The organism is Pseudonocardia sp. TMWB2A (assembly GCF_017312135.1).
Genome location: NZ_QKQY01000001.1, coordinates 1 through 113,788, shown reverse-complemented (window position 1 = coordinate 113,788; position 113,788 = coordinate 1). Strand labels below are relative to the sequence as shown.

Genomic DNA, 113,788 nt, shown 5'->3' with positions numbered 1-113,788 from the left:
CGCAACGTAAAAACTGGTTCCAGCAGCTAAAGCGCGAATTTCCGAACAACCGGATCGCAACATCGCTGAATTATTATTGGTAAAAAGGCTTTCCGCTTTGCCGCGCCGGTTAGCGGTGCTCACGCGCCTCTCGCTCGGTGTCGCGCTGTTGGCGAGCATCGGCGGGTGTGAGCGTGAGGCTGCGCGCACGGTCTGCGCGCCCGTGGATGCTGCGCATTATGACGCCTTCTGGCTCTGGGCGGGCGTGAAGCCACAGCCGGTCTTGGAGCAGGCCAAGCGGCTCTATATATTAGAGGCCGAGGTGGTCGGCCGCCCCGGACGGCTCGCCGCCCAACGCGAAGCTGCGCCCCGGCTTGGCACACTTCCGGTATTTCTCGTCATCCGTGTTGAAACGCTCGATTGGGTGCCAGAGGTTGAAGCACAAATATTGTCCGCCATCACCGCGTGGGAGCGCAACGGCACCCGTGTCGCAGGCCTGCAAATCGACTTTGACGCGCGCACGAGGCAGCTGGACCGCTATGCCGGGTTTTTGAAATCCTTACGCGAACGGCTGCCGCGCCGCTATGCACTCAGTGTCACCGGCCTGCTCGACTGGAGCGCCAATGCGGATTCGCAAAGCCTCAACGCGCTGGGGCAAGTGGTCGATGAAGTGGTGCTGCAAACCTATCAAGGCCGTGCGACGGTGGCAGGCTATGACCAATATCTCGACCGGCTGAAACGGCTCCATGTCCCCTTCCGGTTGGGATTGGTGCAAGGCGGCGACTGGTGCGCGCGGCCCGACATCGCCGAAAATCCGGCCTTCAAAGGCTATGTCGTGTTTCTGCTCAATTCGCGCGGCTCATAGGTCAAAGCGATCCGGCGAAAATTGCGCAGGGTCGGCATCCACCTTGAGCGCCGCGTGAAGCGCATTGTCGCGCTCACCTGCCAGCAAACGTCCGGCGATGGCGGCAATCGCGGGCGCTGTCATAATGCCATAGCCGCCCTGTCCTGCCAGCCAGAAAAAGTTCGGCACCAGCGGGTCCGCGCCGATTACCGGCAGACGGTCCGGGGCAAAGGTGCGCAAGCCCGCCCATTTCCGCTCGACCGCCGCAATCGGCCAATCAACGACATGCTCAAGCCGGTCGATGGCGATGGCGACGTCCAGCTCTTCCGGCGACACATCGCGCGGTTCGTCGGGGATTTCATCATGCGGTGACAGCCAGATTTTGCCGTTCGATTCGCCCTTGAAGTAAAATTCGCCATTCACATCAATGACGAGCGGCAGTTCGGACGGGGTTTCGGCATTGACCCGGACTTGCAACAAGGTGCGGCGGTAGGGGGTGAGATTGACCGGCGCGACCGCAGCCATGCGCGCAATCTCGTCGGCCCAGGCGCCTGCGGCATTGACGAGCATAGCCGCCGTCACGCTCCCGCCGTCCGTTTCGAGCAGCCAGTTGCCATCGCTCTGCCGCGCTGCCGACCGGAGCCTTGCGCGCGTGCGGATGTCGACGCCATTTTTGCGCGCATGACGCAGATAAGCGGCATGAAGCCCCGCCACATCAATATCCGCGCAGCTTGGTTCTGCAATGCCGTGGTTCCAGCCCGCGCGCAGACCCGGCACGATGTTTTCCAAAGCCGCGCGGTCCAGATCAACCATCTCGACCCCGCTCGCGGCGAAATCGGTGCGGAATTGGTCGAGCGCGGGCATATCAGTGTCACGCCCCAAGGTCACCGCATGGCGCGGCAACAAAAAGCCCTGTTCGGCAAAAGCCGCATCAGGCGCGGCCAGAAAATCGGAGGAACCGGTAATCAACGGCTGCACCTGGGGGCCGCCATAGCTTTCATGCCAAAACGCCGCCGACCGGCCGGTTGTGTGATATCCGGGCGTGTCTTCCGCTTCGAGCAGCAGGATGGTCTTGCCCGACCCTGCCAGTTCCGCAGCCACACTCGCCCCCGCCATTCCGGCGCCGACAATCACAATATCAAAATGCATTTTTTATCCTTTTGCGCCCGCTTCGGCTTGGGCGAGAAAATCATCAATACGGGTCAAGGCATCGTCGCGCACGGCATCTGCCTCGCGCAATATTTCATGCGCACTTTCTCTCCCATATTCATGATGCCGCGCATGTTTAAGAAGCTGCGAGGCGTGGCGAATCGCCTTTGGATCAACAAGTTTGTCATCGTTCGTCGACAGGATAAGCATAGGCGTGTCAATATTTGACAGGAATTGCGGCGCGGCAACTTTGATCATCGAACGATAGGCCGCCTCGATCCATTGCCAGCTTGCGGGCCCGGTCCTGAGCGTGGAATCTTGCGCCCACCAATATTGTTCATCGGCATAGCGTTCCGCGCTTTTGGTGAGCAAGGTGCTGCGATACTCCTCGCTCTGGCCCGGCTTTTCACTATAGCGCCAGCCCGCACGGTCAGGGGCCATGATCCTGGTCATCGCATGGGCGACCCGCTGCCCCAGCGCATTGGGCACGAAATTCTTGAAGCCCAGCATCGGCGCTATCAGCACCACGCCATCGGGTGCAATCCGCTTTTCACCGAGCGCGCGCAGGATAATCTGCCCGCCCATGCTGTGGGCCATGACGATATGCGGCCCCGGCGTGCGCGCGGCCCAATCGGCATAATAATAAGCAAGGTCATCGACCCAGATCGAAAAGTCGCTGATATGGCCAAGGCTGTCCCCGGAGGAAAGCCGCCCCGATCCACCCTGCCCGCGCCAGTCGAACGCTTCGACATGCCATCCAGCGCGGTGCCAATGGTCGAAACTTTCAAGATATTTTTCAAAAAAATCGCCGCGCCCACCCTGGAATAATATCGACCCGCGCGCAGCGGGGCCAGCGGCGGATTCGCGGAAACGGCGGACTTCCCATCCATCGGCGAGCGGCACTTTATCTATTTGCGCCGTATCGGGAATCGAGCGGCGAACGGTCTGGTCAGCTTTCATGGCGATATGGTTACGCTTTAGTAAGTCATAGCGATTAAGACTCATCGCCATGGGTGGAAATTATTTCATTTTTGCGTTCGTCGGACTGCTCGTGGCCATGATGTTGGCCGCGGCAATCAGTGACATCCGGCATCGTATCATAACCAACCGGCTCAATGCTGCAATCGCCTTATTGGCGGTGCCATACTGGTTTGCGCTTGGCCTCGACCTCTGGCCCGATATGGCGTTGCAGGTCGGCGTGGCACTGGCCTGTTTTGCGGTGTTCGCGATTCCGTTTGCGATGGGCAAGATGGGCGGCGGCGATGTGAAGTTCATCACCGCGCTCGCCTTATGGTTCCCGCCGGGCATGGTGCTACCGTTCCTGATTGTGATGTCGCTCGCCGGTGCGGTGCTGACGTTGGTCATGATCGTCCATGAGCGCGTCAAGCATGGTGGTTGGAACCCCAAAGTCCCTTATGGCGTCTCTATCGCCTTGGCCGGATTTTGGGTTCTTCACCAACAATATATTAACCAGTTTGTGTGAAAAGGGGTGCGCGATCGGTTGATCCGCATGTGAGGGCAAAATCGTCATGGATAGAAAAAAAATTCTGCTGGTTGTCGGAGCGTTGCTGTTTGCCGCGCTGATGGCCTTTGGAGTCAATATTGCATTGCGGGGGGCAACTGCGCCGCAAGTGCAGGCGGCTGTCGCGCCAAAGATTGAAGGCCCGATGGTCATGGTCGCCACGCGCCCGCTGGCCGTCGGCACCATTATCACGCCGGAGATGGTCCGTTTCCAGCCTTGGCCCAACGAACTCATGGAAAGCGCCTATTTCGTCAAGGACCAGACGGATGTGAACGCGCTGGTGGGTTCGGTCGTGCGCAATGCGCTGACCGCTGGCGAACCTGTCACACAAGGCTCGCTTGTGAAGCCCGGCGAGCGCGGCTTCCTTGCCGCCGCCCTTGGTGCAGGGATGCGCGCGGTCACTATCAAGGTGGATATTGACACCGGTGTTGCCGGTTTCATCTTCCCCGGCGACCGTGTCGACCTTGTCATGTCTTCGGAACTTGATGCCGAAAATGGCGGCGACAAGCGCAAATTTGTCGCGAGCGAAACCATCATCCGCAATATCCGTGTGCTGGCGACCGACCAGCGCACCGACAGCAAGAATGAAGAAGGCAAGGACGAGGTGAAAACCTTTGCCACGGTCACGCTGGAAGCAACGCCGGTGATTGCCGAAAAAATTGCCGTCGCCGAACGGATTGGCCGCCTGTCGCTGTCGCTGCGTTCGCTTGCCGATACGCAAGCCGAACTGGAGCGCGCCATTGCCACGGGTGAAATCAAGATGCCCAAGGACGCCGACGCCAAAGTCGAACGTGAACTTATCGACCAGCTTGCTCAGCGTCCGATCGACAAGGGCGCAACCGCGACCACAGGCGGGCAGGTTTCGCGTTACCAGCGCACCGTCTTGCCGACGCCGCGCCCGACGGAGGCCGCCGCAGCCAGCGCGCCCGCACAATTTGTTCAGGCAGGCCGCGCCGATTCGGCATCGGGTGTCACCGTCCATCGGGGTCCGACTGTCCGCATTATCCGGGGTGACCAGGTCACCGAAACACCGGTTGGGGGAAATTGAAATGAACCGCACTTCGTCTAAAAAACTGCTGCTTGCAGGCGCCCTTGCTGCCCTAGCAGGTATGGGAAGCAGCATGAGCCTGTCGACCGCCGCTATTGCCGCCCCACGCAGCAATGCCAGCGCCGACCTCGCTTTGTCGGTTGGCCGTGGCCGTCTCATCACCCTGCCCCGTCCGATGACCGATGTATTCGTCGCCAATGACAAGGTAGCCGATGTGCAGGTGCGGTCGGCAACACAGCTTTATGTGTTCGCCAAGACGCCGGGGGAAACCAGCGTCTATGCGACCGACGCCGCGGGCAAAGTTGTCTATTCCAGCGTCGTGCGCGTCGCGAATAATCTGGAAACTTTGGACCAGATGCTTGGCCTTGCGATGCCCAATGCGGACATCACCATCAACTCGATGAACGGCTTTGTGCTGCTCACCGGCACCGTCGCTTCGCCTGAAGATGCGGCAGAAGCGGACCGGCTGGTACAAGCGATGGTCGGCGAAAACACCAAGGTGATTTCGCGCCTTCAGACCGCGACGCCGCTTCAGGTCAATTTGCAGGTGCGTGTTGCCGAAGTCAGCAAGACCATTCTGAAGGAGGTTGGTATGAACCTTCTGACCAATGATAATAATGGCGGTGGTTTTTTCGGAGAAGTAATCTCCGGAAATGATAGCGCGTTCCGCACCAACGCCGACGGCGTAGTCCAATCCTATCGTAAAAAGGCAGACGGGACGACCTTTGCATTTGGCAAAAATATTCTGGGCAACGCCGTCATGGCAACGCTCGACCTTGCCGAACGCGATGGTCTCGTCGCCACTTTGGCGCAACCTAATCTGACCACCGTGTCCGGCGAAACCGCAGACTTTTTAGCGGGGGGCGAATATCCGATCCCGGTAGCCAGTTCGCAAAATGATTCGATTGCGATCGAATATCGCAAATTTGGTGTGAGCTTATCTTATACACCAACTGTTCTATCCAACGGCCGCATTTCCATGCGTGTTCGCCCCGAAGTGTCCGAATTATCGACCGAGGGCGCTATCAAAATCAATGGTTTTGAGGTGCCGGCACTGACAGTACGCCGCACAGAAACAACGGTCGAGCTGGGCTCTGGCGAAAGCTTTATGATTGCGGGCCTGATGTCGAACAAGTCGATTGGCGCTATCAATAAGGCCCCCGGTCTTGGCGATGTTCCGATCCTCGGCAATCTGTTCAAATCGGACAGCTTCCGCCGCGGCGAAACCGAACTTGTCATCATGATCACACCCTATTTGGTGAAACCGGTTTCGTCTGCCCAGATCAAGCTGCCGACCGACGCTTATAACAGCCCGAATGATGTTCAGCGCATTTTATTCAACCAAGGGTCGGATGGCGTCACCAACGGCACACGCCCAATGCCTAGGGTCGAAAATAACACAAATGTGGGTGCCCCGGTTACACCCGGCATCACACAAGCCTTGCCGCCGCAGCGCCGTAAAAAGGACAATACTGCCACTGTCGGAGCCACTCCCGGTTTTTCTGGCAATTGATCGCATAAGGACAAGGATGTTTCTCATGAAAAATATGTTTGGCAAATCTGCCCTCATGGCGCTGGCGATCTCCGCTTCCCTTTTGTCAGGCTGTGCTGGCACCGCAACCCAGACCAACCGCAGCCTTGATTCAGTGCATCAACCCGTGGTGAGCCAGACCCATTATGTGATGGATCTTTCAACCTCTGGCGGCGCACTTCCGGTGTCGGAACAGCGACGTCTATCTGATTGGCTAGAGGCGATGGGAATCGGCTATGGCGATCATGTCGCAATTGATGACCCCGCCCCTTATGGCAATAAGGATGCGCATGAAGCCATTGCCCAGCTTGTGGCAGGTCACGGCATGATGATGGCCCGTGCGGCACCCATCACCTCCGGGACGGTAGCGCCGGGGAGCCTGCGCGTCGTCATCAGCCGCTCGCAAGCATCTGTCCCGGGTTGTCCGGATTGGTCCTCCAAATCGGTTACCGATTTCAACAGCGCGACCAGCTCCAACTATGGCTGTGCGGTCAACAGCAATCTCGCCGCCATGGTCGCCGACCCGCAGGATCTGGTCAGAGGCGCTAATGGCGCGCTGTCTGACCCGGTCGCTGCGGCCAAGGCAATCAAAGCCTATCGCGAGGCCGAACCCACGGGCAAAAACGGCCTCAAGGTCAATGACACAAAAGAAGGGGGCAAAAACTGATGAACGCTCCGTTTAAAGCCCCCGGCCTACGTGACCAGTTTTCGGCCTATGTGTGCGATGAAGATACATTAGACATCATCCGACCCATAGCTGCCGAAATGGGTTGGCAGGTGGAAAAATGCTATAAAGGCGGCCTGCGCAATGCGGTCCAGTCGCTGTCGATTTCGGCCAGCCCTAACATATTGTTCGTGGACCTTTCGGAATCGGGTGATCCACTGAACGATATTAACGCGCTCGCCGAAGTGTGCGAGCCGGGCACCGTGGTTATCGCAACAGGACAGGTCAATGATGTGCGCCTTTATCGCGACCTGTTGGGAAGCGGCATCCAAGATTATCTGCTGAAGCCTTTCTCGCCCGACCAGCTGCGCGATTCTTTGGCGCAGGCCCAAGCTGTGTTCAACGCACCGCGTCAGGTCGAATTGGGCGCAGACCGTCCGCATATCCTGTCCGCCGTCATCGGCGTGCGGGGCGGCGCGGGCGCATCATCGGTTGCAACTTCGGTTGCTTGGCTGATGAGCGCACAGCTTGCGCGCCACACCGCGCTTCTCGACCTCGACATCCATTTCGGCACGGGCGCGCTCAGCATGGATCTGGAGCCGGGACGCGGGCTTACCGACGCTATCGACAATCCCAGCCGCATTGACGGGCTGTTCATCGAACGCGCTATGGTGCGGGCATCCGACCGTTTATCGATCCTGTCGGCCGAAGCGCCGATCCACCAACCCGTCCTCACCGATGGCAGCGCCTTTTTCCAGTTACAGGAAGAATTGAAGGGCGGGTTCGAAACCACCATCGTCGATATTCCGCGCAATATGCTGATCCAATATCCGCATCTGATGACCGATATGCAATCGGTTGTGGTGGTGACGGAACTGACGCTCGCGGGCGCGCGCGATACGATCCGCATCCTCGCTTGGCTGCGCACTAATGCGCCGCAAACGCAGATCATCGTGGTCGCCAACCGCGTCCCCGCTGGCCCGACGGAAATCAGCCGCAAGGAATTTGAAGAATCGATCGAACGTCCGATTGACGTGCTGGTGAATGAAGACAGCAAAGTCTTCATCCAGGCCGCAAAGCTCGGCAAGACCGTGGGCGAAGTCGCGAAATCGACCAAGACAGGTCAGGCGCTCCTCGCCATCGCCAATAAGGTGATCGCAAGCGATAATGCCGACGAACAAGACGACGGCGCCAATGGCAAGGGCAACGCCAAAGCCAAGCCCGTATCGCTTGCGGGCAAAATGGGTGGCTTCAAATCGCTCTTGTCCAAAAAAGACAAGAAATAAGGACGTGGGCAAGCTGTTCCGCTTTTCGGGGCGGCAGCTTGTAACAGGGGAATGTGATGCAGTTTGAATGGATGATTTTGGGCGGGGGCGCATTATTGCTGTTGCTCGTCATCATCGCCGCACTTGCCGGACCGTCCGAGGCCAAGGCACAAGGGCGACGCTTGTCGTCCATCCGCGAACGGCACACCACCTCGCGCGAAGCGGCAATGGAAGCGCAAATGCGTAAAACCATCGCAGCGCGCACGTCGGAAAATAACTCGCTGGCAAAATTATTGCCTAACCGTGAATTGCTCGCTTTGCGCCTTCAACGCACGGGAAAAGGCTGGTCGCTCAATAATTATGTTTGGCTCAATCTGGGCGTTGCAACCGCAGCCGCTTTTCTGCTGAAGCTGCTTGGCGCCCCCTTCCTCCTCTGCCTGTTCGCCGGACTCGTCATAGGACTTGGCGTTCCGCATATGGTTGTAGGAATACTCATCAAGCGGCGGCTTAACGACTTTGTCAAAAATTTCCCCGACGCCATTGACCTTCTTGTGCGCGGGCTTCGCTCCGGTCTGCCGATTTCGGAAACTTTACAGGTAGTCGCGGTCGAAATACCGGGGCCCGTTGGCGAAGAGTTCAAATCCATCGTCGAGCGCATCCGCATCGGACGCAGCATGGACGGGGCTTTGCAAGACGCCGCCGAACAAATTGCGACGGCGGAATTCCAGTTTTTTTGCATTACCACGGCAATCCAGCGCGAAACCGGTGGCAATCTCGCCGAGACCCTATCGAACCTGTCAGACGTGTTGCGCAAACGCGCGCAGATGAAGTTGAAGGTCAAGGCCCTGTCATCCGAAGCCAAGGCATCAGCCTATATTCTTGGCTGCTTGCCGTTCGTCATCTTCGGCATGATTTATATGGTCAATCCCCATTATATTTCCGGATTTTTCATCAACCCCATCCTCATTGCTACCGGCTTAGGCGCAATGGTGTGGATGAGCATCGGCGTCGCGATCATGGCCAAAATGATCAACTTCGAAATTTGAGCCGGAAGAGGGACATAATATGACACCACCAGCTTCTACCGGCCCCACGCTACTCGGCGTTGATGTTCTTTGGGTTGCGACCATTTTGTCGGCACTCGGCACTTTCGCCGTACTCGTCGCAATCTATGCAGCCACCACCGCGCGCAACCCGATGGCCAAGCGTGTGAAGGCGCTTAATGATCGGCGTGAACAGCTTAAGGTCGGCATTACGACCTCGACCGCCAAACGTCGCGCCAAGCTGATCAACAAGAATGAAACGACCGACAAGATGCGGTCCTTCCTGTCGTCGCTTAAAGTATTGCAGGACGAACAGCTCCAGACCATCCAGCAAAAGCTGGCCCAAGCGGGCATTCGCTCCAAAGATCTTGCCATCCGTGTGGTGTTCGGGCGGCTTATCCTGCCGATCGTGGTCGGGTTGGCGGCTGGATATATTGTCTATCTGTCCAATATGGGCGTGGACTGGTCGCCGTTCAAAAAATTCATGATTTTCGCGGGCGCGCTTATCATCGCCTATAAAGCGCCCGACTTGGTTATCGACAATAAGCGCGCCAAGCGCACCGACGCGATCCGCAAGGGGCTTCCCGATGCGCTCGATCTACTCGTCATTTGCGCCGAGGCCGGTTTGACGGTCGATGCGGCATTTCACCGCGTATCAAAGGAATTGGGCAAGGCCTATCCCGAACTGGGCGAAGAATTTGCGCTCACCGCAATCGAACTCGGCTTCCTCACCGAGCGACGGCAGGCGTTTGAAAATCTGTGCTATCGCGTCAATCTGGAATCCGTCAAAGGCGTGACCACGACCATGATCCAGACGGAAAAATACGGGACGCCGCTCGCATCGGCCCTGCGTGTTCTGTCCGCGGAATTCCGCAACGAACGTATGATGCGCGCGGAAGAAAAAGCCGCGCGCCTGCCCGCCATTATGACAGTGCCGCTCATCCTGTTCATTTTGCCGACCCTGTTCGTCGTGATCCTTGGCCCTGCGGCCTGTTCGATCAAGGACGCCATGTCAGGCGGCGCATTAGGCGGTGCCTGACAACGGCTAAACCGAGCAAAAAGGCCAAATAAAAAAGGGGGGCGTCACTGCTCCCCTTTTTATTATTTGATACGCTTTGCTTTTAAGCGACTGTCTGTTCGATCACACCAAAGATCGGGTGATGCTTGTCATCTTCCATCCAGATGCGCACGCTGTCACCTTTTTTGAGGAAGGGCGTTGCGGCCGCACCCGACTGGATGGTTTCGACCATCCGCACTTCGGCGATACAGCTATAGCCCAGCCCACCTTCGGATACCGGCTTGCCGGGGCCGCCTTGGGCATCGCGGTTGGAAACCGTGCCGGACCCGATGATCGTGCCGGGACCAAGGCGGCGGGTTTTCGCGGCGTGGGCTACCAAAGTGCCGAAATCGAATGTCATATCCGCGCCTGCATCCGCGCGGCCAAAAGGCTGGCCGTTCAAATCCACGAACAAGGCACCTGCAAGCCTGCCGTCCGCCCAGCGGTCGCCCAATTCGTCAGGCGTCACGAACACCGGCGAAAAGGAGCTGGAGGGCTTGGACTGGAAAAAGCCGAACCCTTTGGCGAGTTCTCCGGGGATCAGGTTGCGCAGGCTCACATCGTTGGTGAGTCCCACCAAGCGCACCGCGGCCAACGCCTCCTCGCGGCTTGCGCCCTGCGGCACATCGCCGGTCACAACCACCACTTCGGCTTCAAGGTCACAGCCCCAGCTTTCATCGGCGAGCGGAATATCATCGCGTGGCCCCAAAAACGCATCCGAACCGCCCTGATACATCAACGGATCATGCCAGAAACTTTCCGGCATTTCTGCCCCGCGCGCTTGGCGCACCAGCGCGACATGGTTCACATAAGCCGACCCGTCCGCCCATTGATAAGCGCGCGGCAAAGGCGCTGCCGCATCATGTTCATGAAAGCGTTCGCGCGGGATGGCTTCATGTTCAAGGTCGGTCGCCAGCGCCTCCAGATCGGGCGCGTAACGATCCCAATCATCAAGCGCCGCCTGTAAGGTCGGCACGATGTGGCTCGCATCCGCATACCAGGCAATATCTTTTGACACGACGACAAGTTTGCCGTCGCGCCCGGATTTGAGCGAAGCGAGTTTCATGGGGCTATCCTCTTTATAATTTTATGACCGCGCTGTTGTTGCGCAATTATTCGGGAACGACAATCTCTTCTTTGTGCAGCCATTCCGCATAGCGCGGCGCGGTCTTGGTCTTGCTCCACTCTTCGAGCATCAACGGCGCGACGGTGCGCAATTCCTGATATTGCTCCGCCGTCCCGATATTGGCGGCAAGTTCCAGCCGGTGGCCATTGGGATCGAAGAAATAGATCGACTTGAAAATACCGTGATAGGTGGGGCCAAGGACATCAATCCCCTGCCCCTCGATATGCGCCTTTGCCGTGAGCAAAGTGTCAACCGAGTCGACCTCGAAGGCGAGATGCTGCACCCATGCGGGGGTATTTTCATCGCGGCCCATATCGGGCTGTTTGGGCAGCTCAAAAAAGGCCAGCACATTGCCGCCGCCGCAATCCAGAAACACGTGCATATAAGGATCATAAGCCCCGGTGGACGGCACATGGTCTTCGGAAAATGCGGTCACATAATCCATGCCCAACACGCGCTGATACCATTCGACTGTCTCTTTCGCATCTTTGCAGCGATAGGCGACATGGTGGATGCGGCTGAGGCTGAACGGAAGCGCGGGCGCTTCTTCTGCCGGTGCCATAGTGGTGGGCGTGACCGACATTATGCGTCTTCCTTCATATCAAGCGCACCGCGCTTCAACTGGTCGGCTTCGATGGATTTGAACAAAGCGGTGAAATTGCCTTCGCCAAAGCCTTCATCTTTTTTGCGCTGGATGAATTCAAAGAAAACCGGGCCGATTTCGGGCTGGGCGAAAATCTGGAGGAGGAGACGCGGGTCGCCTTGCTCGGTCGACCCGTCGAGCAAAATGCCGCGCTTTTGCAGTTCTTCGGTCGGCTCGCCGTGGCCCGGCAAGCGGTCTTCGAGCATTTCATAATAGGTGGCCGGCGGCGGATCCATCAGCGGCACCCCGCCATCACGCAGCTTGTCTAGGCTCGGGATGAGGTCGTCGCAGATGAGCGCGATATGCTGGATGCCCTCGCCGTTAAACGCACGCAGATATTCTTCAATCTGGCCGCCGCCCGCTTTGCCTTCCTCGTTCAAAGGAATACGGATTTTGCCATCGGGCGCGGTCATCGCCTTGGAAGTAAGGCCGGTATATTCGCCCTTAATGTCGAAATAGCGGATCTCGCGGAAGCCGAAGATGCGCTCATAGAAAGACGCCCAATAGGCCATGCGGCCACCATAAACATTGTGCGTCAGATGGTCGATAATCTTGAACCCGTTGCCGACCGGGTGACGGTCCACACCGGGGAGATATTCAAAGTCGATATCATAAATGGAGAGCGCATCGGGATTGGCTTCGTCCGCATAACGGTCGATCAGATAGATGAGCGCGCCGCCAATGCCTTTGATCGCGGGGATGCGCAATTCCATCGCACCGGTTTTGGTTTCGACCGGCTCCGCGCCGCGTTCGATCGCAAGGTCATAAGCCTTCGCCGCATCTTTGACTCGGAAACCCATGCCGCACGCCGACGGGCCATGTTCTGCGCCGAAAAAGGCCGCCGGGCTGCGCGGTTCATAATTGACGATGAGGTTGATGCCGCCCTGACGCCACAGGTCGACATCTTTGGAGCGGTGGTGCGCGATGCGGGTGAAGCCCATACGCTCGAACACGGGTTCAAGCTGGCCTTTTTCCGGCGCGCAAAATTCAATAAATTCAAATCCGTCGAGCCCCAGCGGGTTTTCAAAAAGGTCGGCCATCACGTCCTCATCTGCTTAATTAGTTTCACTTGAAACCAACTTACCACCGCAGAAGATTCGGCGCAAGAGTTAGGGCAGGCACACGTTAAATAGGCTTTTCCCGCTAGGCTGTAAGAAAGACCGCCTACAACCGCTCCGCCGCATATTCCGCCGACCCCTGAACCTTGTCGAGCAAAGTCAGCAAAGTCGCCCGCTCCTCTTCGTTCAGCACCGCCAGGATTTTGGCCTCCATCGCAAGCGCAGCCGGCGAGATTTCATTATATAAATCCCACCCCGCCGCGCTCAATTCCAGATGGTGCGAGCGGCCATCCTTTTCGCTGGGGGTGCGGGACAGGAGGCGGCGGTCGACCAACGCTTTGGTCGCGCGGTTGACCGTGACCTTGTCCATATGGGTGAGGTGGACGAGATCGCGTTGCGTCTGCGCTTCGCCCTCCCCCATCACGGCGATCACGCGCCATTCCGGGATTTTAAGGCCGAAGCGGCTTTGATATTCCCGCGCAATAAGATCGCTCACCACATTGGAAGTGACCGACAGGCGATAGGGCGTGAAGCTTGAAAGATTGAGTTCCGCCTTGGCCATGCTGCTTATCCTGTCCCCGATTTGTCCGTAATAATTTTCGCTATGCGCGTTGCCCCACAGGCTCTTGCTTATTCGACCGCATAGCGCAAGCCCAACCACAGCGTGCGGGGCAAGGCCCGTTCGATAATGCCGGTGCGCGAGCGTGTCGCTTCGACCGTGCGGTTGCCCAGATTTTCGCCGCGCAGTTCCACCCTGAACCGCTCGCTTATCTTGGCCCCGACCATCGCATCGAGCGTCAAGGCAGGGGCGAGGCGGATGCGATTCTGGTCGTCTTCAAACTGTGCGCCAATATAGCGCGCTGCCAGCATCGCGTCGACATTTTCCCCCTTGAAACCCAGCCGCAACGCGCCGCTATGCTTGGGCACTTGCGCGGGGCGGAGCCGGTCGAGCGGCGCACTCGCGCCGGATGCGCGTACCGACGCATCGGTATAGGCATAGGCCGCGCCTAGGCTCCACCGGCTGCCGAGCGCAAGGCTGGCATCAAGTTCCGCGCCGCGGCTCGATATCGCGTCCAGATTGCGGCGCTGCTTATAAGTGCCGCCCGCCGCGACAAAACCGACGCCGGGGAAATTGCCCGGCCCTTCGGCCAGACTGACATTGGCAATCGCGCCGTTGAGCCGGTTGGCATAGAGGGTTGCGGACAGGCGGATGCCGCGCTCCGGCGCAAGTTCCAGCCCCGCTTCGACCCCGCGCACCCGTTCGGGGTCGAGCGCGGGATTGGCGGCAATCGCGTCGGTCCCCACCCGATATGGCCGGTATAATTCGTTGAGCGTCGGCAGCCGCCAATTGCTATAGGCCGCTCCCCTTAGTGTAAGGCCTTCCGTCAGGCGCAGCCGCACCGCCCCGCTTGCCGAAGGCTCCCAGCCTGAGCGGCGCGGGAAATGGTTATCGGTAAGGGATGGCCCGCCGAAAAATTGCTCCTCCAATATGCCGCCCGATAGCCGCCAATGGTCAAGCCTCGCGCTGGCTTGGAGCGTGACTTTGTCCCCCACATCCTGACGCAGCGCGGCATAGGCCCCGACCGTTCCCGCCCGTCCCCCCGCTTTGCGCAGCCGTGTCGGCGCGCCCGCGACAAAACTATAGCGTTCACGGCTCGCCCCGCTGGTAAAGCGGCCGTCCGCGCCCAATGTCAGCGCCTTCAACGGGCGGATTTCAAACGCGCCGCCCCAACCGGTCGCAGGCACCCGATATTGGTCGAGCGTCGGATTGACGCTGTTGCGGTCGGCGCTGACGCTTGCAAAGCCGGAGCGCATCTGCCGCAACTGGCCATAGAGCATTGCCGACCAAGGAAGCCTGCCTTCATGCACCAGCCGGACACTCGCATCGGCCCCGGCGCTACGGCTGTCGCTATAAGCGGTGCCGCGATTGCGCGCGTCGTAAAAGCCCGACAGAACAGCCTGCAAGCGGGTCGCATCATCAAGGTCGATCACCCCGCGCGCGAGCAGATTGGCCTGCTCATAGGGCGCGCGCTGGTCCGCTTTTCCGCGCTGGTGGCGGGGCGTCGGATAGAAGCCGTCGCTGCGTTCATAGCCCGCTGCCAGCATCGCGGAACCGCTGCCCAAAATGGCAGAAACCAACCCGTCGGCGCTCACACTATTGCGGCTGCCATAGGCCAGTCCGCCTGCAAAAGCCGGATGATCGCCGGGGTCATTTTCGCTGAACAGCTCGATGCTCCCCGCCACCCCGCCGGGGCCGCCGGTCAGACCCGAACCGCCGCGCGTCACCCGCACGCTTCCGAGACGCTGCGCCGATATAGACGGCCAGTTGACCCAGCCGCCGAACGGGTCTGTCACCGGCACGCCGTCGAGCAGCACCACCGTCCGGCTCGCCGCATTGCCGCCCAACCCCCGCAAGGTCATGCCCTGACTGGTGGGGTGGGCGGAGCGCGCGTCGGAGCGGCGGAATTGCTGCAACCCCGCCACATCGCGCAGCGCATCTTCGACGCGGCCACTGGCGGTTGTGCGCAGCCGGTCGCGGTCCAGCACCACCTCCTGCCCGCTTATGTCCTTGCGGGGAAGCGCCCCGCCGATCACCACTATCTCCTGCGCACAGCAGACCGATACAGGCTGAAGGTCGGCCTCCTCGCCGCCTTCCTGTGCCACAGCGGCAGCGGGCAACAGCGCCACCAGCGCGCCCGTCACCAACGCACCCGCCATCAAAAATTGCGCCCGCCTCATGCCGGTTGTACGGCCTCGGGTGCGGCCTTGGCAAAGGCGTCCATCGCCGTCAGCGCCGCATCAATCCGCACCAGCTTGGGGAACGCATCGAGCGATGTATCGAACCGCCGCGCATTATAAATTTGCGGCACCAGACAGACATCGACCAGATCAGGCGCATCGCCGCCGAACAAGCCTTGCGTCGGCGCCAAGGCTTCCAGCGCCGTGAAACCTTCCGCTATCCAGTGGCGATACCAATCATCTACCTGCTCCTGCGTCGCGCCAAATTCGGCTTTCAGATATTTCAGCACCCGCAAATTATTGAGCGGGTGGATGTCCGCAATAATCACCATCGCCGCCGCCAGCACCTTGGCCCGCGCGTCCGCTTCTGCCGGGATCAGGCGGGCTTGCGGATAGCGCGCATCGAGCCAGTCGATGATCACAAGGCTCTGCCCCAAAAACTGGCCGTCATGCTCCAGCGTCGGCACAAAGCCTTGCGGGTTGCGTGCGAGATGCTCCGCCGCTCTTTGCGCACCTTCGACCAAATTGGTCGGCACCGCCTCATAAGCCACGCCCTTCAAATTGAGCGCAATCCGCACCCGGTACGAGGCCGACGAGCGGAAATAATCATAAAGGGTGAGCGACGGAGCGGTCATGGCGGCTGTCCTGCTGGAGGGAACTATGCCCCTTCCTTAAAGCCTTGCCCGCGCTTTCGCCAAGCCTTCTATGAAGCTTGCGCCCCTCCTTTCTTATACTGTGGGATCAATATCTTGTGGTCCGCGCGCGAAAATTCAAAAACCTCAATTTTCTCCCGAAAATACCCCCTTAACTTCGCAAAGTTCAGGCAAAACGGCAAATTTTTGGACCGCAATATATGGTATTGCGCCCCCTTCATAACGCACCGGATTTTATCGTTAAAAGCCATCCGCAATCTGCTCCTTAACATATGGGCGCAAAGCCCGATTCGGCGGTAAGCTTGGCCGGGGCGATTGATGTAGGACAGTTTTGTTCCGTGCAATTTGCGCCGGAAATCCTCCCCTACAAGGGGAGGTGGCGCGCCCGAAGGGCGTGACGGAGGGGTGTCTTGCTATCGTGAGGGTGTCACCCCTCCGTCATTTGCTGACGCAAATGCCACCTCCCCTTTTGAGGGGAGGCTTATGTGGGCACCGCTACCTCGCGTCTTTCTCCTCCGTAAACGGCACAGACTTTTATGCGCAACATAAAGGCGGGCAATGCGTTGAGGGTTGGATATGGCCTGGCTCCCGCTGTTCCCACGCACGGTTTTCCGCCGTGCGCCAACCACGGATATTGTCCTCCTATGATAAAAACCATTGCCGTTGCCCATCGGGATCGTGAGCGGTTGCGCGAGATTGTGCAGGTGGCCTCGCGCTTCGGCTTGGGCGTATTGCTCGCGCGGTTCGGGCTGGAGCGCAGCGGCAAGGCGCGCGAGGCCGATGCCGATAGCGACCCTGACAGCCTGCCGCGCCGCACCCGGCTTGCGCTCGAAGCCTTGGGGCCGACCTTTATCAAGCTCGGTCAAATTTTGGCGACGCGCAGCGATTTGCTGCCGCCCGAATGGACCAGCGAACTCGAGCAATTACACAGCCAAGCCCCGACGCTTGCCTTTGCCGATTTGCGCGCGGCGGTTGAAGAGGCTTTGGGCGAGCCGCCCGAAACCGCCTTTGCGACATTTGACCCCGAACCGCTCGCCGCCGCGTCGATGGCGCAGGTCCACTGCGCGACCCTCCACGCCGAGGAGGGCGCGCAAGGCACCGAGGTCGTGCTCAAAATCCGCCGCCCCGGCATCCGCCCGCGTGTGGAAGCGGATTTGCGCCTGATCGCACAACTCGCAGCGATCGCGGAAAGCGCGAGCGCCGAAATGAAGCGGTTCCAGCCCGCCGCGCTCCTCCAGCAATTGACCGAAGCGATATTGGAGGAGCTGGATTTCACCATAGAAGGCCGCAATGCCGACCGGCTGCGTGCCGATTTCACGCGCAATCCCAAAATAGTCGTGCCGCGCATCCATTGGGGCTGGTCGTCCGAAACCTTGCTAGTGATGGATTATGTCGAAGGGATCGCCCCGCGCGATGGTGTACGCCTGCGCGCCGCCGGGATCGACCCCCACGCCATTGCAAGCCTTGGCGCGGATGCTGTGCTCGACATGGTGCTGGTCAATGGCCGCTTTCATGGTGATCCGCATCCCGGCAATTTGCTGTGCCTTACGGGGAACCGCATTGCATTGCTCGATTGCGGGATGATCGGCCATGTCTCGCCGCGCCGCCGCGAAGAATTGATCGACTTTGTACAGGCACTCGCCAACGGCAATCCCAAAGGACTGGCCGATGTGCTCGCCATCTGGTCGGCAGGAAGCGATGCGTCGCCAGACAAAGTGCAGCTCGCCGCCGAACGATTGGTCCAGCGCCATTCGGGCGGGCGGCTGGTGTTGAGCGAAATGGTCGCCGATTTCATGGCACTGATGCGCAGCGAACGCATGACCATGCCGCCCGACCTGCTGCTGATTTTCAAAGCCTTGGTGACCTTGGACGGCGTGCTGCTCCAGATTGCGCCCGATTTTGATTTGAGCGAAGCGATGCGGCGCTCGTCGATGAGGATTTTGCAGGCGCGGCTGTCGCCCGACCATTGGCAACCCAATGTGCAGGCCTTGCTGCGCGAAGTGGGCCGCATCGGCGATGATGCGCCGCGTTTGTTACGCAGCGCGGTGCAAAAGCTGGAGGCGGACAGGCCCCTCCCCCCTCCCCCGCCCGATTATGGCCCGGCCATTGCAAGTGCGGGCCGGTGGATTGCGGGCGCGATTGTGGTGGGGGCGGGTGTGATTGCTGCGGCGTTGCTGTGGGTGTGACCGGGAGGGCTGGTCCTCTTTTCCATACTCCTCCATCTTCGTCATTGCGAGGAGCGCAGCGACGAAGCAATCCAGTGTTGGCGCAGCGCGACTCTGGATTGCCGCGCGCCTACGGCGCTCGCAATGACGAAAGGGGGAGAACGAGAATAGCGCGCGCCACAATTTTACACACTGACATCAATGTGAATATAATATGAAAGCCGCGTTCACTAAAATCTCAGCGAAGCACGTCTAAATCCTCATCCCGTCAGTTCACGCATAGTCCCACGGAGGGGAGATTTTATGAAATTCACCACCTATTCGCTCGCAGCGCTTGCACTCGCCGCCATCGCCGCGCCTGTAGCCGCCGCGCCCCAACCCGTCACTGGGCGCTGGCTCGACCAGTCCAAGGGCGGCGTCATCCAGATTGCGCCTTGCGGCCGCGCCTTGTGCGGGCGTTTGGTGCAGGTGCTGGAAAAGGGCCGCGCGGGCGCGAAGGACCAGAATAATCCCAACCCCGCGCTGCGTAACCGTCCGGTGCAGGGCATCACCTTGCTGTCCAACTTTGTCGCCGACGGGGATAGCTGGCGCGGCCAGATTTACGACCCGCGCAAGGGCAAGACGTATAAAAGTTTTGTGAAATTGAACCCCAACGGGACGTTGAGCGTCAAAGGCTGTCTGGGGCCGTTCTGCCAAACGCAGACCTGGACGCGGGCGCGGTAGAAGCGACGGCAGTATGTTTACACTTCGTCATCCCCGGCTTGACCGGGGATCCATCTCCTAACCTTAAGGTTTTGCGGTATTATCCGCGACAGGCTACCCGCAAGGTCCCCAGATGGATTCCCGCTTTCGCGGGAATGACGAGGTTTTTATTTTCTAGCCCCCTACGGCGCATCCCCCAAAATCCACTCCACACCGGCGAGCGCGTGCAATTCGGTGCTGTCGTAAATCGGCAGCACATTGGCCTTGGTATCGACAATGAGATCCAGCTCGGTGCAGCCCAGCACCACCGCGTCGAAATCGGCCTGGTCGATATTGGTGATATAGGTTTTAAGCTCGCGTTCGGCATCGCGGGTGACGCGGCCGAACATCAGGTCATCATAGATGATCTTGTCGATCTTTTCCGCTTCGCCATCGCCGACCGTTTTCAAACTGATGCCGTGGCCGACAAGCCGCTGGCGATACCATTTGCCGGTCATCACATTATGCGTGCCGATAAGCGCGGCGTTCTGGACGCCGTCCGCCTGCATCTTTGCGCCAATCGCATCGACGATATGGAGGATCGGGATTTTGACCGATTTTTGCACCTCGTCATACACTTTGTGCATCGAGTTGGCGCAGATGAGGATCGCGGTTGCGCCCGCTTTTTCAAGCCGCTTGGCCGATGCTTTCAAGGCCTCGGTGGCGTGTGCCCATTGCTCGTCGGTTTCGATGCGCGACAGGTCGCAGAAATTGAGGCTTTCCACTACCAGCGGCGCGGAACACATACCGCCCACCCGCTTTTGAATCTGCTGGTTGATGATGCGATAATATGTTTCGGTCGAGACCCAGCTCATCCCTCCGATCAGGCCCAGTTTGCGCATTTTCCCTCACCCGTCATGTAAAGAAACGTCGCCCCGACCGACTGCCGGGGCGACGTTTGGTTGCGTTCTGGTTAGCGTGAAGCAGGCCTGCTTGCCAAGAAATACCGGACCGCTTCGGCGTAAAAAATCGTGTCGGGTATCGGCGGGGATGTCGGCGCGTGTGCAGCGAGGGCGCGGGCACGGGTGCGGACAGGGCCGAAACGGGCGGCTTAATGCCCCCCGCCGTTCAGCGATTTCACAATTTCTTCGACCATTTTCTTGGCGTCCGCGAGCAGCATCATGGTGTTATCCATATAGAAAACATCATTGTCGACACCAGCATAGCCGACCCCGCCCATCGAGCGTTTGACGAACAACACCGTCTTGGCCTTTTCGACGTCGAGCACCGGCATCCCGTAAATCGGCGATGTCTTGTCGGTCTTGGCCGCAGGGTTGGTGACGTCATTCGCGCCGATGACAAAGGCAACGTCCGCTTGCGCAAATTCGCTGTTAATATCCTCCAGCTCAAACACTTCATCATAAGGCACATTGGCTTCGGCGAGCAGCACATTCATATGGCCCGGCATACGCCCCGCGACCGGATGGATCGCATATTTGACGTTGACGCCTTCTTTTTTGAGAAGGTCGCCCATTTCGCGCAGCACATGCTGGGCCTGCGCCACCGCCATGCCATAGCCCGGCACGATGATGACATTGTCGGCTTGGGCCATGAGGAAGGCCGCGTCTTCGGCAGAGCCGCGCTTCCACGGGCGTTGCTCTTTGGCTTCGCCGCCACCTGCCGCCGCTTCCGCGCCGAACCCGCCTGCGATCACCGACAGGAAGCTGCGGTTCATCGCGCGGCACATGATGTAGCTTAAAATCGCGCCCGACGAGCCGACCAACGCGCCGGTGATAATCATCGCGCTATTGTGGAGCGTGAAGCCCATCGCCGCTGCCGCCCAGCCCGAATAGCTGTTCAGCATCGACACGACGACCGGCATATCCGCCCCGCCAATCGGGATGATAAGCAGGAAGCCGATGATGAAGGACAGCGCCAAAATCGTCCAGAAAATCCACTGGCTCTGGTCCTGCGTGAAATAGGCGGTGAGGCCCACAATCGCCGCCAGCGTGCCAAGATTGATGACATGGCGCAGCGGCAGGATGATCGGCGCACCGGACATTTTGCCCGCAAGTTTCAAAAACGCAATCACCGATCCGGAGAAGGTAATCGCGCCAATCGCGGCCCCCAGCCCCATTTCGACGCGGCTCACCGGGCTGATGAGGCCATCTTCACCGACAATGCCGAATGCTTCGGGATTGAGATAGGCGGCAGCGGCCACCAGCACCGCGGCCAAGCCGACAAGACTGTGGAAAGCCGCGACAAGTTGCGGCATGTCGGTCATCGCAATCTTCTTGGCAATCGCAAAGCCGATCACCGCGCCAATCGCAATCGCGCCCAATATGAGGCCTAAAGCGCCCAAATCCGGCCCGACATAGCTGTCGGTCAAGCTGCTCCCGTACATCGGCATATGGGTGACGAGCGTTGTTACGACCGCGATGCCCATGCCGATCATACCCAACCGGTTACCGCGCTGCGACGTCGCCGGCGACGACAGGCCACGGAGCGCCAATATGAAGCACACGCCCGCAATCAGATAAGCAATGCTCACCCAGGCTGGTATTTCATGTATCATATTGTTCCCCCGATATATTTTTCATTTTCGTCATGCCCGCGAAAGCGGGAATCCATCTCCGGCGCGACCCGCGAACCGCCAAGCCGGGAGATGGATCCCCGGTCAAGCCGGGGATGACGTGAGGACAGGCTCACAGACAAGCCCACCCTCACCGTTCCTTCTTCTTATACATGGCAAGCATCCGCGCGGTGACGGCAAAGCCACCGAAAATATTGATACTCGCGAGCACCACCGCAAAAAGGCCGAGCCATTTGGACACCGTCCCGCCATCGCTCAACCCGACAGCCGCCGCCGCAATCAACGCACCCACAATAATCACCGAAGAAATCGCATTGGTCACCGCCATCAACGGCGTGTGCAACGCAGGCGTGACCGACCAGACGACATAATAGCCGACAAAACAGGCGAGGACGAAAATGGATAGAATTGAAATAAAGTCCATGATGGCTCCTTAATCCTCCCCTGCAAGGGGAGGTGGATTGCCCTTCAGGGCAAGACGGAGGGGTGTTGCGCTGTCCGGAGAGGGGAATACCCCTCCGTCAGCCGCCACGGCGGCTGCCACCTCCCCTTGCAGGGGAGGATATTGGAGGGCAGCGCCCCTTTGGCGGGCGGTTTCGGTAATATGGTTTATGACATAATCGAGATTGCGCAGCACATCACGGGCAGAAATACGCAAGGTCATGACCCCGCGCGCTGCGAACCAGCCGTCGCGCACGCGATCGCGTTCGGGTTGAGTGCCGGTATCATGCGCGAAACCATCTACCTCAATCACCAACCGCGCTTCGTGGCAATAAAAGTCGGCAATATAGGCGCCGGACGGATGTTGCCTGCGAAATTTAAAACCTGCCGGGCGTTTGCGTAATTCACGCCATAAAATAACTTCCGGCGGCGACATGGCCTGACGCAGATTGCGCGCTTTATGTCCGGTATTACCGATCCCTTGCAGCATCAAAATCCTCTCCTGCAAGGGGAGGGGGACCGTTCGCGCAGCGGATGGTGGAGGGGTGATGCCCTATCCGGAGAGGGAAATACCCCTCCGTCAGGCGCTGACGCGCCTGCCACCTCCCCTTGCAGGGGAGGATGATGACATGTCAGCGCCTCGTAAAAATCTCCTCCCCTAAAAGGGGAGGTGGCACACCCAAAGGGTGTGTCGGAGGGGTGTCTCCCTCTCAACAAGGCAATAGCGTTCGATCGCTCGGCGACCCTCGCATCTCCCCCTCCCCGTTCCGGGGAGGAATAAGAAGACATCCCTACCCTCACCCCAACAACCTCTCATTCACGACCTTGCCGCCTTGGGTCAGGCGGATGGCTTGGGTGATTTCGTCGTCGTCGGGTAACACGGGTTTGCCCGCTTCCTTGTCCCAGAAGGCCGAGAGGAAATTATAGAGGTTGCGGCTGAACAGGGCCGAAGTGTCGGCGGCCAGCCGTGCGGGCATATTTTGCGCGCCGATGACTTTGACGCCGTGGATTTGCGTAATCGCTCCGGCCACCACGCCTTCGACATTGCCGCCTTGTTCGGCCGCCAAGTCGACAATCACGCTGCCATTGCGCATCGTTGCCAGTTGCGCGTCCGAAATCAGGCGCGGCGCGGGGCGGCCCGGAATGAGCGCGGTGGTGATGACAATGTCCTGCTTAGCGATGTGTGACGAAACAAGTTCGGCTTGTGCGGCCTTATATTCGTCCGACATTTCGGTGGCATAGCCGCCCGTGCCTTCGCCCTCGATGCCCTTGACGCTATCGACGAAAATCGCCTTGGCGCCCAAGCTTTCAATCTGCTCCTTGGTCGCAGCCCGCACGTCAGTTGCCGATACTTGCGCGCCCAAACGCCGCGCGGTCGCAATCGCTTGCAAGCCGGCAACGCCGACGCCCATGACAAAGACTTTAGCCGCACTTACCGTGCCCGCCGCCGTCATCATCATCGGGAAAGCGCGGCCATATTCTGCCGCGGCGTCAATCACCGCCTTGTAGCCGGAAAGGTTGGATTGCGAGGACAGGATGTCCATCGACTGCGCGCGGGTAATGCGCGGCATGAATTCCATCGCCAGCGCATCAATGCCGAGCGCGGCATAATCATCCACGCGTGCGCGTTCGCCGAACGGGTTCAGCCCCGCAACCAGCCAGGCGCCTTGCTTGATGCCCTTGATGCTTTCGGCAGACGGCCCCTGGATGGCGAGCACAATGTCGGCATCTTTGAGCACATCGGCGCGGGTGCCAAGGCTCGCCCCTGCGGCTTCATAATCCGCATCGGCAATGCTGGCCGCTAATCCTGCGCCCTGTTCGACCGCAAGGGTCGCACCGAGGCTGGCGAATTTTTTGACGGTTTCGGGGATCGCGGCAACGCGACGCTCGCCCTCAACCTGTTCCTTGAGGACTGCGATTTTCACTGGCGGCCCCGATCAGTTAGCGATGAGCAAGATGACGATCGCCACCGAGATGATCGATACTATCGTACCCCATTTGATGAGCTGGACGAAGCCGCCATAGCTTTGATTGGCTTGCTTCATATCCTGTTCGGCCATGATAAAACTCCCCTTCGGTCTTTAAGATTTGGGCTCTTCCTTAACCAAGGCTTTGCAAAGCCTCAAGCCCCGGCGGCTGCTTTTGTAAAAGCATTTCTTTGCAGCATAGCGACGCCAGCTTGTCTGTGCGCTGCCCTAGGGAGAGATGCCGTAGGGAGAATTGTTGTGGCGCGGGCTTGATGCAGATTGGCTTAACAGGATTTTTACGCCTTCTGTCCTAAAACAGGACGCTTCACACCTGCGCGGACATGGGAAGCCGTGCCGATATAAGAGGATAGCGCCCGATGGTCACACCGCAAGGCACCCCTTTATTGATGCTGATCGACGATGAACCGGCGGGGCAAAGGCTGGTGTCGGCGCTGGCCGCGCGTGGTGGCTGGCGCACCGTGCTGGCAGGCGACGCCGAAAAGGCGCTCGCCATGCTGGGGACGCAGGACGGGATGATGCTCGATGCGGTGCTGATCGACCATTGGGCACCCGATAGCGGGATTGCCGATGTCGCGGACATTGTGCGCGCGCTGCGTGAACAGCGCCCGGCCCTCCCCTTATTAGTGATGACCTGCGAAGCGCGGCCCGATGCGGCGCTGGCGGCCATGCGGGCGGGCGCTACCGATTATATCCGCAAGCCTGTTGCGCCCGAAGCCTTGCTCGGCGCGCTGGCGGCGGCAACCGACAGCCGCAAGGGCGATGGCGAATTGCGCCCCTTGAGCGAAAAACTCACGGTCCCTCTCCCCTTTGACGAAGTAATCGGTTCGGCCCCGCAATTTCGCAATGCGCTTGCCATTGCCGCCAAAGCCGCGCGCGCCCGCGTGCCAGTATTGGTCGAGGGCGAAGCGGGGACCGGCAAGGATGTGATCGCCAATGCCATCCATGCGGCCAGCCCGCGCGGGCGCAATCCGCTGGTCCGGATCGATTGCGGCGCGGTTGCCAAGGGGCTTATCGGGTCAGCCCTGTTCGGCCATGAGCGCGGCGCTTTTGCCGGTGCGTTCGACCGCCAATCGGGGATGCTCCACGATGCCGATAGCGGCACCATCTTCATCGACCGGATAGACCTTATGCCGATGGACGTGCAGACACGGCTTGTCCGGTTTCTCGACAGTGGCGAGGTTCAGGCGATCGGCGCAACGCGCGGGCGCACGGTCGATGTGCGCGTGATTGCCGCGTCCGACGCCCCGCTCAAAAGCGCGATGGCCGAAGGACTGTTCCGCGAAGATCTATATTATAAGCTGGGCGCGGTGCAGATTACGCTGCCGCCGCTGCGCGAACGGGGCGGCGATATTGCCGCGCTCGCCCGCCATCTGCTCGCGCGCATCGGCACGCTGCCGGGGATGCGCAGTCTTGGCATGACCGAAGAGGCGATGCGGCTGCTTATCGCTTATCCTTGGCCGGGCAATGTGCGCCAGTTGCAGGCCGCCTTGTTCCGCGCCGCGCTTGCCTGCGAGGGCGATGCGCTGACCCCCGCCGAATTTCCGCATATATCGCGGATGCTAAGCGGGCGATTGCCGGGAGCGCCGCGCGCGGGTCAATCGGACGGCATCGGGGTGATGCTCTATCTTCCCGACGGCAATTTGCGCCCGCTCGAAGATATTGAAGCCGACGTCATCCGCCTCGCCATCGGCCATTATCGCGGGCGTATGTCCGAAGTCGCGCGGCGGCTTGGGATTGGCCGCTCGACGCTCTACCGCAAACTCGCCGATCTGGGAATTGATACGGCGGCGTAACCAATTCCCCTCCCGCTTGCGGGAGGGGTTAGGGGTGGGTCTGTCTGCAAGCAAAACTGTTCAGGGCAGTAGCGCGTTCGCTGGGCAACGGAGCCTTAGGAATTTTACGCGCAAGCGAAAATTCTTAGGCGCAGTCGGGGAGGGCTTTGGACTACGCTGCCACTTCGACAGGCCCTCCCCCAACCCCTCCCTAAAGGGAGGGGAGATTTTTCACCCCGCCTTCAGCGCCTTTTCAATATCCGGCACCGGCGAATTGGTGAGCGTCTTGGCCAGTTCGCCAATCAAAGCCGCTTCGGTTTCCTTGTGGAAATGCCGCCGCATTTCGCCCAGCGAGCGCGGGTCGGCGACGACCACCAGCTTGTCGATCTTGTTGTTCAACACCTCGCCGTTCAGCCATTCGGCAACGCCTGCGGCATGGGCAAATTCGTCGAGCTGGCGCGCGTCATAGCCGCCGGGGCCGCCATCCTGATCCTTGGCGCCCGCGCTCTTATTATCAAGGCTGATCTTGGGGGATTTCACATTAGCAAGGTTGATATGCTGTTCATCGCCCTCATTGCGGAACAGCAATAATTGTTCGCCATCTGCGATTGCAACAAGGGTGCCGTTGGGAAGGTCCATATCTGTCTCTCTTTCTTAGTAAGGGATGCAAGAGAGAACGCCCCGCGATGCGCTTTGGTTGCGTCAATGTTCGACGAAAGGCTGGGTTAGCGCGGCATCGCGCAAGCCTTGCCATAAACGGATGGCCTGCACGGTTTCGGGCACATCATGCGCGCGGATAATTTGCGCGCCGCGCTCTATTGCGGCCAGATGCAGCGCGAGCGATCCGCCCAGACGGCGCTCAGCGGGCGCTTCATGATCGAGCGCGCCGATCATCCGCTTGCGGCTCGCCCCGATAAGCAGCGGACAGCCAAGCGTGTGGAACAAGGCCGCGCCATTGATGAGCGCAAGATTATCCGCGACGCCTTTGCCGAAGCCGATGCCGGGATCGACGATGATATGGTCGCGCGCAATGCCTGCCGCCTCGACCGCCGCCACGCGCGCGGCGAGCCAGTCATAAACGTCGAACAGCACATCCTGATAATCGCCGCCTTCATGCGGGTCGCTCTTTTGCGAGGGCGCGTGCATGAGGATGACGGGGCAGCCTGCCTTCCGCACCACATCAAGCGCGCGCTCGTCATAAAGGAGCGCGGATATATCGTTGATGATGGCCGCGCCCGCGCCGAGCGCCGCTTCCATGACGGCGGCCTTGCGCGTGTCCGCCGACACCGCAACCCCGCCGCGCGCGAGCCGTTCGATGACGGGCCGCACCCGCTCTATCTCGTCACCCTCCCAGATGAGCGGCGCGCCGGGGCGGGTGGATTCGCCGCCAACATCTATGAGTGCCGCGCCGGCTTCGCCCATCGCGAACCCTGCATGGGCGGCGACTTCGCTGTCGATATGCTTGCCGCCATCGGAGAAGCTGTCGGGCGTGACATTGAGGATGCCCATGACTTTCGGCTGATCGAGCCGGATGACGCGTTCGCCCAAGCTTAGCGGTTTGGTGGGGGAGCGTAGCGCGGCAAACTGGCGTTCACCTTGCGCGCGGACAGCATCGGGCAAGGCCGCGAGTGTCGCTTCAATCTCATCGACCGGCACCAGCGTTTCGCCCTTGCGCCGTCCTCCGGCTTCATCGCGCCATGTAAGCTGGTAGGCGCTATACCATAAAGCCCCGTCGCGCAGCCGCTCAACCCGTCCGTCAAGCCCGTGCGGGCGGGCGACGAAGGCGGTGGGTTGGAGATAGATGCGGTCGGTGGGTGAAATCATGGGAACCTATCCTAAAGCGCAACTAATCTCCCCTCCCGCTTGCGGGAGGGGTCGGGGGTGGGTCTGGCCGGCTAGCACAGCGTAAACCATGCCCTCCCCGACTACGCCTAATTCCCCTTCGCTGCGCTCTGGGTCATAAGGCTCCGTTGCCCCTCCCGTAAACGGGAGGGGATAAAGCTTACACCGTCGTCGCTAACAAATAATTCTGGCGCAATTTATCCACCGGCGACAAACCTTTTTCGTCCTCATAATGCCAGAAGGTCCAGCCGTTGCAGCTTGGCGCGTTTTGGAGTTTTGCGCCGAGGCCGTGGATCGAGCCGGTTTCCGGGCCGCACTCAAGGCTGCCATCGGCGCGCACGGTGGCTTTCCAGCGGCGCTTGGCGTCGCATATGATCGCGCCGGGCTGGAGATAGCCGGTTTCGACCAAAGTGCCGAACGCCACGCGCGGCTTGGCTTTGGGCGATTGCATGGTCGTAACCGCCGATTCATCCAAGGGCATTTCGGCTTCGATACGTTGGGTCGCGGCGGAGATATAATCATCCTCGCGCTCGATCCCGATCCAGTTACGCCCCAAACGCTTCGCAACCGCGCCGGTGGTGCCGGTGCCGAAGAAAGGGTCGAGCACCACATCGCCGGGCTTGGTGCAGGCGAGCAGCACGCGGTAGAGCAAGGCTTCGGGCTTTTGTGTCGGATGGACTTTGGTGCCGTCCTTTTTCAGCCGCTCCTGCCCGCCGCAAATCGGGAAATTCCAGTCCGAGCGCATTTGCAATTCATCGTTCAGCGTCTTCATCACGCGATAGTTGAAATGATATTTCGCCTTTTCCCCCTTCGACGCCCAGATCAGCGTTTCATGCGCATTGGTGAAGCGCGTGCCTTTGAAGTTCGGCATCGGGTTCGCTTTCACCCAGATCACATCGTTCAAAATCCAGAAGCCGCCATCTTGGAGCGCGGTGCCGACGCGGAAAATATTGTGATAGCTGCCGATCACCCAGATCGAACCATCGGGCTTCAAGATGCGGCGCGCTTCGGCCAGCCAGGCTTTGGTGAAGCGGTCATAAGCGGCAAAGCTGTCAAATTTGTCCCAATCATCGTCAACCGCATCGACCTGACTGCCATCGGGGCGCAGGAGGTCGCCGCCAAGTTGGAGATTATAGGGCGGGTCAGCGAAAATCATATCAACGCTCGCGTCTGGAAGCGCGCGCATATGCTCGATGCAATCGCCTTTGAGGATTGAATTGAGCGGCAAGTCCACGTCCGGCACAGGCGCAGCCACGGCCTTGCGCGCGCGCACCGGTGCCTTGACCGGCTTCACGTCCAGGCTCGTAAATTTGTCGATCACACCCATTGAATCATTGCCCCCTTTGCGGTTGGAGCGGCAAAGTGAGTCCCCCGGACTCTTGCGTCAAGTTCAAAAGCTTATTGCCCGCGCCTCACAAACGCATGAGCTATGGGAGAACGAAACGAGTCCCCACAGCATATGGTTTATAATCGCGTTACCAAGACTCCATCCCTTGTGGTGTGGCCCAAAGGACTCACCTCCAACGGTTCGTCGCATTTTGGCGCATCCGGCGCGCGCAAAGTTAGAAAAATTCTAATTGCGCGACCGGCGCGAAGCTTTTGCGGTGAATCGGACAGGGGCCAAGTTCGCGCAAGGCGGCCATATGCTGCGCCGTGCCATAGCCTTTATGCTGCGCAAAACCATAGCCCGGATAGGCCGCACAATAGTCGCGCATCATGCGGTCGCGCGCTTCTTTGGCGAGGATGGAAGCGGCGGAAATGCAGCGTTCCTTGGCATCGCCCTTCACAATCGCTTGGCATTGGGTCCAGCGCCAGTCTGCCGCGCGGCCGAGCGGGGTCATATTGCCGTCGATGAGGATAAGGCTGGGTTCCTCCCCTACCCGCTCGCACAAAGTAAGGACCGCGCGGGTCATGGCGAGCATTGTCGCCTGAAAAATGTTAATAGTGTCAACTTCTTCGACGCTGGCAATGCCGATGCCATAGGGACAGCGTTCCAATATACGTGCTTCCAGCGTGCTGCGTTGCGTGGCGGACAAGGCTTTGCTGTCGCCCAGCCCTCTTATCTCTTTACCCGCCAGCATGACCGCGGCGGCGACCACCGGCCCTGCGAGCGGGCCGCGCCCGGCTTCATCGACGCCGACAATCATGTCGCGCTCATCCTGCCCCGCCGATCCGCCAAGGCGGGAAGCGGCGATATTCGCCCGCGCGATAAAGGCAGATCATATTGCCGAACGGGTCGCGCAACCGCGCCTCGCGCCACAGCCAAGGCTGGCTTTCGGGGCCGTGATCGAAACGGAAGCCGTCGCGGCTTAACCGGTCGACCAGCGCGTCAAGGTCGGCACATTCCAAATAGATGTGGCTGCTTCCCGCCACTTGGGTGTCGGGGTCGCGATGGATCGAGAGGGTTGCACCGCCGCCCGTTTCAAACCGCGCATAATCGGGCTTGCTCGCGACAATCACTTTCAGCCCCAATTTCTCATAAAAAGCAAAGCTGGCATCATAATCGCTCATGCACAATGTCACTTGATTGAGCATCAGATTGCCGGTGCCGTCGAGCCGCACCGCGCCCTGTCCCATCGGGCCATGCCCTTGGCCGAGGTCGGGCGCTTCGAGCATGGAGATGCGCACAAATTCGCGTGCGCGCGCAACCGCATTGGCAAGGTCCACGCCTTGCGCAAGATAAAAAGCGATGGCGCTTGCGGTGGTGCAGCCTGTGCCGTGGCTGTTACGCGTGACGATGCGCTGCGACTGCCAACTGGTCATATTATCTTCTTCGATCAGCGTATCAACCAATATGTCGCCTTCGGCATGGCCGCCTTTAATAAGGACCGCACAGCCATAGCGGGCAACAAGGCCCAGCGCCGCGCTCCCCGCATCATCGCCTTCAGCCAAAGCGGCGAGTTCGGGAAGGTTGGGGGTGACGATAGTGGCGCGCTGCATCAACCGCCCGAACGCGGCGATCGTATCGGGGTCGGCCAGAACGGACCCGCTGGTCGCAATCATCACCGGGTCAAAGATAACGGGGACGGACGGCAGCGTTTCCAGATAGTCGGCGACCGCATGGACGGTATCGGCAGAGCCGATCATCCCGATCTTGACCGCATCGACGCCAATATCGTCGACCACCGCCGCCATTTGCGCAATGACCATATCGGCAGGCACCGCATGGACGGCGGTGACGCCCTTGGTATTTTGCGCGGTGAGTGACGTAATCGCGGTCATCGCATGGCCGCCCAGCATGGTGACGGTCTTGATGTCGGCCTGTATGCCTGCGCCCCCGCCGCTATCGGACCCGGCGATGATGAGGATGCGCGGCATCGGGCGCGCGACAGGCGCAATCCGGCGGCTCATGGCTTATAGGTCCGCTCGGTCGAGGCCGGATATTGCGCGAGCAGATGCGCAGGGCGCACCGGACGGTCCATCAATTCGCTGCCGCAATTGGGGCAAATATCATCCAGCCCTTCGGCACAGGGCGCGCAAAAGCTACATTCAAACGAACAGATAAATGCGCCCGGCGCATCCGCTGGCAAGTCCGCGCCACATTTTTCGCAATCGGGGCGCATTTCCAGCATGAGTCTTATCGTCCTTTGGTTAACAGGGTCAGGCGGCTGCCTTCTCTACCGCTTCGCACACGCGGTCAACCACCTGTGTCACGCGGTCGGCATTGTCGCCTTCGGCCATCACGCGGATCAGCGGCTCGGTGCCGGACGCTCGGATGACCAAGCGGCCTTCGCCGTCAAGGTCGCGGGTCGCATCTTCGATGGCGCGCTTGACGCTATCGTCCTCCAACGGCGCGGAGCCTTTTTTGTAGCGCACATTTTTAAGAAGTTGCGGCACGGGGTCGAACTGGTGGAGCAATTCGCTCGCCTTTTTGCCGCTTTCGACTAAGGCTGCCAGCACTTGCAGCGCGGCCACCGTGCCGTCGCCGGTGGTCGCATGGTCGGTCAAAATCATATGGCCCGATTGTTCGCCACCGACATTGAAGCCCCCTTTGCGCATCTGTTCCAACACATAACGGTCGCCAACGCCGGTGCGGACCAGCATCAAGCCCTGCCCTTGCAAATGGCGCTCAAGGCCCAAATTCGACATGATGGTTGCGACCACGCCGCCGCCGCGCAGTAATCCTGCGGTGTTCCACACCGACCCGATCAGCGCCATAATCTGGTCGCCATCAACAACATCGCCTTGCTCGTCCACCACGATGAGCCGGTCCGCATCGCCATCAAGCGCAATGCCGATATCGGCTTGTTCGAACACCACACGCTCGCGCAACTGGCCGAGCGCGGTCGAGCCGCAGCCATCATTGATATTGCGGCCATTGGGGTTGACGCCAATCGCGGTAACGCTCGCGCCCAACTCCCACAAAGCGGTCGGCGTTGTATTATAGGCCGCGCCATTGGCGCAATCGATGACGATCTTAAGCCCGTCCAGACGGACATGTTCGGGCAGCGATTGCTTGACCGCATGGATATAGCGCCCGCGCGCATCTTCGATCCGGCGCGCGCGGCCAATATCATTGGGGAGCGCCAGTTCCGGCTCGCTCGCCAGCAAAGCTTCAATCTTGATTTCGTCATCGTCGGACAATTTGAAGCCGTCCGGCCCGAATAATTTGATGCCATTATCCTGATAGGGGTTATGGCTCGCCGAAATCATCACGCCCAGATCGGCGCGCATCGAGCGGGTCAGCATCGCCACCGCCGGGGTCGGCATCGGCCCCACCTGCACCACATCCATGCCCACGCTGGTAAAGCCTGCGACAATCGCATTTTCCAGCATATAGCCCGAAAGCCGCGTATCCTTGCCGACTACGACGCGATGCTTATGGTCGCCGCGCAGGAAATGCGCGCCCGCTGCCATCCCGACCCGCATCGCAATATCGGCGGTCATCGGTGCTGCATTGGTCAGACCGCGAATACCGTCGGTCCCGAAAAAACGTCTTCCCATAAAATCCCCGGACTAGAAAATGGCTCGGCCATCTCCACATTATTTTACCCTCGCGCGCCTATTAACGCTTTGCGCCGACAAAAGCGAGCAATGCGCGACACAAGTTTTTGTTGCGCCTATTTACCGGTTTTTTGCTTGCGGTGAACAATTTTTGGCGCAAACCATGCGCGCCATGGAAACTGTATCTTTAGCGGACAATGAAGGCGCGGGGGCATTGCCGCCGTCACAGCCTTTCTGGAAATCGAACAGCGCGCGGATTTTGCTCGCGCTTGCGCTGGGCTTGGCGCTCGGCATGGTCGCGGCGCGCACCGGCGGAAGCTGGGTTGCACCCAGCACCACCTGGCTAGGCGTTATCGGGACATTATGGCTCAATGCCCTTAAAATGACGATCATCCCGCTGATCGTCGGCTTGCTCATCACCGGCATTGTGCAGACCGCAGAAGCGGCCAAAGCGGGCCGCGTTACCGCGCGTGCGATTGCATGGTTTGTCGGCTTGCTATGGTTGTCGACCTTTTTGTGCGCGGTCTATGTGCCGGCCATATTGTCGCTCTTTCCAATTCCGGCAGAAAGCGCCGCATCGTTGAAAGCCGCATTGTCCGGCGCGGACAAGATCGGCACCGTGCCGACCTTTTCGGACTTTCTGGGCGGGCTTATCCCGACCAATATATTGAAAGCGGCGGTGGACGATTCGATCCTGTCGGTCATCATCTTCACCACCATTTTCGCCTTTGCGATTACCAAGATTAACGTCGAATATCGCCAAACGCTCGCGCGCTTCTTTGTCGCGATTACCGATGCGATGGTGGTGATGATCCACTGGATTTTGCTGCTCGGCCCTGTCGGTGTGTTCGCATTGGCCTATGTCGTCGCCGCGCAAACCGGGGCGGCAGCCTTGGGCGCGCTCGCCCATTATATCGGCGTTGTGTCGTCAATGGGGCTTTTGATCCTGATCGGCGCTTATATGTTTGCGGTGCTGGTCGCGAAAATTCCGTTGGGCGCGTTCACCCGCGCGGCGCTTCCTGCACAAGCGGTGGCTATCTCGACGCAAAGCTCGCTCGCCTCGCTCCCCGCCATGCTGCGCGGGACCGAGATTTTGGGCGTGCGTCGCCAGATTGCCGATGTCGTCCTGCCGCTCGCGGTCGCGCTCTATCGTGCAACCAGCCCGTCGATGAACCTCGCGGTCGCGCTCTATGTCGCGCATTGGTACGGCATCGAATTGCGCCCCGAACATTATGCCGTCGGTATTGCCGCAGCCGCGCTCACCACCATGGGGTCGGTGAGCCTGCCCGGCACCGTCAGCTTTGTCGCCTCGATTGCGCCTATCTGCATCGTCATGGGGATTCCGGTGGAACCTCTGGCTTTGTTAATCGCTGTCGAAACAATCCCCGACATTTTCCGCACCGTCGGTAATGTCACGATGAATGTCGGCCTCACCGCCGCGATTGACCGGCAAAGCGCGGGCGATATTCCCGCCGAAGCCGCCGTCCCCCTTCCTCACCCCCAAGGAGAATGAACCATGCTCTATCGCACGCTCGGCACCCCGGCCCTTAAAGTTTCGGCGCTAGGCATTGGTTGTATGCCGATGATGCAGGGCGGCAATATTGCTTATGGCAATGCCGACCCTGACGAGGCGGTCAAAACCATCCACGGCGCGATTGACCTTGGTGTGACCTTGTTCGACACCGCCGAAATTTACGGGCCGTTCGATAATGAAGAATTGGTCGGGGCGGCCATCAAGGGCAAGCGCGACGGGCTGGTCATCGCGACCAAATTCGGCTTCCGCTTTGAAGGCAAAAAAATCACCGGCGTCGATTGCAGCCCCGCCAATGCGCGCCGCGCGGTCGAAGGATCGCTGATGCGGTTAGGGATTGACGTAATCGACCTTTATTATGCGCACCGCGTTGACCCTGCTGTGCCCATCGAGGACACGGTCGGTGCGCTCGCCGACTTGGTGGCGGAAGGCAAAATCCGCCATATCGGCCTGTCCGAAGCTGCGCCCGATACGCTGCGCCGTGCGGCCAGCGTTGCGCCGATTACCGCGCTGCAATCCGAATATTCATTATGGGAGCGCGAAGTGGAAAGTGAAATCCTCCCCACCTGCCGTGCACTGGGCATCGGCTTTGTGCCTTATTCGCCGCTGGGGCGCGGGTTTCTGACCGGCGCGGTCACCAGCCGCGACCAGTTTGAAAGCGGCGACTATCGCCTCAACGACCCGCGCATGAGTGCGGAGAATTTCGACCGCAATCTGGAACTGGTCGCGATCGTGCGCGGGATTGCCGACAAGCATGGCGTGTCGCCCGCGCAAATCGCGCTCGCCTGGCTGCTCGCCCAAGGCGACGACATCGTCCCCATCCCCGGCACCAAACGCCGCGCGACGATGGAAGACAGCGTTGCGGCGGTCAATGTCGCACTCGATGCCGATGACCTTGCAACACTCGACAAGGCCGCGCCCGTCGGCGGCACGGCAGGCACGCGCTATACTGAAGCGGGCATGAAGATGGTGCGCTTGTAAGTCGCGTGTTTGGTGCGCGGTATGGGGGTGAGTAGTTCGTAGACGGGCTTTGAGGTCTGACACCCCTTCCACAAAATTCAATCCTCGTCATTCCCGCGAAAGCGGGAATCCATCTCCGGACCGATGGTTAGAATATCAAGCTCCGAAGATGGATCCCCGATCAAGTCGGGGATGACGAAGTTTTTAGAGAGAAGGAATCGTTCCGTTCAAAAACATAGCTGTTCCCCCGCGCAGGCGGGGGTCCAGTGTTAGGTAGCGCATTACTGCCCTTGGCCCCCGCCTTCGCGGGGGCACAATCTCATTCTCTCCTTAAGATGGAGAGGCTAAAAACCTACCAATCATACGCCTTGGGCAACGCGCCCTCCGTGGGATTACGATAGCGGTCACGCAGGCGTTGCTGGCGGGTTTGCAAGGGTTGTTCGACGCCGTCGATGAACACTTTCTCCGCATGGCTCGACAGTTCGAGCGGGTCGCCGCTCCAGATGACAACGTCACCCACCGCGCCGCCTTTCAACACACCAAGCTGGCCCGCCATGCCTACCGCTTCGGCAGGGCCAGAGCTGATTGTGGCAAAGGCTTGATCCCAGCTTAGCCCGCTCGCCCCCGGCACGCGCGTCAACGCGACCAGATTGCCCGCATATTGGGTGGTGTAGTTCATGCGCAGCGTTTCTTCATCGTCAATCTGGCCGATGGCGACCTTGACGCCCGCCGCGCGCATCCGCCCGATATTGGACTGGGTTGCGCCGCGTGCTTCAAAATCATCGGGCAAGTCCCGCACCGCGCTCGCGATGACAGGGGTTCCTGCCGCCGCGATTTCGCGCGCCACGCGCCAGCCTTCGCTCGCGCCCACCAAAGTCATTTTGATCGCCGGAAAATCCTGTTTCAAGCGCAGCACCTGCAAAATGTCATTGGCCGCATTGACCTTGACCATGAGACGCTGGTTGCCATTGATGACCTGTCCCAAGGCTTCGGCGTCGGCGCGCAATAACATACTGTCTTTCGAGCGCCCGTCATAAGCGGCAGGATTGCGCGCATAATCGCGCGCTTCCTGTAGCATCGCGCGGAAGGTGAGGAAGGTTGCCGAGCGGCTTCCCCCTGCCTTGCGCGCACCGCTTTCGCCAAATTCGACATATTGGAACGCGCGCGGGCGGGTCAGCATATTATTGTCATTGCCAAGGTCGACAACCGCGCCTTGGCCCGAAAATAATCCGCTCGAACTACCGGGGAAAACCAGCGCGCGGGTAATCCCGGCACTGCGCGCATAAGGGACCGGAATACCGAACGGGCTAAGCGCAGGCGACACGTCAATCGCGGCGGTAAAGGGCGAGCGCGGGGCGCTCATGTCATTGACCTGACTGACCGCTTCGACCTCCATAAGCCCGATGCGGCTAAAGCCTGCGACAATGCCCGGCGTCACCCATTTTCCGCTCGCGTCCACCACCGGCAGGCCGGCAGGCGCGCCGCCTTGCGTAACCGAGGCGACTTTGCCCCCGCGCACGATAACGGTGGCCCCTTCCAAGGGTGCCGAGCCATCGCCGATGATGACCTTGCCGCCGGTGATGGCAACGTCCTGGGCGAAGGCGGGGGTGGTGAAGAATGCTAGGCCAGCCAAACACACCGCTAGCCCTGAGCCTGTCGAAGGGCGGTTCACAGTATGGCGTAATGCGGATGGGCGTGCTTCGACAAGCTCAGCACTAGCGGAGTTTGTGGCGGATTTTGTGACAGAGTCGGTGGCACGGGCAGAGCGTGAAAACAGCATCCTCATTTCACATCTCCTTCACCCGGTTGGCCCAGCTCGAAGTCTGTCACCGGACGGCGTTTGGGGTCGGCGCTGTCGAACAGCAATGCGCCATCGACCCACACCCGTTCGGGGCGCGAATAGACGCTGAACGGGTTGCCGTTCCACAAAACGACATCCGCCATTTTGCCCGCTTTCAAGCTGCCAACCTTGTCGAGAATACCAAGCGCCTTGGCCGGATTATAAGTGAGCCAGCGGATGGCGGTCGCATCGCTGATCGTCATCCCCATGCGGCGGCCATTATTGAGCGCCTTGGACGCTTCCTGATTCAAACGCTGGATCTGGTTCTGGTCGTCCGAATGGATGATGGTGCAGGTGCCTGCATTTTGCAGCAGCGCGGCATTTTCCGGAATACCGTCATAGCTTTCCATCTTGAAGCCCCACCAATCGGCCCACACCACCGCGCAAACATCATTGTCTTTCAAAAGGTCCGCGATTTTATAGGCTTCGACTGCATGGTGGAACGCCGTCACCTTATAGCCGAACTCCTTGGCCATATCGATGACATTGGCCATTTCATCGGCGCGGTAGCAATGGTTCTGCACAAGGATTTCGCCGTCCAGCACCCCGACCAAGGTTTCCATGCCAAGGTCGCGCGTGCCGGTGCCGCCTTTCTTCTTATATTCGGCGGCCTTCGCCCAGGTCTGGCGGTCGAGCGCGATATTGCCCATGCGGGTGGAGGGCATCCGGCCCTTGGAGCCATAGACGCGCTTGGGATTTTCGCCGCACGCCATTTTGAGCGTGTAGGGCGCGCCGGGGAATTTCATCCCCTGTTGCGTGCGCGCGGGCACATTTTTGAGGATAACACCGCGTCCGCCCATAAGGTTCGCAGACCCCGGCAAGACTTCCAAAGTAGTAACGCCGCCATTCGCAAGCGCGCGGGTGAAGCCGGGATCTTGCGGCCAGACACTATGTTCGGCCCATACTTCGGCGGTAATCGGACCGGTGATTTCATTGCCATCGGAATGGGCATCGACGCCGGGCGAAGGGTAATCGCCCAAATGGCTGTGAATGTCGATAATGCCGGGGGTCACATATTTGCCCGTGCCGTCGATGATGGTCGTGCCTTCGGGAATAGCAGTCGACGCATCGCCCACCGCCGTCACCTTGCCGTCTGCGAAGAACACGACGCCATTGTCGATCTGGTTGCCCTCCCCGTCCAAAATGGTCGCGCCGCGAATTGCGGTCGGCGTGCCGGGATAGGGCTTATAGGTGGAAGGAAAAGGATTTTTATTAAGGACGGTTTTAGAGGCACTTGCCGTCTCTGTCCCGCTCTTGGTCCCCGTTGTCGCACAGGCCGAAAGCGCCAAACCCGCTGCCGACACAAAAAGGAGGGCCGGAGCCCTCCCAGTTTTCATAGTCATGATTATCGTGTCTCCGTACTTGTATTGACGCCCGCAGCTTGCGGTTCCGCCAGTTCGGTCTGTCCGGCAAGCTCATTATCGTCACGCAACGTATCGAGATGCATCCACTTTTTCACAAAGGGCGACAAAGCCAGCACAACAACGCTGACGCCAATCGCCACCCAGCCAATCTGGTTATAGATGCCAAGCGTCGCCGCCTTGGTCATCTCGCCGTCATGTCCGCCGGTTGCTTCCCCGATCTTACCCGCCACAAAGTTGCCGACCGCAGTCATGTAGAACCAAGCGCCCATGATCAGCGACGCCATATAAGCCGGTGCGAGCCGGTTCATTGCGCTGAGGCCCACAGGGCTTAAACATAATTCGCCGGTAGTGTGCAGCAGATAGATGAGGAACACAAAGATAACTGCCGTTTTGACGTCCGCGCCAACCGAATTTGCACCCCAGACAAAAACGAGGAAGCCCAAGCCAACTTGGAACAAGGCCAGAGCGAACTTGGCCGGAGCCGACGGTTCGAGACCGCGCCGACCGAGCCATTGCCATAAAGTCGCAAACAGAGGTGCAAACAGGATGATATAGATAGAGTTGATCGACTGGAAAATTGATGCCGGAACATCGCCAATCGCAACGAAGCGGTCGGTATAAAGGTTCAAGCTACCACCAGCCTGTTCAAACAGGCCCCAGAAAAGCGGGTTCAGCGCAATCAGGAACAGGATCGCAAAGATACGCTCGCGCGGTTCCTTGTCGAGCTTGAACGCGTTGAACAACACCCAGCCCAAAAGAGCGACACCTGAAATGATGAGCAATGTCTGAATGACATCCTGATACTGGATCAGCGCCCACATAACGGCAACAGCAGCAAAACCGACACCGTACAGCGAAAATTCCTTATTCTTGGTAATCGGTGCAGGGGGCTCCCCTGCCCCATTGAGGACTTTCTTGCCAAGCACAAACACGACAAGGCCAGCCAGCATCCCGATACCGGCAAGGCCAAAACCATAAGCCCAGCCAAGAGTTTGGCCGAGATAACCCGCCAAAATCACACCGAAAGCCGCGCCCGCGTTAATTCCCATATAGAAAATGGTATAAGCGGAATCCCGGCGGGTATCGGTAAGGTTATACAACTGCCCGACCATCACCGAGATGTTGGCTTTGAGAAAGCCCGAACCGACAATGATAAGCGCGAGAGCCAGCCAAAAGATATTGATGGCCGGATCAGCCTGTTTGATCAGCGGATCTGTGATGCCGTCATTGCCTTCGACCGCCATGAACAAATGCCCCAGCGCAAGGAGAATACCACCGAACAATACCGCCTTGCGCTGCCCCAGATACCGGTCTGCAAGATAGCCGCCTAGAACAGGGGTGATATAAACGAGGCTTGTATAAGCGCCGTAAATCAGGTTCGATTTTCCGTCACTATAGAGCCAATGCTGGGTGAGATAGAAAATCAGCAGTGCGCGCATACCATAATAGGAAAAGCGTTCCCACATTTCTGCGAAGAACAGCATATACAGGCCCTTGGGATGCCCTGCAAATTCAGGCTTGCGGGAGGCTGCAATCACACCCCCGATAGCGAGAAAGACGCAAAGCACGACCAATGCGATCGCTGCGATCCAGTCTCCTTCCGTCCAAAGAGCCATGTCTTTCATTGTGGATCACTCCCCTTGATATTCTGTTTTAGCCCATGCGGCTTCAAGCCAGCGACCCTAGCGGAAAAATTGCGCGTGTGAAGAAGATTGTTGCGTTTGTGACCGGTTTCCTGTCCACACAGGCCCCATGTTTAACGATCAAAGCTCGCTTCTCGCCTATCTCCACAGCCGCCGTTCGGGTCGGCCGCGCGAGATGGTGGCCCCCGGCCCCGATGCAGCGCAACTGCGCCAAATCCTTGAAGCCGCCTTGCGCACGCCCGATCATGGCAAGCTTGCGCCTTGGCGTTTCGTCATCGTGCCGGACGATAAGCGCGACGCGCTCTCGGCATTGCTGACCGACGCCTATCTTAAGGAAAAGCCCGATGCGGGGCGGCTTGAACTGGAAGCGATGGATAATTTCGCGCGGCAGTCCCCGACGCTGATTGTCGCCCTGTTCACCCCCGTCCAGCCCAGCAAAATCCCGCTTTGGGAACAGGAATTGAGCATGGGGGCTGCGTGCATGAACCTGCTTCACGGTGCCCATGCGCTGGGCTTTACCGGCGGGTGGATTACCGGCTGGCCCGCGTTCAACCGCGATGTTGCCCAAGGCTTTGGTGCCGGCGCGGATGACAAGATTGCCGGTTTCCTTTATATAGGCACTCCGGCTCGCGATCTGGAAGAACGCCCGCGCCCCGCTTTTGACGATATTGTGCGCGTGTGGAACGGCTGACCGGACAAATAATTATTGCCGCCTTATCGAGAATGTTCAGTTAATATACTGAATATTAACCATAATTACGCTTGCGCAAAAGATAAGACAACTTAACTTCAATCAATAGCGCAGCGGCAATTTTACATTTAATCGCGTCTTGAACGATGCGCCGCAAATGCTTCATGAAAACAATGTGGTCGACTCAGAACAAAAGGATAAACGGACCGTGCGCAGCAAAGATTTTCTCAAAGGACGTCGGCGTGAAGAACTTTCCGCCGAAGAATTGCGCGCCGTGGAGGACTTGATCTCCGAGGTGCGGACCGTCCCTGCCCGCCACAATATGATTGTCGCCGGGGAACCGGTCGATTTCAGCACGCTTTTGTTGGAAGGCACGATGTGCCGTTACATGGATGACCGCCAAGGGATGCGGCAATTGGTCGCGTTGCAGGTGCCGGGCGATTTTGTCGATCTCCACGCCTTCCCGCTCAAATATCTCGACCATGATGTCGCGACCATCACCGAATGTCAGGTCGCGATCGTGCCGCACAGCGCGCTCGAGCGCATCATGGAAAAATTTCCGCACCTTGCGCGGATGCTGTGGTTTTCGACGCTGCTCGATGCAGCGATGCACCGCGAATGGATTTTCCGGCTGGGCCGCCTTGATGCCGCAGGCCGCATCGCGCATTTTTTCGCAGAAATTAATGTGCGGCTCCATCTGGTCGGGCGCAGCGACGGAAATAGCTTCACCTTGCCGATTACCCAGAATGACCTTGCCGAAGCCTTGGGCATGACCACCGTGCATGTGAACCGCGTGCTGCGCGATTTGCGCGAACAAGGCGTGATGACCTTCCGCGGCGGGTTGGTCAAAATCGATGATGTCGAGCGACTCCACCGCATCGCAGAATTTGAATCGCGCTATCTGTTCACTGATACAGCGGCCATCTGACAAAGGCGGCTTAGGGCAAAAGCTGCACGGGCGTCATGCGTTGATATGCCTGCGCAATTGCCTTTTCATGCCATAGGCTTCGGGCAGGAAAATTGTCCGGAACAATAATGGCTGTAACATTGTCACTTGTTGAAATGTTGCTATAAGCACGCGCGTGAACAGTTGCGACACTTGTGTGGTGCGGAACCGCGCCATTTGCGCCAGCCTCGATGCCAAAGAGCTGGAAGCGTTGAACCAGTTGGGGAGACGCCAGAAAGTCGCGCGCGGACAAACCATCATGTGGGAAGGCGACGAATCCTTGGTCGTCGCCAATGTGGTCGAAGGCGTCCTCAAATTATCGACGACCTTGGGCGACGGGCGTGAACAGATTGTCGGCCTTGTCTATCCGTCCGATTTTATCGGCCATCCTTTCGGCCAGCATAGCCATCATAGCGTGACCGCGCTCACCGATGCGCGCGTGTGCGTGTTTCCGCGCAAAAGCTTTGACAATTTCGCGCGCGAGCATCCCGACCTTGAACATAAGCTGCTCCAGCGCACCCTGACCGAACTCGACCGCGCGCGCCACCGTATGCTGCTTTTGGGGCGCAAGACCGCGTCGGAAAAAATCGCCTCCTTCCTTATCGAAATGGCCGAACGGCTCGCCCCGCAAGCCTGTGGCCCGCAAGCGACCACCGTCACCGCCGATTTCGAACTGCCTTTCGGGCGCCAGCAGGTCGCGGACATTCTGGGCCTCACCATCGAAACGGTGAGCCGCCAATTGACCGCGATGAAGCAGGCCGGAATTATCGACATTCCCGACCGCCGCCGCATCATCATTGCCGATATGGATGCACTGGCCGCGCTCACTGGCAATAGCGATTAAGGTCGGGGCCATAGGTGCGCGTGCGTTCCCCGCGCATAATCCCACCTTTTCTCCCGTAAATTCCGGATAGTTAGCCGCCATCCGGCGATATTTGACCTGAATCAATGATTCCCCTCCGGCGGGGGTCCACGGCCATTCCCGATATATGTTCGTTACGTGCGACTGCGGCGTCTTACCGGCCGGTCAGCCGACGCAAAAGTCAGGGAGTATCCATGGAAAATGTCGTGATGAAGGCGGGGGGATGGTTCGTCCTCGCCATATTCGCCTGGTTTGCGGCGGCGATGGCGGTTGATACGCCCTTTGCCGTCCATATGGCCATTTTCGGCATCGCTGCGCTTCTGACGCTGTGGATTACCATCAGCAGCAAAGATTATTCGGCGGTGGCGCGCGGTATTTTGAAAATGCCGCTCGATGAAACCCGCTATGATGATGACCTCATCCGCTGGGGCGTCATTGCGACGATTTTCTGGGGCATTGCCGGTTTCCTTGTCGGGGTGCTGATTGCAAGCCAGCTTGCCTTCCCCGCGCTCAATCTGGGGATGGATTTCACCAGCTTCGGGCGGCTGCGACCCTTGCATACCTCGGCGGTGATTTTCGCGTTCGGGGGCAATGCGCTGATCGCGACGAGCTTTTATGTCGTGCAGCGCACCTCGCGCGCGCGCCTTGCGTTCCCCGGCCTCGCGAAATTCGTGTTCTGGGGTTACCAGCTTTTCATCGTCTTGGCCGCGACCGGCTATCTGATGGGCGTCACCCAGAGTAAGGAATATGCCGAACCGGAATGGCATGTCGACCTGTGGCTCACCATCGTATGGGTTGCCTATTTCGTCGTTTTTGTCGGCACGCTCGCCAAGCGCAAAGAGCCGCATATCTATGTGGCGAACTGGTTCTATCTGTCGTTCATCATCACGATTGCGATGCTTCACATCGTCAATAATCTGGCGATTCCCGTCACGGTGTTTGGCTCGAAAAGCTATATGGTCATGTCGGGCGTGCAGGATGCGCTGACCCAATGGTGGTATGGCCACAACGCCGTCGCCTTCTTCCTGACCGTGCCGTTCCTCGCGATGATGTATTATTTCATCCCGAAACAGGCCGAACGTCCGGTTTATAGCTATCGCCTGTCGATCATCCATTTCTGGACGCTCATTTTCCTCTATATCTGGGCGGGGCCGCACCACCTCCATTATACAGCGCTCCCCGACTGGGCGCAGACGCTGGGAATGGTATTCTCGGTCGTTCTGTGGATGCCGAGCTGGGGCGGGATGATTAATGGCCTCATGACCTTGAACGGGGCATGGGACAAAATCCGCACCGACCCGATCATCCGTATGATGGTCGCGGCGCTCGCTTTCTATGGCATGGCAACCTTTGAAGGGCCGATGCTGTCGATCAAGGCGGTGAACTCGCTGTCCCACTATACCGACTGGACCGTCGGCCACGTCCATGCAGGCGCATTGGGCTGGAACGGGCTTATCACCTTTGCGGCTATCTATTATCTGGTGCCGCGTCTGTGGGGACGCCCGCGCATGTATTCGATGCGAATGATCAACTGGCACTTCTGGTGCGCAATGCTCGGCATCATGATCTATGCCGCCTCGATGTGGGTCGCAGGCATCGCCCAAGGGCTGATGTGGCGCGAATATGGCGCGGACGGCTATCTGGTTTACGCGTTCAGCGAAACCGTGGCGCAGATGCACCCTTATTATGTCGCCCGCGCCGTAGGCGGTGGCCTCTACCTCATCGGCGGTGCGATCATGGTCTATAATGTCACCATGACCTTGCGCGGCAAGCTACGCGAAGAAGCGCCGATGACCGAAACGCCGCATAACGAGGCCGCCGACCGTCCGCTGGTCGCCGTCCCTGCAGAATAATCCGGTTAGAAAGATAAGGAATCCGCGCCATGAATTTTGCCGGAAAACACCAGAAGCTGGAACGCAACATCACGATGCTGGGCGTGCTCGCCTTTGTCGCGGTGGCGATTGGCGGCATTGTCGAAATCGCGCCGCTCTTCTGGATCGACTCCACCATCGAGGAAGTGGAAGGGGTTCGCCCTTACACCCCGCTCGAACTTGCCGGACGCAATATCTATGTCCGTGAAGGCTGCTATAATTGCCATAGCCAGATGATCCGCCCGTTCCGCGACGAGGTCGAACGCTATGGCCATTACAGCCTTGCCGCCGAATCCATGTATGACCGCCCGTTCCAATGGGGGTCAAAGCGCACCGGGCCTGACCTTGCGCGCGTCGGTGGTCGCTATTCGGACCAGTGGCATATCGAACATTTCAAGGATCCGCGCTCGGTGGTGCCGGAATCGATTATGCCAAGCTATGCGTTCCTGCTCGAACGGGATTTGAACGCAGGCGATATGCGCAAGGATTTGAAGGCGCTCTATAATGTCGGCGATCCTTATACCGCCAAGGACATCGAACAGGCCAATGATGATTTGCGCGCGCAGGCCAGCCCCGACACCAATCCTGCCGATTTGCAGAAACGCTATCCCAAGGCGCAGGTGCGCGATTTTGACGGCAATCCATCGCGCCTCACCGAAGCCGATGCGTTGATCGCCTATCTGCAAATGCTTGGCACGTTGGTTGATTTTGAATCGGCCAAGGGTCTGGAACAGGGCAAGGCCCGCCAGCCTGCAACCAAGACGATCCCGACCAAGGCTCCGGCGGCAGCGCCCGCAACTGCGCCGTCCAACGCCGCTGTGACCGCGCCGGAAGCCAAGACCAATGTGGCGGTGCCCGAAGATGGAAAGGCCCAGTGATGGACTATAACACATTCCGCCATTTCGCCGACAGTTGGGGGTTGGTGTTCTTAGGGGGCGTATTCCTGTGCTGTGTAGGCTGGGTGCTGCGCCCCAAGGCGCGCGATTATTATCGCGACGCCGGAAAAATCATCTTCAAAGAGGACAATAAAGATGGCTGATAAAAAGCGCATCGACGAAGCGACCGGCACATCGACGGTCGGCCATGAATGGGACGGGATCGAAGAACTCGACACCCCGATGCCTCGCTGGTGGCTATGGTCGCTCTATGCCACGATTGTCTGGGCCATCGGCTATGTCATCTGGCAGCCCGCTTGGCCGCTGCTCAACAGCGCGACTGCTGGCACCTCCGGCTGGACCAGCCGCAGCCAGCTTGCCCACGAGCTTGAAAAGGAACAGCAACGCCGCGCGCCGATTTTGGCTGCGCTGTCGGCCGCTCCGCTCGAAAGCCTGACGCCGGACAGCAAGCTTTACAATGCCGCCAAGGTCGGCGGGCAAGCCGCGTTCAAACAATATTGCGTGCAGTGCCACGGTTCGGGTGCGGCGGGGAGCAAGGGCTATCCCAACCTCAACGATGATGACTGGCTGTGGGGCGGAGATCTCGCCTCGATCGAATATTCGATCATTCATGGCATCCGCAATCCCGACCATGACGAAACGCGCGTGTCGCAAATGCCGAACTTCGGCAAGGACGGCATATTGAAACCCAATGAGGTCAACGACGTCACCGCTTATGTGCTAAGCCTGTCGGGCGCGCAAAAGCCCGGCGCGGCAAGCCAGCGCGGCGCGCCCTTGTTCGAAGCCAATTGCGCGGTGTGCCACGGGGCAGACGGCAAGGGGATGCGCTCTGTCGGCGCACCTAACCTCACCGACAAAATCTGGCTCTATGGCGGAAAGGCCGACGATGTTGCGGCCAGCATCAATGTCGCGCATCAAGGCGTGATGCCGGCATGGGGCGGCAAGCTTGACCCAGCGACAATCAAGATGCTCGCCGTCTATGTCCACTCGCTCGGCGGCGGCGAAAGCGCGCCGGTCGCAGATAGCGCCGCGCCTGTTATGGCTGCGGAGAGCGCAAACCCTTCTGCCGCTCCGGCCTCCGGAACGGCGCAACCAGCGGCAGTGCCTGCCAAATGAAACCGGCCGGAAACGGGGCGTTTGCTTTGGAGAGGAAAGCGCGCACCGTTTCCGGTTTGGCCGGTTTTTGAAAAAAGTAATGAACTGATATGACCGAAGCTTCTATTCCTCCCAGCCTCTACGAGAAGCGCAAAGGCGTCTATCCCAAAGCCGTGTCCGGCCCGTTCCGGCGGCTGAAATGGATCATCATGGCGCTATGCCTTGCGGTCTATTATATCACCCCGTGGATCCGCTGGGATCGCGGGCCTTATGCGCCCAACCAGGCGGTGCTGGTCGACCTTGCCGGTCGCCGTTTCTATATGTTCGGCATCGAAATCTGGCCGCATGAATTTTATTATGTGGCGGGGCTCCTCATCATGGCAGGCATCGGCCTGTTTCTGGTGACATCGGCGGTAGGCCGCGCATGGTGCGGCTATGCCTGTCCGCAAACCGTGTGGACCGACCTTTACCAGCATGTCGACCGGCTGATTGACGGCGACCGCAATGCGCAGATCAAACTTGCCAATGCGCCCTGGGGTCCGGCCAAGCTTGTCAAGCGCGGGACCAAATGGTCGATTTACCTGCTCATCGCCTTCCTCACCGGCGGCGCGTGGATTTTCTATTTTGCCGATGCGCCCACTTTGCTGCGCGAATTTGTCACCGGCAATGCGCCTTTCGTCGCTTATGCAACGGTCGGCATATTGACCGCGACCACCTTCATTCTGGGCGGGTTCCTGCGCGAACAAGTGTGCATCTATATGTGCCCTTGGCCGCGCATCCAGACCGCGATGCTCGATGAAAAATCGCTGCTCGTTACCTATAAATATTGGCGCGGCGAACCGCGTGGCAGCGTCAAAACCGCGCTCGCCCATCCCGGCGAAGTCGGCGATTGCGTCGATTGTTACCAATGCGTCCAAGTCTGCCCGACGGGCATCGACATTCGCGAAGGGCCGCAAATCGGCTGCATCACCTGCGCTTTGTGCATTGATGCGTGCGACAAGGTGATGGAACAGGTCGGGCGGCCGCGCGGGCTTATCGATTATACCACTTTTGAAGATGAAGAACGCGAAAAGCGCGGCGAAGCCCATGTGCCGGTGCTGAAAACGCTGCTGCGTCCGCGCACGCTTATTTATCTGGGCGGCTGGTGTGCGGTGGGCTTGGGGATGTTGTTCATGCTCGGCACGCGCGACCGTGTCGCGATCAGTGTGCTGCAAGACCGTAACCCGCTTTATGTGCAACTGTCCGACGGGTCGGTGCGCAATAATTATACGATCAAGGTCAGCAATATGGAAAACCGCCCGCGCCAGATGGAAATCGGCCTGATCGGCGCGAACGACATTTTGATCTGGGACGAAAATGGCAGCCGCGAAAAGGCTGGCCGCACACTTAAGACACAGGTCCCCGCCGATGCGGTGGCGCAACTACGCGTCTTTGCGGTCGCGCCGTCCGATGGCCCGCAACGCGAAGAGTTCAGCTTTTCGGTGCGCGCGCTTGATGATGAAGGCGGTTCGGCCAGCGACAATATCCTGTTCGACCGGCCCCAAGAGTGAGTGAAGAAATGAGCAAGACCATGCCCCACCGCGACACGCCGCCCCCTCCCCCGCCCGGCACGCTGACAGGCCGCCGCGTCTTGCTCATCTTCATCGCCTTTTTCGGCACAATCATGGCGGTCAATTTCTATATGGCGCGGCAAGCCATCGGCACATTCGGCGGCGTGGTGGTCGATAATAGCTATGTCGCGAGCCAGCAATATAATGGCTGGCTTGCCGAAGCCCGCGCGCAAAAAGCGTTGGGCTGGACGCAAAGCATCACCCGCGCGCCGTCGGGCATTGTCTCGATTGCGCTCAAAAATTCGCTGGGCGAGCCGATGCACGGGGCCAAAATAAGCGCCGTTGCGCAGCATCCTTTGGGCCGCGAAAAACCCATCGACCTGATATTCGCGGAAAAGTCGGGCGGAGACTATGTCGCGCCGACCCCGCTCCCTGCCGGACGCTGGCAGCTTCGCTTCACCATCGAGCATGGCGGATCGACGAAAAATATCGTCGAAGATATGAACGGCCCGCAATGATGGCGCGGCGATAATGGGACAATATGAGGTCATTGCGGACGGTACAGCCTGCACCGAAACCCGCATTGCGGTCCCGGCCATGCACTGTGCGGGCTGTATCGCGAAGATCGAAAAAGGCTTAGCTGAAGTGTCCGGCATCGCTTCGGCCCGCGTCAATTTTTCCGCCAAACAAGTGGTCATCCAGCATGATCCCGCGCTCGACCCGCCCGCGCTTAGCCATGCGATAGAAAGGCTCGGCTTTGAAGCCCATCCGCTCAGCATTGCCGCGGACGGGGCGGCAATAGAAGCCGACGAAACCCGCAGCCTGTTGAAAGCGGTTGCGGTTGCAGGCTTTTCGATGATGAACATCATGCTGCTGTCGGTCAGCGTGTGGTCGGGCGCAGAAGGCGGCACGCGCGATCTGTTCCATTGGCTGTCAGCGATTATCGCAATCCCGACCGTCATCTATTCGGGTCGTCCATTCTTCAAATCGGCCTGGGCGGCGCTCAAGCACGGGCGCTCGAACATGGATGTGCCGATCTCCATCGGTGTCGTGCTGGCGACCGCGCTCAGCCTGTTTGAAACCGTCACGCACGGCCAGCACGCTTATTTTGACGGCGCGGTGATGCTGCTCTTCTTCCTCCTCACGGGCCGCGTATTGGACAGCATGATGCGGGGCCGTGCGCGTAGCGGCGTTGCGGCTCTCTTGAAACAAAGCGCAGGCGGGGCGCTGGTGCGGGCAAGCGATGGCACCACCCGCTGGCGTTCGGCGGAAGAATTGGCGCCTAATATGCGGATGATCGTCGCGGCGGGCGAGCGGTTGGCGGCGGACGGGATTATCGAAGCGGGCGAAACCCGCATCGACCTGTCGCTCCTCACCGGCGAAAGCGCGCCGCAAAAGGCCAAACTTGGCGACAAGGTGCTGGCCGGAACCTTGAACCTTGCCGCGCCGGTTACAGTCAAAGTAACGGCAGCGGGGCCGGATACCACGCTCGCCGACATTGCGCGGTTGATGGAAGATGCGGGGCAATCGCGCTCCACCTATGTGCAGATTGCCGACCGCGCCGCGCGGCTTTACGCGCCGGTTGTGCATATCCTCGCTTTCTCGTCTTTCGTCGGCTGGATGCTGATGGGCGCGGGGCTGCATTATGCGCTGCTGATTGCGGTCGCGGTCCTCATCATCACCTGCCCTTGCGCGCTTGGGTTAGCGGTCCCCGCTTCGCAAGTGGTCGCGGCGGGGACACTGATGCGCAACGGCATATTGGTAAAAGACGGAAGCGCGCTGGAGCGCCTCGCCGAAGCCGACCGCGTGTTGCTCGACAAGACCGGCACGCTGACCTTGGGCCGCCCGCGCCCTGCCAATCTGGACGCCGTGCCGCAAAGCCAATGGCCGGTGCTGCTCGCCCTCGCCAGCGCCAGCCGCCATCCGCTCTCCAACGGTCTGCGCAAGGCACTCGAAGAACAGGGCGTGGCGGTGGCCGCGCTCGACGAGGTTACCGAAACCGGCGGTATCGGTGTAGCGGCGCGTTGGGACGGCGTGCCGGTAGTGCTGGGCCGCCCCGGCGATGCGACCACCGGCCACGGGTTGATGACCAGCTTTAGCGTCGGCGATAGCGCGCCCGTCACCTTGCGCTTCACCGATAGTTTGCGCCCCGATACGCAGGAGACATTGGATGCTTTGCGCAAGCTTCATATGCCGCCATCGGTCCTGTCCGGCGACCGCGCGGAATCGGTGGCGGCGCTGTCGGGGCCGCTTGGCCTTGATGCACAGGCCGAAGCCTCGCCGCAGGATAAGCTGGCCGCCATCACTACTTTGTCCGGCGAAGGCTATAAGGTGCTGATGGTCGGGGATGGCCTTAATGACGGCCCCGCGCTCGCCGCCGCGCATGTCAGCCTCGCGCCCGCTACCGCGAGCGATGTCGGACAACAAGCCGCCGATGCGGTGTTCATGGGCGACAGTCTGAAACCCGTCGCCACCTCGGTGCGCGTTGCAAGGCGCACGATGCGGATCATCAAGCAGAATTTCACGCTCGCCATCTGCTATAATATCATCGCAGTGCCGCTCGCAATTTTCGGCTATGTGACGCCGCTCGTGGCCGCGATAGCGATGTCGGGTTCATCGCTCCTTGTCGTCGGCAATGCGCTGCGCTTGCGCTCTGCGGCACGATAGGAGAGAGTTGCCGCCATGCCCGGCCTATCCATCCTCATCCCGATTGCATTGCTCTTAGGCTTTTCGGGCCTTGTCGCCTTTTTCTGGGCGATGAAGGCGGGGCAATATGAGGATCTGGACGGCGCTGCGATGCGTATTTTGATCGAGGATGAAGGGGATGGGGTAGAATCGCCGGATGATGGCGCGGGGGCGGGGAAGCCTAACCTCTAGGCGATATATTCCCTGACTCGATACTCCCTTACTCGTCATCCCCGGCTTGACCGGGGATCCATCTCCCAAGCTTACGGTTTGCGAAACGGTCAGGAGATGGATTCCCGCTTTCGCGGGAATGACGAGAATGGAAACTCCCCCAAAACAAAACGGGCGTCCGGAACCCTATCCGGACACCCGCCGCATTGTTACAAAAAGGCCTGCCTAAACAGGCCTCCCCTACCCCTTAAAATTTGGTCCCAATGCCCACACCGACGACGATCGGGTTCAAGTCCACCTTGACCGACTGCGTGCCGAGATTGGCGGTGCGCAGCGTCGCTTTGGTGTCGATGTCGATATATTTCACATCAAGGTTCAAGAACATCTTGTCATTGAGCGGAATGTCCACCCCTGCCTGTGCGGCCCAGCCAAAGCTTTTCTTCATCTTGACATCGGTTGCCCCGGCAACGCCGAGCAAATCGCCCTGCGCCTTGGTGTTGAAGAAGAGCGAATAGTTGAGGCCAGCGCCGACATAAGGGCGCACCGCCGCTTCGGGTGCAAAATGATATTGCAGCGTGACCGTCGGCGGCAACACATTGGTTTCGAGCAGTTTAGCACCGCCCAAATTCGGACCAACGCCCGTGACCGTGTGGCGCGACGTGCCGGCGATGACTTCCGCGCCGATATTGTCGGTAATCATATAGGTGAAATCAATTTCGGGAGTGACCGTATTGTTCACCTTCACCTTGTCGGCAGGAAGGCCGGGCAGCACCGGGTCCGATTTTTCCTGCGGCATGACATTGATGGCGCGGACGCGGACGAGAACATCCCCTTCCTTTGCCTGAGCCCCCGTTGCGGCGACAGTACCGGCGGCGGCAAGCGCCACCAAGGCAGTCGTAAGTTTCATTGCTATGGTCCTTATTTTCTTATGAAAAGTCCCGCATGGCAGGACGCCTGCGGGAGTAGCGCGCCCCTAACTGCCATTCCTTGACAAATCGCAAACAAGCTCTTGACCTGTATCAAGGAAGCCGCCGCCTGCGCGCGGCACATTAAGCGCATGATGTGGACCTATCGCCCCGAATTGCTCGCCCGTCCGGTGCCGCGCTACACAAGCTATCCGACCGCCGCCGAATTTACGCCGTCGGTGGGCACGCCCGAACTGGAAGCGGCGCTTGATGCGATAGAGCTGGACAGTGATGTGTCGCTTTATGTCCACATCCCTTATTGTCAGGAAATCTGCTGGTATTGCGCGTGCAATACCGGGAAGGCCAACAAGGCGCACCGGCTCCACGCCTATCTCGAAGCGTTGGAGCAGGAAATCTACCGCATCGCCGAACGGGTCAAAGACAAAGCACGCATCCGTCGCATCGCCTTTGGCGGCGGCAGCCCCAATGCGATAGCGGCGGGCGATTTTGTCCGTTTGCTGCAAACGCTCATCGTGGCGTTCAACGCAGTTGATCCGGTCATTTCGCTGGAGTTGGACCCGCGCGGCTTTGATGACCGTTGGGCGACCGTGATGGCGGTGCTGGACATCGAGCGGGTGAGCCTTGGCGTCCAGACCTTCGCACCGCATGTCCAAGCCGCCATCGGCCGCATCCAGCCTTATGAGGATATATCCCGCACCGTCGATTATCTGCGCGCGGCGGGCGTGCGCTCGGTCAATTTCGACCTCATGTATGGCCTTCCCCACCAGAGCCAAGCCGATCTGGACGATGCCATCGACAAGAGCATCGCTTTGGGCGCGGACCGTATCGCGCTGTTCGGCTATGCCCATGTGCCCTCGATTGTCCCGCGCCAGCGCCGCATCGACGCCGCCGACCTTCCCGACCAGCCGACGCGCTTCGACATGGCCGCCCAAGGCTATGACCGTTTTACCGCGGCAGGCTATTATGCGGTCGGGTTCGATCATTTCGCCAAGCCCGATGATGCGCTCGCCATCGCCGCGCGCAACGGCACGCTGCGCCGCAATTTCCAAGGCTTTACCGAAGACCAAGCCGATATTCTCATCGGCCTTGGTGCCACCGCGATCAGCAGCTTTCCCGGCGCGCTTATCCAGAACGAGAAAAATGCAGGCGTCTATCGCACCCGTTTGAGCGAAGGGCAGCTCCCCGCCGCGCTCGGCATCCTCCGGTCGGACGCGGACCGCGCGCACGGGCGCGTCATCGAAACCTTGCTCTGTCAGGGGCAAGCCGATCTCGCCCCCGTTGGCGGCGGGGCAGCCTATCGCGCCGATCTCCTTTCCTTCATCGCGGCGGGGCTGGCGGAACTGGAAGGCGACGCCTTGCGCCTCACCAGCGCGGCGCTCCCTTATGCGCGCACCATCGCGGCGCTGTTCGATCCGTATCGCAGCCTTGCGCCAACCGGCGCGCGCGGGCGGTTCAGCAATGCGGTATAGGCACGCTCCCGTGCGTCCAGCGCGCCTTCCCGCCCCCGCACCCTTCTTCGCCCCTTGGCGCAAGGGCGCGCACGGAGCGTTCAGCCTCGTCTTGGCCGCCAGCGCGGTCCCGCTCGCCGCGCAACCGGACGGCAGCATAAATCTTACCTTGAGCCTATGCGGCGATCCGGCACTGAGCGCACAGGTCCGCATCCCGTTGGAGCGCACCCCCGCATCGCCGCCCACCGCACCCGGCAACCCGCACGAGCAAATGCCCGCCTGCCACGCCTTATGCTGCTCGCGCCGTTCCGAAGGGCGCGCGATGTAAGGCATCCGGACACAGCCGACCCTATGCCCTCCGTTCGCGTCGCGCGCGGTCGAGGCACACCAACCTTGACCCGCCCCCGCCCGCGACTCCCCCAAAACAGCACCCGCCCCTCACGCGCTCCTTACCTTGGGTGCCTGTGCATGATCCCCTTATCCGCTCGCCGCTCCCGCCAGGACGGATTCCCGTCATTCCGTCAAAAATCCTGAATTTTGCGCGGATTTCCAAGCGATTCCCCGAATTTTGCCCCGCCCCCATCTAAGCAAATCGCTGAGACAATCTAAACGAATCGCTGAGAGACATGGGCAGCCCACCGCGCCATAACCTGTCTCAAGGGAAGGTGATCGGCTCCCCCGCCAGATCATCCTCCCGCCCGGATTTGAAACGATGAGGGCCATAAGTTCGGCCCCTGAATAGGAAGAAGGAGACGAACAATGAGCTTTCTCGGTGGAATCGCAAAATCACTTATTAACCCGATGACTCTTGCACAGCTTGCGATGGGTCCTGCTGGCTGGGCTAGCATTGCTATGAAGGCAGTTATTAGCGCCGTTGGTCAACAACTGATACAACAGATCGGGCAACAACTTGGCCTGCCGCCCGCAATCACAAACGCCGCGTCTGCCGCTTTCGGCGCCACCGCTGGCCTCGGAGGTGCGAACTCAATTCCTGGCATTGGGGCCAATGGCCAATTCAACCCCCGTGTATTTGAGAACTTCCTCACCAGAAACGGTATGGGTGCGATGGATGCAGTCCAATTCGCAAAAGAAATCGGCCAACAAATCAAAGACTCGCAAACGAGTGAATTGAAAGATTCAGTTCAAGATTTTGTTGATAGTATTAATCGCAGCGAATCTGAGAAGAAACTCAAAGCAGATGTCGCAGCAGTTATGAAAGGCAAGGGCAGCATTCTAATGAAACTCGCGGTTGCCCTAGGACAGATTGCAGATCAAAAAATGAATGACATGGCCAAGAAGGCTGAAGACATCGGCAACATGGGTAAGATTGAAGGTAAAAATCAGTCGAAATTCACTCAGATGAATGCCGAATTGCAAGCCCTTGGACAAGAATTGAATACTGTGTCTCAAGCTCTTGCAAATGTAATCAAATCCACGGGTGAAGCGTCCGCTACATTGGCTCGCAAGGGCTAAGGTTAGGTTGACAACCGTAATATCGACTTGCATAGTTTTGAAAGGGGGGCCTAGTCGGCCTCCCTTTTTTGTTTGAACGAGGTGCGCATGAAACAGATTGTCAAACCGCTAACCTTTTTGTTCGCGTGTGTGGGAGTTTCCGCTTCGGCACAAAGCTATTTCCCCAATATCCAGATTTCTGATTTTCCAGACCCGGTAGTCAGTAGTTCAAGCGAAACCGATGGATACCGCCCTGTAGGCGCTCAGCCTGTGCGCAAAGCCCCCTCACCCGCAGCCACTCTTGATTATCGCCCATCGAAAGCTGTTCGAAAGCAAAATGTTGCACGAATGGTTGCCGAACAACGTAAAACGGATCCAGCCGCCGCCGCAAAGACTGAGGCTTTCTTCGCCTCAACCGATATGATAGAACAAATAGATGATATGATGAGACCGATGGGATTGCGCGCTAATAATGTTGGCGACGCCTACACATTATGGTGGGTCATCGCGTGGCATGCCGCAAATGGACGCCAAGGTGAGCCTGACCTTGCCACCATGACTGCAGTCAAGAGACAGGCTGAAAATGCACTTCTATCCGCGCCACAAATTGCTTCGGCTAGCAATGAACTCAAGCAAGAAATGGCAGAAGCATTCTTAGTTCAAGCGGCTTTAATCGACGCATCGAATGATGAAGCGGCAGGGAATCCTGCAAAAGTTACGGCTTTAGCGAAGGCTGTGAATAAAGGTGCACGACAAGTGGGTCTCGATCTCACCAAAATGAGCCTGACCCAAGACGGTTTCGTTCCCCGTTCCGGCGGCCGTTCGGATGTGGGTGATGCGGCAGGCGATGACGGCCAACTCGCGGCCAATGATGATGGCGCGCAAGCGGAAGGCGCGAGCATGGGCGATTATGCCCTCTACGCCGTCGCAGGCACCGGCCTCCTCGCCGGAATGTTCGCCCTCGGCAAAGGCTTCAGCAAAAAGGGGTAAGCCCTTGCGTAATAATCTATTTTGATGATGATGGGGCAGCGGGTGAAAAACTCTCTGCCCTTTTTCGTTTGGAAGTTCATTGGCAAAGGACGGAAAATGAAGGTCAAATTGTCAATTTGGGTGCTTGCATTGGCTTGGACCACCCCATCTTTAGCTCAGGATTTCTCCTTTCCCGCACCAGATTATGTTGGCGGATGGTTCAGTACCACGGTACCGGACATTACTATGGACCGACCGAGTGGCGTGAGCGCCAACGACATGCGCTCCCCCGGAAAAAAATCCACAAGTTCATCGGTCCAAACACCACCTGTAAATGAAAATATTCTTCGCTATCGAATCTCAAATCAACGTCGAACTGCTAATATTGATCGATTCATCAGTGTCTGGGCTAAATCCGACCCCACGACTGCAGTGCGCGCTAAACCTCTCCTAGTGTCAGCACGCCCGCAAATCGGCCAAATTATGCAAACGGCGGGGCTTCAACCCAACAATGTTGCCGACGCTTACGCAATTTGGTGGGTTGCGGCGTGGGAAGCGGTGAACAACCGAGATGTCGGAACTGCGACAAAGCTTTATCAATCGGTCAGCGGACAAGCGGCGAGCGCTCTTTTGTCAACACCAGCATTTGCCGCCACCACTGATGCGCAAAAGCAAGAGATGGCTGAAGCCCTACTAATTCAAGCGGCGCTTATAGATGCACATATTGATGATGCGGCTGGAAACTCGGCAAAACAAGCCGCGCTAGCAAAAGCTGTTAACCAAGGCGCGAAGCGTATGGGCCTCGACCTCACTAAAATGACCCTAACCCAAGATGGTTTCGTTCCCCGTTCCGGCGGCCGTTCGGATGTGGGTGATGCGGCAGGCGATGACGGCCAACTCGCGGCCAATGATGATGGCGCGCAAGCCGATGGCGCGAGCATGGGCGATTATGCCCTCTACGCCGTCGCAGGCACCGGCCTCCTCGCCGGAATGTTCGCCCTCGGCAAAGGCTTCAGCAAAAAGGGGTAAGCCCTTGTGTAACTATAGATTTTGAACAAAGATCGGGCAGCGGGGAAACCTGTCGCCCTTTTTTTGCTGGAGAGCGAATATGTTTCGGTTCAGTCTAATCTTTGTTACATCGTCAGTTGTTTTGGCTACGCCTTTATGCGCCCAAGACATGCCGATTATCGACATGAGTGGCTTCACCAATTCCATAAACTTGCAAGCAGCACAAAATTTGAGCAATCAGGTGAGTGATGCGTATATGGAAAGCGCGCCCGAAAAACGGCAATCCGCTACACATATATCTACCCCCAACAAATCCTCACTCCGCTACAAGCCCTCTAAAAGTCTTCGACAACAAAATCTCCAAAATTTTATAAAAAAGACGCGAGCTACCGACCCAACAGGCGCAGCACGAATGCAAGAGATTTTTGCGTCCACTGATGTCATCGCTCAAATAGATCAGATGATGCGCCCTATGGGACTCAATGCAAACAATGTCGCTGATGCCTATACGCTTTGGTGGGTTATTGCTTGGCACGCCGCAAATGGACGCGAAGGTACGCCAAATAGGCAGATAATGATCGCTGTGAAAATGCAGGCAGAAGCCGCTTTACTAGCTGCACCTCAATTTATCGCTGCATCCAATTCGCAAAAACAAGAAATAGCTGAGGTTTTTCTTGTCCAAGCCGCTTTAATCGACTCAGCCAGCGAAGTTTATGCCAACTCCCCCAAACAAAAGGCAGCATTAGCACGCGCGGTTAATAGGGGGGCGATGGCAATGGATCGAGATCTAGACCTCACCAAAATGACCCTAACCCAAGACGGCTTCGTGCCCCGCTCTGCTGGCCGGTCGGATGCTAGTGAGGCGGCAGGCGATGATAGCCAACTCGCGGCCAATGATGATGGCGCGCAAGCCGATGGCGCGAGCATGGGCGATTATGCCCTCTACGCCGTCGCAGGCACCGGCCTCCTCGCCGGAATGTTCGCCCTCGGCAAAGGCTTCAGCAAAAAGGGGTAAGCCCTTGCGTAATAATCCATTTTGATGATGATGGGGCAGTGGGTGAAAAACTCTCTGCCCTTTTTTGTTAGGAGGCGATGAGAAATGAAAGTCAAAATCGCAGCAATCACCCTTTTGGCTATCACCTCGACGGCGGGCAATGCTCAGCAATATATTGGCCAATATATTGGGCAAGCTGATTGGAATATGGGCTTTCAAGGGGCTGACATTATCGGCAATTCTATCAACGAGCAAATGCTCGAAGATAATTCAAACTCATCTTCCAATAAAGATAATGCTCCAAGACAGACAGTCGCCAAAGCTATCACATTGACATATACGCCCTCAATGAGCGTCCGAAAACAAAACTATGCGGCGTATGTGCAGCAATTGCGGAAAATGGACGACGCAAGCGCAACGCAAGCAGCTCAATTTTTAGCATCAAATGATATTGTCGAACAGCTTGATGGGGCTATGCGCCCAATGGGTTTGCGCGCAAATAATGTCGCTGATGCGTTTACTTTATGGTGGGTCATTGCTTGGCATGCCGCTAATGGTCGTCAGGGTGAACCCAGCCCCTCTATTATGGCAACCGTGAAACGGCAGGCGGCAAGTGCGCTTTCGGCAACGCCACAACTAGCATCGGCTTCCAATACAGTGAAGCAAGAAATGGCCGAATCCTTGCTTATTCAGGCCGCGTTGATTGATGCTGCGTTAGATGACGCAAAAGGTGATCGCACAAAGACGGCAGCATTGGCTAGAGCCGTGAATCAAGGTGCCCAAAAAATTGGATTGGATCTTACAAAATTCAATCTAACCCAAGACGGCTTCGTTCCTCGTTCCGGCGGTCGGTCAGATGCTGGTGACGCAGCAGGTGATGACAGCCAACTCGCGACCAATGATGATGGCGCGCAAGCGGAAGGCGCGAGCATGGGCGATTATGCCCTCTACGCCGTCGCAGGCACCGGCCTCCTCGCCGGAATGTTCGCCCTCGGCAAAGGCTTCAGCAAAAAGGGGTAAGCCCTTGCGCAATAATCTATTTTGATGATGATGGGGCAGCGGGGATACACGCTGCCCTTTTTCGTCGGGAATTACAGGAGGCGCTTATGAGATACCCTTTTGCATTGGTTGCTACGGCTATTCTGGTCGCAGCCCCCGCATCTGCGCAATTCCAAAACTCTGTGTACATCGCTCCGTATAATCCGGGACTCCAACTCTTAAATGATTCCATACGTGGCGATATCGACGAGGAAGACGATGAACCAGAACAACAGCGGCCTGTAACTCAACCGTCACCGGGGCCAATCGTGAATTTGAAATACACGCCCTCGAAGACGCAAACGCAGCGTAATCTTGCAAAATTCGTAGCAAAAACACGTGAAATTAGTCCGGCAAATGCCGACCAGATGGCCCAAATTTTCGCAACTACTGATGTTATAGGACACATAGGACAAGGGATGCGTTCTATGGGGTTGCATGCCGATAATGTTGCCGACGCCTATACATTGTGGTGGGTCGTTGCATGGCATGCCGCTAATCGTCAAAACGCAGAACCCAATAAGCAGATAATGGCATCGGTAAAGCGTCAAGTCGAGACCGCTTTGCGAAGTTCTCCGCAAATCGCAACGGCAACCAATGCTCAAAAACAGGAAATGGCCGAGGCCATGTTGGTGCAAGCTGCAATGATTGACGCTGGAATAGATGACGCCGCAGGGAATCCTACCAAACAAGCTGCTTTGGCTCGTGCCGTCAATCAAGGTGCGATGGCGATGGATCGTGACTTGGACCTCACCAAAATGACGCTAACCCAAGATGGTTTCGTGCCCCGTTCCGGCGGTCGATCAGATGCTGGTGACGCAGCAGGCGATGATAGTCAGCTTGCGGCCAATGATGATGGCGCGCAAGCCGATGGCGCGAGCATGGGCGATTATGCCCTCTACGCCGTCGCAGGCACCGGCCTCCTCGCCGGAATGTTCGCCCTCGGCAAAGGCTTTAGCAAAAAGGGGTAAGACGCCGAGCGACTGGCAAACATCCACTCTTGGTTTTGGACAATCGTTGGCAGCGTTCCTTGATTGGAGCGCTGCTTTTTTTCGCATCCCCTGCTGCCCGTTTCGTCCGCTACTTGCGGCAAAGAGCGCATTGGGGTGGCTATGGGATGCCAATGGAATGTCTGTGGGATGTCTGTGCGCAGGGTGCCCGTGCGTGTGGCTCGGCAAAACCTGCCCCCCCCCCCCCGTAATTGGCGGAAGGGTTGTAAATTCAATCAACTAACCGATTACGTCTATTGCACTATGTCAAGTTGATGACAGATTTTCCGCATCACATCCTTTTACCTTCAAGACAAATGTCGCGAAAAAATTATCGTGCAAAGTCAAACCATAATAAAAAATTTTACATATTGCCCAAGGTTATTCACGCGAAGCCCCGTCTTTGGGTGACAGGCTGGCTGGTTCATCCTCCGGCATGTTAACAAACAAGTAAAAGGATCACCCAGATGAAGTGTATGGAAAGTTTCGGTGCAGCGTTGCGCCGTGATGGATGCCGCCTGCTTGTCGCAGGTTTTGCGGCGAGCGCGGCTTTGACGGTGGCGGCACCGGCTTTCGCGCAGGAATCGAACGAGCCGGGCGCCTATGTGGTGCTGCGCGCCGGGGCGCAATTCGGCTCCGATGTCAAATTCCCCAAGCCCGCCAAAACCAAGCCCGCCCCTGCGCCCAAGCCCGGCACCAAGCCGACGCCGAAGCCGACTACGCCGCCGACCACCCCGCCGGGTTTCCCCGATAGCCTCTCGAGCGAAACCGCTTTTTCCGGCGAATTAGGCGCTGGCTATGACTTTAACGGCTTCCGCCTTGAAGCCACCGTTGGCCGCAGCAGCGCGAACATCAAGACCGACAAGCTGGGCAACAAGGATTTCGTCGGCGCGGGCAAGGTCAAAGCGTTGGACATCGGCATTGCAGGCTATGTCGATTTCAACCCCGATGGTCCGGCCAACCCGTTCCTGGGCGCAGGCATCGGCATGTCGCAGGTTAATCTGGACGTGTCGCGTCTTGCCAACCCGACCAAGCCCGTGACCCCCGCCGACAAGCGCCCCGGCACGCATTTGGAAGGCAGCGAATGGGCATTCCGCTGGCACCTTGATGCGGGTCTTGGCTATAAGCTGAGCCGCAACACGACGCTTGAAATTGCGGGCCGCTATGCCCGCACATCGGCGACCGAGTTCAAGGCGAAAACCGTGACCGTCACCGGCACCGGTACGGCGGCTAAAGCCACCACTGTGACCAACAGCTTCAAACCGAGCCTTTCGTCGACGTCGCTGATGATCGGCTTGCGCCAGAAATTCTGACGCACCGATAGGGGCAATAGCGACGGATGAAGGTCCGGCGGCGTCCGATAGGTGCGCCGCCGGATTTTCTTTACGCGGCGTTTTCCTCGATCCGCGCCCGATACGCCGCGCAGATTCTGATCGACACGCGCGGGCAATTACCGCTTTCCGCTGATAATAGTGCAATAATAAGCCCGCTTATGCCGATTAAGGGGTGCCTTGTGCGTGGGGGTGGCTATGATTGGTCGCGCTATGCCCCCGCGCCTTCCTCGCGATTCTGTGCGGCACGACACGTCTGTATGGCAAAGGGGCAGCGCATCGCCAGACGGTGGCGGCGCGCCTTGGGCGACGGGACGGGATCAGCCAGCGGAAGGGCGGATGGTGACAAGCAGGATCAAGCGCAGCAGCAGTAACGGACAGGCTTTTGCCGCACACAAATTGGCGCTCCGCCGTGCGCTTGGAATGGTCGCAGCGTTGATGGTCCTGATAAGTGGCGCGCCGCTTGCCGCCCAATCTCCCGTGCCTCCGCCTCCCCCCCCACCCGCGCAGCAAGCGCCCGAAACCCCTGACGAAGCGCGACAGGCCGCCGTCAACAAGGCGCTTGGCAATCAGGCCCGCGTGCGTTTCGGGGTGGCGCTGTTTCCGGTGACGCCGCCGCCGCAGGATAGCTGCATCGCGCAATCGGGCGTTGTCGGCGACACGCGCGCTTATGCCAATGCGGTCGATGGCAGCAGTTTCAACAAACCCGGCAAGCTGGAAGACCTACGCAAAAAGCAGAAAAGCGGCACCATCTTTGTGCGCGGCGGCAATTTTGAAGGCACCAAATTGGGCAAGGAAAAGCTCTATAATATGTGCTTTATCGACGCCAATTTTCGCTACACCGACTGGGAAGGGTTTGACGGATACGGGCTGGGCTTCATCAATAGCGATTTGACCGGCGCGCGGCTGACCAAAGCCAAAATGCACTGGACCTTGTTCCGCGATGTGACATTGACCGATGCCGATGCAAGCGCCGCGGATTTGAGCGGCGGGCGGCTGGATGGTGGCTGGCAGGGCAGCATGAAAAACCTCAATCTCGATGATGCAAACCTCACCGGTTTTCGTGTCGAGTGCGGTTATACCGCGCAAAATGGCTGTCCGCTTGACCGGCAAGGCCTGTCGCTGCGTGGCGCGAACCTTACCAAAGCGAGCTTTTATGCGTTCGATTTTCCCGATGTCGATGTCAGCAATGCGACCGTCGACCAGACCGAAATCGGCTTGCAACATATCGCGCGGTTGAGCGGAGCAAAGCTGGTCGGGCCGGTGGTGGTACGCAGCCATAATAGCGCGGCCATTTATCTCCCCGCAGAATATGCGCGCATCCGCGGCGCGTTGATGGCGGGCGCAGGCAGCGCGGCGAGTGCCGACTGTAAGACCGAGCAAAATGTCATCAAAAAAGCGATATGCGTAACGCCCGGCACCGAATTGCGGCGGCTTTCCCGTGAGGTGGCCGAACTCGATCAGGACATAATCGCGCGCAACCGCCGCCATGCCGCCGACCAGCGCACGTGGGAAAGTAGTGTGACCGCGAAATGCGGGACGCTGGCGGGCGACGGGATTGGCGAATGTCTCAAGACCGAATATCGCCTGCGCCGCGAAGCCTTGGTGAGCAAGGCGGGAGCGCCGCAATGGCTGCGCCCCGGCCAATATGCCTTGTTCATCGCAAGTGAAGCGCCCTTGTCACAGGAATTTCTGCGCTCCGAACTGTTCCTGCGCGTGCGCCCCGTATTGTTCGACAGCGCCGCTTCGCGTGTGATGGTCAAGATCGAGCGCAATGGCCGCGTCACCGCCAAAGGGAGCGCAATGGGCGTATGCCAGCTCAATGCGCCGGATTTGAGTTTCAACCGTGCGAGCGGCTGGATTAGCGGCGGCGCGACGCCTGCAACCCGCACCCGCCGCGCCGAATCCGGCATCCCCGTCCTGCAAGCCATCGGCGACCGGCTGGAAGTCTATCGCGGCGGCAATAATATGACCGCAGACGGCACGCTCGCGCCCAATCCTTATGTCCGGTGCGGGCCGCAGGGCAGCTTTACCTTCATGCAGTTGGTGCCTTTGTCGCAAGGTGAATTGGAGCAGCTCTGGAATATTTTCCGATAGGGGGAGAAGCTCGCCCGCACCCTTCATTTTTCTGCCAAATCTAAACGAATCGCTTAGAGACAAAAATCCTGTTTCGGGCCATTCTTAACCGACTCATGGGGAATTGCGCCTGTTGCGCTTACCCCGTCGGGTGGTTTTGAGGAGTGGAACGATGGGCCTTTCAAACCTGGTTTCTGGTGTGACCGGTGCGGTGACCAATACGGTTTCGAACACCGTTTCGAACACGATCGGAAACACTGTAGCCAATACGGTGTCGCAGGTCGGATCGCTGACGCAATCGCTCACCGGCGCTGCTTCCTCAATCCTCCCTGCGCCCGCGCGCGAGGTGGCCAATTGGGGCCAATCGGGGATGCAGAAAATCGGGCTTGAGGCGCTACGCCTTCCCGGTCTGCCCTCGCTCCCCGGCCTCCCCGGTTTGCCGAGCCTACCGGCACTTGGAAAACTGCCCGGATTGCCGGGTCTGCCCTCGCTCCCCAGCCTTCCCCCGCTGCCGGGAATTCCGGGCGGATCCTTGCCCGGATTGCCGACCTTGCCGGGTTTACCCTCGCTGCCGGGTCTGAAGCTTCCAGGGATGCCGGATATGCCGAAATTACCGGGATTTCCGGGACTGCCCGCTTTACCGGGAGGCCCCGGCGGTTCGCTCCCCGGCATGCCGTCTATTCCCGGCTTTCCCATGTTGCCGGGGCTACCGTCATTGCCCAAATTACCGGCCCTGCCCTCGCTTCCCGGTTTTCCGGGACTGCCGCCGCTGCCGGGCCTCCCCAAAGATCCGGGCGGTATGTTGCCGCAGCTTCCGGGCTTGCCGTTCCTCCCGCCGCTTCCCGCTATGCCGGGCCTGCCCAAGCTGCCGGGCATTGACGGGCTGAAGCTGCCGGGACTGCCGATGCTGCCCGATCTCCCGTCATTGCCGCGCCCGTCGCTGCCCGATCTGCCGGGCTTACCGAGCCTGCCGCATCTTCCCGACCTCCCCAATATTCCGGGCCTGCCTTTCTTCCAGAATGACAATCGCCAGCTGCCGCAATTCAAGGGGCCGGATTCGGTCATCCTCGCCAATATGGCGCAGGATGTGTACCAAAGCTCCGCGAGCCCGCCCGCTGGCTGGCGCACCGCAAGTCCCGAAGAATTGGCGAGCATCGGCCTGCGTCCGTCCGACCTTGCGCCCGCAGGCAGCCCCTTCTTCGCGCGCGTTTATACGACCGGCGAAGGCGCGGATAAGCAATATGTGGTCGCCTTCCGCGGATCGACCTCCGACCGCCGCGATTGGGAAACCAATGGCAAGCAGGCGATGGGGCTTTCGACGCCGCATTATACCGCCGCGCTTTCGATCGGCCGCAAGCTTGCCCAAGCGGGCGTGACCAATGTGACGATGACCGGCCATTCGCTAGGCGGCGGGCTGGCGTCGGCCGCCGCGCTCGCATCGGGCCGCAATGCGCAGACGTTTAACGCTGCGGGCCTCAGCGATGCGACCATCAATCAGGCCAACAATATCCGCCAGACCGCCGGAGCCGGTGGGCCGGGCGATATTCGCGCTTATTATGTGCGCGGCGAAATCCTGTCCTTGCTGCAAGATGGCGGCGACCGCGTGGTCGGATCGCTGCTTGGCGGGATTGTCGCAGGACCGTTTGGCGGCATAGCCGGTGCAGGCATTGACGCCCCCGAAGCCTATGGCACGCGCATCGAACTTGACGCCGTGCGCCCGCAAGGCACCCCGTGGTGGCAAGGCCATCCGGTGAGCCGCCACGGTATGGACTGGGTGATAGAAGGTCTAAAAAATCAATAAGCGGATTGGCTTTAAGCGGGTTGGCTTTGTTGGCCCGGATCGGCTTTACGGATAATGTCAGGCGATGATAGGCTGATCCGGTGATGCACGTCTTTTTTCCTGCTCCTACGCCCTCTTCCGGTCGCCCACGCCGCTTGTTGCGGCAGCGGTTCGCCTTGGGCGCGATGCGTAGTTTTTTTCTCTTTCCTTTGCTGCTTGCGACCGGGGGTTGCGCTATGCCACAAGATGCCATGACCAATAGTGCCGCCACCTGTTTCCAGAAATATCCGGACTTCACCCGCCCGATCAAAACATCAGTGCTGCCACGCCTCACCAATGGCGAAGCGGGTCGCCGCGCTTATGATGCGGTGATGGCGGGGGACCGCGATGCGGTAACCAAAATGATCGCCGCCGATCCCCGGCTCTTGTCCACGATGGTCCCGCCGCGCCCTGTCGGCGAAGGCCCCAATGATGGCGAATATGGCGACTTGCTCGCCTTTGCGGCGGCCAATTGCGACCTGCCGATGATGCAGACATTGATTGAAAGCGGGATGCCGGCCGATGGCGCGCAGCCCGGCGCGGCGCTGCTCATCGCACTCCATGCGGACGAGCCGAGCATGGCGCAATTCCTCTTCCAGAGCGGCGCGAGCGCCAATCCGGAAAAGAAGGAAGGCGGGCTGGAAGTCGCCAAACTCTCCATCCTCCACGGCAATTTGGGCGCGTTCATGATGCTCATCCGGCATAAGCTCGATGTCAATCATGCCGATGAACTGGGCCAGACGATCCTCCATGAAGCGGTCAATGGCGACCGGTTCGCGATTGCGGAGGAGTTGGTCAAGGCGGGCGCAAATCCGTGGCTGTCCAACAATATCGGCTTTGTGCCTGCGCGGCAGATTTATGAAGGCATGGCGGTCGAACGCGACCCCGATGCCGCCGCGCAGCGCCACTTGGCCGAAACGGTGCGCAAGGCCGACCTTCCCTGGCCGCCGCCCAATCCCAAAGAGGTGCGCGAAAAAACCATCAGCGGCGAATGGCCGACGCCTGCCTTGACCAAGGCCGGTTTCATCATCCCCCCGCAAGCGGTCGCGCATATCAAGGCGCATTATAATGCGGATGGTTCGTTGAAAAACTGAAGGAATGGCGACGGTGCGGGAGCGGGTGAAGCCGCCCGCGCTACCGACCATCCCCCTATCCTGCCGCTGACCCAAGATAGCGGTTCAGTAATTCGCTTTGCTGGCCAATCCCCAAATCCATCATGGTGAGGATGGCACGACGGTCGCGGGCGGCGCGTTCTTCGGCGCTGCGGGCTGCGGCCTGACGGTCGGAATCGCTCGAAGCATCGCGCATCTGGTTTTGCGCAATGGAATTGCTGTTGGCCATCTGGTGCATCATGCTTTGCGACGACAGGATCGAGATGAAGCGGCTAATGACAGCGCCAAATTCGCTACGGCTCATAATCGTGGAATCGGGACCGAACTCGCCGCCCGGCATGGTTTGCGCGAGGATTTCCGCGCTTATATCTTTTTCATCCCATTCATCGACCCAGCCCGATGCGGTTTCAAGGAACACCAACCCGTCGCGCTGGTCATCGTCCATGTCATAGCCGTCAATGCCCGCATGATGCGCGGCCTCGACGGGCTTTTTATTTTCGACCAGCACGGGCGGCGGCACATTGACGAGCGGTGCGGTGACGAGCGGTGCGGTGGCGGGATCGGGCGTCGCAAGCGCCTGCACTGCATCCGGATCCACCGCAGTCAACGCCTGTTCCAATGTCTCGTCCGACACGTTGAGGTTGATGACAATGACTTCGGTGGTGACCGGCGCGGAGCTTTCCGGCGCGATAGCTTCAACCGCCTCAACCGGCGCTATTTGCGGCAGGCTCGCGTCTGGCGGCGCCAATTGGTCGAACACCGTCGCATGGGAAGCAAAGGCGATTTCGACATCGCCGACCGTGGTGCTGGCAATGCCGGTCACGACAATGCCATGTTCGTCGCGGCTAATCACCAGCTTATCGAGCATGAAGGCCGCGCTATTGTCGGGGCTGCAAATCGTGCTGGCGGTAATCAGTGTGCCATTGGCAAGCTCGAAGCTGCTCGTGCCGTAAAATTGGCCGATCTGCTGGCCTGCCACCTCAACCTGCGCATTGCCCCAGATGCGCGTGGTCATACCGGTTTTGCGGTTTTCAAGGATGACCTCGGCGGTCACATCATTGATCGAGAGGCGATATTCGTCATCCAGATCAATCACCGCGCGGCCGGTTTCGACCTTTTGCGCGGTCCAAGCGCCCGCCGATGCAATGGAGTCCGACCATAAGCCGGGCTTGCTCACCGGATCATTGGAGGCGGTCACAATCACCGCAACTTCCACCGTATCGGGCAGGACCGCAATCGGGATAGCCACTTGCGGGAGCGGGTCGCTATGCGTCCCCACCACATCGCCGCCAGCGGAGGTCACGACAAGCGCGCCGTCTGCGTTCAGCGCAACGCTTGCGCCATCGCTATCGGGCGCGGAAGGGGGCGGCGTCATGGCCGCTTGATTATACGATACCCCCTGCATGGCCCCAATGTCCGTTTCTAAACTCTAAGCGATCCGCGCCTGACTGGCGACGAGTCGGGTGGTGGTATCAATCGACGCGAGCGCCGAGGCGATATTTTCAAGACCTTTTTGCTGCGCTTCAGCCGACGCAATCGCTTCTTCGATCCGTTCGAACGAGCGGGCTTCGGGGCGCGCGCCGATGAGACTGGCGCTTTCGAACGCAAAGGCGCTGAGGCTGCGCGCAATCTGGCCTTCATCGGCTCCGCTGCCGCCCAGTTCCGCCGACAATTCGCGCGCGGTTTCGGCAATGTCGTAAATATCCTCATCGCCGCGATAGCCGCTTTCTCCGCCCCCGCCACCGCCTTGCTGGTCGAGCAGATCAAATTCCTGGGTGAGCGCGGACGCCACGCGACCTGCGACATTGCTCATCGCCTGCCCCGCCTTGCTCGCGCCGCCGCTGCCCGACCCGCGCACTTGGCCAACGCCGCTTGTCCGCGAAGAGGAAATGGGTCCGATCATCTCTTGTCCTAACCTGATGAAGTTCCCTCGCGAAAATGCGGGGGCCGCTTCATCTTATGCCACAAGATATAACCAATCCATCCGCCTTTTTCTCTCAGCGATTCGCTTAGATGGCAGGAGATTTTTAACTTTGTTACATCTTCGGGAAAAGGCGGCGGAGCGCGCGGAATTTGCGGCTTTTACCGCCGTTTAAGCAGCAATACCGCGCCGTCATACCAGCTCATCACCATGCGGCCACCGCTCGCAAGGTAGAAATTGCTGCCGCCTGCCGCTTCCGGTCCCCAATTGCCGGATTCGAGACAGCCCATTTCATGCACCGGACCAAGCTCGTTTTTGGGGATACCGAAATAGGCCAGCGCGCCCGCCATCGGAGCGCCGGTTGCCTTGGCTTGCGGCGCGCCGCGAATAAGCACCGGCGCGGGACCGCCGCATATATCGTCGGCCGTAAACTGGTCGCTCGCCGCTTTGGTCCATGAAATTTTATCGGGCGTGATGGTCATGACCGAGCCTAAAGCCGCCGGATCGTCGAGCGCGTAAGCGGTGACACCGCTGGTATCGACCCATAATTTTTCGACCGTCCACTGGCCCGCTATTTCGCGGATCAACACCTCGCGGGTGGGGTCTGCAAAATCGGGCGCGGGCGTAGCCTCTGCCGGTTGCGCTTTGGGGTTTGCCGGGGTCATCGAGCGTTGCTCCTTGGGCAGCGATGCTTCATTTTTAACGGAGGCTTGGGAGGCAGTCCCGGATTGTCCATCCGCCTGCCCCGCTTTCGGGCCGCAACCTACGAGCAGCATCGCCGCCAGCGCGGTACTCGCCATCCATCTGCTTTGCATCGGGACCATCGCTCCCTTCGGACATTATGTTACCGCTGCACCAGTACGTAGCTGAAACTGCCCTGTCCAGCCACGCTGTTGACGAAGTTGCGATAATCATTGCCCGCCATCGTCTGGCATCCGGCTGACCATGTATTAGAGCTGCCGCCTTGATGGATGAGGAAGGAGGAGCCGTTATTGCGCTGCTGGCCATTGCGGTCGGCACCGTTGAACCAACCGTCCTGATTAGTGTCACGCTCGACCGTCGTGCCGCTTGTCGTGCGGAAATAACGGTCGCCGGCAAAAGTGCCGGACTGCAATGTATAGCGGTAATTGCCCGCCGCAATCCGGCCAAGATCGGTCTTGCCGTCCCCGTTCATATCGGTGGACGAACCCTTGGCGGCCTTGGGACCATTATAGCCATATTGCGCCGAAGGTTCGGTATTGGCCTTGAATGTTTCCATGCGATAGCCATTGCCCGATTTCTGCACCACGGCGATGAGGTCGTCATAAGTGCCGTTGCCATTGTTCGATTTGGTATTGGTGTCGGTGCGCAAGGCGACCACCACCTTCTTGCCCGCCGCAAGGTCCGCCTTCGCACGCGCATCGCCATAGCGTTCGACATAGGCGGCCATTTCCGCTGCATTTTTGGGCGTTCCGGCAGGGGCCGTCGGGGTCGTGCCGCCGGTCTGGCCGATGGTCGGCGACCCGCCTTTGTTGAACAGGGCAACCTCGTCATTGCGGCGGTTGATAAGCCCTTGCATCACCTCCCCGCCCGACTTGTTCCATAGCTTCATCGCTTGCGCGGCTTCACCATATTTGCCCTGGTTGAGGAGGCGCAGCGCCGACGAACTTTTCAGCCCGCCTTCACCGATATTATAGGTGAAGGACACCAGCGCATCGAACTGGTTTTGGGTGAGCGGCACTTTGACATTGCGGTTGACCGCCGCTTCATAACCTTTGATCGTCACCTGAAGCAGCGCGGTTTCCTGCGCGCGGGTGAGGTTGACCGCGCCCTTATTATTGGCCGCGAAATTTTTGGCTGCAGCGCCTTCCAGCCCTGCGCCTTGCGCCACCCGTGCCGCCGCCGCGCGATCCACGCCGATGGCAGTCAGATCCTGGATGATCGTATCGCGCGACTTGCCTTTAAGGTCATAGCCGGGGCCTAGCGTTACCCCGCTTGCGCCGCCCGGCCAGTGGAGTTTGTTCGACACGCCCGCGACCGCTTCATGGTCATAGATGAATTTCGCGCCATTGGCTGAAAGCTTGCCCTGCCCCGCTTGGACATTGCCGCCCGTGCCGCCCGTTTCGCCGGGATTGGTCGGCCCGACCGGCCCTACCGGTGTGCTCCCACTGGTTCCGCTCCCGCCGGGGATGGTCAGCCTTTGGCCGGGATAGATGAGGTTGGGATTGCTGATGCCATTGGCGCGCGCAATCGCCGATACGCTGCTGCCATGCCGCGATGCGATTGCCGACAGCGTATCGCCGCTGCGCACCGTATAAGAAGAAGCCTGGCCCCCGCCACCATTCCCGCCGCCCGAAAGCTTAAGATTCTGCCCCGGATAAATACGGTCCGGATTGCTGATACCGTTAATCCGCGCGAGGTTTTGCCATGTCGTTCCGTGCCGCGCCGCGATGCCGGACAAAGTATCGCCCGACCGCACGGTATAGCTGCCGGATCCGCCATTACCCGCACGGAGCTGGGCGTTATTATGCTGGGACGATTGCGATACTGCGGTGACCATGATGCCGGTTCCTCACATTATATATCTTCATATATTGTCTGCCCTTGCCTGCATCATGGCCGAGAACGGCCCCGCTGTATCTAAACGAATCGCTTAGGAAATCTCATCGAATCGCTGAGAGCCAAAGCCGTAACTTGCTGTCACATTGGCACCATGAGATCGCCAAGCTCCCGAAAAAGGCAATGCGGTCTGAACTTTGGGTCAGGACTGGATGGAGGATAAGGACATGAATCAGGTTACAGCAAATAGCCCGACCAATTTGGCCCTCACGGCAACACTTGACCGTGCAGGCGCGGCAGGCAAAATTCCCGAAGGTGTGCCGCTGCGCATGGCAAGCGGGATGACGGGTGCCTTTACCAATCCGCTCGGCGCTGGACCGCACGCGTTCTGCAAGCTGCCGACGTCTTGGGAAGTGCGTTGCGGCCCGATGCGCGATTGTTTCCCGCCGCGCGATTGCCACCCGTGCCATCACCATCATCATCACCATCATCATCACGGGCCGTTCGGTCATCATCATCACCACCATCACCACCATCACGGGCATCATCATGGCCCGTTCGGTCCGGGCGGATGCTTCCCCAAGCCCCTGCCTTTCCCACCGGGTGGATGCTTCCCCAAACCGCTCCCCTTCCCGCCGGGCGGCTGTTTCCCACAACTTCCCAAGCCGGGCTGCTGGGAAATTCCCGAACCCAAGGTTTCATGGACCGCGCAGATGACCGGCGAAAACACCGCCAAGGTCGATCTTGGCGATGGCTACCGGCTGGAAATCAACGAAAAAAACAGCGAAATGACCATCTTCAACGAAAAGACCGGTGAACGCACCCGCATCTGGGGCGACCCCCATGTCGAAATTGACGGCAAGCAAGCCTATGATTTCTGGGGCACGACTACCTTCACCTTGGAAAATGGCACCAAGCTCACGATCAACACCGAGCAGTTCCAAAACAACCCGAATATGTATGTCGCAAGCCAGGTGGTCATCACCAAGGGCGACAATGCGATTGTCGTGGACGGGGTCAGCCAGAACAGACTCGGCGATTTGTCGGTGACCATGTCGAATGACGGCGAGGCGCTGGACGCCGCTACCCGCGACGGCTTCACCTTGCATGAAAACAAGACCGGTTCCGGCTGGCGCACCGAAGACGGCAATATCGCCACGCAAAAGGATCTGGACGCCACCCGCATCGGCGCGGAATATGGCCCCGGCAGCACCAAGCTTAGCGATGCCGAAGCCGAAGATCTGTTCGGTGACTTCGATTTCAGCCAGCTTGCCAGCCAGATCGGTAATTTCCTCATCTTCGGCGCGATAGTCGGCGGCCTCATCAACGCCTTTGGCGGGGGCAACGGCAATAGCGCCCCCGATGGCGGCGCGCGCAAGCCCGCCGATGAATTCAGACCCAATCGGCCATTTAACCCCGTGCTGCTTTGACCCCGGCACGAGGTAAGTCGATGGACCTCAAGGCCCCGCTCTTGGCGAGCGGGGCCTCTTTTTTTTGGGGGAAGCAGCGCAACAAAAAGCCCCTCCCGCTTGCGGGAGGGGTTTGGGGAGGGTCTGTCAGAGGAAAGATGGCTAAGGGTTAGCCCTGCCGCTCCGATACTTGCCCTTTATTCTCTTCTCTCAATGAGGCAGGCCCACCATCCACAAAAGCAATCTCGCGCACCTCAAGCTTGCGCGCCATTAACCGCGCGCGCAACTCCTGTTGCAGCCTTGTGCTTTGCACCGCCGTCACGCCGGGATGTAGCCCCGATATGTGGATACTGATCGCCCCGCTTGCATCGCGGGTGAGGATCGCGCCTTGCATGAGCGTGTCATTCTTGCCGAATGTGATGCTCATTTGCTTATCCACCCCGTTCGGGCGCGCTTCGGCAATCGCGGCGGCAATGCGGTCAAGCTGGGCGATGAGCGCGGGGTCCATGCCCTGAACGCTGGCAACCGGCGCGACCATATCCAGCCCGCGCAACGGATTGGCACCAAACTGAGCCAACCCTTCAAATGGCGCGCGGCCATCCTGTCCCTGTTCCTGCTCGCCAAAGCGTTTAAATTGTTTCGCGCCATTTTTGGCCTGTCCTGCATCCGCCTGCGTGCGTCCGTCGCGGTCCTCGGCCTTTTTCTGGCGGTCGTCATCCTTGCGTTCATCGCGCCCGGAGCGGGTGTCGTTCCGGCTATCGTCGCGGCTATAGCGCTGCTGTGCCGCGCCCAGCCGGTCCTCGAACGCCGCGCCCAGTTCGGGGCGATAGGAACGCCCGCGCCCGTCATTGGAAAGCGGCGTCTGGGTCGACGATATGCCGGAGCTATCCTTGGTCATCATGCCTCTATCCTCCTCGCGAGGCTCTCATCCTGCCTCATGTCCAGCCCCCTTGCTTACCCGTGTCGAGTGCCGACAGCGCATTGGCGCCGGTCTGTCCCATGCCCTGCAACTCGTCCGCCTCACGCTCTTCCATCAGCTTGCGGTGCTGGACAAGGTCCATGCGCACCGCTTCTTGCGACAAGCGGTGGCGTTCATTGCTGCGCTGGAATTGCATCTTGGCGTCATCGAGAGCCTCTTCGGACTGGTCGCGCAATTCGCCGCGTTCGGCGGTTTCAAGCCGCGCGCGTTCGCGTTGCTCTTTGGAAATTTGCCGCCAAAGCTGTGCCTGTGCGCAACCCGGATCGGCGCGGAACGCCTGATGGGCTGCATCAAGCTGCTGTTCGGTGCGCGCCTCGTCGCGTTTGGCTTCTTCCAAGGCTTGCTCGCGCGCGCGATGGGTCGCCGCCGATTGCGCCATTGCGCGTTCGGCCTTGTCGCGGCGCAGCGCGGTCACGCGCGTCACTTGGCCAAGGCGCGGGTCAATAGCCATAGCCCGACCCCAAAGAGCGGAACAGCGCCATCGTCGTCGCGCTATTGCTCGGCTCGTCCGCCGACTGGCGCAGGAAGGACATGATCGCATCGCGTGTTTCCAGCGCGCGGTCGGCAAGCCGGTCCTGTCCCGGCTGATATTCGCCCATCTGCACCAGCAATTCGATGTCGTTCAATTTGGCGAGCATCGCGCGCACTTCGGTCGCGGTCTGCGCCTGTCCCGACGAGGCGAGCTTAGGATAGAGGCGCGACAGGCTGGTCAATATGTCAATCGCCGGATAATGGCCCTGCGCGCCCAATTTGCGCGACAAATGGATATGGCCATCGAGCAACGAGCGTACTTCCTCGCCAATCGGGTCGCCCTCTTCATCCTCCATCAGCACGGTGTAAATGCCGGTAATCGCCCCGCGATCGGAGGTGCCCGCGCGCTCGACCAAGCGCGGCAGTTCGGCAAAAACCGAAGGCGGAAAGCCGCGCCGCACCGCAGGTTCCCCCGCCGACAGTCCGATTTCACGCAGCGCGCGTGCATAGCGGGTGACGCTGTCCATGAGGAGGAGGACATGCTTGCCCTCCTCGCGCATCCCTTCGGCAATGGCGGTCGCGACTTGCGCCGCGCGCACCCGTTCCATCGCGGGGCGGTCCGAGGTTGCGACGATTACAACCGAGCGGGCGAGCCCTTCCGGCCCCAGCACATCTTCGACAAATTCACGCACTTCGCGGCCACGTTCGCCGATGAGTGAAAAGACAATCGCGTCGGCCTTGGCGTGACGCGCGAGCATCGCCATCAAGGTCGATTTGCCGCCACCCGCCGCTGCAAACACGCCCAGACGCTGGCCGATGCCGAGCGTGATGAGGCTGTCAATCGCGCGCACGCCGGTTTCCATCGCCGCGTCAATCGGTTTGCGCACCATCGGGTTGGGTGAATCCGCCAGCAAGGGACGGTCAGGTTGCCGCTTGACCGGCCCCAAGCCATCCAGCGGCTCGCACCGCGCATCAAGCACGCGGCCCAATAGATGGTCGCCATAAGGCACACGGTCCTGCCCGCTGCGCAGCACAATTTCCGCACTGGAGGACAGCCCGCGCATATCGCCGAGCGGGGTCAAAATCGCCTCGCCATCGGCTAAGCCCACCACTTCGGCCCACATCGAAAAGCCACTGGCGGCATCGACAATTTCGACGCTTTCGCCGATTTTCGCCTGCACGCCGGTGACGCGCAAGGTTGTGCCGACCGCGCCGCGCAGCTTTCCGCGTTGCTCGAAAGTCGGCGCACGGCCAAGCGCCTGGATCAGCTCCATGCCATGCCCGCGCGCGCTCATGCGGGAAGGTTCCCGTTAGCGACAGTGGCAATCTCGGAGGGCGCGGCCTCACCCACCCCCCAACGCTGGGCCAGCGTTTCAATCTGCGTATCGAGATTGGCGATGACGCGTCCCGTGCTAGTCCGCACCACGCAATCGAGCGGGCCGAGCGCGGGATTGGCTTCTACCGCCACGCCTTCGCGTCCCGCCAGCCGCGTGGCCACAGCCTCGACATGATCGGGCGCGACCTCGACGCTATAGCGGCTATCCTCGCCCATCCGGTCGAGCGCGCGTTCGGCAAGGCCCGGCACAATGTCACCCGCGCCCAGATCGCCGATCATCATGCGGACAGCAGCCATTGCGGCATCGGCGATGCTCGCGCGCCGTTCCTGTTCATACTGCGCCAGCGCGGCAGACATTTCATCAAGCTTCGACAGAAAATAGCCCTGCACCTGCTCATAGCCTTTGGTCAGCCCCTCGCGATAGGCCTCGTCGCGCGCGGCGGCGGATCGGTCGAGCATATCGCCCTTGATCCGGCTGGTTTCGGTGAGCAGCGCATGGGCTTCGGCAAAGGCCGCGCGGTCGCTCGCTTTGATGAGCGCGCTGCGGCCATTCAATATATGGTCGCCTGCGGTCAGCGTGAAGCTCATGCCGCCGCCTCCGCTTCGTGCGCCCGATGCCGCCGCCACAGCATCGCCGCCTCGTCGGCAATGGCAAGCGCCGCACGGTCGCCGCACGCATCGGGAATATTATGTGCAAATGCGCCCGGCAATGCCTTGTGCAAAATCAGCCAGCCGGTGCGTTGCACCTCCGCGCCAATCGGCAAGGGCTGGTCGGCCAAAGCCTCCACCGGCGCAAAATGGTCATCGCACCCGCACGCAAGGTCGAACAAAGCTTCGCCCGTGGTCATCACCAGCGCGCGCAGGCGATTGCCGTCCAGTTCCTGATCAATCTTGCCGCGATAATGGAGCAGCATCGCCAAGGTCGCGACCGGCGCGCGCTCGTCTTCGGGCAAAGACCACCAGCGCGGCATCCGGCGGATATTGTTGAAGCTGACCGGGCGTTCGCCTGCATTGACCCGCGCGAGAAACCGCGCGCCGCGGTTACGATAGGCCGCACTCCCGAACGAGGCGACCGTTTCCGCCAGCCGTGCGCGTGGCGGGCTTAAAGGGAGCGCTCCGGACTCTATCACCGCCTCCATTACCGCCTCACCTGTCACCGCGTCACCCATCATCGTGTCACCCGTCATCCTTGCGCGCCTTTTTCACGCACCACCGGCAAGCTGGCCTTGGGCGGGCGCGAGCGCCACCAACGGAAGATACCGAGCGCCAGCGCGGCTACCGCAAGGAAGGCAATAAGGCTCACCACCATCGTCACTAGCCCGCCCTGATAGAAGGGTGTTTTGGGCGGCGGCACCGCTTTGGATTGCATCATCATCACGCTGATATTGTCAGCGGCAAGATCGGACACGCTATTTTGCACCAGCGTTTTGATCTGCCCCGTCTTGGACGACAGATCAAAGCCCGGCCGATATTTGACGAACACCGATGCGGAGGACGGTTTCTGTTCTTCGCCCAGCGTTTCCTTTTCCGGAATATTGAGGTGGACGCGCGATTCCACCACGCCGTCAATCTGGCTGATTGTGTTGGTCAATTCCTGCTGCAACGCGCAGATAAAGCGCGCATGTTCTTCGCCGGGCGAGCTATTATAGGTGCCTTTCTGGAAGATGGTGCAGAGCGAGGCATATTCTTCGCGCGGCAAGCCATTGGCCTTCAACACGCTTTGCGCGCGCGCAAAGTCGCTGCTGTCGACCATGACATTATAGCTGCCTTTTTCGCCGTCGGTTTTGGACGCGCTGATGCCCGCCATCTGGAGGGTCGAGACCATATCATTGGCCTGCACCGCTTCGACATTGCGGTATAATTCCTGCTTGCCGCACGCCGAAAGGAAAAGCGCGAGGACAAGCAGGAAAAACAGCCGGAAATGCGGCGCCAAAAACGCCCTGTCCGGCATGGTTATGACAGGCATGGCGCCACCAGCGGCGCCATAAGCAGCTTTTACATTAGCGGTTGCACGCACCGGCATCCATTCCCATCCATTCCAAATTGACCCTGCCACCGGCCTTATTTTCCGGCGGCACCGGACTGGCGAGGCGGATGCCCCGTCAGCCTTGTTGTTTGAACAATTGCTGCACCCCGTCCGACGAGCGGTTGGCGATGTTCGATGTGAGCTGGCACTGGAACATGAACTCCTGACATTTCATCGTCAGTTGCACAATTTCGCCCGGCGTAAGCTGTCCGCCGGACGCTTCGGCCTGAATGGCATAATCCGACACCGACCGCGCCTGTCCGTTAATCCCGTCGAGCGCGCGGAACAGGCCTTTGACCGCAGGGGGCATATCCTGTGTCGGGGCGACAGGGTTGGTGCCCTGCATCCGGTCCATCGCTGCATCGAAACGCGCATTTTTAAGCGGCTCGACCGGTTGCGACGGCCCCAATTCCATGACGCGGCCAGCGGTTGCCCCGCCGCCCCCGCCCACGGCCTTGCCGATCGCTGCCGCAGCATTGGCGGCAATAGCTTCGATGGCCATGACGGATTATCCTTTCCGCGCCATCGTCTCCAGCGCCTTCGATACGCTGTCGAGCGAGGTGTGCGAGCTGTTCGCCATGAACGAAAGGCGCATCGATTCCGCCGTCAGCTTGGTGATTTCGGAAGGCTTGTCCATGCCGTCTTCACCGCTGATAAGGTTGGATTGGGTTTCAATCCGTGTTGCCTGATTGTCGAGCGCCTCGCCCCAAGCGGCGGCAAAGGCTTCAAACCAGTTGGACGAGCGCGAACGGCCCCCGCCTACATTGGACGATGATGCGAGATTGGAAAGGCTCGCCAGATTAACCGAGTTAGACATCTTCACTCCTTCCTTCCTGTGCCATCACAGGGATCTTCAAAATTCACATAACCAAAGTTTCGATACGTCCCCCGCGTTCCAGAATGACCGCCTTGGGTTCGATGCGGACAATTTTATGCCCGGTCGGCAAGGTCGCCCCGCTCATCCATTTGGTGCCGTCGGCGGTCGCGATGTAGCTGGGATCGCCATTGACAAAAGTGGCCGCGCCATGCGGGCCTTTGTTGAAAAAATATTGAAGGTCGTTGGGGCCGCGATCGGACTCCATCGTAAATTGCACGGATTTGAGGCCCGGCAATTCCTGTTTGAGCATCGCGGTAAGCTGTTCCTGCTTGTCGGCGGGCAGATATTCGCTCGCCACCATGATGGCCGCGCGCTTGGTGGTTTTGGCATCGGCATCGACACCTTGCGCCTTGAGTAGGTCGCCCGCCGCCGCCGCGAGCGAGTCGGTGGTTTCCACCTCCAAAATGGCGCCGGGGAAACGCTGGTCCACCAGATGCTGCAGGCCCGCCACTTCGACGTCATTTTTGACGATGCCGCTAATCACCATATTGTCGCTGGCAGGGTCGGGCGTCACCGCCATGCCGGTAAAGCCAGCCGCCGCCATTGTGCGCTTCATATTGGCCGGATCATTGGCCTGTACTTCGGAATAATAGCGCGCGCCGACAAGGCCGCTCACCAATAAGACCGCGCCAGCGCCCAAGCCGATCAGCATTTTTGCGCTCGGCATGAGCGGGAGGCGCGAGCGCACGGGGTCAAGACGGGTCGCAACCCGTTCGGACAATTCAGCGCGCGGGAGCGGCTCGTTCAACAATTGTTTTTGGGCAAGCGTTGCGGCAATCCCTTCGGCTTCGCGCCAGCGTTGCTCGTCATTCGCGCCGACCGCAAAAGCAAATTCACCCAGCTTGACCGGTAAATAGGGCGGCAACGGCATTTCCTCGCCCGCCACCAGTTCGCGGCCCAGCACCGCAATCGAGCCGGTCAGCATTTTGAGGATGGTGACATCCGGCCCGACATGAAGCTCAAGCGCAAGGCCCGCCGTATCCTTGCCGCGCAGCACAATGTCATTTTCAAAGCTATGCCCGACGCGCACATTTTTGCCCGCGTGGAGGCGATGTTCCGCCCCCGCCAGCCGGTCGTTCAAAACCCTGAGCCGTGCGGCAACGGTCGGCAATCCCGCCTCAGCGGTGACGGGCGCGGTGACCGGCACCGCCGTTTCCGGCTCCTTTACCCGCACCGCCGGGTCGGCAACAGGACTTGCGGCCTGCTCGTCGGTGGCGGTCATATCCTTCTCCCCGCTCACCCTCTGCGCCTTTTCGTCTTTTTGGTGGAGGCAGGTGCGGGCTGTTGCTGGACCGGCTGGATTTGCATTTGCGGCTGCATCATTGCCGGGCGCATCTGTGTCGGCATAGTGCCGCCACCGGGCGCACGCACACGAGGAATAATCATCACCGCACGCTCCATCGTGCCGGTGCCTTTGCGGCGCTTTTTGAACGCATTTCCAAAAATCGGAATGTCACCCAAGATCGGCGTCTTGGATTTTTTATCATATTCGAAATTGACCGTGCGTCCTGCAAGGATAACCGCTTGGCCATGCGGTACGACATTGGACTGGGTAAAGCTTGGCCCCTTGATGGACGGGATGCCGTCAACCGACTGATTGGTTAGAGTCGTGTCGCGGAAGGCAATATCCATACGCACACGAAGCTGGTTAGGCTCGTTAATGATTGCAGGTTTAATCCGGATTGACAGGCCATAGCTTAGTGCGCGCAGGTCGCCGCTATATTCACCCGGAACCTTCGCATATTGTTCGCCGCCTTCATTATATTCGGTGTACTCGTTATTGGTTGCCGGAATAAACTGACGGTCCGTGACGCGCAACGTGCCTTGCTCCTGCAAAGCCCGGATTTGCGCGCTGATAACATCGCCATTACCCCATACATAGCTGCCCTGAATATCTCCGCCGCGCGGACGCCCGCCAAACAGCATTTTAAGACCACCAAAGCCAAGGCTCCAATCAACACCCAACTCTTTCATATCGTCGCGATTATAGACAATCGAAACGACTTCCATTTCGATCACCGGCTGTTCGCGGTCGAACTGGGAAATGAGTGCGGTATAATTATTCATTTCGCTCGGTAAATCTTTGACGATCACCGTATTATTGGCAATGTCTGCCGCGATTGATGGCCCGGCCCGTTCACGCGCACTGGGCTCGCTATCATTATACGGATCGCCATAGCCATCATCATCATAATAACGGTCACGTCCGCCCCTGCGGCGATTATAATAGTCATTGTCCCGGCTCCACTGGTTGGAGCGATTGGTGCTGACACCGGAATTCAGTCCCATATGCTCCATGAGCAAAGTGGCAACACCGGGGACGCGTTGCATCCGGCCTTGCATCGCGATTTCTTTATCGGCGGCATCACGAAATTTAAGCTGATAAACGCGCGTTTCATAACGGCGACCAGGCCCCGCACGCATCTGGACCTGAAACGCGGCATCGCCGCCGCCCGTATTGCGAAAAAAATCCGCGCCCGACAGAAGCGGCGAGGCGACCATATTGGTTTGCGCATAGGCCGGTTGCGGCACTTGCGGGGTCGGCGTGACAGCCGGGGCAGCGGGTGCGGCCATCCCCATCCGGTTTGCCATCCGGTCGATTTGTGTGAGGAAATCCGGCACGCCCGATGCAATCACCGCGCCCTTGCTCGCTTTCAGCTTATTATGATTGTCGGACAGGCCAAGACGGCGTGCTTCGCTGACCAACTGTGCGGGCGCGTCTGCCTGAATTGTGCGGGTCGAAATTTCGCTCGCGGCATAGATGCGCACAATATTGCCGTCATAATAAGCGACCAGATGGAACACTTGCGACAAATCATTCCAGATTTTCTCTGGCGAGCCGACCAGCATACCTTGCGCCTGTCCGGTGACGGCGCTGCTGACCTTTACCTTAAGGCCCGATTGGCTGAATATGTCGGTGACAATATCCGACACTTTCTGACCGCGCGCGTTGATGCTGATGACTTTGTTGGGGAATTGGGGCTGGCCTGCCGCCACCGGCTGCGCAACACCAAAGCACAGCAAGGTCGACAAAAGGAGCGTGGAGGATTTTTTGAGGGACATTATTCGGCTGCCTCGGCTAAGTCTGGTTGACCGAGCAGTTCGGGTGCCCGGTTTACTTCGCCCACCACATCCAGCGGAATGGCGGGGTTCAACTCATTGAAGGAGATGACCGGCACGTCGAACAGGTCGGCGGCTGTCACCAGTCGAAGGGGACGGCGCAAATCCTGTGCCGTCAATATCGCCCGCGCACCCGTTGCCTCCACCTGCTCGGTCAAGAGCAGAATCAAGGCGCGCATTTGATAAGGGTCAATCGCCAGACGGGCTTGTCCGTCGATCATGGTTACGGTGTTGCGGACCGCTTCTTCGACCGCGCTGCCGATCATCAGCACGGGCAAGCGGCCATTGACGCACAGCGGGGCGATGATGTTGCGGCGCAGCGCCACCCGCACCCGCTCGGCGATGATGCGCGGGTCGCGCTCCATCTGGCCCGCTTCGGCAATCGCTTCGACCGCATCGCGCAGGTTGCGCAGCGGCACTTGCTCTTCTGCGAGCAGACGCAAAATTTCGGCAATGGTCGATGTCGGCACCGCGCGCACCGCTTCCTTGACCACTTCGGGATATTCGTCGCCGAGCCAGTTTAGAAGGTCGGTGACTTCCTGAAGCCCCAAGAACATCGGCAGGTTGCGCCGCAGCAATTCACCCGTGATAAGCGGCAGTTGCGCGGTGAATAAATGCTGCTCCAACTCGCCCGACCCCAGCGGCGCATCATAGGCATAGAGCGCCCAGCCATTGGCCGGGATGTCGCCATCCAACAGCACGCGCACCTTGGGCAGATTGACCCCGCTCTTATCCTGCAAGCCTTGCGCGCGCTTCTGCACGGCGGCGGTCAATTCGGTGAGGTCTTCAGCAGAAAATACGTCCTTGGCGAGCCGCAACTGCAACGGGTCGACCGATTGCAAGGCGGTGGTTTCGAGCATGATGTCCTGCGGCGCTTCCTTGACCTCGCCGCGCAGACCAGCGAACCGGTCGCGGATTTTCGCGCCCCATTCGGGATGGGTAATCACCCCTCCCCCGATCAGCATCAGCGCAAGTCCGAAGAAAACCAGCATCGGGAAACCGGGGATGAGGCCCATCAACACCGCCAGCCCGCCTGCGATAATCAGCACATGGGGCTTGCCCGAAAGCTGGCGCGCGATGGTCGGGGCCAGTTCCCGCTCGGTATCTTCGTCGGTGGTGCGCGTAACAAGCAGGCCCGCCGCCATTGCGCTGAACAAAGCCGGAATTTGCGCAACCAGCCCTTCACCAATGGACAGGATCGAAAATGTCTGCACCGATTCCGACATCGACATGCCGTGCGTGATTGCGCCCACCGCAAAGCCGCCGAGCAGGTTGATGATGACGATGACGATGGACGCAATCGCATCGCCCTTCACAAATTTCATCGCGCCATCAAGGCTACCGTATAGGCGGCTTTCCATTTCGACCTGACGGCGCTTGGCTTTGGCATCATCCTTGGTGATGAGGCCGGAGCGCAGGTCACTGTCGATGGAAAGCTGTTTGCCGGGCATGGCGTCGAGACTGAAACGCGCGGCCACTTCGGCGACACGTTCCGCACCTTTGGCGACCACGATGAACTGCACCACCGTGATGATGAGGAACATGACGAGGCCGATGATTAGCTGGCCGCCCGCGACCATTTCGCCGAATTGCTGGATGATCGCACCGCCATCGGCTTCGGTTAGAATCTTGCGCGTGGTCGCGACACTGATCGCGAGCCGGAACAATGTTGTCAGCAGCAACACCGTCGGAAAGGTCGAAAAATCGAGCGGCTTTTCAATATAGAGCACGCTCAAGAGCAGCAAAATGCCGATCGTCATATTGAGCGCGATCAGCGTATCCAGCACGACCGTCGGCAAGGGCAGGATCATCAGCCCGATAACGGACACAATGATCCCGACCAGTGCTACAAAGGAGAACTGGATATTTCTGGGAAAGAAGCGATTGAGCGCCGCGATCATGGTCAGAAACCCGACGGGTTCATTCCGTTTTCATTCGCAAGCTTCTTATAATGTCCTTGTACTTTGACGACATAGTCGCGCGTTTCGCGATAGGGCGGGACGGCTTGGCCATATTTGGCGACCGCACCCGGTCCTGCATTATAGGCGGCCAGAACCAGATCGAACCGGCCATTATATTTGGTCCAAAGCTGGCGCAAAAGCTTGGCGCCCGCGTCGATATTGGTGGCCGGATCATAAAGATGCGCGCTGTTGCGTACGCCCAGCCCCGCGCCGGTTGCAGGCATGATCTGCATCAGCCCGCGCGCGCCGACATGGCTTTTCGCGCCCTGCTTATAGCGTGATTCCTGAAAGATCACCGCGTGCAGCATGAGCGGATCGACCCCGTGCCGCCGCGCGGCCTGTTCAATCATATCGTCATAACGGCTGGAATAGCTGCGCGGGCGCAGCGCCAGCACGGTCGCGTCATTGACCTGACCATTGGGCGCGGCGGCCGCTCCTTGCGCCGCTGCTACCGCGCCGCTTGACGCGATGGTAAGACCGCTCGCGCCGCCCTGGCCTTGTGCAGGAGCAGCGGGGAGCGGGGCATAATAAGGGGTTGCCGGCACCCCGTAAGGGGTTGCGCCATAATAGCTTTCGGCCGGTTCATTGGGCGGGATGATACGCGTGTAGCGCACACCTGCATCTTCGCGTTTTTCCATCACCACCGCATGGCGGTCGCGGGTTGCACCAAGGTTGCGCGAAGCATTGTAGGAACCATCGCCCGAATCGGCGAGCATTTCGGCATCCGCGCCGTCCGAGCTGACCGTGACCGAGCCTTGATGCGGATAATTATCCGGAGTCGCGGGGTTTTCCACCACCTGTCCGGCGCACGCATCAAGCTGCGAAAATCTTTTGGTAATTTCGGCGCTGGCGACAAGGATGGCGCTATCGACCGGGCAAGGCGGCGGCGCAGGCGGCTTGCGATCCTTGGCCAAAGCGCTGGCCGGGATCATCCCGATAGCAATTGCGGAAAAAAGGCTCATTGCGGACGCAGTCCGCACCATCGTCAATCCACGCATCTCTCATCCCTTATTTTCTGCCGGAGCAGCATAAGTTCGAAGCCAGTGGATCCCTCAAACAAGGGGCCCGTACCAGCCCCCGCTTGATATGCATGGTGTATCGAGTCGTCCTTGCGAGTTCAACCCTCTAAATCAGACCATCTGCGCAAATTCATAGACAGGTCGCGGAACTTTCGCGCGAACCTTAACGTCAACGGAAGCTTGCGCGCTTGTTTTACAAACAGCAACTATCGTTTCAATTTATACTATCCTGTTGCTTGTGACTTTTGTCACTTAAACGACATAAATCGGCTTTAGAAATAGTCCGTCACTTTGCCGTTTAACGGCAGTATTTCTATTGTCTCGCGCACAATCGGGGGCGTTGTGCTTGTTACAAATCCCTGCCTTTGATGGCAAATGCCATTGACAGTAAGGGGTTGCTGTGGAGTTATAAAGCTTCGCCGACGCAAGAATCGCTCGACCGGATCCCATTAGAGCGGCTCGAAAATCGGCGGAAGAGCGGCATAATGGGCGTACCCTCCATGATGCTGCGACAATATATCAAGGCCATTGGCCGGCCGGTGCGCAAGGGCGATTTGATCGCCGCAAACGCGCCGGAACAGGGGTGATATGTTGCATGGGCAATGATCGGACACATTGCATCCGCACAAGCGGGCGCGGTGGGAAAGCTTATCGCCCGGTTTCGTATCGGTTCGCACCAAGGCCCGCATCAAGCAGGCCCGCATAAGGCAAACAGCCCATGGCAGAAAAAAATGACGGCGGCGATAAAACAGAATTACCGACCCCCAAGCGTCTCCAGGACGCGCGCAAGAAAGGGGATGTCGCCAAGTCCAAGGATGTCAGCGCGGCGGGCGTTACCTTGTTGTGGCTCATCCTGTTTGCGATGGCGGGCGGATATGGTGCCAAGCTTGTTTCCGATTTTGCGCAACATGCCGTAACCGCGGCGACCTCGCTTCCGTTCAACATGGCGCTGGAGCAGGTTTCGGTCGGCGCGATCCGCGTTCTCCTCATTCTGGCGGCCTTGACCCTTATCCCGATTGCAGTGGTCGGCACGCTGATGGAAGGACTTCAGGTCGGGCCGATTGCGACCACCGAAAAGCTCAAACCCAGCCTCGACAAGATGAACCCGATTGAAGGGTTGAAGCGGATGTTCGGCAAGGACGGCCTTGTCGAAATGGTCAAAACCCTGTTCAAGGCCGCGCTCGTCATTTTCATTACCGTGCTGGTTATCAAGGCGGTTTTGCCCGAATTAGGGGGGATGCTGGTGATGGCCGACTGGACGCTCGACAGCGGCGCAGGGCAGATTGTCGCGCAGCAAAGTTTGAGCCTCACCTATAGCCTGACGCTCAAGATTTTGGGCTGGACCGTGCTGGCCTTTATCGGGGTTGCGATCCTCGACCGGGTGTGGGTCAAACATAGTTTCATCAAGAAAATGATGATGAGCCGCCGCGACATCAAACAGGAATATAAAAATGACGAGGGCGACCCGCATATCAAGCAGCATCGCCGCCAGATGCATCAGGAATGGGCCAACAGCAATGCGGTCGGATCGGCAGGCGATGCGGCGGCCTTGCTGGTCAACCCGACCCATCTTGCGATTGCGATTGATTATGACAAGGAAAATTGTCCGGTTCCGGTGATTGCGGCCAAGGGAGAAGGCGCGCTTGCCGCCGCGATGCGGGCGGCTGCGGAAGATAATCAGGTGCCGATCATCCGCCATGTCGCGACCGCGCGCAAATTATGGGCGCGCGGCGAAATCGGCGAAATTGTCCCTGAAGATATGTTCGACGCGGTGGCAGAGGTCATCCTGTGGGCCAAACGCGCGCGCGAGGGTCAGGCCCCGATGACGGTCGAACTGGGCGACGAGGCAAGACCGCGTAGCGCGGAAAGGCATGAAGGCGCGGATGGTAACGGACCGGATGATGCTGGCGGGATGGCCGGTGAAGGCAACGCAGGTGCCGATAATTCCGGCCATAGCGCCGGACGGGCATCTGCTTGATTAGAGGTATTAAATTGGTATTATCCAAGGCGCGGCTAAGTCCCGCGAAGTGGGGAGAGTGAAGTTTCGATGGGCATAGGTACGGTCTTTTCATCCCTCCTCGCCATCGCATTGTCGATGGTGCTGGTGATTGCTTTGGCATGGGGAACAATTTGGGTTTTGCGCAAATGGCAGGACCGGACGATGGGCGTCGATCAGGAGGGAAATCCCGCCGACCGCTCGCTCCGTTTCATCCGCGCCTTGCCCTTGGGACAGCGCGAACGTGTTGTTTTAATTGAAGTTGGTGACGAAACCATGCTGCTCGGCGTCGGCACCGGCGCGATCACCATGTTGTCGCGCTGGGACCGCGACCAGCGCCCCCTCCCCGTGCCCCCGCAGCAAGTTGTGCCCGACCTCGCGCCGCAAAAACCGGCCGGAGGCCAGCGCCAATGGCCCTGATCGACCCCGACAGCATCGCGCTCGCCCCGGAGCCGCTGACGCTACCGGTTCTCGATCCGGCCCGCCAACAAGCGGTGGATGCCCTCCTCCCCGCGCTCGACGGCGCGATTTTGGAGCTTGCCAGCGGCGTGCAGTATAATGTGAAAGCGCGGTTGCTTGATGCCAACGAAATAGCAGGCACCGGCCCCTGGCTCACCGGCTCTGCCGCAGAACCCGCGCTCCATTTCAGGACATGGGAGCGCAGCCCCGTCCTCCTCCACGCCGAGCGCGTTGCCGATATTGCCGCGATTCTGACCGGTGCCGATGCGTTGCTGGCTGCGCTCGAACGGCGCATTGGCGTGACGCTCGAACCCGACCAGCTCCGCGATACCGCGCCCGCTGACGCCCATATTGTCGCGCTCGATTTTCACGATGCGCAAGGCTTGCAGCATCAACTGACATTGGCCTTTCCGGCGGATTTCGCTTGCCCCGTCGATAGCGCGCAGCAGGATTTGAACCTCACACGTGCGACCGTGACGGCGACATTGGAATGTGTTGTCGCCACGCTTGATGTGGACGATGCCTCCACCATCGGCCGCGGGGATTTGCTGATCCTGCGCGGCGGCCATTGGCCCGCAACCTTGGGTACCGCGTTCGGCGCAGTCTCCGGACGGTTTGACCCGTTCCACTCCTTTTTTTCGGTCGGCACCGGCGACCCGGCACAGGATCAATATGCTATGAGTGACGAAGACACAGGCGGAGACGGCGGCTTTGGCGCGCTCAAGGTTCCCGTATCGGTGAAACTGCCCGATCAGGGGCTGACCATCGAAGAATTGGGCCGGTTGCGCGCAGGGCTTGCGGTGCCGGTGGGGCCGATTGCCGCAGGGCTTGAAGTGCAGTTGATGGTCGCAGGGCGCACTATCGCAATAGGGGAGCTGGTCCGGTTGGGCGACCAGTTTGCGGTCCATATCGACCGCATCCCGGAGGACAGCCTTCCCGCCGCAACCGATGCTACGGGCGATACCGCAACCGGACAGGCCATCGAAATGCCCGACCAAAGCGGGGCTGCTCCCGAACTTCCCCATGACGATATGATTTAGGCGAGGCGCATCATGGACCTTTCGACCTTCACCCCCGGCAGCGCGCTTGTCACCGTCATCCTGCTGGCGCTCGCGCCTTTCTTTGCGGTGATGGTGACGAGCTTCACCAAAATTGTCGTGGTGCTGAGCCTGTTGCGCAACGCGCTCGGCTTGCAGCAAGTCCCGCCGAATGTGGTGCTGAACGGCATGGCGCTGATCCTCACCGCTTATGTCATGTATCCAACATTGCAGCAAATGTCCGAAGCGGCGGGCTATTCAAAGCCGGTCGTCGCGACCATGCCGGGCGATGATAATGTCGCGGACAGTCCGCTCGAAGATACCGAAGCCATTTTCGCGACCGCCGACAAGGCCAAGGAACCCTTGCGCGTCTTTCTCATCAAACATAGCGAGCCGCGCGAACGCCAGTTTTTCCTCGCAACCCAAAAGAAAATCAGCGGACCCGAACGCGGGGCTATCATCACCGACAAGGATTTCATCGTCCTCATCCCCGCCTTTGTGGTCAAGGAATTAACCGTCGCCTTCCAGATAGGCTTCCTCATATTCCTGCCCTTCCTCATCATCGACATGGTGATATCGAACATATTGATGGCGATGGGGATGATGATGCTATCGCCCGTCACCATATCCTTGCCGTTCAAAATATTGCTGTTCGTGCTGATCGACGGGTGGGTGCAATTGTCGCACGGCTTGGTGATAAGCTATGTCTAGCGAGGCTGTGCGTCCCCTTATGCGCGAAGGAGCGCGGCCATGAATTCGGATATGGTCGGGATTACGATGGAGGCTTTGTGGCTGGTGCTGATGCTGTCCGCGCCGCCGATTATCGCGGCCTCGCTCGTTGGCCTCATCGTCGCGGTGATTCAGGCCGCGACCCAGTTACAGGAGCAAACGCTCCAATATGCACTTAAATTTTTCGCGATAGTGCTGACTATTTTCCTCACCGCCTCGCTGGTCGGCGGGAGCCTTTATGCCTTTGGCCGCACCATCTTCTCCGAATTTCCGGGGATGGTCGGATGAGCCTGCCGATAGACGGCACGGTCGGGCGGGCGCTCATTGATATTGCACCCTGGACCGAGCAAGCCTTGCTGATTGGCGTGTCGTCCGCGCGTTTTGCCTTTGCCTTCATGCTGGTGCCGCTCTTTTCGCCGACCATCATTCCGGCGACGGTGCGCAATAGCCTGATCGTCGCGTTCGGGCTTATCGCGCTCAATATGGACCCCGGCATCGCACCCAACCAGTTGACCGCAGGCGGCTGGCTCTGGCTTTATGGCAAAGAGGCGATTGCCGGCGGCGTCATCGGCTTTTTCTTTGGCACGATGTTATGGGCGATGGGCGCTGCGGGCGAGATTATCGACACCAAGGTCGGGGCCACCATCGGCCAGCTTGTCGACCCGATGAGCGGCCTGCAACAATCGCTGACGTCGGTATTGTTGAGCCGCTTTGCCCATGTGGTCTTTGTTTCGGCGGGCGGCCTCACCCTCCTTATCGGCACGATTATGAGCAGCTATATTGTCTGGCCGCTCGGCAGCGGCGATGTGCGCTTCAATATGGCGGCGGTCACCTTGTTCGAAAAAGAATTCGGGATGTTCTTTGCCTATGCGTTCATCTTTGCAGCGCCCGTCCTCATCATCCTTTATGTGATCGACATGGGGCTTGGCCTCCTCAACCGCTTTGCCCAACAGTTTAACGTGTTTGCGCTCGCTATGCCGATCAAGGCGGCGGCGTCCATTTTTGTCCTCATCATTATTTTACCCTTTATTGCCCAACAGGTAATCAATGATATGGTGAGCAGGCCCAATGCGGCATCACGCACATTGGGCCTTGTGGGGGATGCGGAGCGTTCGCCGCCCCCGCTCCAGAACGCGCCTTCGCAAGCCCCCGTCTTGCCCCGAAAGAATAGCGGAACGACACCATGACCGACAATCGCCGCCCTCTCCCGCCCCTTCCCGGCTATAGCGCAACCGTGCAAGGCGGGGGCGTTGCCAGTCAGGCGAGCGCCGCCCGTCCGCGCTCTGCACCGCGCAAAGGCGAAGGCGTGACCGATCCGGAGGAGTTGAAGAAGCTCATCAATCTGCTGCAACAGGCCGAAGCTGCAAACCAGCGGTCGCAACAGGACATCCAGATCGGTGAATTTCTGGTCGAAGGCCCGCGCGTGCCGTTGACCTTTGTCGAAGGATTGCAATCGCTGACCCGCACCGAAGCGGCGGTGTTACGTTTCCTCGGCTGGGGCCGTTCCAACGCGGATATTTCGGTGCTGCTTAACGTGAATGACAATACGGTGCGCACCCATATGAATAATGCGGTGCGCAAACTTGGCGTCGACGGGATGCGCGAATTGAACAGCATCGCCGGATTATTATTCCATCCGGTCGAATAAGCGCGCGCGGGGTTCCCGCTCAGTTTTCGGCAGCGATAAGCAACAATGCTTTGTCAACAAGCGCCGTCACCGACCCGTCCGCCGGAATATCCGCAACATAAGAGGAAAAAATCAAGGTCCGCCCCTTGGCGGTGACAAGATAGCCGGACAGCGCGGTCGCGGCATTAACCGTGCCGGTCTTGGCGAAAATCTTGCCCTGCAATGGCGTATCGGCAAAGCGGCGCGCAAGCGTGCCATCGCTCCCGCCGATCGGCAAGGATTGCCGCCACGCCATCCCCCAAGGCTGATTGGCCGCCCAGCGCAAAAGCTGTGCCGTCGCGCGCGGTGACACGCGGTTATAGGTGGACATGCCCGATCCGTCCGAAAAGTCCCAAGCAGTGCGCGGCACGCCTGCTTGTGCGAGCATCGCTTCAACTACCTTGAGGCCGCCCTCTACCGACCCGTCACCTTGCGATGCACCCACGCGGCGCAGCAACAACTCGGCATAGACATTCTGGCTGTCCTTATTGATGATCCGCACATCATCGGCGAGCGACGGCGGCGTGAGGCTCAGCGTTGTCGGCGTTTCCACGGGCGCAGATGTTCCGGGCAAACGGTAGAGCGCGCGGCTTGTGCCGCGCACCGTAACGCCGCGCGCGCGCAATAATTCGGCAAGGCGGAAGGCGGCATAATCTGCCGGATCTTCTATCCCGAAACGGAGGCGTTGGGCGGTGGGCGCGGGTTGACCTGTGGTGGCCTGTTGCCCGCTGCTGGCGGGCTGTATCGTGCCGGTGAGCAGAATATCCCTGCTACCGGGGCTGCGATAATAGTCTATTTTGGTCGGCATTTCTGCGCGCGTCACCACGCGGTTGATGACGCGATAATAGCCGGGCGCTTCGACCAAAGCGGCAGCCCCCTGCGCTGCACCGGGTTTCACCATGAGCGCGACTTCATTGCCATCGAGCGATAACGCCGCCAACCCCGCGCCGGAGCGCGTGGGGATATTATTCCAAGCCATACCCATGCTGAAACGGTCATCGACAAGATAGCGGCTGTCTCCGATAATATCGCCGACCGTGCGATGCTGTTTGGCAATCGCATCGGCCAAGGTGGCAAGGCAATCGACCTGGCAATCGGGCGCGCTCGACATACGTGCGTCGCCATAGCCGATAAGGCTAATATCCGGACGCGCGCCGCTTCCGATCAGCGCCGCATTGCCGCGCGGTGCAGTGCCGTTCTTGAGTTCGGGCAGAAAAGTATAGGCCGCTGCGGTCGTGAATAATTTGGTATTGGAAGCCGGCACAAAGCGTTCGTCGGGCCGGATCGCAATAATTTCGCGTCCCTCCAGCGTTGTCACCACAAACCCCGCGCGCGCGCCTTTGGGGATGGTGCCAAGGATATTGCGTATCTTTTCATCGAGCGTGCGGCCCGGCACAGTTTCGCCAGTAACGGGCTTGACGGAGACGGGTTTTGCCGCAACCGGCTTCGTGCGGGTTGCAGTCTGCGCGACGGCAGGCATCGCCATGCCGATGACGCCAGCCAAGGCCAATCCCGCCTTTATCTTCCCCGTCCATATCCTTTGAAACTGCGCCATAAATCCTCCCGCCAAAGCGGGAAAAAGTCTAGCCGCAAAATCGCCCGTGAAACAAGGCGGTCTTAAAAAGGAAATTTACCCGCCGTCGAGCGCATAGCCTGCCGAGCGCACCGTGCGGATCGGATCGTCCATGCCGGGCAGGTTAATCGCCTTGCGCAAGCGGCGGATGTGAACGTCCACGGTGCGCAATTCGATATCGCTGTCATTGCCCCATACGGCATCGAGCAACTGGCCGCGCGAAAAGACGCGGGTGGGATTTTCCATAAAGTGGCGCAGCAAGCGGAACTCGGTCGGACCGAGGTTGATCGCCTGCCCTGCGCGGGTCACGCGATGCGCGCCCGCGTCCAGCACCAGATCGCGCACCGTCAGTATCTCGCCCGCCAATGCAGGGCGCACGCGGCGCATGATCGAAGATACCCGTGCCATCAACTCGCGCGGACTGAACGGCTTAGACACATAATCATCCGCGCCAATATCAAGGCCGCGCACGCGGTCATCTTCGGTATCGCGCGCGGTAAGCATGATGATCGGGACATTCGCGGTCGCCTTGTCGCGGCGCATACGGCGGCACACTTCAATGCCGGACGTGCCTTCGATCATCCAGTCGAGCAGGACAAGATCGGGCTGATGTTCGCTGGAAAGCAGCAAGGCTTCGTCACCATTGCCGGTGCAAAACACTTCATAGCCTTCATTCTGGAACCGGAATTCCAGCAACTCTGCGAGCGCACTATCGTCTTCAACCAGCAATAATTTGGGCTTGCCCATAATATTCAGCTCTTTCGGTTAACACGTTCAATCAGCATTGGAGCGTTCAGGGTCATTGCGATCCGGCAGATAATCGCCGGTCGATGCGAAATAGACCTGTTCGGCAATATTGGTGGCATGGTCGCCAATCCGTTCCAGATTGCGCGCCACGAACAACAGATGCGCCGACGCGCTGATCGTTGCGGGGTTTTCCATCATGTAGGATGTGAGGTTACGGAACAGGCTGTTATAAAAAGCATCAACCTTTTCATCGCGCGCGATAATCGCTTCGGCGGCCTTGGCATCGCGCGCCGCATGGGCGGTCAACACATCGCGCACCATCGCAATTGCAAGGTCCGCCATGGAAGGGAGCAGCGCGAGTGGCTCGAACCGGCGAATATCTTCGATATTGCGCGAGCGTTTGGCGATATTTTTGGCATAATCGCCAATCCGCTCAACGATGCCCGCAATTTTAAGGTCGGCAATCACCTCGCGCAAATCGTCGGCCATCGGCGCGCGCAAGGCGATGATACGCACCGCAAGCTTATCCACCTCATGCTCCAGCGCATCGAGCTTGGTATCATCGGCAATGACTTCGGCGGCGAGCGCAAGGTCGTTGCGTACAAGTGCATCCATCGCGCGGCTGATCGCATATTCGGCAAGGCCGCCCATCTCGGCAATCAGTCCGCGCAGTTTGGTAATATCTTCGTCGAACGCCTTGACGGTATGTTCCTGCATGATCGCCTCTCCCTTAGCCGTAGCGGCCGGTAATATAGTCTTTGGTGCGCTCTTCGCGCGGATTGGTGAAGATATCCGATGTCTGGCCATATTCCACCACTTTCCCCAGATGGAAGAAAGCGGTGCGCTGCGAAACGCGCGCGGCCTGTTGCATCGAGTGGGTGACGATGACGATTGCATAGCGTCCGCGCAATTCGTGGATCAATTCCTCGATCTTGGCGGTCGCAATCGGGTCAAGCGCCGAACAGGGCTCGTCCATGAGGATAACTTCGGGGTCCACCGCAATCGCGCGCGCAATGCACAGACGTTGCTGCTGCCCGCCTGACAAAGCGGTGCCGCTGTCATTCAGACGGTCTTTAACCTCGTCCCACAGGCCGGCCTTGACCAGCGCCGCTTCGACCATGCCCTCCAGCTCGCTCTTGCTATCGGTAAGGCCGTGGATGCGCGGGCCATAAGCGATATTTTCAAAGATGGTTTTGGGGAACGGGTTGGGCTTTTGGAACACCATGCCGACCCGCGCGCGCAATTGCACAACGTCCATGCCGCTTTTGTAAATATCTTCGCCATCCAGTTCGATCTGCCCTTCGACGCGACAGGACGGGATGGTGTCATTCATGCGGTTCAACGACCGCAGGAAGGTCGATTTACCACAGCCCGACGGACCAATGAAAGCGGTCACAAATTCGTTCGGGATGTCAATCGACACCTTATCGATGGCCTGTTTGGGGCCATAGAAGATCGACACGTCACGCGCCGTCATCTTGGGGGCATTGTTGGTCGGGAGAGGGGAAACAGAAGCCATAATGGACGCGCCTTACCAGCGTTGCTCAAATTTGTTGCGGAGATAGATTGCGAGGCCGTTCATGACGAGCAGGAACAGCAGCAACACGATGATGGCCGCCGAGGTGCGCTCGACAAAACCGCGGCTCACTTCATCGGACCAAAGGAAAATCTGCACCGGCAATACGCTCGACGGCGCGGTCAGACTATCGGGCGGCGTCGCGACAAAGGCGCGCATCCCGATCATCAGGAGCGGAGCGGTTTCACCCAGCGCGCGTGCCATGCCGATAATCGTGCCGGTCAAAATACCGGGCAGCGCAAGCGGCAGAACGTGCTGGAACACCACCTGCACCGGACTTGCGCCCATAGCCAGCGCCGCATCGCGGATCGACGGCGGCACCGCCTTGATGGCATTGCGGCCACTGATAACGATGACCGGCATGGTCATCAGCGCAAGCGTCATACCGCCAACGAGCGGCGCTGAACGCGGCAGTCCCATGAAGGTCAGGAATACTGCCAAACCCAACAGACCGAAGATAATCGACGGCACCGCCGCCAGATTGTTGATCGACACTTCAATCAAGTCGGTCCAGCGGTTCTTGGCCGCATATTCTTCCAGATAAACGGCCGCCAGCACCCCCACCGGAAAGGCGAGCAGCAAGGTGACGAGCATCGTCAGGATCGAGCCTTTAAGCGCGCCCCAAATGCCCACTTGCCCCGGATCTGTCGCGTCGGAGCGCGTCAGAAAACCGAGGTCGAAATTGGAGCTGAGCGCGCCTTTCTGTTCAAGCTGCCCGGCCAGAGCGCGCATTTCCTGCGTGCCTTCACCGCGCGTTGCAGCGGCCAGATCGTCGGACACCGACAGGTCAAAGCTGGTTTTTTCGTGAAGCAGCGACGGCTTGGCAATCACCGCATCGCGCACTTCGGTCCAGGCCGATTGCGACAAATGCGCCGCGCCTTCGGGGCCAACCGCCTGCATCGCGGAAATATTGACCGCTTCCTCAAGTCCGGCCGCTGCCAAGGCCTGTGCGGCATCGGGCGAGCGGATCTGGTCTTCCGAAATCGTGAGGCCCAAGGCTTTGAAGTCCATCGGCACAACCATTTCGCTGCGCTGGAAACCGCCAATGCCGTTCGAGGTCATGGTGACAAGCAGGAAGGCAAGGAACAAGGCCGACACAAGGATCGCGCCCAAGCCGAACAGCCGGAACCGGCGCTCTGCCGCATGGCGTTTGCGCCGCCGCGCCGTCATAGCAGGACCGGCCCAATCGGTGGGGATACGCGTATCGTTCACAGGAAGAGCAACCTCATTCATAAGCTTCGCGGAACCTTTTTACGACACGCAGCGCGATGATGTTCAGGATCAGCGTCACGATGAACAGCACCATGCCGAGCGCGAAGGCGGAGAGCGTTGCGGGATGGTCGAAACTCCCCTCGCCCGTCAGCATCGCGACGATCTGGAATGTCACCGTGGTCATGCTGTCAAACGGATTGGCCGATAGATTGGCCGCAGCCCCTGCCGCCATCACGACAATCATGGTTTCGCCGATTGCGCGGCTTATGGCGAGCATCACGCCCGCAACAATGCCGGGGAGCGCGGCGGGAACCAACACTTTGCGGATGGTTTCCGATGTGGTCGCGCCCATTGCGAGCGAGCCGTCGCGCATGGCTTGCGGGACCGCCGCAATACTGTCATCGGCCATCGACGACACGAACGGGATAATCATGATGCCCATCACCAGACCCGCCGCCAAGGCGCTTTCGGTCGAAGGGTTGGACATCCCCATCATCACCGCAAAGTCGCGGATTTTGGGCGCGACGGTAAGCGCGGCGAAATAGCCGTAAACCACGGTCGGAATACCAGCGAGAATTTCGAGCAGCGGCTTCACCCATTTACGCACTTGGGGCGATGCATATTGGGTGAGATAAATGGCGCTCATCAGCCCCAGCGGGATAGCGACAATCATCGCGATAATCGCGCCGATGAAGATGGTGCCCCAAAAGAGCGGGAGCGCACCGAAATCCTTGCCTGCATCCGCCGTCGGCGCGGCCATCGGGTTGGGCGCCCAGTGGGTGCCGAACAGGAAATCTATCGGCGAAACCATCGTAAAGAAGCGACCGGTTTCAAACAGAAGCGAGGCGATGATGCCCACCGTCGTCAGGATCGCGACAAGCGATGCCAACAACAGTGTCATCATCACGACTTTTTCAACCTGCGTGCGCGCCTTGAAATCCGGACGCAGGCGCAAATAGCCGAACGCACCGCCCGCAAAGCCGATAATCAAGGTCACAACCGCGCCGATAATGCCGTAAAAGCGCATCGCTTCGCGGAAAGGCGCGGCAAGCTGGTTGGCGAGCGGATTAAACGCGCCCGCCCCGGTCATCGCGACGCTGCGCGCTTCGGCGAGGATGGCGTTGCGCTCCATATCCATTGCGGGCAGTTGCGCCGCTGCCGGATCGGCTAGCACCGCCTGGAACACCAAGGATTGCGACAGGTTCATCCACACAATCGCAAACACCGCCGCAGGGATGACCGCCCACAATGCCGCATACCAGCCATGATAGGCCGGAAGCGAGTGGACGGCCCCGCGTGCGCCTTTCCGGAACAACCGGGCACGCGAGCGCCCGGCGATCCAGGCCACCAGCCCCAGACCGGCAACCAGCAGGAAAAATATGGCAGGCGACACGCGTTTACCCCTCTAACCGGAATGACATCATCATCGGTTTTGCAGCTTATTTCAGAGCCGAGCCATCCATCGGTTTCATCGACGCAACAATCTCCGCATTGGCTTTGCGCACATCTTCCGGCGAAATCACCATGCCCTGTTTCTTGAGATAGCCGTCCGGTCCCCAAGCCTTGGCATATTCCGCAGCAAATTCCTTAAGGCCCTTGATCGCATTAAGGTGCGCCGCCTTCACATAAATGTAGAGCGGACGCGCGCCGGGATAGGTGAAGTCCGAAATCGTTTCATAGGTCGGCTGCACGCCGTCCATCGGAATCCCTTTGAGCTTGTCCGGATTTTCTTCGAGGAAGGAATAGCCGAAAATGCCGATGGCTTTGGGGTTGGCGACGATCTTCTGGACGATCAAATTGTCATTTTCACCCGATTCTACATAAGCGCCATCGGTGCGCACATCGGTGCAGATTGCTGCGTGCTTATCCTTGTCGCTTTCCTTTAGCGCCTTGGTTGCGGCGTCGGTGTCGCAGCCTTTGGTGAGGATGAGTTCCGCCAGAGCATCGCGCGTGCCGCTGGTTGCGGGCGGGCCATAAACGAGGATCGGAAGGTTCGGCAGCGCCGGGTTCACATCATTCCAATTTTTGGCGGTGTTGGGCTTGCCGAACGGATTGGCCGCAAGCGCCTTATACACATCAACCAGCGTCAGCTTCATCGACGGGCCGCTGCTTGCTTCGGCGAGTGCGATACCGTCCAGACCGACCTGAATTTCCACCACATCCTTGACGCCATTTTTGACGCAATCTTCAAATTCCGATTTTTTGATCTGGCGTGATGCGTTGACCACATCGGGATGGGCGACACCAACGCCTGCGCAGAAAAGCTTCATACCCGCGCCCGTACCGGTCGATTCAATAATCGCCGATTTGATGGTCGGGTCGGTCTTGGTCAGCGCCTCAGCAACGGCTTTGGAAAAAGGAAATACGGTCGACGATCCCACAGCGCGGATCTGGTCACGCGATGCGCCAGCCCCGCCGCTACCGCCGCTGCCACAAGCAGCAAGCGAAACAGAGGCAACCAGTGCGGCAACGATAGTTTTGGAACGAATCATGAGAAGCTCCTGTTGGGCTTGTTTCCAGTAGTGACGCGCCATTGCCGCACTTGTGTGACACTTCCGTGACAAAGCTGTCATAAAGCTTCGTGAAGCGCAGGAAACCGCACAGAAACGCAAGTCCCCTCGTTCACCACACTGGTGATATCCAATGTGCCGCGATGGCGTTCGACAATATGTTTGACGATGGCGAGGCCGAGTCCCGTACCGCCTGCGGCCTGACTGCGGCCCGGATCGGTGCGATAGAAACGACGGGTGAGGTGCGGCAGATGGTCGGGCTCGATGCCCGCGCCCTTGTCCTGCACAATCAGCATGACCGAATCCCCCACCGGCTGCACCGAAACCGTGACCGCCTCGTCCGGCGCTCCATATTTGAGGCCATTATCGACAAGGTTTCGGATAAGCTGGTCAATCTGCGCATGGTCGCCAAGCACAAAGCTGTGCGGAGTTTCAATGTTGAAGCGGATGCGATGGTCGCCATGCACCGCCGCCACATCCTTGGCGATGGCTTGCGCGGTCGAGGACAGGTCGATTTTGTCGGCGGGCACCTGATGCTTTTCCGCTTCGATGCGCGACAGTGACATTAAATCTTCGACCAGCGAGCGCATCCGCTGGGCTTCGCGCAGCACCGTGTCAAGGAAGCGGTTGCGCTTCGCCACGTCCACCCGCCCGTCATCATCGCGCAGGGTTTCGACATAGCCGATAATCGAGGCAAGCGGCGTGCGCAGCTCATGGCTCGCATTGGCGACAAAATCGGTGTGCGCGCGCGAAATATCGGCCTCGCGCGAGCGGTCGGTAAGCTGGATCAGGCGGTAGCGCGCATCAATCGAGCGCACCCGCATTTCAAACAGGCTGCGCGAACTGGTCAGCCCTTGGATGAGCGTTGCCTGCACGCCATTGTCGCGCCCCTGAGGCTCGGCATTGAGCAAGGCGACCGCTGCCGGATGGCGCAGCGCCACGCGCACATCCTGCCCCACTACATGCGCGCCCAGTTCCAGACGCGCGGTTTCATTGGCGGAGACGATGCGGTTCGCGTCCACCAGCAATAAAGGCGCGTCCACTGGCTCCAGAAACGCGGCAGCAATGTCGGTCACATCATGCGTCGGGACATAGGCATCCTGTTCGGTTTCGCCCGACGTGCCGATAAGCCACAGGCTGCCGAACCACAGCAAAAGAATCGCGGCGACCAACCAAAGTTCTGCGCCCGCGACCGCCATGCCGACCGCCGATATTATCGCTATGAAAAAGGGGCCTTTTGGCATCCGTACATCCCTATTCGCCGCTAATACCAATATGTAACGGACATCCGGTTAGCTGTCACCGTAATGTGACAATCCCGTGACACAGGGAAAATAGTGGTGAAAGAGTGCGAAAACAGGGCGTTGACCTACGCCGTCCGGTGCCATTATTCAAAGGCGCAAAGTTTCGGTGCGCCCCGCATCGTCGGTAATTGTGACAGTTCCATGCCATGCGCGCCCGGCGGAAAAGGCATAGCGGCACAAGGTCGCCCCGATTCGGGCGGAAGGTCCGACACGGCCTGCATTGCGGACATTGGATGTGCCGGAAATGACCAGGTCGTAGCGGTAATTCCGCGAGAGCGGACGCGCGACGGTCAGGGTTAATTCGACCATAGAGCCGTGCTGTGTTTTATGCACCGCAAAGGGGCCGATTTCCTTGGCCTCCATGCTTTTTCCGGTCGTATCAGCAGCGGACATTTCGGGAGGGCTGCCTGTGGAATAATCCGCATTTCCGGTTGCCAAGGCGAGTATTAACCCCAAGGGAAATGAAGAGAGGGGCATCATCCTTTCCTTTCCGTCCGCGCACTTAATTGTCCCGCCCCGGCACAATGTCCGGCGGCAGATCGGGCGGCGTTGGCGCAGCGGGTGGTTCCTGCGCGGTAATCATCGCAACGCCATTGGGATATTGGTTCAAAAAGGCGGTGAGCGCGTCCGGCCCGATTTCGCGCGCGATAAGTTCGGGCGTCGGCTGTTGCCCGCGATTGCGGATGACGTGCCAAGCCCGCACCACATCGCCGAACAGGTTGGGCGCGACGGTATCGGGCGAGGTCAGCCCGGTTTCCTGATCCGGATCATCCGACACCGATGCAAGGTCGGGCGGGAGCTGCAAGGTGGTGGCCGCTTCCTTGGACGCGACGGGCCGATGCGGCACCGCTTCCACCTTGGTCGGGGGATGCCGCCCCGGCGGCTGGATTTGTTCGATCATAACGGCTTGGCGGTTGGAGGCGGGCGGCGCTATTTGCGCAACTTGCCCGCCCGGCGCTTGCGCCAGCGCAGCGGGCGATGCCGCCGCTATGACAAACAGCAATGCGCCGATGCGCGCGCACGCGCCACATTCAAATCCATTCCAAGCCGTCATAGCCTTCATCCGCCTCCGCCGCCCGGACCGGTTTGCGTAACGGTCGTGGACGCGCCGCCATTCTGGATGATGCCAAGGATCAAGCCAACCCCGTCTTGCGTCAGGTTGGCCGTGTTGGCATCGCCATTTTGGGTCAAATCCATCTGGTTATCGCCGCCATTTTGCGACAACGCCGCAACATTATCATTGCCATTTTGCGCAAGCGACAGGTAATTTTGCCCGACCGCTGCCTGCTGGGAAATCAGCGCGCGATTGCCTATGCCATTTTGCGATAGCAACGCGACGTTCGAGCCGCCCGCTTCGGCAAATTGGTCGGCGCTCACCATGTTAAAACCGCCCGCTACATCAACCTCGATCCGGTTGAGACCGGAACCGGCCTGCACGGCTTCAACGCTTTGTTCTTCGCCTTGCATCCGCACTGTTGCCTTATGCGCGCCGTCGCGCTGGACGATATTTGCGCGCATCGCATCGCCAATCTGTTCGACCAAAATGGTCGCGCCAGCCGCTTGCGACTGGTCGGTTGCGAGGGTTGATCCGTTGCCGATCTGGCTGATAGTCGCATTGGACGATTGCGCCGCCACCGGGGCCGCAAGCAAAAGCGGTGCGCTCACCAGCAAAGCCTGTATCAGGGATGGAATTCCGGGAGGCCGTTTCATGACAAAGCCCTTTTCGTAAAACGAGAAAATAAAAGAGGAAGGAGCGGATCTGCGGGGAGACAGGCCCGCTCCTTTCCAGCGATATTATTGTGCTACAGTTGCACCGTTAAAGTTGCCCGACTGCGCCACAACCGACAGGTTGTTGTTCGACAATTGGGTAACGAAGGCGGTGTTCACGAGACCGGTCTGATAGACGCCCGACGCATTGCCATTGCCCGATTGGGTAATATCGGCAAAATTGTCGAAGTTGGACTGGAGCAGTTCGGAATAGTTATTGTCGCCCGACTGGTTGACAAAAGCATCCTGGAACACACCGCTTTGCTCGGCATAGCTGTAGTTATTGTCACCCGACTGGCTGACATCCAGCTCCTGCTGATAGCCGCTCTGATAGGCTTCCGAGCCATTGCCATCGCCGCCCTGAAGGATCCAGGCGCGGTGGTCATAATCGGCCTGCATGATGATGCTGTCGTTCAACGCACCGGTTTGTTCGACATAGGCATCGTGCGAGCCGCTATCCATCTGTTCGATATAGCTGCTGTTCCAGAAGGTCGTGTCACCGCTTCCGGCAAGACCTTGCGAAACAACCGCACGGTTATCGTCCGACGACTGGATTATGGTCGACCATTGGCCGTCATCGCGCTGCGTCACGTCCGCATAGTTATCATCCCCCGTCTGTTCGACATAGGACAGGTTGGAAAAGATCGGGAAGGTTTCGCTGTCCTGATCGACATAGGCTTCGTTGCTGTTGCCCGACTGCAAAATGGTCGATTCATTGATCGGTGCGCTGCCCGCACCGTCATCGGCCTGTTTCACATTGGCGATATTGTCATCGCCAGACTGGTCAATGAGCGAATCCCCGCCCGTATTAGCCCCGGTCTGGTCGACTTGCGCCGCGTTGACATTACCCGACTGGTTGACCGTGCTCGTGCTGTTATTGGCAGCAGCAGGGGCTGCAATCGCTATGGCGGCGATGGACGCCAACAGACATTTTTTCATGACATTTCTCCTGTTATGTGCGGCAAAATCCGGCCGCATTTTTGCCCCGCATCCTGTGGTAGAAAGCATCCGGACGATGCGGAAAAATTTCCGGCGCTTTCAGGTTCAGTTCGTGACGAAAGGAGGAGCGGATGGACGGCAAAGCCACCCGCTCCGCCCGTTCTTATTGCGCTACGCTTGCGGTATTGCTGTTCCCGCTCTGCGTAATCGAGGACATATTGTTGTTGGACATCTGGGTGACGGTTGCGGAGTTATCCGCACCCGACTGGTAAACGCCCGAAAAGTTGTTGTTGCCCGACTGGGTGATGTCCGCCCAGTTGTTCCAGTTCGACTGGAACAGCTCGGAATAGTTATTGTCACCCGACTGGTTGATGATCGCATCCTGGAAATCGCCGCTCTGGTCGACATAGGATTCATTGTCATCGCCCGACTGGTTGACATCAACTTCCTGCTGGTAGCCGCTCTGGTACACGGTCGAGATGTTGCGGTTGCCCGATTGCAGCACCCATGCGCGATGGTCTTCGCCCGACTGGCTGATATAGCTGTCATTCAAGCGGCCCGACTGGTCCACATAAGCATCATGCGAACCCATATCGAGCTGTTCGATATAGCTGCTATTTTCGTAGGTCGTGTCACCGCTGCCGGCCACGCCCTGCGACACAACCGCACGGTTATTGTCCGACGGTTGCCAGATGGTGGACGTCTGCCCATCATCGCGCTGCGTCACATCCGCATAGTTGTTGTTACCCGACTGGTCGATCATCGAGCTGTTCATGGTGAAGAAGGGCGATTCACTGCCCTGATCCACATAGGCTTCATTATTGTCACCCGATTGCAGGATGGTGGAATCATTGACAGGCGCGCTGCCCCACACGCCCGCATCATCGACCTGTTTGACATTGGCGATATTATTGTCGCCCGACTGGTCGATGAGCGAATCCCCGCCCATTGTAGCACCGGTCTGGTCGACCTGCGCCGCATTGACATTGCCCGATTGGGTAACAGTGCTGTTGCTGTTATTGGCAGCAGCAGGGGCGGCGATGGCGATAGCTGCGATCGACGCTAACAGATATTTCTTCATGATATTCTCCTGTTTCATAACTTGAGGTGGAAAAGCCCACCGCTCTTCATCATCCGCATCTCGGTTATGAAAGGCCGGCCGATGCGTATTAATCCGGCGCCTTCTGCGACATATTGGACTCCCCGCGATCCCCTTCCGGCCGACGGTACGGAAGTGACCGGAAGGGGCGGCGGCTGATGGTCTAAAAAGACCCGTCAGCCAGCGGGGGTCTGTTGGCCGGTTGGCGCGGGAGGATTTTGAAACCGTCACAGGACGGCAAAAATTCCCCCGATACTGCCCGGCATATTGATGGTCAGGAGAGCGCAGTCATGGTGCGGAACGGTGCAGTGCGGCTTGGCCTTGTCCCTGCGTATCTGGCTTGATTGCCAAGGGCGGAACGCCATGCTATTTTGCCGCTTGCGGATATTTTATCCGTGCCGGTTATGATGTCACAATCCTGATCGGTCCGGCTCACCAACATTTTCTGATGCCAATCACGCGAATGTTGGTGAGCCCTCTTAATCCTTTCCCTTTTTCTATTGCCCTCACTGATTGGCGAGCGGCGTTGCGCCCGTGTTTTCAGGTTCGATCGGTTTGTCCTTACCCGCAGATTGCGCCGCAGGGCGCGCGCCATCGGACGAAGGCGGAACAGCCACCGGCGTTACCGGTGCCGAAGCTTTCCCCCGGCGCGAGCGGCGGGACGAGCGGCGCGACCGGCTTCGGCTGGGAGGCTGCTGGCTGAACCAGTATCGGCTGGGGCTTGGCCACGACCGTCACTTGGGCAGGGCTGGATGCCACAGGTTTTTTCTCGACCGGTATATCAGCTTGCGGTGCGGGTTTCGTAACCGGACCGTTCAATACCACCGCCCGGGGTGTGGCAGCGGGGGCGGAGTGCGCAGGCGCTGCAATCGGTTGCAGCGCCGCAGCAATGGCCACAGGCGCCTGTGTCGGCGGCACCGGCAAGGGTGCAGCTTGCGCCCGCGCGACATTTTTCTGGCACGACGGGCTCCACGGAGCTGTTGGCATAACCACCTTCTCGCCTTTCACGCTGTCGCGTTCGGCAAGATAGGTGCGGATCATGCCTTGGGCATATTCATCGGTGGTATTGAAGCACCACAGATTTTGCACCGCGCCTTCCATGATGAGCGAATGGACCGCTTTTTCAATCGCGTGCTGGAGCGCCAATTCGTCCGGCTCATTATAGGCAAAGCCTGCTTCGGCTTCGAGCAGGTCCTTGAAGGCGACATAGCGGAACGCATCTGCGCCCGCCGAAACCGACGCAATCGTCTTGCGCACGCTCACATTGGCCAGCACCTCGCCGGTCTTGACGCTGACCGCGCGCAGGAACAGGGTGATAGTATCTTCGCGATATTGGGTATGCGCCCCAATCCCCAGAAAACGCGCGCCCACGCCGCCCGATTTGGTATTGCTGTCATAACCGATAATCCCGCCTTCCAGCAGGATGCCTGCAAACAGCAAGGGCGGGAGCGCGTTAGGGTTGACCTTTTTTTCGCCCAGATAATTGGCGCGCATTTCGCGGATCACCGCCCGTTCGCGCAGCACATTGTCGAGCCGTTCGCGCTCGATCACCTGAAACCAGCTCCGTTGCCCCGAATCCTGCAAAGCCTTGATGAGGATCGAGGTCGCCCCTTGCGTCACCGCGCGGGAAAGGGATTGCGTATTTTCGGAACTTTTGAACTGACCGGTCTGGTCGGTAAAGCCATAGACCGCTACCGGAACCCGCTGTCCCCGGCGAAGGGAGCGAGGTTAATTGCTCCAGCGCGGGGGAAGGTTTCAACATCTTGGGCGGTTCCCATACCGCCTGATTATGGGCGGCGCATCCCGCCAAGCTCATCGACGCTGCTCCAAGCAATGCCGTCGCGCATTTCAACATCTGTGGACTATTCATGCCCCCAACTCCCTTTCAGCGCGACCGTGATTATCCGCCGGTGCTGGCTTGCAGCAGCGGAACGACGATTTCTGTAGTGGTGCCATCCGCCAGATTGGTGATGATGAGCGTCACGGAATCGAGGCTCCGGACAAATTCGATCATCTGATCGCCAAAACGGATGGTGCCGGATTCCTGAGCATTGGGGCCGAAGATCAGGTCCGTAATCTGGGTCGCAAGCGATGACAGCAGCCGACTTTGCAAACGTGCGCAAAAATTGTTGCGCCGGGTCCTGGCTGTTGACCGCATTGGGATCTTTATATTTGTTGATGCTGTTCGCAATGCCCAAAAGATGGGCCGAATTAAACGGGTTACCACCAAAGGACGGATTGTTGGGCGTATAAAAACCATATCGGACGCCGCAACGGGCGCAGAGGTCATGACGCATAGCAGGGATAGCAAAATCGCAGGTCGCTTAAACATGTTGATGCCCTCATCAGCAAAGTAACGGGGCGACCCAAAGTTAATTTCTTATTTGCTAGGCTTGTAAAATACGCTTGGGCCTATCGCCTTGTCAACATTGTCGTGTTTACAACTATATAGGATATTGAATTTAATAGTTTATTTCGATAATTTGGGCTGCGTCACAAACATGTTTCGGTTGTAAAAACCGGACAGAAATTTACATTTGAGCACTGTTGAAAATGGCGAGTCGCCCGACGGGATAAGCGCATGATTTTGCACCAAGTAGATATCCTTACCCTTGAGCGGACTACCGTAGCCTATTCTCATACTCACCCAAAAAAATGCGTTCAGCGGCTATAGGCTCTGACCAGATTTTGCGTGCTTGGGGAGAGGCAGGCAGATCAATTGGAGTCTGATCATTTTCTGACCATCACACCACATCAGCACAAGGTCCGCGAGTGTCGGAAAAAGTAAAAGATCAAGGATTTTCGTAAAGGGGGAAATGGTGGGCGATGACAGGCTCGAACTGCCGACCCTCTCGGTGTAAACGAGATGCCTACCAACTGAGCTAATCGCCCATTTCCGTGGAAGCCGCGCAATAGCTAGCATTTTGAAGGGTTGTCAATAGGCTTTTCACCTAAACGAAAAGAACCAATGAGAAACGTTCGTAACTGAGAGTCCCGCAGAATTCCCGAACTTTGTTCACGGAAGGTTCTTACCCCGGCAGCCCTTAATCCGAAAAACTGGTCCGCCCTTTGATGGCAATAAAATAGCGCATCATGCCCGCTGCGGCCTCGTCGGAAAGGCCGATATATACGCGCCGCCCGTCATCGGGATCGGCATGGCGGACGAAACAGCCCTGCATCGGTCATCGTGCGAATCCAGCGCAGCGCGGTGGTTGCAGGGACTGCCGATGCGATACACAGGCTTCGACACCGAAACATTGGCGCCCGAAAGCCGCGCGGCCATGAGGTCGAGCAGCATATCCCAAGCCGGACCGGCAAAGATTTCGGGCGGGAAAAACTGGTCGCGCATCCGGCGGATCCGGATAACCTGCCGCACATCGTCAGCCGTGACACCGGGTGCAGGCGCCGCACTTGCGCCAAAGCCATTGCCCGACAAAGGCGGTTCGGCAACATAGCTGGTTGCCGGGGAGCGCAATTTATTGTCGGGATTGTCCTGCGCGTCGGGAAGCCCGTTCGCATCCGCTCCCCCACGCCGTTCCGCCATTTGCGCGAGTGTTTTCGCAATGCGATTCACTTCTTCGGTGAGCTTATGGATTTTGCGCGGCTTCCGACTCATTCTTGCTGTCATGCAGCGCAAATTTATGGCGCGACCCCATAATGGCAGCGGTTACGGTACGTTCCCTATCGTCTGGTCTGGAAAGTAATGTGACATGGTCGTCATCAAAAGCGGCATAACCTTGATCAAGCGCCGCGCCATGCGCGACCCACACCAGCCGGATGCTCCCCGCGCGCAGTCATCAGTTGCAACCGCGCCACCAAGGCATCGGGTGCCGGATTATCTTCAAGCTCGACCCATACCAGATCGAGCCCGCTGATCCGGTCGAGAACCGCAGCGGCTTTTATCGGGATCAACAATGTTGAGTAGATAGAAGGTTTGCGGCCGGCCCACAAACGTTCCCAACGACTGGCCTCTGGTATCGCCCCTTGTAATGATCACAGTGCGCTCGGCACCGCTATACGCATAATCCAGCGCCGCGCGGTCATCCTCGACCGGAATTTGTCCCTCTTCCCGCATGATCCGTACCTTGGTCCAATAGGTTGCGCGCGATCTTTGCGTCATTTTGCTCTCACCCCAATCTAACTATGGATCGATTACCATATGCTATAGGGCAAAGGAATTCCATCCACAAATAACTGACATTCATGTCAAATATTGAGCGCAAAAATCCTGTCCGATTCCATCCATAATGGATAAGAATAAAGCTTTTTACATTTAGCCTAGCGTTTCCCGTCCAGCTCTTGGCAGCCCGCGCGCGCCGCCTTAAACGTCGCTGATGGAAGCCTATGTCCTCAAATATAAAGTCCGGCGTTTCGTGGCGCGCTTATGGTATTGGACGCGGCAAATCCTGCTGGTGGGCCTGTTGCTCGCCCTGCTCCTTCTGGTCTGGCGCTGGCAGGACCGCACGGCAGAGCATATCCGCTCCCGTCAAGGCGACAGCATCACCGTGGTCGACGGCGACAGCATAGTTTTGCGCCAAGGGTCGGTGCGGCAAACCATCCGCATTTCCGGCATTGATGCCCAGAATATCGCCAATCCTGCACCGATGAAAAAGGCGCAGCATGGGCGTGCGGCAAGGAAGCGCGCACGGCGTTGGAGACAATCATCGCCAATCATGCTTTGCAATGTGTGGTCGCCGCGCGCGATGCCTATCAGCGCGCGGTTGCATCCTGTTCGGTCGAGGGGGTTGCCGACATAGGCCGCGAAATGGTCCGGCGCGGTATGGCGGTATCGGGCGCGGAAACCACTGACAGCCGCTATAATGACGGCGGCCCCTATCTACGCGAAGAGGCCGAAGCGGCGCGGGCCGAGCGCGGAATATGGCGCGGGCCATTCGAACGGCCTGCGGATTGGCGTGTGCGGCATCCGCGCACCGCTGAAAATTAAGCGGTCGAAAATTAAGCAGCCGAAAATTAAGCGACTTGCCACCATGTTACGCCGTCCCGCATGGCGCTGGTGACACGGCCCGCCACTTCCAGATAGCGCAAATGCGCCAGAGCTTCACCGGTTGCAAGCCCGCGATGGCTGTCGCCAATCACGCGGTTGAACAGGATGGGGAAGCAATCCACCGCCGCGCGGCGCTTCGGCGCAATGGACAACAAGCGCATCCAGCCGCTCAAGATGCTCGGTTTTAAGCGCCTTCAACCGCTCATGCGCGCCGCGAAACGGTTCGCCATGCGCAGGCAGCACCAGCACATCTTCGGGCAAAACGCCCAGCAGCTTGTCTATTGACGCCAGCCAATCGCCAAGCGGATTGGCCATCGGCTCACTCGCTCCCAAGGACACGTTCGAGCTGATCTTGGGCAAAATCTGGTCGCCGGAAATGAGGATATTGGCAGCTTCATTATAAAGGCAGGCATGTTCGGGGCTATGGCCCGACCCGACCACCACGCGCCAAGACTGCCCGTCACCCAGCGGCAAAATCTCGCCCTCTTCCATCCGTACATAGCCATGCGGCATATGGTGGATGACGTGGCGCAGTCGGCCCCAGCCTTCTTTAGCGCTTTCGGCAACCTGTTCTTCGGTCCAGCCCGCCGCGCGGCGGAAATCTAGGACCGCCGCAGGCACCGCTTCCTGCACGTCGGCAATCACGAATTTGGCGGTGAGCCATTCCTGCCGCGTCATATGCAGCGGCGCACCGTCGCGTTCGGCAAGCCACCCCATTAATCCGATATGGTCGGGATGCATATGGGTGGCGATCAACCGCGTAACCTTGCGGCCTTCCAGCGGCCCTGCAAACAAAGCCTCCCACGCTGCGCGGCAATCGGGCAGACGGATGCCGCTATCGACGATGGTGAGCGCACCGCTTGGCGCGTCGTCAATCACCCAGCAGTTGATATGACCGAGCGATCCCGGCATCGGGATGCGGACCCAGCCGATCCCGTCTGCAATCGCAATAAGCTCGCCCACCTCTGGCGTGCGGGCACCCCAAGGATAGGTTAGCCCCCGATCTTCGGTTTCCAGAAAACCGTCATCGCCGGTGAGCGAAGCGTCGGGGGAGCGCATGGCAGGCGATTAAACGTCGTGGCCGGGTGCCCGGAACGGGTCGGCTTCGGCAGCAAGTGCCTCGTCTGCCGCCTTGGCCGCCGCTTCACGCTCGGCGCGCAATTCTTCGATGAGCGCTTCGCGGTCCCCGGCAAGACGCGCATCGGTCGGCGCTTCAAGCCCCGCCTTTTTCGCGGCCTTCGCAACCACAGCGTCCAGTTCGCGCTGCGAGGTCAGGCCCAGCGTTACCGGATCTTTCGGCACGATGTTGGCGATGTTCCAGTGGCTGCGCTCGCGGATCGCGGTGATCGTGTTGCGGGTCGTGCCGATAAGCTTGCCGATCGCGCCATCCGAAATTTCGGGATGGTTGCGGATCAGCCAGGCAATGCCGTCGGGCTTATCCTGACGCTTGGAAACCGGCGTATAGCGCGGGCCTTTGGTGCGACGGACCTGCTCCGGTCCCTTCGACATTTTGAGACGATAATCGGAGTCCGCCTGACCCTTTTCGATTTCTTCCATCGTCAGTTCTTGCGCGCGCACAGGGTCGCGGCCGGTATGTTTGGTGCCCGCGGTTTCGTCCGCAATCGCCTGCACTTCAAGGATATGAAGGCCGCAGAATTCGGCGATTTGTTCAAAAGAAAGCGCAGTATTGTCAACCAGCCAGGTGGCGGTCGCATGGGGCATGAGCGGTTGAGACATGGTCTCTTCTCCGTAAGAATAAAATAAAAGGGCCGCCCCACGCGGGAGCGGCCTGTAGAGCGCAGTTCGTAGCGCCTTTAAAGGGGTTACGCAAGCGAAAGGCTGGGGATGGGGGCTAGCGCTTCCAGAAATTGTTCGGCGCTGGCCCTCCAGCTAAAGTTGCGGGCATGGGCGATGCACGCCGCGGGATCGATCAAAAGCGCGAATTCCAGCGATTTTTCGAGGTCGTTGTGCAACGCTTTTGTGAGGGGCCGAGGACGTCGGTGGGGCCGGTGACGGGGTAGGCCGCAACGGGGACACCGCTCGCCAAAGCTTCGACCATGACAAGCCCGAATGTGTCTGTTAAACTTGGAAATACAAAGACTTGTGCGCTGCGGTAGGCGGCGGCAAGTTCTTCTCCGGACAATGCGCCAAGGAACAACACATCGGGGTAGCGGGCTTCGAGAGCGGCGCGCGCGGGGCCGTCGCCTACTACCAATTTAATACCAATTTTCGGGAGCTTCAAAAAAGCCTCGATATTTTTCTCCACCGCGACGCGCCCCGACATAGAGCTGCACGGGGTAAGCGGCGGTTTCGGGGGGCGACGCGGGGGTCAATTGCGGGGCCAATTCTTCGCCTACCTGCTCGCCCTCCCCGGCCCGTGCCGCAATCGCGCCGCCAGTACCGCCGGATGCTTGGGACCATCGGGGCGGAACAGCGTCATATCGACGCCGCGACCCCAATGGGCGAGATGGGTAATGCCTTGCGCGCGCAATTCTTCGCGGATCTGCGGGGTCGAAGCGAGGACCGCCTGCGCAGGCCCATGAAACCAGCGGATATAGGGCCAGATTGCGCGCGCGGGCAAACCGGTGCGCTTGGCGACATAGTCGGGAAATTGGGTGTGATAGGCGGTGGTGAACGGCACGCGGTTCACCAGACACCAGCGCCGCGCGGCAAGGCATAACGGCCCTTCGGTCGACAAATGGATGGCGTCAGGCTGGAACGCCTTGATCCGCTCCCCGACCGTCTTGGGCCGCGTCATGGCGAGCCGGATTTCCGGATAAGTCGGGCACGGCATCGAGCGATACTGGTCGGGCGTAATCATGCCGACCGTGTGCCCCATCGCCACCAGCTCCGCGCGCACCGCCTGAAGCGTGCGCACCACGCCATTCACCTGCGGCTCCCATGCGTCGGAGACGATGAGGATGCGCATTGGCCGGTCGTGGGGGGAAATTGTGGATGAAGCTTTATTGAGCAAAGTCATGAGGACGTCCTTCGACTTTCAGTGCGATAAACCCACCCTCCGTCATTGCGAGGAGGCAAAGCCGACGAAGCAATCCAGTGTTGCGCGCCTTGGCTCTGGATTGCCGCGCCGCTCCGCGGCTCGCAATGACGAGGGGGGATGTGTGGAGGTGAGACGCATGGAGACGTGGGATATAAATGCCCCTTCCCCTCTCCCCTTGTGGGCGTGTTTTGGGGATGAGGGCCGAAATTGCCCCCGGCAATTTCTAAACCATGCGGGGCGTGGTTTACCCTTAGCGCCAAACACGGGATGCGCAGACTTAACGAACGAAGTGAGTTTAGTTGGAGCTGGGTGAGGGGTAAGCGAGCCGCAGGCTCGCGCGATTGCAATGGCAATCGCCCACCCTCTTCCAAGTCCGGCTAGGCGCATTCGCGCCAAGCCTCCCTATCCTTCTCCCACAAGGGGAGACGGGGGTGCCTGCGATGCGCTGGCTTATAATCGCCGCCTCACGCCGCCGTTGCGACCGAAACATCTTGTCCGGCCTGCTCGGCGGCGCGCGTTTCTTCGGCTTTGCGTTTCGCCATTTCTTCGGGCCAGTGGAGGATTTCCATGCGGCCATCTTCATGTTCGACCAAGGCGGTGCAGCCTTCGACCCAATCGCCGTCATTATAATAAGCAACGCCCGATATATCGCGCATTTCGGCGGTGTGGATATGCCCGCACACCACGCCATCGACGCCGCGTTGGCCCGCCGCTTTGGCGACCAATTCTTCGAACTGGCCGATAAATTCGACCGCGTTTTTGACCTTATGCTTGGCGATTTTGGAGAGCGACCAATAAGGCAAATTCATCCAGCGCCGCACACGGTTGATGACGACATTAAGCCGCATCAGCGCGGTGTAGGCCGCGTCGCCGACAAAGGCGAGCCAGCGGTGCGCGAGCATCACCGCGTCAAATTCATCGCCATGCAGCACCAGCAAGCGCCGCCCGTCGGCGGTATCATGCACCGCATGATGGCGGATTTCGACGCCGCCAAAATCCATCCCGCAAAAGGGCCGCAACATCTCGTCATGATTGCCGGGAATATAGACGACCCGCTCGCCGCGCTTGGCCCGTTTCAGCACGCGCCACACCACATCATTATGGCTAGCGGGCCAATAATGTCTCTTTTTGAGCCGCCAGCCGTCAATAATGTCGCCGACCAGATAGAGCGTTTCGCAATCGACATGGTCGAGGAAGTCGATCAGCAGTTCGGCATTGCAACCGCGCGTGCCGAGATGGATATCCGAAATGAAGATGGTGCGGTATCGGAGCCGCTTTTCCGGAATAACCTCCGGAATCCGGAAAGGCGGAAAGCCCGCGCCATCCGCGTCCCAACCCTTCACCGCCGCGCCCTTATCGAACGCCAACCGCATCAAACCGTCCATACTCACCCCGCTCATGCCCATGCTTCAGCGTATGCGGCGGCCTATGGCAGGCTATTGTTACAGTTTGGGGTGGGGGCGCGCCAACGCAGACTTTCGCTGCCCGGTCTGCAACAAGGATTTTTTCAATCCTCCACTCTGGAAACAGCAAAATATTTGCCCGCACATTGGGCATCCCGTCCGTTTTGACGCTCAACATCTTGAGAGGATATTACGCCGCCACTTAACCGGACTGTTTGACCAACCACAGCAACCCCGCGATTGTTCGGCATAATGATACGAACAGCAACAGGGTCTTGAGCAATAGTCGAGCCAACCGGCCACACAGGCGCAATCATTCCGCCATTATGACTGAGGAATATACATCCGTCTTGTACGATCAATGTCCCTTGCACCCCAGCAGTCAGCAACACATCAGGCCTGTTTTTAGGTGTGTCAAAAGGGTTGGTAAGTAGATTAATCGACGCCTTTGAGCCCTGCACGGGCATTGTGGTGCAACCCGACACCAAGACGCACAAACTGAAAAAGGCTGTCGTCAGTATATGTCTCATTATGCAGTGCCTTCCCCGCTGATGATTGCTGCTTTTGACGGGCAAGAGGAAGAAATTATGCTTGCGGTGTCATAATCCCCCTCCCCGCCTTTAACCGTTACTTCTGTACCCAATACCCACCTTGTTCCGTCAGGAAGGGCAAGTGTATCAGGCCCCACAAAGCGCGTAGCGCGCGGCATCACTGCACGGAAAACACCCTCATATGTTTCAAACACCAAGCAATCACCCTGCACCTGAAACCGCCCTTTTATAATGGTATCAGGAGCCGGATAATTTGGTTCGGTAACACGCTGGATAAATATTTGGGATTTTCGTGTATCTGAGCGTTCCGGCATGAACTGACAGGATGCCAGCATAAGCGGTATCATTAATATCAGGCCGGCATTGAACTGCATTATATTCCGGCCTCCCTAGCCATTAGATTACGATTGTGAGCCGGTCGGGTTCCTGTGCCGTGTAACTGTGTCGCGCGCAGGGCGCGCAGATCAACGTTGTCCGCATCCTGAACGGCGCATAATTTCTGACAATATATGGGAATAAGCGACGTTTGAACCGCTACATTATGTGGCGTTTTGCGCCAACCATCCTAAGGGCGCGCGCAACCCTTGCCTTATATGACGAAACGCATCCGAAATACGCTTATGCTCAATATCAGCCATCACTGTGCGCCTTGGTGGGAGGGCCATTTTGGATAAGGCGTCGGCTGTCTAACGGTGGTAATAATAGAGTTTGGCGGCGGAGTCATTTTTGGGTGAGCGCGTCGGTGTGCCTCATTCTCGTCAATTTTCTATTTTTCTAGGCGGCATCTACACCTTCTCACGTCACGGTGGGATCATGACCGGCATTTAGTTCATCCCCATCCTTGCGGATGAAGCTGATCGGGCCTTGGGGTTCGATGATGGCATAGGCGATCTGGTCGATGCGGCTGATGCCTGCGAGGCGCATCTGGGATTCGACCTCAGCCACGGTGGACGCGGTCGCGTTTCAGATTTTCTTTCAATAATTGCCCGTTACGGACGATGACTTGCGGGGTGCCGTCGAGCAATTTTTCGGCGCGGCGGGATTTGAATGTGATCCAGCTCAGCGCACTCGCCAGAAATGCGAAGGTCGCAATTGCGAGCAGGCCGCCGGTGAGGCTGGTGTCGCTATGGGTGACCGCCTGTTGTGCGAGATCGCCCAACACCATCAGCGTAACCAGTTCAAAGGGCGTCAATTGCGCCAGCTCTCTTTTTGCCCATCAAGCGGATGACGCAATAAAGGATGGCAAACATCACGCCCGCGCGCAGGACAATATCCATCAGGGCAATATCCGGACTGAAAGAGGCAGGGCGACAAGGTGCGCGTCGCCATCATAAAGGCTGATGCGTCCTTCATTCGTGCCGACAAGCGGCGGGTTATTCTGTCCGTCAATATGAAGCGTTACGCTTTGCCCCGCTTCAAGGGGCGCGAGCGTAAATGCCCATCCTTCCGGCTCTACCGTCTCTTCGGACGGGGCGGGAATGAAGGAATTGATTGTCGTGTCTTGCCACAAAGTTTCGGAAATTTTGACCACTGGCCGCGCGAT

General features: G+C 59.0%; 117 protein-coding genes, 1 tRNA gene and 3 pseudogenes (1 of these 121 cut by a window edge). 49 read left to right on the top strand and 72 right to left on the bottom strand.

Features of this window, described 5'->3' with window-relative positions; translation table 11 throughout:
• A protein-coding gene (locus DMP17_RS00585) for a hypothetical protein (RefSeq protein WP_337827141.1) crosses the window boundary here: on the top strand, positions 1-83 show its final stretch. It extends 1,987 nt beyond the left edge of the window; 83 of the gene's 2,070 nt are visible here — the last part of the coding sequence; the start codon falls outside the window, past its left edge; its stop codon occupies positions 81-83.
• Positions 84-115: 32 nt separating this feature from the next.
• A complete protein-coding gene (locus tag DMP17_RS00580; RefSeq protein ID WP_337827140.1) occupies positions 116-844 on the top strand; it encodes a DUF3142 domain-containing protein in 729 nt (242 codons plus the stop codon).
• On the opposite strand, the gene DMP17_RS00575 is transcribed toward DMP17_RS00580, so the two are convergent.
• Complete coding sequence (locus tag DMP17_RS00575; protein WP_337827139.1) at positions 839-1,972, bottom strand: NAD(P)/FAD-dependent oxidoreductase; 1,134 nt, start codon at positions 1,970-1,972, stop codon at positions 839-841. The two genes, DMP17_RS00580 and DMP17_RS00575, sit on opposite strands and share 6 nt — an antisense overlap.
• Before the next feature lie 3 nt (positions 1,973-1,975).
• Positions 1,976-2,983: an alpha/beta hydrolase gene (locus DMP17_RS00570; RefSeq protein WP_337827138.1), complete on the bottom strand. Its 1,008-nt coding sequence runs from the start codon at positions 2,981-2,983 to the stop codon at positions 1,976-1,978.
• On the opposite strand from DMP17_RS00570, the gene DMP17_RS00565 reads away from it, so the two are divergent.
• From DMP17_RS00565 to DMP17_RS00535, 7 genes are read left to right on the top strand one after another with little or no spacing between them, the layout of a single operon-like run.
• A complete protein-coding gene (locus DMP17_RS00565; protein WP_337827137.1) occupies positions 2,982-3,455 on the top strand; it encodes an A24 family peptidase in 474 nt (157 codons plus the stop codon). The two genes, DMP17_RS00570 and DMP17_RS00565, sit on opposite strands and share 2 nt — an antisense overlap.
• A gap of 46 nt (positions 3,456-3,501) precedes the next feature.
• Complete coding sequence (gene cpaB / locus DMP17_RS00560; RefSeq protein WP_337827136.1) at positions 3,502-4,542, top strand: Flp pilus assembly protein CpaB; 1,041 nt, start codon at positions 3,502-3,504, stop codon at positions 4,540-4,542.
• A gap of 1 nt (position 4,543) precedes the next feature.
• The gene (locus tag DMP17_RS00555; RefSeq protein WP_337827135.1) at positions 4,544-6,055 is read left to right on the top strand and encodes a type II and III secretion system protein family protein; all 1,512 of its coding nucleotides are present in this window, start codon (positions 4,544-4,546) and stop codon (positions 6,053-6,055) included.
• Between the two features lie 25 nt (positions 6,056-6,080).
• Complete coding sequence (locus tag DMP17_RS00550) at positions 6,081-6,740, top strand: CpaD family pilus assembly protein (protein WP_337827134.1); 660 nt, start codon at positions 6,081-6,083, stop codon at positions 6,738-6,740.
• Positions 6,740-8,023, top strand: a complete 1,284-nt coding sequence (locus DMP17_RS00545) for a hypothetical protein (protein ID WP_337827133.1) — start codon at positions 6,740-6,742, stop codon at positions 8,021-8,023. Before DMP17_RS00550 ends, DMP17_RS00545 begins: the two co-directional genes overlap by 1 nt.
• A 56-nt stretch (positions 8,024-8,079) precedes the next feature.
• The gene (locus DMP17_RS00540) at positions 8,080-9,048 is read left to right on the top strand and encodes a type II secretion system F family protein (RefSeq protein WP_337827132.1); all 969 of its coding nucleotides are present in this window, start codon (positions 8,080-8,082) and stop codon (positions 9,046-9,048) included.
• A 19-nt stretch (positions 9,049-9,067) separates the two neighbouring features.
• Positions 9,068-10,084, top strand: coding sequence for a type II secretion system F family protein (locus DMP17_RS00535; RefSeq protein ID WP_337827131.1), 1,017 nt, complete (start codon positions 9,068-9,070; stop codon positions 10,082-10,084).
• Positions 10,085-10,166: 82 nt separating this feature from the next.
• On the opposite strand, the gene DMP17_RS00530 is transcribed toward DMP17_RS00535, so the two are convergent.
• From DMP17_RS00530 to maiA, 6 genes are all read right to left on the bottom strand, one after another.
• A complete protein-coding gene (locus DMP17_RS00530; RefSeq protein ID WP_337827130.1) occupies positions 10,167-11,168 on the bottom strand; it encodes a fumarylacetoacetate hydrolase family protein in 1,002 nt (333 codons plus the stop codon).
• 46 nt (positions 11,169-11,214) lie between these two features.
• Positions 11,215-11,811 carry a VOC family protein gene (locus DMP17_RS00525; RefSeq protein ID WP_337827129.1) on the bottom strand — a complete coding sequence of 199 codons (597 nt, stop codon included), beginning with the start codon at positions 11,809-11,811 and terminating at the stop codon, positions 11,215-11,217.
• The gene (hppD, locus tag DMP17_RS00520) at positions 11,811-12,911 is read right to left on the bottom strand and encodes a 4-hydroxyphenylpyruvate dioxygenase (protein WP_337827128.1); all 1,101 of its coding nucleotides are present in this window, start codon (positions 12,909-12,911) and stop codon (positions 11,811-11,813) included. Before hppD ends, DMP17_RS00525 begins: the two co-directional genes overlap by 1 nt.
• A 124-nt stretch (positions 12,912-13,035) precedes the next feature.
• Positions 13,036-13,491 (bottom strand): MarR family winged helix-turn-helix transcriptional regulator, encoded by a 456-nt coding sequence (locus tag DMP17_RS00515; RefSeq protein WP_337827127.1) that lies wholly within the window; start codon positions 13,489-13,491, stop codon positions 13,036-13,038.
• 68 nt (positions 13,492-13,559) lie between these two features.
• A complete protein-coding gene (locus DMP17_RS00510; protein WP_337827126.1) occupies positions 13,560-15,668 on the bottom strand; it encodes a TonB-dependent receptor in 2,109 nt (702 codons plus the stop codon).
• Positions 15,665-16,303, bottom strand: coding sequence for a maleylacetoacetate isomerase (maiA, locus tag DMP17_RS00505; protein WP_337827125.1), 639 nt, complete (start codon positions 16,301-16,303; stop codon positions 15,665-15,667). Before maiA ends, DMP17_RS00510 begins: the two co-directional genes overlap by 4 nt.
• Positions 16,304-16,965: 662 nt before the next feature.
• Between maiA and DMP17_RS00500 the strand changes: the two genes are divergently transcribed.
• Both DMP17_RS00500 and DMP17_RS00495 read left to right on the top strand, forming a co-directional pair.
• Positions 16,966-18,507, top strand: coding sequence for an ABC1 kinase family protein (locus tag DMP17_RS00500; RefSeq protein ID WP_337827124.1), 1,542 nt, complete (start codon positions 16,966-16,968; stop codon positions 18,505-18,507).
• 282 nt (positions 18,508-18,789) lie between these two features.
• Positions 18,790-19,209 (top strand): DUF2147 domain-containing protein, encoded by a 420-nt coding sequence (locus DMP17_RS00495; RefSeq protein ID WP_337827123.1) that lies wholly within the window; start codon positions 18,790-18,792, stop codon positions 19,207-19,209.
• Positions 19,210-19,370: 161 nt separating this feature from the next.
• Here the strand turns inward: DMP17_RS00495 and DMP17_RS00490 are convergent, their stop codons facing one another.
• From DMP17_RS00490 to DMP17_RS00465, 6 genes are all read right to left on the bottom strand, one after another.
• Positions 19,371-20,069, bottom strand: coding sequence for an aspartate/glutamate racemase family protein (locus tag DMP17_RS00490; RefSeq protein WP_337827122.1), 699 nt, complete (start codon positions 20,067-20,069; stop codon positions 19,371-19,373).
• 209 nt (positions 20,070-20,278) lie between these two features.
• Positions 20,279-21,718, bottom strand: coding sequence for an NAD(P)(+) transhydrogenase (Re/Si-specific) subunit beta (locus DMP17_RS00485; protein ID WP_337827121.1), 1,440 nt, complete (start codon positions 21,716-21,718; stop codon positions 20,279-20,281).
• A gap of 172 nt (positions 21,719-21,890) precedes the next feature.
• Positions 21,891-22,184, bottom strand: a complete 294-nt coding sequence (locus DMP17_RS00480; protein WP_337827120.1) for a proton-translocating transhydrogenase family protein — start codon at positions 22,182-22,184, stop codon at positions 21,891-21,893.
• 9 nt (positions 22,185-22,193) lie between these two features.
• A complete protein-coding gene (locus DMP17_RS00475; protein ID WP_337827119.1) occupies positions 22,194-22,691 on the bottom strand; it encodes an endonuclease domain-containing protein in 498 nt (165 codons plus the stop codon).
• A gap of 307 nt (positions 22,692-22,998) precedes the next feature.
• On the bottom strand, positions 22,999-24,126 hold the full coding sequence (locus DMP17_RS00470) for a Re/Si-specific NAD(P)(+) transhydrogenase subunit alpha (RefSeq protein WP_337827118.1): 1,128 nt from the start codon (positions 24,124-24,126) through the stop codon (positions 22,999-23,001).
• A 12-nt stretch (positions 24,127-24,138) separates the two neighbouring features.
• Positions 24,139-24,261 carry a hypothetical protein gene (locus DMP17_RS00465; protein WP_337827117.1) on the bottom strand — a complete coding sequence of 41 codons (123 nt, stop codon included), beginning with the start codon at positions 24,259-24,261 and terminating at the stop codon, positions 24,139-24,141.
• A gap of 284 nt (positions 24,262-24,545) precedes the next feature.
• Here DMP17_RS00465 and DMP17_RS00460 point away from each other — a divergent pair, with 284 nt between their 5' ends.
• Positions 24,546-25,982: a sigma-54-dependent transcriptional regulator gene (locus DMP17_RS00460; protein ID WP_337827116.1), complete on the top strand. Its 1,437-nt coding sequence runs from the start codon at positions 24,546-24,548 to the stop codon at positions 25,980-25,982.
• Between the two features lie 210 nt (positions 25,983-26,192).
• Here the strand turns inward: DMP17_RS00460 and DMP17_RS00455 are convergent, their stop codons facing one another.
• From DMP17_RS00455 to glmM, 7 genes are all read right to left on the bottom strand, one after another.
• Positions 26,193-26,600 carry a host attachment family protein gene (locus DMP17_RS00455; protein WP_337827115.1) on the bottom strand — a complete coding sequence of 136 codons (408 nt, stop codon included), beginning with the start codon at positions 26,598-26,600 and terminating at the stop codon, positions 26,193-26,195.
• Positions 26,601-26,663: 63 nt separating this feature from the next.
• On the bottom strand, positions 26,664-27,785 hold the full coding sequence (folP, locus tag DMP17_RS00450) for a dihydropteroate synthase (protein WP_337827114.1): 1,122 nt from the start codon (positions 27,783-27,785) through the stop codon (positions 26,664-26,666).
• A gap of 178 nt (positions 27,786-27,963) precedes the next feature.
• Positions 27,964-29,130 (bottom strand): site-specific DNA-methyltransferase, encoded by a 1,167-nt coding sequence (locus DMP17_RS00445; RefSeq protein WP_337827113.1) that lies wholly within the window; start codon positions 29,128-29,130, stop codon positions 27,964-27,966.
• A 235-nt stretch (positions 29,131-29,365) separates the two neighbouring features.
• Complete coding sequence (locus tag DMP17_RS00440) at positions 29,366-29,950, bottom strand: ribonuclease HII (RefSeq protein ID WP_337827112.1); 585 nt, start codon at positions 29,948-29,950, stop codon at positions 29,366-29,368.
• Between the two features lie 7 nt (positions 29,951-29,957).
• Positions 29,958-31,154, bottom strand: coding sequence for a bifunctional hydroxymethylpyrimidine kinase/phosphomethylpyrimidine kinase (gene thiD / locus DMP17_RS00435; RefSeq protein ID WP_337827111.1), 1,197 nt, complete (start codon positions 31,152-31,154; stop codon positions 29,958-29,960).
• Positions 31,151-31,375, bottom strand: coding sequence for a DUF1272 domain-containing protein (locus DMP17_RS00430; protein WP_337827110.1), 225 nt, complete (start codon positions 31,373-31,375; stop codon positions 31,151-31,153). The genes thiD and DMP17_RS00430 overlap by 4 nt, the downstream gene beginning before the upstream one ends.
• A 28-nt stretch (positions 31,376-31,403) precedes the next feature.
• Complete coding sequence (glmM, locus tag DMP17_RS00425) at positions 31,404-32,747, bottom strand: phosphoglucosamine mutase (RefSeq protein ID WP_337827109.1); 1,344 nt, start codon at positions 32,745-32,747, stop codon at positions 31,404-31,406.
• Positions 32,748-32,766: 19 nt separating this feature from the next.
• Between glmM and DMP17_RS00420 the strand changes: the two genes are divergently transcribed.
• Entirely contained in the window at positions 32,767-34,260 is a 1,494-nt protein-coding gene (locus DMP17_RS00420) for a dicarboxylate/amino acid:cation symporter (protein ID WP_337827108.1), read from the top strand.
• Positions 34,261-34,263: 3 nt separating this feature from the next.
• Positions 34,264-35,259 (top strand): aldo/keto reductase, encoded by a 996-nt coding sequence (locus DMP17_RS00415; RefSeq protein ID WP_337827107.1) that lies wholly within the window; start codon positions 34,264-34,266, stop codon positions 35,257-35,259.
• A gap of 331 nt (positions 35,260-35,590) precedes the next feature.
• Here the strand turns inward: DMP17_RS00415 and DMP17_RS00410 are convergent, their stop codons facing one another.
• The 3 genes from DMP17_RS00410 to DMP17_RS00400 all read right to left on the bottom strand — a co-directional run bounded on the left by DMP17_RS00410 (position 35,591) and on the right by DMP17_RS00400 (position 40,067).
• Entirely contained in the window at positions 35,591-36,877 is a 1,287-nt protein-coding gene (locus tag DMP17_RS00410; RefSeq protein ID WP_337827106.1) for an amidohydrolase family protein, read from the bottom strand.
• Between the two features lie 143 nt (positions 36,878-37,020).
• Positions 37,021-38,415, bottom strand: coding sequence for an amidohydrolase (locus DMP17_RS00405; RefSeq protein ID WP_337827105.1), 1,395 nt, complete (start codon positions 38,413-38,415; stop codon positions 37,021-37,023).
• 8 nt (positions 38,416-38,423) lie between these two features.
• Entirely contained in the window at positions 38,424-40,067 is a 1,644-nt protein-coding gene (locus DMP17_RS00400) for a peptide MFS transporter (RefSeq protein WP_337827104.1), read from the bottom strand.
• Between the two features lie 193 nt (positions 40,068-40,260).
• Here DMP17_RS00400 and DMP17_RS00395 point away from each other — a divergent pair, with 193 nt between their 5' ends.
• From DMP17_RS00395 to DMP17_RS46340, 10 genes and pseudogenes are all read left to right on the top strand, one after another.
• Complete coding sequence (locus DMP17_RS00395; protein WP_337827103.1) at positions 40,261-40,776, top strand: nitroreductase family protein; 516 nt, start codon at positions 40,261-40,263, stop codon at positions 40,774-40,776.
• A 139-nt stretch (positions 40,777-40,915) separates the two neighbouring features.
• Positions 40,916-41,704: a Crp/Fnr family transcriptional regulator gene (locus DMP17_RS00390; protein WP_337827102.1), complete on the top strand. Its 789-nt coding sequence runs from the start codon at positions 40,916-40,918 to the stop codon at positions 41,702-41,704.
• Between the two features lie 178 nt (positions 41,705-41,882).
• Positions 41,883-42,566: a Crp/Fnr family transcriptional regulator gene (locus tag DMP17_RS00385; protein WP_337827101.1), complete on the top strand. Its 684-nt coding sequence runs from the start codon at positions 41,883-41,885 to the stop codon at positions 42,564-42,566.
• 212 nt (positions 42,567-42,778) lie between these two features.
• Positions 42,779-44,437 (top strand): cytochrome-c oxidase, cbb3-type subunit I, encoded by a 1,659-nt coding sequence (gene ccoN / locus DMP17_RS00380; protein WP_337827100.1) that lies wholly within the window; start codon positions 42,779-42,781, stop codon positions 44,435-44,437.
• Positions 44,438-44,466: 29 nt separating this feature from the next.
• Positions 44,467-45,333 (top strand): cytochrome-c oxidase, cbb3-type subunit II, encoded by an 867-nt coding sequence (ccoO, locus tag DMP17_RS00375; protein WP_337827099.1) that lies wholly within the window; start codon positions 44,467-44,469, stop codon positions 45,331-45,333.
• On the top strand, positions 45,333-45,494 hold the full coding sequence (locus DMP17_RS00370) for a cbb3-type cytochrome oxidase subunit 3 (protein WP_337829744.1): 162 nt from the start codon (positions 45,333-45,335) through the stop codon (positions 45,492-45,494). Before ccoO ends, DMP17_RS00370 begins: the two co-directional genes overlap by 1 nt.
• A complete protein-coding gene (ccoP, locus tag DMP17_RS00365; RefSeq protein WP_337827098.1) occupies positions 45,487-46,467 on the top strand; it encodes a cytochrome-c oxidase, cbb3-type subunit III in 981 nt (326 codons plus the stop codon). The genes DMP17_RS00370 and ccoP overlap by 8 nt, the downstream gene beginning before the upstream one ends.
• 89 nt (positions 46,468-46,556) lie before the next feature.
• Positions 46,557-47,996 (top strand): cytochrome c oxidase accessory protein CcoG, encoded by a 1,440-nt coding sequence (gene ccoG / locus DMP17_RS00360; protein ID WP_337827097.1) that lies wholly within the window; start codon positions 46,557-46,559, stop codon positions 47,994-47,996.
• Entirely contained in the window at positions 47,993-48,514 is a 522-nt protein-coding gene (locus DMP17_RS00355) for a FixH family protein (RefSeq protein WP_337827096.1), read from the top strand. Before ccoG ends, DMP17_RS00355 begins: the two co-directional genes overlap by 4 nt.
• A 13-nt stretch (positions 48,515-48,527) precedes the next feature.
• Positions 48,528-48,698 (top strand): annotated as a pseudogene (locus DMP17_RS46340) (cation transporter); the annotation flags it as partial.
• On the opposite strand, the gene DMP17_RS00350 reads toward DMP17_RS46340, so the two are convergent.
• Positions 48,633-48,764, bottom strand: coding sequence for a hypothetical protein (locus DMP17_RS00350; protein ID WP_337827095.1), 132 nt, complete (start codon positions 48,762-48,764; stop codon positions 48,633-48,635). The pseudogene DMP17_RS46340 and the gene DMP17_RS00350 sit on opposite strands and share 66 nt — an antisense overlap.
• Before the next feature lie 87 nt (positions 48,765-48,851).
• Here DMP17_RS00350 and DMP17_RS00345 point away from each other — a divergent pair, with 87 nt between their 5' ends.
• On the top strand, positions 48,852-50,663 hold the full coding sequence (locus DMP17_RS00345; protein ID WP_337827094.1) for a copper-translocating P-type ATPase: 1,812 nt from the start codon (positions 48,852-48,854) through the stop codon (positions 50,661-50,663).
• A gap of 15 nt (positions 50,664-50,678) precedes the next feature.
• Entirely contained in the window at positions 50,679-50,873 is a 195-nt protein-coding gene (ccoS, locus tag DMP17_RS00340; RefSeq protein WP_337827093.1) for a cbb3-type cytochrome oxidase assembly protein CcoS, read from the top strand.
• Positions 50,874-51,099: 226 nt separating this feature from the next.
• On the opposite strand, the gene DMP17_RS00335 is transcribed toward ccoS, so the two are convergent.
• Complete coding sequence (locus tag DMP17_RS00335; RefSeq protein ID WP_337827092.1) at positions 51,100-51,759, bottom strand: OmpW/AlkL family protein; 660 nt, start codon at positions 51,757-51,759, stop codon at positions 51,100-51,102.
• Between the two features lie 102 nt (positions 51,760-51,861).
• Here DMP17_RS00335 and hemN point away from each other — a divergent pair, with 102 nt between their 5' ends.
• The 12 genes from hemN (at position 51,862) to DMP17_RS00275 (ending at position 65,996) form a co-directional block, all read left to right on the top strand.
• Positions 51,862-53,247, top strand: coding sequence for an oxygen-independent coproporphyrinogen III oxidase (hemN, locus tag DMP17_RS00330; protein ID WP_337827091.1), 1,386 nt, complete (start codon positions 51,862-51,864; stop codon positions 53,245-53,247).
• Positions 53,248-53,257: 10 nt separating this feature from the next.
• Positions 53,258-53,554: a hypothetical protein gene (locus DMP17_RS00325; protein WP_337827090.1), complete on the top strand. Its 297-nt coding sequence runs from the start codon at positions 53,258-53,260 to the stop codon at positions 53,552-53,554.
• Between the two features lie 431 nt (positions 53,555-53,985).
• Positions 53,986-54,699, top strand: a complete 714-nt coding sequence (locus DMP17_RS00320; protein WP_337827089.1) for a hypothetical protein — start codon at positions 53,986-53,988, stop codon at positions 54,697-54,699.
• A gap of 87 nt (positions 54,700-54,786) precedes the next feature.
• Positions 54,787-55,668, top strand: coding sequence for a DUF6683 family protein (locus DMP17_RS00315; protein ID WP_337827088.1), 882 nt, complete (start codon positions 54,787-54,789; stop codon positions 55,666-55,668).
• A 42-nt stretch (positions 55,669-55,710) separates the two neighbouring features.
• Positions 55,711-56,676: a DUF6683 family protein gene (locus DMP17_RS00310; RefSeq protein ID WP_337827087.1), complete on the top strand. Its 966-nt coding sequence runs from the start codon at positions 55,711-55,713 to the stop codon at positions 56,674-56,676.
• A gap of 148 nt (positions 56,677-56,824) precedes the next feature.
• Positions 56,825-57,670 (top strand): DUF6683 family protein, encoded by an 846-nt coding sequence (locus tag DMP17_RS00305; RefSeq protein WP_337827086.1) that lies wholly within the window; start codon positions 56,825-56,827, stop codon positions 57,668-57,670.
• An 84-nt stretch (positions 57,671-57,754) separates the two neighbouring features.
• Positions 57,755-58,669 carry a DUF6683 family protein gene (locus tag DMP17_RS00300; RefSeq protein ID WP_337827085.1) on the top strand — a complete coding sequence of 305 codons (915 nt, stop codon included), beginning with the start codon at positions 57,755-57,757 and terminating at the stop codon, positions 58,667-58,669.
• Between the two features lie 86 nt (positions 58,670-58,755).
• Positions 58,756-59,658 (top strand): DUF6683 family protein, encoded by a 903-nt coding sequence (locus tag DMP17_RS00295; RefSeq protein WP_337827084.1) that lies wholly within the window; start codon positions 58,756-58,758, stop codon positions 59,656-59,658.
• A 485-nt stretch (positions 59,659-60,143) separates the two neighbouring features.
• A complete protein-coding gene (locus DMP17_RS00290; RefSeq protein ID WP_337827083.1) occupies positions 60,144-60,989 on the top strand; it encodes an outer membrane protein in 846 nt (281 codons plus the stop codon).
• A gap of 357 nt (positions 60,990-61,346) precedes the next feature.
• On the top strand, positions 61,347-63,104 hold the full coding sequence (locus DMP17_RS00285; protein ID WP_337827082.1) for a pentapeptide repeat-containing protein: 1,758 nt from the start codon (positions 61,347-61,349) through the stop codon (positions 63,102-63,104).
• Between the two features lie 151 nt (positions 63,105-63,255).
• Positions 63,256-64,884, top strand: coding sequence for an Mbeg1-like protein (locus DMP17_RS00280; protein WP_337827081.1), 1,629 nt, complete (start codon positions 63,256-63,258; stop codon positions 64,882-64,884).
• Between the two features lie 83 nt (positions 64,885-64,967).
• A complete protein-coding gene (locus tag DMP17_RS00275) occupies positions 64,968-65,996 on the top strand; it encodes an ankyrin repeat domain-containing protein (RefSeq protein WP_337829743.1) in 1,029 nt (342 codons plus the stop codon).
• Between the two features lie 55 nt (positions 65,997-66,051).
• Here the strand turns inward: DMP17_RS00275 and DMP17_RS00270 are convergent, their stop codons facing one another.
• The 4 genes from DMP17_RS00270 to DMP17_RS00255 form a co-directional block, all read right to left on the bottom strand.
• Positions 66,052-67,389 (bottom strand): DUF1521 domain-containing protein, encoded by a 1,338-nt coding sequence (locus DMP17_RS00270; protein ID WP_337827080.1) that lies wholly within the window; start codon positions 67,387-67,389, stop codon positions 66,052-66,054.
• Positions 67,390-67,443: 54 nt separating this feature from the next.
• Positions 67,444-67,917: a hypothetical protein gene (locus DMP17_RS00265; protein WP_337827079.1), complete on the bottom strand. Its 474-nt coding sequence runs from the start codon at positions 67,915-67,917 to the stop codon at positions 67,444-67,446.
• A 179-nt stretch (positions 67,918-68,096) separates the two neighbouring features.
• Positions 68,097-68,735 (bottom strand): hypothetical protein, encoded by a 639-nt coding sequence (locus tag DMP17_RS00260; protein WP_337827078.1) that lies wholly within the window; start codon positions 68,733-68,735, stop codon positions 68,097-68,099.
• Positions 68,736-68,779: 44 nt separating this feature from the next.
• A complete protein-coding gene (locus DMP17_RS00255) occupies positions 68,780-70,474 on the bottom strand; it encodes a LysM peptidoglycan-binding domain-containing protein (protein WP_337827077.1) in 1,695 nt (564 codons plus the stop codon).
• A 226-nt stretch (positions 70,475-70,700) separates the two neighbouring features.
• On the opposite strand from DMP17_RS00255, the gene DMP17_RS00250 reads away from it, so the two are divergent.
• On the top strand, positions 70,701-71,903 hold the full coding sequence (locus DMP17_RS00250) for a DUF1521 domain-containing protein (protein WP_337827076.1): 1,203 nt from the start codon (positions 70,701-70,703) through the stop codon (positions 71,901-71,903).
• Between the two features lie 148 nt (positions 71,904-72,051).
• On the opposite strand, the gene DMP17_RS00245 is transcribed toward DMP17_RS00250, so the two are convergent.
• From DMP17_RS00245 to DMP17_RS00190, 12 genes are all read right to left on the bottom strand, one after another.
• Positions 72,052-72,783 carry a hypothetical protein gene (locus DMP17_RS00245; protein ID WP_337827075.1) on the bottom strand — a complete coding sequence of 244 codons (732 nt, stop codon included), beginning with the start codon at positions 72,781-72,783 and terminating at the stop codon, positions 72,052-72,054.
• Between the two features lie 34 nt (positions 72,784-72,817).
• Positions 72,818-73,276 (bottom strand): hypothetical protein, encoded by a 459-nt coding sequence (locus DMP17_RS00240; RefSeq protein ID WP_337827074.1) that lies wholly within the window; start codon positions 73,274-73,276, stop codon positions 72,818-72,820.
• A 25-nt stretch (positions 73,277-73,301) separates the two neighbouring features.
• Positions 73,302-74,627 carry a FliI/YscN family ATPase gene (locus DMP17_RS00235; RefSeq protein WP_337827073.1) on the bottom strand — a complete coding sequence of 442 codons (1,326 nt, stop codon included), beginning with the start codon at positions 74,625-74,627 and terminating at the stop codon, positions 73,302-73,304.
• Positions 74,624-75,256 (bottom strand): FliH/SctL family protein, encoded by a 633-nt coding sequence (locus tag DMP17_RS00230; RefSeq protein ID WP_337827072.1) that lies wholly within the window; start codon positions 75,254-75,256, stop codon positions 74,624-74,626. The genes DMP17_RS00235 and DMP17_RS00230 overlap by 4 nt, the downstream gene beginning before the upstream one ends.
• Positions 75,253-75,855: a hypothetical protein gene (locus DMP17_RS00225; RefSeq protein ID WP_337827071.1), complete on the bottom strand. Its 603-nt coding sequence runs from the start codon at positions 75,853-75,855 to the stop codon at positions 75,253-75,255. The genes DMP17_RS00230 and DMP17_RS00225 overlap by 4 nt, the downstream gene beginning before the upstream one ends.
• On the bottom strand, positions 75,852-76,691 hold the full coding sequence (gene sctJ, locus DMP17_RS00220; RefSeq protein WP_337827070.1) for a type III secretion system inner membrane ring lipoprotein SctJ: 840 nt from the start codon (positions 76,689-76,691) through the stop codon (positions 75,852-75,854). Before sctJ ends, DMP17_RS00225 begins: the two co-directional genes overlap by 4 nt.
• A gap of 79 nt (positions 76,692-76,770) precedes the next feature.
• On the bottom strand, positions 76,771-77,196 hold the full coding sequence (locus DMP17_RS00215) for a hypothetical protein (RefSeq protein ID WP_337827069.1): 426 nt from the start codon (positions 77,194-77,196) through the stop codon (positions 76,771-76,773).
• A 6-nt stretch (positions 77,197-77,202) separates the two neighbouring features.
• Complete coding sequence (locus tag DMP17_RS00210; RefSeq protein ID WP_337827068.1) at positions 77,203-77,511, bottom strand: hypothetical protein; 309 nt, start codon at positions 77,509-77,511, stop codon at positions 77,203-77,205.
• A 43-nt stretch (positions 77,512-77,554) separates the two neighbouring features.
• The gene (locus tag DMP17_RS00205) at positions 77,555-78,793 is read right to left on the bottom strand and encodes a SctD/MshK family protein (RefSeq protein WP_337827067.1); all 1,239 of its coding nucleotides are present in this window, start codon (positions 78,791-78,793) and stop codon (positions 77,555-77,557) included.
• A gap of 14 nt (positions 78,794-78,807) precedes the next feature.
• Positions 78,808-80,634 (bottom strand): secretin N-terminal domain-containing protein, encoded by a 1,827-nt coding sequence (locus tag DMP17_RS00200; RefSeq protein WP_337827066.1) that lies wholly within the window; start codon positions 80,632-80,634, stop codon positions 78,808-78,810.
• Entirely contained in the window at positions 80,634-82,592 is a 1,959-nt protein-coding gene (locus DMP17_RS00195; protein ID WP_337827065.1) for a flagellar biosynthesis protein FlhA, read from the bottom strand. Before DMP17_RS00195 ends, DMP17_RS00200 begins: the two co-directional genes overlap by 1 nt.
• Before the next feature lie 2 nt (positions 82,593-82,594).
• Positions 82,595-83,614: a lytic transglycosylase domain-containing protein gene (locus DMP17_RS00190; protein WP_337827064.1), complete on the bottom strand. Its 1,020-nt coding sequence runs from the start codon at positions 83,612-83,614 to the stop codon at positions 82,595-82,597.
• 425 nt (positions 83,615-84,039) lie between these two features.
• On the opposite strand from DMP17_RS00190, the gene DMP17_RS00185 reads away from it, so the two are divergent.
• The 8 genes from DMP17_RS00185 to DMP17_RS00150 all read left to right on the top strand — a co-directional run bounded on the left by DMP17_RS00185 (position 84,040) and on the right by DMP17_RS00150 (position 89,540).
• Positions 84,040-84,258 (top strand): hypothetical protein, encoded by a 219-nt coding sequence (locus DMP17_RS00185; RefSeq protein ID WP_337827063.1) that lies wholly within the window; start codon positions 84,040-84,042, stop codon positions 84,256-84,258.
• A gap of 131 nt (positions 84,259-84,389) precedes the next feature.
• Entirely contained in the window at positions 84,390-85,649 is a 1,260-nt protein-coding gene (locus DMP17_RS00180; protein ID WP_337827062.1) for an EscU/YscU/HrcU family type III secretion system export apparatus switch protein, read from the top strand.
• Positions 85,650-85,718: 69 nt separating this feature from the next.
• Positions 85,719-86,087 (top strand): flagellar biosynthetic protein FliO, encoded by a 369-nt coding sequence (gene fliO / locus DMP17_RS00175; RefSeq protein WP_337827061.1) that lies wholly within the window; start codon positions 85,719-85,721, stop codon positions 86,085-86,087.
• Positions 86,078-87,166, top strand: a complete 1,089-nt coding sequence (locus DMP17_RS00170) for a FliM/FliN family flagellar motor switch protein (RefSeq protein ID WP_337827060.1) — start codon at positions 86,078-86,080, stop codon at positions 87,164-87,166. Before fliO ends, DMP17_RS00170 begins: the two co-directional genes overlap by 10 nt.
• A gap of 12 nt (positions 87,167-87,178) precedes the next feature.
• Positions 87,179-87,874, top strand: a complete 696-nt coding sequence (sctR, locus tag DMP17_RS00165) for a type III secretion system export apparatus subunit SctR (protein ID WP_337827059.1) — start codon at positions 87,179-87,181, stop codon at positions 87,872-87,874.
• 39 nt (positions 87,875-87,913) lie between these two features.
• Positions 87,914-88,180, top strand: coding sequence for a type III secretion system export apparatus subunit SctS (gene sctS, locus DMP17_RS00160; protein ID WP_337827058.1), 267 nt, complete (start codon positions 87,914-87,916; stop codon positions 88,178-88,180).
• Positions 88,177-89,079: a type III secretion system export apparatus subunit SctT gene (sctT, locus tag DMP17_RS00155; RefSeq protein WP_337827057.1), complete on the top strand. Its 903-nt coding sequence runs from the start codon at positions 88,177-88,179 to the stop codon at positions 89,077-89,079. The genes sctS and sctT overlap by 4 nt, the downstream gene beginning before the upstream one ends.
• The gene (locus tag DMP17_RS00150; protein ID WP_337827056.1) at positions 89,076-89,540 is read left to right on the top strand and encodes a helix-turn-helix domain-containing protein; all 465 of its coding nucleotides are present in this window, start codon (positions 89,076-89,078) and stop codon (positions 89,538-89,540) included. The genes sctT and DMP17_RS00150 overlap by 4 nt, the downstream gene beginning before the upstream one ends.
• A 19-nt stretch (positions 89,541-89,559) precedes the next feature.
• Here the strand turns inward: DMP17_RS00150 and dacB are convergent, their stop codons facing one another.
• The 19 genes and pseudogenes from dacB to DMP17_RS00060 form a co-directional block, all read right to left on the bottom strand.
• Positions 89,560-91,113 (bottom strand): D-alanyl-D-alanine carboxypeptidase/D-alanyl-D-alanine endopeptidase, encoded by a 1,554-nt coding sequence (gene dacB, locus DMP17_RS00145; RefSeq protein WP_337827055.1) that lies wholly within the window; start codon positions 91,111-91,113, stop codon positions 89,560-89,562.
• A gap of 75 nt (positions 91,114-91,188) precedes the next feature.
• A complete protein-coding gene (gene phoB / locus DMP17_RS00140; protein WP_337827054.1) occupies positions 91,189-91,878 on the bottom strand; it encodes a phosphate regulon transcriptional regulator PhoB in 690 nt (229 codons plus the stop codon).
• Positions 91,879-91,905: 27 nt separating this feature from the next.
• Positions 91,906-92,595 (bottom strand): phosphate signaling complex protein PhoU, encoded by a 690-nt coding sequence (gene phoU, locus DMP17_RS00135; RefSeq protein WP_337827053.1) that lies wholly within the window; start codon positions 92,593-92,595, stop codon positions 91,906-91,908.
• Between the two features lie 13 nt (positions 92,596-92,608).
• The gene (gene pstB, locus DMP17_RS00130) at positions 92,609-93,397 is read right to left on the bottom strand and encodes a phosphate ABC transporter ATP-binding protein PstB (protein ID WP_337827052.1); all 789 of its coding nucleotides are present in this window, start codon (positions 93,395-93,397) and stop codon (positions 92,609-92,611) included.
• Between the two features lie 12 nt (positions 93,398-93,409).
• A complete protein-coding gene (gene pstA, locus DMP17_RS00125) occupies positions 93,410-94,687 on the bottom strand; it encodes a phosphate ABC transporter permease PstA (protein ID WP_337827051.1) in 1,278 nt (425 codons plus the stop codon).
• Complete coding sequence (gene pstC, locus DMP17_RS00120) at positions 94,680-96,059, bottom strand: phosphate ABC transporter permease subunit PstC (RefSeq protein ID WP_337827050.1); 1,380 nt, start codon at positions 96,057-96,059, stop codon at positions 94,680-94,682. The genes pstA and pstC overlap by 8 nt, the downstream gene beginning before the upstream one ends.
• Before the next feature lie 46 nt (positions 96,060-96,105).
• Positions 96,106-97,158, bottom strand: coding sequence for a substrate-binding domain-containing protein (locus DMP17_RS00115; RefSeq protein ID WP_337827049.1), 1,053 nt, complete (start codon positions 97,156-97,158; stop codon positions 96,106-96,108).
• 77 nt (positions 97,159-97,235) lie between these two features.
• Positions 97,236-98,420 carry a sensor histidine kinase gene (locus DMP17_RS00110; RefSeq protein WP_337827048.1) on the bottom strand — a complete coding sequence of 395 codons (1,185 nt, stop codon included), beginning with the start codon at positions 98,418-98,420 and terminating at the stop codon, positions 97,236-97,238.
• 147 nt (positions 98,421-98,567) lie between these two features.
• On the bottom strand, positions 98,568-98,957 hold the full coding sequence (locus DMP17_RS00105; RefSeq protein ID WP_337827047.1) for a hypothetical protein: 390 nt from the start codon (positions 98,955-98,957) through the stop codon (positions 98,568-98,570).
• Between the two features lie 25 nt (positions 98,958-98,982).
• Entirely contained in the window at positions 98,983-99,534 is a 552-nt protein-coding gene (locus DMP17_RS00100; RefSeq protein WP_337827046.1) for a hypothetical protein, read from the bottom strand.
• A gap of 5 nt (positions 99,535-99,539) precedes the next feature.
• Entirely contained in the window at positions 99,540-100,145 is a 606-nt protein-coding gene (locus DMP17_RS00095) for a hypothetical protein (protein WP_337827045.1), read from the bottom strand.
• A gap of 129 nt (positions 100,146-100,274) precedes the next feature.
• On the bottom strand, positions 100,275-101,186 hold the full coding sequence (locus DMP17_RS00090; RefSeq protein ID WP_337827044.1) for a hypothetical protein: 912 nt from the start codon (positions 101,184-101,186) through the stop codon (positions 100,275-100,277).
• Between the two features lie 163 nt (positions 101,187-101,349).
• The gene (locus tag DMP17_RS00085; RefSeq protein ID WP_337827043.1) at positions 101,350-102,267 is read right to left on the bottom strand and encodes a hypothetical protein; all 918 of its coding nucleotides are present in this window, start codon (positions 102,265-102,267) and stop codon (positions 101,350-101,352) included.
• A gap of 579 nt (positions 102,268-102,846) precedes the next feature.
• A pseudogene (locus DMP17_RS00080) lies at positions 102,847-103,980 on the bottom strand (CsgG/HfaB family protein); the annotation flags it as partial.
• A gap of 205 nt (positions 103,981-104,185) precedes the next feature.
• Positions 104,186-104,443, bottom strand: a complete 258-nt coding sequence (locus DMP17_RS00075; RefSeq protein ID WP_337827042.1) for a curli assembly protein CsgF — start codon at positions 104,441-104,443, stop codon at positions 104,186-104,188.
• Between the two features lie 40 nt (positions 104,444-104,483).
• Positions 104,484-104,582: pseudogene (locus tag DMP17_RS46335) on the bottom strand (hypothetical protein); the annotation flags it as partial.
• A gap of 520 nt (positions 104,583-105,102) precedes the next feature.
• Positions 105,103-105,177, bottom strand: a tRNA-Val gene (locus tag DMP17_RS00070).
• A 199-nt stretch (positions 105,178-105,376) separates the two neighbouring features.
• Complete coding sequence (locus DMP17_RS00065) at positions 105,377-105,901, bottom strand: hypothetical protein (RefSeq protein ID WP_337827041.1); 525 nt, start codon at positions 105,899-105,901, stop codon at positions 105,377-105,379.
• A 125-nt stretch (positions 105,902-106,026) separates the two neighbouring features.
• Entirely contained in the window at positions 106,027-106,200 is a 174-nt protein-coding gene (locus tag DMP17_RS00060; protein ID WP_337827040.1) for a hypothetical protein, read from the bottom strand.
• Positions 106,201-106,619: 419 nt separating this feature from the next.
• On the opposite strand from DMP17_RS00060, the gene DMP17_RS00055 reads away from it, so the two are divergent.
• Together DMP17_RS00055 and DMP17_RS46330 are read left to right on the top strand one after the other, a co-directional pair.
• Positions 106,620-107,042: a hypothetical protein gene (locus DMP17_RS00055; RefSeq protein WP_337827039.1), complete on the top strand. Its 423-nt coding sequence runs from the start codon at positions 106,620-106,622 to the stop codon at positions 107,040-107,042.
• Entirely contained in the window at positions 106,937-107,230 is a 294-nt protein-coding gene (locus DMP17_RS46330) for a thermonuclease family protein (RefSeq protein ID WP_443217792.1), read from the top strand. The genes DMP17_RS00055 and DMP17_RS46330 overlap by 106 nt, the downstream gene beginning before the upstream one ends.
• Positions 107,231-107,256: 26 nt before the next feature.
• Here DMP17_RS46330 and DMP17_RS46325 read toward each other — a convergent pair whose 3' ends face one another.
• The 11 genes from DMP17_RS46325 to DMP17_RS00005 form a co-directional block, all read right to left on the bottom strand.
• Positions 107,257-107,382 carry a hypothetical protein gene (locus DMP17_RS46325; RefSeq protein WP_443217791.1) on the bottom strand — a complete coding sequence of 42 codons (126 nt, stop codon included), beginning with the start codon at positions 107,380-107,382 and terminating at the stop codon, positions 107,257-107,259.
• Positions 107,345-108,349 (bottom strand): MBL fold metallo-hydrolase, encoded by a 1,005-nt coding sequence (locus DMP17_RS00050; RefSeq protein WP_337827038.1) that lies wholly within the window; start codon positions 108,347-108,349, stop codon positions 107,345-107,347. The genes DMP17_RS46325 and DMP17_RS00050 overlap by 38 nt, the downstream gene beginning before the upstream one ends.
• Positions 108,350-108,358: 9 nt before the next feature.
• Positions 108,359-109,027, bottom strand: coding sequence for a DUF1013 domain-containing protein (locus DMP17_RS00045; RefSeq protein ID WP_337827037.1), 669 nt, complete (start codon positions 109,025-109,027; stop codon positions 108,359-108,361).
• A gap of 193 nt (positions 109,028-109,220) precedes the next feature.
• Entirely contained in the window at positions 109,221-109,556 is a 336-nt protein-coding gene (locus DMP17_RS00040; RefSeq protein WP_337827036.1) for a glycosyltransferase, read from the bottom strand.
• An 87-nt stretch (positions 109,557-109,643) separates the two neighbouring features.
• A complete protein-coding gene (locus DMP17_RS00035; protein WP_337827035.1) occupies positions 109,644-110,270 on the bottom strand; it encodes a glycosyltransferase in 627 nt (208 codons plus the stop codon).
• Between the two features lie 485 nt (positions 110,271-110,755).
• Positions 110,756-111,691, bottom strand: a complete 936-nt coding sequence (locus tag DMP17_RS00030) for a UDP-2,3-diacylglucosamine diphosphatase (protein ID WP_337827034.1) — start codon at positions 111,689-111,691, stop codon at positions 110,756-110,758.
• Between the two features lie 107 nt (positions 111,692-111,798).
• Positions 111,799-112,161: a hypothetical protein gene (locus tag DMP17_RS00025; RefSeq protein ID WP_337827033.1), complete on the bottom strand. Its 363-nt coding sequence runs from the start codon at positions 112,159-112,161 to the stop codon at positions 111,799-111,801.
• Between the two features lie 62 nt (positions 112,162-112,223).
• Complete coding sequence (locus DMP17_RS00020; protein WP_337827032.1) at positions 112,224-112,619, bottom strand: hypothetical protein; 396 nt, start codon at positions 112,617-112,619, stop codon at positions 112,224-112,226.
• 421 nt (positions 112,620-113,040) lie between these two features.
• Positions 113,041-113,190 (bottom strand): YetF domain-containing protein, encoded by a 150-nt coding sequence (locus tag DMP17_RS00015; RefSeq protein ID WP_337827031.1) that lies wholly within the window; start codon positions 113,188-113,190, stop codon positions 113,041-113,043.
• Positions 113,183-113,437: a DUF421 domain-containing protein gene (locus DMP17_RS00010; RefSeq protein WP_337827030.1), complete on the bottom strand. Its 255-nt coding sequence runs from the start codon at positions 113,435-113,437 to the stop codon at positions 113,183-113,185. The genes DMP17_RS00015 and DMP17_RS00010 overlap by 8 nt, the downstream gene beginning before the upstream one ends.
• Before the next feature lie 84 nt (positions 113,438-113,521).
• Positions 113,522-113,788: hypothetical protein (locus DMP17_RS00005; protein WP_337827029.1), on the bottom strand; the 267-nt coding region annotated here is incomplete at its 5' end.

Excerpts from the sequence above, each read along its gene's own strand:
- DMP17_RS00575 (WP_337827139.1), bottom strand. The coding sequence starts at position 1,972 with ATGCATTTTGATATTGTGATTGTCGGCGCCGGAATGGCGGGGGCGAGT.
- DMP17_RS00565 (WP_337827137.1), top strand. The coding sequence starts at position 2,982 with ATGGGTGGAAATTATTTCATTTTTGCGTTCGTCGGACTGCTCGTGGCC.
- DMP17_RS00570 (WP_337827138.1), bottom strand. The coding sequence starts at position 2,983 with ATGGCGATGAGTCTTAATCGCTATGACTTACTAAAGCGTAACCATATC.
- cpaB (WP_337827136.1), top strand. The coding sequence starts at position 3,502 with ATGGATAGAAAAAAAATTCTGCTGGTTGTCGGAGCGTTGCTGTTTGCC.
- DMP17_RS00555 (WP_337827135.1), top strand. The coding sequence starts at position 4,544 with ATGAACCGCACTTCGTCTAAAAAACTGCTGCTTGCAGGCGCCCTTGCT.
- DMP17_RS00550 (WP_337827134.1), top strand. The coding sequence starts at position 6,081 with ATGAAAAATATGTTTGGCAAATCTGCCCTCATGGCGCTGGCGATCTCC.
- DMP17_RS00545 (WP_337827133.1), top strand. The coding sequence starts at position 6,740 with ATGAACGCTCCGTTTAAAGCCCCCGGCCTACGTGACCAGTTTTCGGCC.
- DMP17_RS00540 (WP_337827132.1), top strand. The coding sequence starts at position 8,080 with ATGCAGTTTGAATGGATGATTTTGGGCGGGGGCGCATTATTGCTGTTG.
- DMP17_RS00535 (WP_337827131.1), top strand. The coding sequence starts at position 9,068 with ATGACACCACCAGCTTCTACCGGCCCCACGCTACTCGGCGTTGATGTT.
- DMP17_RS00530 (WP_337827130.1), bottom strand. The coding sequence starts at position 11,168 with ATGAAACTCGCTTCGCTCAAATCCGGGCGCGACGGCAAACTTGTCGTC.
- DMP17_RS00525 (WP_337827129.1), bottom strand. The coding sequence starts at position 11,811 with ATGTCGGTCACGCCCACCACTATGGCACCGGCAGAAGAAGCGCCCGCG.
- hppD (WP_337827128.1), bottom strand. The coding sequence starts at position 12,911 with ATGGCCGACCTTTTTGAAAACCCGCTGGGGCTCGACGGATTTGAATTT.
- DMP17_RS00515 (WP_337827127.1), bottom strand. The coding sequence starts at position 13,491 with ATGGCCAAGGCGGAACTCAATCTTTCAAGCTTCACGCCCTATCGCCTG.
- DMP17_RS00510 (WP_337827126.1), bottom strand. The coding sequence starts at position 15,668 with ATGAGGCGGGCGCAATTTTTGATGGCGGGTGCGTTGGTGACGGGCGCG.
- maiA (WP_337827125.1), bottom strand. The coding sequence starts at position 16,303 with ATGACCGCTCCGTCGCTCACCCTTTATGATTATTTCCGCTCGTCGGCC.
- DMP17_RS00500 (WP_337827124.1), top strand. The coding sequence starts at position 16,966 with ATGATAAAAACCATTGCCGTTGCCCATCGGGATCGTGAGCGGTTGCGC.
- DMP17_RS00495 (WP_337827123.1), top strand. The coding sequence starts at position 18,790 with ATGAAATTCACCACCTATTCGCTCGCAGCGCTTGCACTCGCCGCCATC.
- DMP17_RS00490 (WP_337827122.1), bottom strand. The coding sequence starts at position 20,069 with ATGCGCAAACTGGGCCTGATCGGAGGGATGAGCTGGGTCTCGACCGAA.
- DMP17_RS00480 (WP_337827120.1), bottom strand. The coding sequence starts at position 22,184 with ATGGACTTTATTTCAATTCTATCCATTTTCGTCCTCGCCTGTTTTGTC.
- DMP17_RS00475 (WP_337827119.1), bottom strand. The coding sequence starts at position 22,691 with ATGCTGCAAGGGATCGGTAATACCGGACATAAAGCGCGCAATCTGCGT.
- DMP17_RS00465 (WP_337827117.1), bottom strand. The coding sequence starts at position 24,261 with ATGGCCGAACAGGATATGAAGCAAGCCAATCAAAGCTATGGCGGCTTC.
- DMP17_RS00460 (WP_337827116.1), top strand. The coding sequence starts at position 24,546 with ATGGTCACACCGCAAGGCACCCCTTTATTGATGCTGATCGACGATGAA.
- DMP17_RS00455 (WP_337827115.1), bottom strand. The coding sequence starts at position 26,600 with ATGGACCTTCCCAACGGCACCCTTGTTGCAATCGCAGATGGCGAACAA.
- folP (WP_337827114.1), bottom strand. The coding sequence starts at position 27,785 with ATGATTTCACCCACCGACCGCATCTATCTCCAACCCACCGCCTTCGTC.
- DMP17_RS00445 (WP_337827113.1), bottom strand. The coding sequence starts at position 29,130 with ATGGGTGTGATCGACAAATTTACGAGCCTGGACGTGAAGCCGGTCAAG.
- DMP17_RS00440 (WP_337827112.1), bottom strand. The coding sequence starts at position 29,950 with ATGATTGTCGGCGTCGATGAAGCCGGGCGCGGCCCGCTCGCAGGGCCG.
- thiD (WP_337827111.1), bottom strand. The coding sequence starts at position 31,154 with ATGAGCCGCCGGATTGCGCCTGTCGCGCGCCCGATGCCGCGCATCCTC.
- DMP17_RS00430 (WP_337827110.1), bottom strand. The coding sequence starts at position 31,375 with ATGCTGGAAATGCGCCCCGATTGCGAAAAATGTGGCGCGGACTTGCCA.
- glmM (WP_337827109.1), bottom strand. The coding sequence starts at position 32,747 with ATGGGAAGACGTTTTTTCGGGACCGACGGTATTCGCGGTCTGACCAAT.
- DMP17_RS00420 (WP_337827108.1), top strand. The coding sequence starts at position 32,767 with ATGGCTCGGCCATCTCCACATTATTTTACCCTCGCGCGCCTATTAACG.
- DMP17_RS00415 (WP_337827107.1), top strand. The coding sequence starts at position 34,264 with ATGCTCTATCGCACGCTCGGCACCCCGGCCCTTAAAGTTTCGGCGCTA.
- DMP17_RS00405 (WP_337827105.1), bottom strand. The coding sequence starts at position 38,415 with ATGAAAACTGGGAGGGCTCCGGCCCTCCTTTTTGTGTCGGCAGCGGGT.
- DMP17_RS00400 (WP_337827104.1), bottom strand. The coding sequence starts at position 40,067 with ATGAAAGACATGGCTCTTTGGACGGAAGGAGACTGGATCGCAGCGATC.
- DMP17_RS00395 (WP_337827103.1), top strand. The coding sequence starts at position 40,261 with ATGGTGGCCCCCGGCCCCGATGCAGCGCAACTGCGCCAAATCCTTGAA.
- ccoN (WP_337827100.1), top strand. The coding sequence starts at position 42,779 with ATGGAAAATGTCGTGATGAAGGCGGGGGGATGGTTCGTCCTCGCCATA.
- ccoO (WP_337827099.1), top strand. The coding sequence starts at position 44,467 with ATGAATTTTGCCGGAAAACACCAGAAGCTGGAACGCAACATCACGATG.
- DMP17_RS00370 (WP_337829744.1), top strand. The coding sequence starts at position 45,333 with ATGGACTATAACACATTCCGCCATTTCGCCGACAGTTGGGGGTTGGTG.
- ccoP (WP_337827098.1), top strand. The coding sequence starts at position 45,487 with ATGGCTGATAAAAAGCGCATCGACGAAGCGACCGGCACATCGACGGTC.
- ccoG (WP_337827097.1), top strand. The coding sequence starts at position 46,557 with ATGACCGAAGCTTCTATTCCTCCCAGCCTCTACGAGAAGCGCAAAGGC.
- DMP17_RS00350 (WP_337827095.1), bottom strand. The coding sequence starts at position 48,764 with ATGGGCTTCAAAGCCGAGCCTTTCTATCGCATGGCTAAGCGCGGGCGG.
- DMP17_RS00345 (WP_337827094.1), top strand. The coding sequence starts at position 48,852 with ATGATGAACATCATGCTGCTGTCGGTCAGCGTGTGGTCGGGCGCAGAA.
- ccoS (WP_337827093.1), top strand. The coding sequence starts at position 50,679 with ATGCCCGGCCTATCCATCCTCATCCCGATTGCATTGCTCTTAGGCTTT.
- DMP17_RS00335 (WP_337827092.1), bottom strand. The coding sequence starts at position 51,759 with ATGAAACTTACGACTGCCTTGGTGGCGCTTGCCGCCGCCGGTACTGTC.
- DMP17_RS00320 (WP_337827089.1), top strand. The coding sequence starts at position 53,986 with ATGAGCTTTCTCGGTGGAATCGCAAAATCACTTATTAACCCGATGACT.
- DMP17_RS00315 (WP_337827088.1), top strand. The coding sequence starts at position 54,787 with ATGAAACAGATTGTCAAACCGCTAACCTTTTTGTTCGCGTGTGTGGGA.
- DMP17_RS00305 (WP_337827086.1), top strand. The coding sequence starts at position 56,825 with ATGCCGATTATCGACATGAGTGGCTTCACCAATTCCATAAACTTGCAA.
- DMP17_RS00300 (WP_337827085.1), top strand. The coding sequence starts at position 57,755 with ATGAAAGTCAAAATCGCAGCAATCACCCTTTTGGCTATCACCTCGACG.
- DMP17_RS00295 (WP_337827084.1), top strand. The coding sequence starts at position 58,756 with ATGAGATACCCTTTTGCATTGGTTGCTACGGCTATTCTGGTCGCAGCC.
- DMP17_RS00290 (WP_337827083.1), top strand. The coding sequence starts at position 60,144 with ATGAAGTGTATGGAAAGTTTCGGTGCAGCGTTGCGCCGTGATGGATGC.
- DMP17_RS00285 (WP_337827082.1), top strand. The coding sequence starts at position 61,347 with ATGGTGACAAGCAGGATCAAGCGCAGCAGCAGTAACGGACAGGCTTTT.
- DMP17_RS00280 (WP_337827081.1), top strand. The coding sequence starts at position 63,256 with ATGGGCCTTTCAAACCTGGTTTCTGGTGTGACCGGTGCGGTGACCAAT.
- DMP17_RS00275 (WP_337829743.1), top strand. The coding sequence starts at position 64,968 with ATGCACGTCTTTTTTCCTGCTCCTACGCCCTCTTCCGGTCGCCCACGC.
- DMP17_RS00270 (WP_337827080.1), bottom strand. The coding sequence starts at position 67,389 with ATGACGCCGCCCCCTTCCGCGCCCGATAGCGATGGCGCAAGCGTTGCG.
- DMP17_RS00265 (WP_337827079.1), bottom strand. The coding sequence starts at position 67,917 with ATGATCGGACCCATTTCCTCTTCGCGGACAAGCGGCGTTGGCCAAGTG.
- DMP17_RS00260 (WP_337827078.1), bottom strand. The coding sequence starts at position 68,735 with ATGGCGAGTACCGCGCTGGCGGCGATGCTGCTCGTAGGTTGCGGCCCG.
- DMP17_RS00255 (WP_337827077.1), bottom strand. The coding sequence starts at position 70,474 with ATGGTCACCGCAGTATCGCAATCGTCCCAGCATAATAACGCCCAGCTC.
- DMP17_RS00250 (WP_337827076.1), top strand. The coding sequence starts at position 70,701 with ATGAATCAGGTTACAGCAAATAGCCCGACCAATTTGGCCCTCACGGCA.
- DMP17_RS00245 (WP_337827075.1), bottom strand. The coding sequence starts at position 72,783 with ATGATGACCAAGGATAGCTCCGGCATATCGTCGACCCAGACGCCGCTT.
- DMP17_RS00235 (WP_337827073.1), bottom strand. The coding sequence starts at position 74,627 with ATGAGCGCGCGCGGGCATGGCATGGAGCTGATCCAGGCGCTTGGCCGT.
- DMP17_RS00230 (WP_337827072.1), bottom strand. The coding sequence starts at position 75,256 with ATGAGCTTCACGCTGACCGCAGGCGACCATATATTGAATGGCCGCAGC.
- DMP17_RS00225 (WP_337827071.1), bottom strand. The coding sequence starts at position 75,855 with ATGACGGGTGACACGATGATGGGTGACGCGGTGACAGGTGAGGCGGTA.
- sctJ (WP_337827070.1), bottom strand. The coding sequence starts at position 76,691 with ATGCCGGTGCGTGCAACCGCTAATGTAAAAGCTGCTTATGGCGCCGCT.
- DMP17_RS00215 (WP_337827069.1), bottom strand. The coding sequence starts at position 77,196 with ATGGCCATCGAAGCTATTGCCGCCAATGCTGCGGCAGCGATCGGCAAG.
- DMP17_RS00210 (WP_337827068.1), bottom strand. The coding sequence starts at position 77,511 with ATGTCTAACTCGGTTAATCTGGCGAGCCTTTCCAATCTCGCATCATCG.
- DMP17_RS00205 (WP_337827067.1), bottom strand. The coding sequence starts at position 78,793 with ATGACCGCCACCGACGAGCAGGCCGCAAGTCCTGTTGCCGACCCGGCG.
- DMP17_RS00200 (WP_337827066.1), bottom strand. The coding sequence starts at position 80,634 with ATGTCCCTCAAAAAATCCTCCACGCTCCTTTTGTCGACCTTGCTGTGC.
- DMP17_RS00195 (WP_337827065.1), bottom strand. The coding sequence starts at position 82,592 with ATGATCGCGGCGCTCAATCGCTTCTTTCCCAGAAATATCCAGTTCTCC.
- DMP17_RS00190 (WP_337827064.1), bottom strand. The coding sequence starts at position 83,614 with ATGAGCCTTTTTTCCGCAATTGCTATCGGGATGATCCCGGCCAGCGCT.
- DMP17_RS00185 (WP_337827063.1), top strand. The coding sequence starts at position 84,040 with ATGGCAAATGCCATTGACAGTAAGGGGTTGCTGTGGAGTTATAAAGCT.
- DMP17_RS00180 (WP_337827062.1), top strand. The coding sequence starts at position 84,390 with ATGGCAGAAAAAAATGACGGCGGCGATAAAACAGAATTACCGACCCCC.
- fliO (WP_337827061.1), top strand. The coding sequence starts at position 85,719 with ATGGGCATAGGTACGGTCTTTTCATCCCTCCTCGCCATCGCATTGTCG.
- DMP17_RS00170 (WP_337827060.1), top strand. The coding sequence starts at position 86,078 with ATGGCCCTGATCGACCCCGACAGCATCGCGCTCGCCCCGGAGCCGCTG.
- sctR (WP_337827059.1), top strand. The coding sequence starts at position 87,179 with ATGGACCTTTCGACCTTCACCCCCGGCAGCGCGCTTGTCACCGTCATC.
- sctS (WP_337827058.1), top strand. The coding sequence starts at position 87,914 with ATGAATTCGGATATGGTCGGGATTACGATGGAGGCTTTGTGGCTGGTG.
- sctT (WP_337827057.1), top strand. The coding sequence starts at position 88,177 with ATGAGCCTGCCGATAGACGGCACGGTCGGGCGGGCGCTCATTGATATT.
- DMP17_RS00150 (WP_337827056.1), top strand. The coding sequence starts at position 89,076 with ATGACCGACAATCGCCGCCCTCTCCCGCCCCTTCCCGGCTATAGCGCA.
- dacB (WP_337827055.1), bottom strand. The coding sequence starts at position 91,113 with ATGGCGCAGTTTCAAAGGATATGGACGGGGAAGATAAAGGCGGGATTG.
- phoB (WP_337827054.1), bottom strand. The coding sequence starts at position 91,878 with ATGGGCAAGCCCAAATTATTGCTGGTTGAAGACGATAGTGCGCTCGCA.
- phoU (WP_337827053.1), bottom strand. The coding sequence starts at position 92,595 with ATGCAGGAACATACCGTCAAGGCGTTCGACGAAGATATTACCAAACTG.
- pstB (WP_337827052.1), bottom strand. The coding sequence starts at position 93,397 with ATGGCTTCTGTTTCCCCTCTCCCGACCAACAATGCCCCCAAGATGACG.
- pstA (WP_337827051.1), bottom strand. The coding sequence starts at position 94,687 with ATGAATGAGGTTGCTCTTCCTGTGAACGATACGCGTATCCCCACCGAT.
- DMP17_RS00115 (WP_337827049.1), bottom strand. The coding sequence starts at position 97,158 with ATGATTCGTTCCAAAACTATCGTTGCCGCACTGGTTGCCTCTGTTTCG.
- DMP17_RS00110 (WP_337827048.1), bottom strand. The coding sequence starts at position 98,420 with ATGCCAAAAGGCCCCTTTTTCATAGCGATAATATCGGCGGTCGGCATG.
- DMP17_RS00105 (WP_337827047.1), bottom strand. The coding sequence starts at position 98,957 with ATGCCCCTCTCTTCATTTCCCTTGGGGTTAATACTCGCCTTGGCAACC.
- DMP17_RS00100 (WP_337827046.1), bottom strand. The coding sequence starts at position 99,534 with ATGACGGCTTGGAATGGATTTGAATGTGGCGCGTGCGCGCGCATCGGC.
- DMP17_RS00090 (WP_337827044.1), bottom strand. The coding sequence starts at position 101,186 with ATGAAAAAATGTCTGTTGGCGTCCATCGCCGCCATAGCGATTGCAGCC.
- DMP17_RS00085 (WP_337827043.1), bottom strand. The coding sequence starts at position 102,267 with ATGAAGAAATATCTGTTAGCGTCGATCGCAGCTATCGCCATCGCCGCC.
- DMP17_RS00075 (WP_337827042.1), bottom strand. The coding sequence starts at position 104,443 with ATGCGGTCAACAGCCAGGACCCGGCGCAACAATTTTTGCGCACGTTTG.
- DMP17_RS00065 (WP_337827041.1), bottom strand. The coding sequence starts at position 105,901 with ATGAGTCGGAAGCCGCGCAAAATCCATAAGCTCACCGAAGAAGTGAAT.
- DMP17_RS00055 (WP_337827039.1), top strand. The coding sequence starts at position 106,620 with ATGGAAGCCTATGTCCTCAAATATAAAGTCCGGCGTTTCGTGGCGCGC.
- DMP17_RS00050 (WP_337827038.1), bottom strand. The coding sequence starts at position 108,349 with ATGCGCTCCCCCGACGCTTCGCTCACCGGCGATGACGGTTTTCTGGAA.
- DMP17_RS00045 (WP_337827037.1), bottom strand. The coding sequence starts at position 109,027 with ATGTCTCAACCGCTCATGCCCCATGCGACCGCCACCTGGCTGGTTGAC.
- DMP17_RS00035 (WP_337827035.1), bottom strand. The coding sequence starts at position 110,270 with ATGACTTTGCTCAATAAAGCTTCATCCACAATTTCCCCCCACGACCGG.
- DMP17_RS00030 (WP_337827034.1), bottom strand. The coding sequence starts at position 111,691 with ATGAGCGGGGTGAGTATGGACGGTTTGATGCGGTTGGCGTTCGATAAG.
- DMP17_RS00025 (WP_337827033.1), bottom strand. The coding sequence starts at position 112,161 with ATGCCCGTGCAGGGCTCAAAGGCGTCGATTAATCTACTTACCAACCCT.
- DMP17_RS00020 (WP_337827032.1), bottom strand. The coding sequence starts at position 112,619 with ATGCAGTTCAATGCCGGCCTGATATTAATGATACCGCTTATGCTGGCA.